Genomic DNA, 86811 nt, shown 5'->3' on the forward strand with positions numbered 1-86811 from the left:
CATCACTGGTCTGAAATCTCGCGATCAGCGTCTCAAGTCCGGCCATGGCAAACTGCACCAGTTCCTCGAATAGCTGATCCTTTGTTTTGTAATGGCGGTACAGCAGACCGGTGCTAATGCCAGCCTGATCGGCAATATGCTGCACATTGGTGGAGCCGTATCCTTGACGAACAAACAGCCGCATCGCCGCTGTCTGAATTTTGGTGCGGGTTGCAAGGCGCATAGCCTCGTATTGCTCAGGTGTACGGGGCACTTTGGAAGCTCCTTTATTGAATGAATTTTAATTCATCATAAAATCATTGAAGCAAATTGTCAACGTGTAATGTGGAGTAGGGAGCGGTAGACGAGCCGCTAGACCCGCGAGCAAGTCAAAGGACTTCGGCCGCCTAAGGAACTCATTAAATAAAATGGGAACCTTAGTTAAATAGCCCCAGTCTATCTCACTGCTAATTCATTTAGTTATTTGGAAACGTAGTGAAATGCGCACCAATAACTTATCTGATACATATGGATGAATGACCAATTTTCTAAAGAACACATGGGTAAAAGCTTATCATAATTTATGTATTAATGAGCGAAGAGAAGAATGCTATACTAACAAATGAATATGACAATGTGATGGATATTGCTAAATAGCGATGAACGGAGAGTGAGCAGTGTTGAAAATAAAGGTCATTATTGCGGATGACAATCCCTTTATCCGGGAAGGCATGAGAATTATTCTGACCACTTTCGATGAGTTCAAAGTATTGGCGACGGTTCAGAATGGTCAAGAAGCGGTTGATTTCTGCCGGAAGAATGAAGTAGACGTAGCACTGCTCGATGTGCAGATGCCCAATATGAATGGTGTGGAAGCGACCAAGCTGATCTCCGAGCAGACAGGAACCAAAGCGCTAATCCTAACCACTTTCGATGACGAGGCGTTTATTATCGATGCGATCCGCAACGGGGCGAAGGGATATCTGCTCAAGAATAACGATCCGAAGCGGATTAGGGACGCCATCATATCTGTATACAACGGACATAATGTACTGCAGGATGCTGTGCTGGATAAGTTGAAATCTAGTTTGCTACCGGACAAGGATAAAGATAAGAAAGAAGATAGAGGGAGTAAGATCGACAGAAGCTTATTCACTGATAGAGAGCACGACATTATGTTCCTCATTGCGAAGGGGCTTTCCAATCGTGAAATTTCGAAGAAACTGTTCATCTCAGAAGGCACCATAGCCAACCACATTACTTCTATTCTAGGCAAGAAGAGCTTTACACATCGTACACAAATCGCGATTTATTTTCTGACCGGGGAAGTGGATTAAATGACGGAGAGGGGAGCCCCTATAGAACTCTGGACAATGAGCATAAAAGCGATCCTCTTGAGCTATGTGGTTATTCAATCCTATGTATCTGTAGGTTCGATTTCACCATGGTATATGCTGTACATCCTCCTCTACCTGTGTTTGAATATTTCCATTCATATCACTAAAAAAGGTAGTGTCACGACGATCGTGCTTCTGCTGTCTATGCTGGTTACTGCAATGTCCTCGTCATACATCCAACCCTTATTGTTACTCCTGTTACCTCTGAACATATACGAACTATTTACTATATATCTGCGCAAACGCGGAATTATTCTATTTCTCATGATGGTTCCGCTCTTGTTACTGTCTCAAGAATTTCAAGCCATCTTGGTTACTTATGGTCTCGTTGCGATGCTAAGTTTCCTCTTTTACCTCTTGCTTAACACCTACATAAACAAAAATGCAGACCTCAAAGAGGACATTGAAAAAAGAAACGAACATATCCAGCAGTTGACTAAAAGCCTAAATGAGAATAAAGAATATATCAGACAGTCCGATTATACGATTAAACTGGAGGAGCGTAACCGACTGTCCCAGGAAATTCATGATAAGATCGGACATTCTATGACGGGTGCATTGATCCAGATGGAAGCCTCGAAGCGTTTGTTCACCTCCGATCCGAACAAGTCGGCGGAACTGCTGCAAAATGCAATCAATATCTCCAAGGACGGAATCGAGAGTATTCGCCTTGTGCTTAAGAATATGAAGCCTCCGAAAGAGCAGCTCGGAATGAATCGGATGAAATTATTCGTTGATGAATTTTCAGCGAAACATACGTTCAGGACCTCTCTCACTCATGAAGGTAATGTCGACATCATTACTCCGATCCAGTGGAAGGTCATTCAGGAGAACACCAAGGAAGCGTTGACCAATGCCATGAAATATTCAAACGCTACTTTCGTCTCCATCCATATCGAGGTACTGAGATCCTTGATCAAGGTCGATGTATCGGACAACGGCAAAGGAGAGCAGAAGGTGATAAAAGGCTTGGGATTAATCGGCATGGAAGAACGGGCAGCAAGCGTATCTGGTACGATTATCGTCGATGGCTCAAGAGGCTTCAGTGTCACTACATTAATTCCTCACGGATAAGATGAGATTTACGATGATTAGATAGGAATATTCTCAGGGGTAAAGGATGAACTTGTGCACTGTCACAGGAGCATCCTTTTTTATTACAATTACATTATCCTAAAGACGAAACGGGAGTGTTACGAATGAACGTCCTTGAAATTAAGCAGCTTACGAAGAAATTTGGGGATTTTATTGCCGTGGACAATATCACGATGTCTGTGAAGGAAGGCGAGATCTTCGGATTTCTGGGTGCGAATGGAGCAGGTAAGAGTACGGCCATTAACATGATTGCCTCTCTGCTCCGGGTAACCAAAGGGGAAATCGAAGTTCTTGGCAAGAGTATCGCTAAGCATGGTAAATTCGCGAAGATGAACATCGGGATCGTGCCGCAGGAAATGGCTATTTATGAGGATATGACTGCATACGAGAACGTTCATTTTTTCGCCGGATTATATGGACTCAGAGGAGCCGAGTTAAAGGAGCGGGTGGTTGAAGCACTAGCATTCGTGGGACTTGGTGACAAGCACAAAAGCTATCCCAAAAATTTCTCAGGCGGTATGAAGCGAAGATTGAACATAGCCTGTGCAATCGCCCATCGGCCAAAGCTGCTCATCATGGATGAGCCAACGGTGGGGATTGATCCGCAATCTCGCAACTATATTCTTGGTTCCGTGAAGAAACTGAACGAATTGGGCAGCACGATCATCTACACCAGCCATTACATGGAAGAGGTCGAGGAGATCTGTACAAGAATCGCCATTATCGACCACGGCAAGATTATCGCGGAAGGAACGAAAGGTCAATTAAAGGCTATCATTACGAATCAGAAAAATATAGGTATCGAGGTCCGTTCAACCGAAAATCTGGATAAAAACAAGTTGGAGGGAATTGCTGGCGTAAACCGGGTTGAAGTGGAGGATCGAATCGTTAAGATCACCTCTGATTCCGAGGTCAATAATTTGAACCGGATCATCCAGCAGTTGATGGCGGATGATATTGAAATACGTTCATTGGAAGAGAATGAGCCTAGTTTGGAGACGGTGTTTCTGACATTGACAGGCAGAAGTCTGCGGGACTAATTAAGAAAGAAGTGAAAGGAGGCGAAGGGGAAATGAACGTTTTTAGAATAATGCTTAAAGAGTTAAAGGTTATCCGCGATCCCAAGATGCTTTTGTTCTTAGTGGTTTCGCCGCTATTAACCATGCTTATTTTGGGAACAGCGCTTACGAATGCTTTTAACGGCAGTTTAACAGTTGAAGAGATCAACGTACTTTATAGGAATAATAGCACATCGAGTGAGTTCTCTAAGTATTGGGACGACTTCACGGGGCAGATGCGTCAAGCTGGCATTAAACTCGAGAAGGCAGACGAAAAGTCGGATGGAAAAATGGAAGTGAAAAACAACCACTATGCGGGTTACGTCGAGATTTCGGACAGTGGGCTGAAGTTTTACAGCAGTAGTCAGAGCTTGATTGAAAGCGATATTACTAAGAGTATGCTTGTGGCTTTTGTAGATCGTTACCGATTGGCGGCTGAAGTATCAGGTACAGACACGGAGCAAGCAGATGCGATCATGATTGGAAGCAGCGCTGAAAGTTATGTGGTGGAGGAGTCGTTGAATGCGACAAGAAAACCGGGTGCTATGGACTATTTCGCTATAGCGATAACGACAATGATTATTTTATATAGTGCCTTGACGGCCGCACAATTAATAGACGGTGAACGCAAAAGGAACACCGCTGTCCGATTGCTTGCTTCACCGATAACGAAAATCGAAATTTTCGCAGGTAAATTAGCAGGGCTGGTCGTGCTGAATTTAATACTCACAATTGTCGTAGTGCTCATCAGTAAATACATGTTTAATGCCTATTGGGGAGAAAATTTGAGTCTAGTGTTTCTAACGCTCTTTACTGAAATCATTTTCGCTGTGAGCATGGGACTCGGGTTCAGTTATATCATCAAGGGTAATGCATCAGGCACTGTTGTTATGATTATTATCCAATTGGCTGCATTTCTCGGCGGTTCATACTTCCCGGTCGAGAAGGCTACGGGGATCATGGCAACCCTCTCTTCTCTTTCTCCGCTGCAATGGTCCAATGCTGCACTTCTCGAAATGATCTATGCAGACAGTCTGTCAGCAGCGGTTAGCGCCATGCTGTTAAATATCGGCTTCGCGGTCGTCTTGCTTAGTATCGCATTAACGATGATGCGCAGAAAGGAGGGCTTGTAAAAATGAGAGACACGTTATGGCTAATCCGGAAAACATTTATTTCTACCTTTAAAAATTATTTGAATCTATTTGTATACTTTGTCTTTCCTGTTATGGGAATTCTGCTCGCGACCCTAGTCCAAGGGGGCACGGGAGAAACCGAATTGAGAATAGGCATTGTTAATCATGATGGAGGTCAGACGATTACGAAGGGTGTTATAGATTCGGTGGGCAGACAGGATTCCATGATTGTAAGTGAGATTGAGGAGAATGAGATAAAAGAGCTGATTGCTGCTGGCGATCTTGATGCAGCGATTATCCTTCCCGCAGGTTTCGCACAGAGTTTGATTGTCGGCAAGCCCACAAATATTAAGATCGTATCCATTAAGGGAGCGCAGGTTACCGGACATGTGAAAGCATCCTTGGATCAACAAATTAACAATATGGCTTCGATCGGCATGGTGGTTAAAGGCGATAAGGCTAAGTTTGAAACCCTTTATGAGGGATTTCAAACTACAGATTTCAGATTATCAGAAGAGAAAGTAGAGGATCACTCCGTAAATTACAACAAAACCAATCAATCAATAGGTTACTTGCTCGTCCTCATGCTGGTGTCCGCTTCGAATTTATCTGGAATTCTTATTAAGGAAAGAGAGAATAGAACCTATTATCGCCTTTTATCCTCACCAATCAATCCTAGAACCTATGTCTTATCTAATATCATCGTTAATTTGACTATGATGATGCTTCAGATTGCAATGACACTGTTGATCATGATAAATATTTTTCGTGTCGATCCGGGTATTTCTTATTGGAGCATGTTCCTAATTCTTGTGTTATTTGCTCTGGTGGCAATAGGTCTATCGCTTGTAGTCGTGGCATTCTCAAGCAGCTCTTCAGCAGCCAGTGGCATGCAGAATATGATCCTTATACCTAGCAGCTTGCTGTCTGGGTGTATGTTTCCGCTTGAATTAATGCCAGCAACTATGCAGCAGCTCGCGCATTTTCTTCCCCAGTATTGGCTTCTGGATACCTTTAGCAACCTACAGCAAGGGGTATCCATGGGGCAACTATCCTTGAATCTGATCATTTTGATTGCTTTTTCCGTTGCCTTATCTTTAATAGCCGTCTATAAGTTTGGAAGGAACAATGATACTCGAAGCTATATTTAAGAAAATAAGCTAATCCCATATTCTAATCATCCACTTCCAATCTACTATATTGTAGGAGAGTAACGCAGTTTATAAGGGGGAGCCAATTCAGAGTTATTAAGACAATGTTGATTCTCCATATTGCCTAGCGGGAACGTATTGAAAAATTCAAAATATCGATCCAATCCGGACTCTGAAATTTCAGTCTTTAGTAGGAGGTGAACGATGATGAAGTCCGTATAATTAGGAATTGAAAGGAGAGTCATATCTTACTCAAAATGGGCATCTTTATAGACTAATTGGAGGTTGAAAAGATTGAATAGGGACGAAAAAAGCACCAATGCGCCAAGCCTGTTTCGCAATCGGTTCCTGCAGACGATTTTATTATCAAGCGTGCTCCTGCAGGTTGGCATCTGGGTCCGTAATTTCGCTATTCTCCTGTACGTTGCGGATAGAACAAACAATGATCCATACGCCATTTCGCTAATTAGCGTAGCAGAATTCGCGCCAATTTTTGTTTTTTCGTTCATCGGAGGTACATTTGCCGACCGCTGGCGGCCGAAGCGAACGATGATCTGGTGCGATTTATTATCCGCGGTATCGGTATTCGTAGTACTTCTGACCATACATTACGGTTCTTGGCACTCCGTCTACCTTGTCGCATTCATCTCGGCTATTCTTTCGCAGTTCTCCCAACCTTCAAGCATGCGATTGTTTAAGTATCATGTGCCGGAAGAACAGCTGCAGCAAGGGATGGCTCTATTCCAATCGCTGATGGCCATCTTCATGGTGCTTGGTCCTATGCTCGGAACCTTGGTTTACAGCACTTTTGGCCTTGAAATATCGATCGCTGTCATGGGTGTGGTTTTTCTGCTCTCCGCACTCGTTCTTATTCGTCTGCCAGAGGATAATATGCAAGCTCAAACCGTCGCTGTAAAAGGGCAGTTCCGTAAAGAATTCATTGAAGGCTTCCGCTATGTTTGGCAAAGCCAAGTACTGCGGATGCTCGGACTTGCGTTTATTCTCGCGGGACTCGCTGTTGGCGTAGCCCAAGCACTCAACCTGTTTATCGTAACGGAGCGGCTGGGCAGGAGCGAGGAGTTCCTGCAATATCTGCTGATGGTAAATGGTGCAGCTATGCTGATTGGTGGCGGTATCGTAGCCGTCTTCGCCAAACGGGTTCCGCCGCAGATTCTTCTAGCGATAGGTATGATCGCAGGCGCAGTCTGCACAGCCATTGTAGGGTATTCGACAAGCGTACCGCTCACCCTGACCGTTCAATTTCTGAATGGACTTGTTTTCCCTTGCATTCATATTGGGATCAGCACAATGATTCTGAAATGGTCAGAGGCTTCGATTGTCGGCCGGGTGAATGGGGTTCTGAATCCGATGTTCGTTGGCATGATGGTCGTTTCCATGTCTTTCGCTGGCGCGTTAAAGGATGCCTTTTCACTGGGGACGATCTATGGCGGTGCAGGATTATTATTTCTTCTTGGCGCACTGGTCATGGTTCCGATCATGAACCAAAAAGCGCCGGATAACGCACATATTGCACAAGAGACATAATTTCGCGATACTTATAAAATTTTAATGAAGAAGAGCCGACCATGAAGAAGTGATCGGTTCTTCTTCATTCCCTGATGTGGTTAAGCTTACTTCTCGCTAATATCCACAATCCTGCTGGGTGCAAAACAATGATTTCGTTTTGCTCCCTTTTTCATGTATGAGTTATTAATAATTACATATCGGTATAATGTTTACCTTAAATAAAAGTAAGAGTCTTTCCCAGTGAAATCAAGTGATTTTGATCAGCCCATAAGATGAAATATGAATACGTATTTCCTTGAATCACAACAGGAGCAGCATAATTTTACAATAAGTGCAGCCTGATTTCTCATTTCCACAGGTTTAATCGTCTCCTTGTGACCAATTCCACTTTGAAGATTGCATCTTTTTTTTGCGTTCTTTCAGTAATAGTTTCCATAAAATCTTGGCTTCAAATAACTTGATGGTTGGGCTCGATAATTATATATTGATCCTGCCACCTAAGAATAAAAGATAATTGTATAAACGAAGGAACGAAAACAATGACAAATCAATATTTACCTACAATATCTAATCCAATAGGAGATACGGTAATTGAAGCTGATAATGGCATGGATATGGATGACCTTTTAGACAAAACGGGATACATTAACGAAAAGATGATACAGTAACTCGTTACTATCATAGAAATAAACAGAACGGATGGTTCAATTAAAGCTGTTCAGTGAAAATTTCTTCTGTACTTGGTTAGAGATTGCAGGGAAGAGGAGTAAAGAAATTAGCGTACCATCTTGGCATGAAATTGAGAAAATGAGGGATCAGTCTTTTCCCAATGTTGCTTTTAAATACAATTTTGATGAGAGCAGTTCTTCCAGCAGCATTGAGTATTATCATTTAAGTGATGAATCGATACTTAATAAATTCGAATGTCCTAATCAGCATGAAAGTGCTAAAGGAGATATTCAGTCGATGAAATCGTACACACCACTAAAAGCTGCAATGCTTTTCATGAACAATAAAAGTGATAAGCATAAGTTGCTAAGCTGTCGAGGGACACGAACATATTCCCATTGAAGTCGCTATTTTAGCAGCTTTTTTATTTTATCGGTACAAGTTCTTGTCCCAAGCTAAGGACAAGAACTTGTACCGATTGCCGGAATTGACAAGAACATAGACACCGATTGCCGATTAGGTGTATATCTAAATAATCAGCATATGCACTTATTTGGGAACAACTATAAGAATAATGTTACATTAATTAAATCCAAACCCCCGAGTTAGCTGTCTATATAACAGGAGGTGAACGACAATGATCGATGCACAGCAACAAATCAACGCCGCACAAAACGGAGATCACGATGCCTTCGTTTCTCTTATAAAGGATCGAACGGATAAGCTGCACCGAGTGGCTCGCCATTATGTACGGGAGTCCAAAGATGCGGAGGATATCGTTCAGGATGCCCTGGTTAAGGCTTATGAGTCACTGCAAACGCTGCAGCAAGCCGAAGCGTTTGAGAGCTGGCTTACCAGAATTGTGGTGAACCGGGCGCTCAATCATTTGGAGAAATCCAAGCGTGTTCACCTGAGCGAAGACCCGCAGGCGCAAGAGCCATTGGTCGTTAATGATATCGATCAAACCCTGGATCTGGAGCGTGCATTGGCCAGTCTGAATCCGAAGCTGCGTCAGCTCCTTTTCTTAAAATATAAGAAGGACCTGACCCAGCAGCAAATCGCCCATCTCCTGGATATGCCATTAGGTACTGTAAAAACACAATTACGGAAGGGGCTGGAACATTTGCGCAACGAAATGGCTCAAGATTTTCTCGAACGAGACCTGGATACATTACGCCTGCAGTTAAGACAACAGGCAGAGCACCAGTTTGCCGTTTCACCGGATTATGATCTGATCGTCAATGACTATCAAGAGAACACCATGAGGGGAACACGGAAGGGAGAAGCGGGATTCTTATGGGTTAAAACGGGGAGTGATGACGCCGTTTCTGCCACGCTCTCCAGGGACGGCAACTTGCTAGACTATGCCATTTCCTGGGCCTCATTGGACAACGAGACACGGATATCTGAGGAGGAGCTCAAACAGCAGGCAGTGCAATTCCTGGAAGATCATTATCCCGGCGCACTGCGTGATTTTCCGTATTGTGAGATGGAGTGGATGGAAGGGATGTTTGGGTACACACGACAGCAGAAGGCGATGGGGCTGCCGCTTCCTGAGACTGGATGCCTGATTATGGTTCACCCCAGCGGTCGCGTGGTCGGATTTAGGTACTACGGAACCGTTCCAGGGCCAGCACTCCCAACCATGATCACACCAGAAGAGGAACAGATGGCGTGTCTGAAGGCGAATTTTTTGCTACATGTGGAATATTGCGTATTGGACAAAGCCGTGTACACGGATGGTGACGATCAGGTCCATCTTGTTTACGCCCCCCGAAGTAGAGGGCTAATCTATACTGCATCATCACAGGAGGAAGTTCCGACAGCCTATAGGGCAGAAGCTGTCCCCTCTGACCCAAGAACTCTGGACGAGTGGCCAGGTGAGTTCCCGCCCGCACGAAGCCTAGAAGAGTGGATTGGCGTAGACAACGACCAATTTCAGTTAGTACAAGACGACAATATTGGCTCGAACACCAAGTTGATGGTGTGGAAGCAACAGAATGAAGAGCGTCCAGCCAAGAATGACCGGTCTTGGAAGGCCTATTGGGCTGATCAGATGGAGGGAGCAGTCAAGGCGCGAGTAGACAGCCAATCCGGACAACTGATTGACTTTGTTTCGCATGGTAAGCCAGATCAACTAGCTCCATTAACCTGGGATCGAGACGCATGTATAGAAGTAGCTATGGACTATGTCCGAGGACTAGCAGCCGAAATGTTGCCGTATCTCAAGCTTCTAACTGAAGAGACCGACGACGAAGATCGTTTGGAAATCATTCGCTTTGGTGTATATGTTCAAGACGTATCTGTCAGGGATGAATGCTATCAACTAGCTGTTGACCGCTCTAATGGGAGGGTCAAAAGTTTGATGTCCCCCTCCATAAGGCCAGAACAGTTAAAGAAGCTGGAGACCGTGCCTTCATTTGATTACCAGACAGCCATCCTCCGATGGACGGCACAGGCCAAGCTGCGTCTGCAATGGGAACGGATGCACAATGCTCGGCCGGAAGAGGCACCGTACGAACTAGTGTATCGAATGATTGGTAGCGAGCACGAGCGGACGCCCGAAGTGCTTGATGCGCATACGGGGAAGTTATACGAAAATACTTTTTACTGACAAACAAAAATATCTAGCCCGAAACTAAGGGCTGGAAGGCATTCATTTGCCATTATTTAGACAAAGGGCATAAATTCATGAATCTGGAGGATGCGAGAGTCGATCAAACCGGCATATTAATTGTGACCATTGAATTTTAAAAACGCCGAACTCGGAATATGAGTTCGGCGTTTTAGATAGATTATACGACGGAGGGGTGGGAGTTAAAGCTACAAACTCATGTCGAGGGACAAGAACTTGTACCGATTACCGTAATGGACAAGAACATCGTCCGATTGCCGATTAGATGTGTACTAAAATAAAAAGTACATAAGCCCTCATTAGTACCAAATAATTTTATATAAGAACATTCACATTAAAATATATTACTTATGTAACATTTCTCAAAGAAAGACTCTTAAATTATAGTCTTTCTTTTTTGTCTCAAACTCTCAATAAAAAAAGGTAGTTATCTCGATAAACTTAATTGAGCGAGTAAATGAAATAATAATTGCTTCTCGATCGTGTATGCGATATATTGCATATAAGAATAATTGTAATGAGGATGAAAACAATGCCAATACCTAAAGATTTTTCCTTACCAGTCCGTATGTCCGCAAAAGAAAGAGCGTTTTCTCAGATTCAGCGATGGATTATTGATGGAACACTGCAACCAGGTGAAAAGCTTATTGATGCGGAAATGGCTGAATCGCTTGGAGTCAGCCGGACACCGATTCGGGAGGCATTTCAGTTACTCGAAGTTCAAGGCCTCGTGTCCATGCATCCAGGAAAAGAAACAAAAGTAACGAATATTGAGAAAAACGATATTTTTAAGATGTATTCAACGATGGCTGCTCTTCAGGCCTTAGCTGCTGAAATCACCGCCCAAACTATTGTTCCAGAACAGATCGAGAAACTAAGATCCATAAATTTGGAATTCGCAAGTTCTATTAAAAATGGACAAGTTTATCAGGCTATGGAGGTGGATGAGCAATTTCATAATTATATTGTGGAGCTCTCAGATAATCCTTATGTAGCTACATTTAATACATCTCTTCAGATTCACATTAGGCGATTTAAATACGTATTTTTAAAACAACCTATTACGGCTACACTAGCTTCAGTTGAAGAACATGATCAGATTATTAAAGCTTTTGAAGGCAAAAATAGCAACGATGCCCATAATTTAATGAAACAAAATTTTATTCGACCGATGCAGGAACTGAACGAAATACTTTGAAATGAGGGAAGAAACATGGAAAATAAAAAAGATCTTCGCATTCGAAGCAAGGTAATCAGTGAAGGTGCTAACCGGGTACCGAACAGAGCGATGCTGCGTGCAGTTGGATTTCAAGATGAGGATTTTAAAAAGCCAATGATCGGAATAGCAAGTACGTGGAGTGAAGTAACACCGTGTAATATGCACATCAATGATTTAGCGGTGCAAGCTAAGCGGGGCGCACGTAATAACGGCGGTGCTCCACTAATTTTTAATACGATTACCGTTTCTGATGGGATCTCGATGGGGCATGGCGGGATGTTGTTCTCGCTACCAAGTCGGGAAGCTATAGCTGATTCGATTGAAATTGTGACCGGAGCCGAGCGTTTTGACGGCGTTGTTGCAATCGGTGGGTGTGACAAGAATACGCCTGCATGTTTGATGGCTATTGGACGGATGAATATTCCTTCTGTTTATGTATATGGAGGAACCATTCAACCTGGTAATCTCGACGGTAAAAAAGTGGATATCGTTTCAGCTTTTGAAGCCGTTGGGCAATATCAAGATGGAAAAATAACAGACGAACAATTGCATAAGGTCGAATGCAGTGTTTGTCCAGGTCCAGGGGCTTGTGGGGGGATGTATACCGCTAATACGATGGCCGCAGCTGCAGAAGCAATGGGTATGTGTTTACCTGGTTCTTCTTCGACATCAGCTATCTCAGCGGATAAAGCATTGGAATGCGAAGCAGCCGGTAAGCAGGTCATCTCACTTCTTGAACAGGAAATCTACCCAAGAGACATTATGACGAAGAAAGCATTTGAGAATGCGATCACCGTTGTTATGGCTCTAGGGGGATCAACCAACGCATTTCTCCATCTGCTAGCTATTGCGCACTCCGTAGAAGTGGATTTGACCTTGGATGATTTTGAACGAATTCGCTTGCGTGTTCCTCATTTGGCAGATCTGAAGCCAAGTGGTCAGTATGTCATGCAGGATTTGAATGATATTGGTGGTGTTTCCGGGGTAATGAAGCTATTGCTCGCTGAGGGATTACTTCATGGGGATTGCCTCACCGTAACTGGTAAAACGTTGGCGGAGAATTTAGTGGAAGCTGCTCCACTTCAGAATGATCAAGAGATTATACGTCCACTCAATAATCCGCTTAAACCAGATGGACCACTGGTTGTGCTTCGAGGAAACCTAGCTCCTGAAGGCGCTGTTGCCAAAATGTCAGGCATGAAGATACAACGGTTTTCCGGACCGACAAAGGTGTACGATAGCGAAGATGAAGCGACAGAAGCGATCATGAATGATGAAATTCAAGAAGGGGACATATTGGTCATACGCTATTGTGGACCGAAGGGTGGACCAGGTATGCCTGAGATGCTTTCCGTTACAGCACTCATTGTAGGGAAAGGTCTCGGTGGGAAAGTTGCTCTCATAACAGATGGTAGGTTCTCGGGTGGCTCGCATGGATTTGTAGTCGGCCATGTATCCCCTGAGGCACAAGTAGGTGGACCGATCTCTTTGCTCCAAAATGGAGATATTATCACCATTGATAGCGACATTCAGGAAATTAAGGTTGAAGTGCCAGAGGAAGAGTTGGCCGCTCGAGCGCAAGCTTGGGTACAACCGCCACTGAAAGTGAAATCCGGTGTACTTGCCAAATATGCTAAATTAGTTTCCTCTGCTTCAAGAGGTGCAGTAACAGATTTGATGGAATAGACAATTAAACATTGATGCTACATATAAAATGGGAGGGGAGAAGCTACTACAACGAATGCATGAAGCGCGCTAAACAACAAAACGCCAGCTTTAGATCAAGAATGTCGCAAGAAAAAGATGAAGAATTTAGTTTCATCATTTGAAAATGAAGTGCACCCCCCTAGAATAGACATTGGAAAAACCCCTGAGTTTAGCCGATGAAATTCTAGGGGGTGTATTTTTGCTTGTACCGTTTCTCGACTTTCATTAATTGGGGGTTCGCTACGAATAGCAGGCAGGTTCGCGGCGGCTTTTTGTTTTAAGGAAAGGCCTATATACATATGTACAAAATACGAGTTTTGTGAAACAGTAATAATGTTTTTAAAGGCTGCACATGATTTTTAACTCTGTGCAGCCTTTTTTTTTACTTCTACCTGACTTTAATCCGATTAATCCCAAACTACTTCTGTTCCTGCTACGAAGTCATGAATCGCACGTCGATCCTCACGCAAACCGACCATAAAAGCACTCACAATAACTCCGATACCCAAAGTTAATACGTACACAAGTCCAGCTACAACAACTCGCATCAGCATTGTACCAATTTTTGGCGGTTCGTGTGTGTCGTATTGGCGTATACGAATTCCACATATACGTTTCCCTATGGTTCGACCATACCAGTAAACTGGTAATAAAATTGAGTATAACGCACTAAGCAGTTTGGCAATCGGCTCATCCGCATCGAAGTTACCCGTAAGCACACCTGCAATAATTACTAATGGAATTGAAATAATAAGACTATCCAACACACTTGCTGCTAATCTAATCCAAAAACCTGCTTTATACAAAATGCTTTCCTCCAAACTACAATTTTAAACTAAACGGCTAATTTACTTCATGAACTCCCTTCATTAAAATATCTAACTTTATGTACACAACTCAAATAGTATAACAGAAAATTTTACCTTTTTACGATAAAACTCCTATTTCATTTTACTCGCATCCCTTGTGAATTTTATAACAAACTATCGAATTAACTTAACCGCTGTTCATGTTCACTACTTACTCTTACATAATCCTTTCTAACTGATTCCCCAATGAAAACACCATAATAATTATGTAAACCGAGAAAGCTACTCAACATTTGTTAAATAGCCTTCTGTTCGTTCTGCATCTGCCCTCTTCGCCAAATCTTATTCTCCACACTGGCGTAGACTAAACCGGCGATGGCAAATATCCATATCGATGTCATTTGGTTCAGATGGTATCCACTCACGAAATATGGATTGTACATGAGATCAAAAACCCATAGCCCGCCCCATCCAAACCCAATCATATATATGAAAGTTCTCACCATAGGAAAGCGTACATATTTCCGCAGCAGCCATGAGATCGGGCTAAAAATAACAACATAAAAAGCGACTAAATATTGACCGAATCCCAGGATGAGCGACAATATATATATCAAGCCCCCTAGATTACGTAAGCCGTAATACTCTGTCGTTGTAATATGGTATCCTTCAAGCCTCTCAAGCACGATGAGTGCTGTAAAGAAGATCCCGATAAATATCAGTCCTAATACCATGTACCGTTGAACCGCGTTCACCAACATCAGATCACCCCAATGTTTAAACGCAGCCAGAACCGCTCAAGTTACATGATTTCGAACAAATTACACAATTACACATAGGCGTTATTAAGTTTTGTTAAAAGTTAAAGTTAATCCATCATGAATTGCTCTAATCCAACAACTACTTCTGGCCTTCCAGAATCATCGTACCCAGGCGGTCCATAAGCTCCATTCTACCCATCGCTGTATACGAATAATTGTAATTATCGACATTGGAGATTTTGTAAATCTTGCCATTCTTCACGGCGTTCATGTTATTCCACACCTTACTGTCTACCATCTTATTCTCACTATTCTCCATCAACAGCAGACGATCCGGATTAACGGTAACTAGAGCCTCTAAAGCGATCTCTTTGCCTCCCCAGCCCTCTGGATCAGGGATACCCTCTGTACGCTTGAGGCCCCATTCGCCGTATAACATCTCAGCTGCCCCTTTATTGGAATAGATGACCAGGTTGTTTGGATATGTCTCGATTACGGCAAAGGATTCACCATTTACAGCCGCCTCCAGCTTTTGTTTCCACTCTGCAGATTTCGCATCATACTTGGCCAGATATCCATCTTTCTTGCTTTCGTCTCCAAACGTATCTGCCAAGAATGTCAGGCGTTCTCTCCAATCATAGTAAGAGTAAGGCAATGCAATTGTAGGTGCTATTTTAGATAAAGTTTCATATTGATCCGTGTTAAAATCCTTTCCCAGAATAATCAGGTCCGGATTGGCTCCTGCTATTGCTTCAATACTGAACGGTGAACCATACCAGCCCAGATTAACAGTATCTGCACTCAGCTGATCCTTAATGGTTGGTGTGATTTCCTCCGGATTACCATAATCAGCGCTCATCGTCGCTACAGGCGTTTTGCCAAGGATTAATAGCTCTTCTGTCGAGCCGGATAGATCGACAATGCGCTCCGGGCTCAAGGGAATTGTAATCTCTTCTCGATTTGGATTGGTAATCACTTTGGTCGTTGCTTGTGCAGTTCCCTCTGAGGAGCTGGCCACTTCACTGGTGGTCTGGGCCGTTCCACAGGCCGCCAAGGTAAGCATACAGCATAGTGCAATCCATACAGGAATTCGCTTAAACATCGTTGTCATTCTCCTTTTATGTCAGTTCAATAGCCACATTAGGCTTATTTGCTTCAGTTACTTTATCTATCTCATCGAACTCATTATCCGTTCACTTTTACCTGCCAGCCTTCTGCATCCTGTTGTAATTGCCACAACCGAGCGTAGATGCCTGAGTGATCTAACAAAAGCGCATGAGTTCCTTGCTCTACGAGCTGACCTTGGTCCAATACAAGGATCTGATCGGCATTCTGAATGGTCTTTAATCGGTGTGCAATCAAAATGACCGTCTTGTCGGCCACAAGCTCATTAATCGCTTGCTGCACCGCGGCTTCGTTCTCCGGATCAAGTGAAGCGGTGGCTTCGTCAAGCAAGACGATCGATGCATTTTTCAACAAGGCACGTGCAATGGAAATCCGCTGTTTCTCCCCACCAGATAACGTCGATCCACCCTCACCAACGAGCGTATCGTATCCCTGAGGCAGACTGGAGATAAATGCATGACAACAAGCTCTCCGTGCCGCCTCCTCAATCTCGAATTGCGTAGCGCCTTTCTTTCCTACACGAATGTTGTTGCCGATTGTATCCTGGAACAGATACACGTCCTGGAAGACCACAGAGATATCCTGCAACAGCTTCTCGGGGTCCATCTGATCAACGGGTCTGCCGCCAATGCGAATCGTTCCTTGCTGTACATCCCAGAAGCGGGCAATGAGACGTGTGACTGTACTCTTACCACTACCGGATGGGCCAACCAGCGCAGCAATGGTATGCGGCTCAATCGTAAACGACAAGTCTTTCAACACCGGCTGCTGATCATCATATCCAAAGGTCACCTTGTCAAATGAAATCGCCTGATTGGGCTGTACATCTCCCTTTCCTGCCATCGGAGCTTCCTGCTGCACATCCATAATGCGCCTTGCACTATATGCGGAGTACCGCATCTCCCCATAACTCATCAGTACAACCGTTAACGGTTCAAATACCTTCGTACCTACCAGCAAAAATAACAGAAATACCGGTAAGGACAACTCACCGCCTGCAAGCAAATAACTGCCCACCAGAATCATCCATGTCATTCCTGATCGTGCAAGCAACATCGCTCCCATGATCATCGGTCCCATGATGCCTTCCAACCGAATGGAAGCCGATTTCAATTCGTCAAAAGAACGACGTAGCCGCTCAAAACGTTTGCCCCCCATATTGTGGGCCTTAATCTCACGAATACCGCTCAGGTACTCCTGCAGCCGACTGGCGGCTTCGTTTTTGGCTCGAACATGGTTCTCACTCAGTCGTGCCTGAATCGAATCCGTAAGCCATAACAGCGCCACACCTAAGGGAACGGCAATAAACATAGCTACGGCCATTCTCCAATCCACCAACAGAAGTCCGCCAAAAGCAAGCACCGGAAGCACAATCGCGCTGATCAGCTGCGACAGATTGTGAGAGATCGTATGCTCGACCTGACCATAATCACTCAGGATTAGATTCGTCAGATCCCCAGGATCACGTTTTCCGAAAAAACCTAGCGACAGATGGCGAATATGTTCGGCCAACTTCAACCTTCCTGAGGCCGCAAGGCTGTATGCTGCCCGATAGGTCTTGTCATAGAGTGAGGCGTAAGCCGCATACTCCACCAGAATCCAGACAAACAAGATGCAGCATACAATCCACATTCGGTTGATATCCAGTCCTTTGTCCGGTTCAGCAAAAGACGTATAGATCGTATTAAATATGTCCACAAGCAGCGCCGCAGGAACAATCTTTGCAATCCCGTCCAGAATCGCTGCAATTACCGAAGGAAGCAGACTACGAGGGTTACCCCCAGATATATTGTATAAATAATTCTTCATTGCACTGCACCTCCAAGCTTCCAGGAAGCTGCACTGATATGGGTCTGCCACATGTGCTCATATACTCCGCCTAATGCACGCAATTGATCATGTGTCCCACGCTCGGCAATTGCCCCTTGTCGGATCACGAGAATTTGCTCTGCTGCACGAATCGTTGTTAGACGATGAGCAATAATCAATACCGTTTTGCCTTGAACCAATTGGGCCAGACCTTGCTGGATCTTGTGCTCATTCTCTGCATCCGCGTAGGCCGTCGCTTCATCCAGGACCAGAATGGGAGCATTTTTAAGCAGTGCTCGTGCAATTGCAATTCGCTGTGCTTCACCGCCAGATAGATACGTACCGCCTTCTCCGATTTTGGTGTCATATCCGGCATCCAGTTTCTCAATAAATTCATGACAGCAAGCAGTTTGAGCCGCAGCTATAACGTCCAGCCGTGAAGCTGATGTATTGCCCATCCGAATATTCTCTTCAATCGTATCGTAGAACAGATGTACATCCTGAAATACAAAGGACACGGTATCCATCAGTTTCTCCGTACCCATCTCCTGAATCGGAATCCCACCAATCGTAATCTCACCTTCCTGAACATCCCAGAAACGAAGTAATAGATTCGCAATGGTTGACTTCCCCCCACCAGAAGGTCCGACAAGTGCGGTCATTTCTCCTGCTTTGGCTACAAAATCAATCTGTTCAAGTACAGGTTTATATGCTTCGCTCTCCTTACGTTCATAAGCAAAAGATACCTGCCGAAAGGCAACCTCATATGTATCCGGAACTTTAGGCAACTCAGGTTCTTGTACAACCGGCTCGGCAAACACCGATTCTATCCGTTTCTGTCCTTCCACAATCTCTCGCATCCCACTACCCAGATACATTAACTTCAATAACGGAGCAGATAGACTCGGGGTAATGATCAGAAACAGAATAAACGTGATCGCAAACGACTGATTCCCCGCATTTCCACTCGACAGCAGAATACCCACCGGAACGATGAAGGTAAATAACGAGATCATGATTACAAAAAACAGCCCGTAGGATGTTTTACACAAATCTGTTATTCTCAACGAAATATCCCGGTACCGCGTCACCGCCTGTTTGAACGTCAGAAACGAATCGGCTGTAATGCCAAATACTTTCACCGCAGGCATACCTCTCACGTATTCAACACCCGTCGCATTCATATCTTCGATGGCAAGTTGAAAATCACGATAAGCCTGACGGCCTCGTTCACTGCGGAACAGACGACTTTGCAGCCAGAACCCGATTCCAATCGGAACCAAAAGCGTCAGCGCCATGCGATAATCGAGCCAGAACAGATATCCCAAGAGCATCAGTGGAATAACGATCGCACTCACCAGATCCGGCAACTGATGGGCGATAAACTTCTCAATTTTCTCCACACTGACTTCGATGATCTTCTTAAGCTCACCAGTTGCCGTCCGGGTGTGATAGCCCATCGGTACTTTGGCAACATGTTCAGCAAGTCTCACTCTGAGCTGGTACAAAATGTTGAACGCAGCGATGTGTGAGCACATCCCCCCGATATAGAGCGCAACAAGCCCTGCAATCAGGGCTACGAACGCGATGATCCCCCAATAGATCAACAGATCTTTGTCCATGGCAGAGGGTTGCCCCGCATGTGTAAGCAGTTCCTCAACGATCTTATACACTCCGACAAAAGGAACCATCTGCAACAGACTCGACAGGGTCGAGAAGATACTTGCTATAATCAGCAGACCTTTGCGTTCCTTCGTTACTTGTATTAGTTCGGACACTTCAGACGTGTTGTTCATCTCACCCCTCCTGATATTAATAATCATTCTCAATGTAACACAGTGTTATATACGCACATTAATATCTCATAGAGCCCTGAATGAACACTACCTCTTCGCGGAGCAATAATACCTCTTCACGGATTATTGTTGTCTCACAGCTTCTTATAAACCATATTGGACATATGACCTCGTCGCTTAACTTGAGAATGACTGGTGAAGCATTTACATTCTCGCCAAGAAAAAGAAGTGTTGTTGGAGAATGTTTTCGTTTTTTACTTGTATAGATAAATGTGACTTATTTGATCTGTAACTCCCGTAATATTTTCCATTTAGTATGGATAAATATGTGAAGGAGTTACTTACATCATTAAACTGTCACCTATTGAATCCAAAAGGAAGCCATATTGGATATATGGCTTCCTCGCTTAACCTGTGAATGGGCACTCAACTATGAAAAGCTTTCCAGAACGAACCTTCTGTATTAATGATGTCCTTGATCTGGAGAAAGGGAATTTTAAACGTTGGAAACCCTGCCGCATAGGGTGCGATATCATATGGGTTGAAGTAGAGATGCAGAGCATCCGCTGTAACAAAAAACGGCTGATCCGCACTAATCCCCGTATAGGTGTCCGGAAACACATACAAGTATTGAGGATCGTTTTTGATCTGATCCCCCACAATCTGGCTTAACACTTTTACGTAGTCACTATTCGGTTTAAATAAATCCTTAAGCTCATATAACCGACCATTCGTCAGATTAATGATCGCATAGCTCATTGTAGGCATACCATGCGCTGCACCCGCCGGATAGTTATAACCTGTGAGTTGCAGTTGCAGCAATTGCTGCTGATAAAACGTAATATCAAAATCACCTGTATACGTGTAATCCAGCTGCTGATCTGCAGGGATCGGTTTAACCTGGGAGAGCTGCTTCAACTTGGCATTCAGCGCAAGCTGCTCCGCTTGGTTCGTTAATCCCTCCACCTGCGGATAATATACGAGATAGTCCCTGTTTGGTTTGTACTTCTCTTCGCGTACACGGTACGGTGGATGAAGTGGAACGATTGTATTTTGCCGCCAGATGATCTGTCCGGCTCGATTCACATACGATAAGCGCTGATCTACATAGGCCTTAATCAGATCTGATGCCACGACTTCCAGCGTACCCGAACCTTCAACATGAGGATACCCAGCTGCAGGCCTACCACTCAGATCCAGCAGATAGGTCTGTCTTCCATCCGATGCGGAAGCAAGGCCGTTTTTGTAATTGCCTACTTCGCGATATAGGAACTCCGTAAGCCTTCTACCGTTAGTATCTGCAATCGCGTATATAGAGCCAATATAAGGCTGCTCCGGATGAATTGCTTGCCCCAGCGCATAACTATGCTCGCCTAGTTCGCGAATGTCATTAAACGCGGGTTGAATAATAAACGATCCTTCCGCATTAATGACACCATAGTTCGATTTGTAATCCTCCGCTGTATTAACAATCGCTTGGCCGCCGTTAAAAGGAAATGCCGATGAAAATTTGGGCTGAATACGAATATTCCCCCGTTCGTCGATGTAGCCATATTTGCCCGATACTTCTTTTTGAAAAGCCAACAGCCCATCCCCTAGTGGTCCCACATAGGCATATGGATATGTTGCTAGCCGATGTCCATTGCGATTAATGAGTGCATATTCATTGTCCTTAATCTGCACAACTGCTTTGCCATCTTGAAAATCATTCGCCGAAGCGAACTGTGCCGGAATCACCTCATTGCCCGACGCATCCAGATAACCGTACCGACTCATCGATCCATCTGCCTGACCAGGGTTTGAATCGTAAAACAACGCTCGGCCGTCGTTCATATTCGAGATATACGGGTACGCCCGTTTGGTCAGGACAGTACCTTGTTCATTAATCATCTTAAATCCTTGAGAATCAATTGTTATTGCGCGTTCTTCGGAAAAGGAATTGATGGAATCGTATACAGGTTGAACGACATATTGCCCCTGAAGATTAATAACGCCGGCACGACCATCCTTCACAACCACAGCCAATCCATTGGGCTGAAACTCTTGCGCGTCATCCAGTACAGGCTCAAGCCGAATGTGCCCTTGGGCATCCATATACCCCCAACGCGTCCCACTCGTGGTTCGAACGGAGACTGGATATAACCTTGTTGCTACCCTGGCATGGCTTATAGGGACCATCGCCTGCTCAATTTTCTTTTCCAGCTCTTGTAGTACTTCTCTGGAAGGATACGCTTCCGGGAAACTGAGTGCCTTCCGAACGGAAGCGAGTGCTGCAGGATACTGGCCCGCATGGTACTGAGCATCCGCAAGGTAATACCAGTAAAAGATATAATCAGGATATTGCTGGGTTAGTTGCTCGTAATATTGCACCACTTTTGGATAATAGGTTGCATATACGTCCGGTGCAGGAACCCATTTCCCATTCTGCCATCGGATAATCTCCACACGATAGGCTTCCCCTGTATCATGAATCCAGAGTGCAATCTCCACCTTGCCATCTCGACCATGTGTACCAGGCATATCTATAATCTCTGCATAGCTATAATATAGATCGTCAGGCGCCAGATCTTTGAGCCCTGATTCAGTCCACTCATATACAGCAAGCTTAGACCAAATAGAACCAATCCGCCAACCGATAATGAGATTGTTCCTTGCCGTTGAAGTTACAGGGGCAGCAGTCATTAAAGTCACCCCATACCCCAATCCCTTAATTAGTGCCATCTTGATCCAATGTCCTTGAACAAATTTCAGAATAAGCAAATACAGCTCACCATTCAACTGATAGACTGCAGCAATCTCCGGCATACCGTCACCGGTAAGATCGGCCGCATAGATCGCTGGATGTTGAACAGGTTTATCAATAGTGACGACCGTTGCACCAGCCGGAATATGTTGATTCACAATTTGCGTTAACAGCGGTTCGCTCATGGACATCTCAGTTTCCTCCCTTATGACCGCATTCGCCTAATGGTATGCGTCATAAATCGGGATATGACATGTAATTCATTTTATATAAGTTGAACTAAAGAATATTCTCACTTACCACTCCGATGACATAACACCTTCCGATCGCTGTTATCCCCATATTTTTGATTCACCTTTTAATTATTCTTCTTGCAAAGTTACTTTCTCTCCATTGATTAGCAGGTAGCTCACATCATTCACCGGAATGGTCTTAGGGGAAATCCACTTAATGAGATCCTGATCCAGCTGGAGGAAACCGGATTCGCCAGTCAACTTTGTACCATCCCTCAGGTGCACTTCAATACTCAGATCCTCCATCCGAATCATACTCAGTACCTCACCTGTAAGTGTGACACCAACCGGGGAAAGAGTAACATTTGCCTGTAAGCCTCCATTTGTATCAAGCTGAATGTTTCCTGTTTTACTCAAAGCATTTTGACTCAAGTTAAGAGTAGTTTTCCAATTTCCCTGCACAACTTCACTTATGCTCGTAAAGCTGCCTTGAATTCTCAGCTTATCTAAATTGTCAACAGCAGACAGATCATACACATACTCAATGTAATCCCCACCAATGTCTACTCCATTTTTCATGTATCTCCCGTAGCTAATGGAATATTGGGGAATATCGAGCTTTTGGCCTTGCTCATCCGTGAAGTAGAAGTATCCATGATTATACTCGCCAATCTCATTATCCGGATTAATCTGAATGTGTAACTTGCCATCCACAAAACCCATATTGGAAATATGCACCCAATTAATACCCTCAACAGGGATATTCGTTACATCCTGATGCAATACCGGAATTGGATCGGTTTCCATTTGAATATCAATTTCACCTCCCCAGCCACTTATACGATCTCGATCCAGGATATCATAGCTATTGATTTGCTTTTCATGTAGCAACTTCTCCCAGTCCACTTGTACGTTGTAACCATCTTGAAGAGATGTACCGGACATCAGCGTATTAATCTGAACGGTAATTCGATTTTTGCTCACTTTTCCTTGAATGAGAAATCGGACAATAGCCGTTTTATTAGCTTCATCATAATGAATAATCTGAGCGTTGTTTGCATTACCTCCGGTGACCCTGTAATCATATACATCCAGCGTCTCGTCAATAAGTTGACCCGTCAGATCTGACAAAGAAACATAGATTTCCGTTGTATCTCCGTCCCTGACAGCACCTATAACCTCCATTCGAATCCCTTGATCTTCACTCACCTGATGAACAGGCTGAAGAATGCCAATCCGATCTGCACCTAGAAAATGAAGAATAGAAGGCAGGTCAATGATGCCCACCGATGCAGCTGCACCCGTAACAAGACATAACGATAACGCAGCGGTTACAGGAATATAGATGGCTTTACGATACTTTCTTCCCCTATTCATGGACTTCTTGGTCTGTGCGGATGGATCGGATGGATATAATACAGGTGGATAAAAAGATGTATCTGAACTCGTAAGGGTCGGTGGTTCATTCATCGCCAATTTATCATAGAACAACTTTTTAATATTAAAGAGGTTCTGTTCAGTAAATTCTTTTTCGGATTTTCGCATTGGATCGCCTCCTTTATTTCCTGTTCATCCACCATGTCCTCAATCGTTGCCTGGAGCGATAAAGCTTGTTATGGACTTGCCTAACGTGTAGAGACAATGCTTCCGATATCTCATGGGGTCTCTGTCCTTCGTAAAACCGACGTTTCATAATCTCCCGTTCCGGTTCTGGAAAAGATTCAATCATGTGATTAAGTTCCGTATACGTCTCTTTAGTGATCACCTGAATCAACAAATCCTCCGTTTGCACCGAATGAATCTCCTCTTCATATGTAAGCTCAGATCTTCGATTAAGTTTCCGGTAGCGATCAATCGCTTTATGTTTCGTGATTGTTGCAAGGTAATTTTTCAGGCTACTTCGCCCAGACTGGAATGCATCCGGATTCTGCCAAAAAGCAAAAAATGTATCTGCTACGCATTCTTCAATCTCTTCTGTCGATGCATGATGTAGGATGGAATGAGCAATCTTCCATAACAAACCTGCGTAGTGGTTCATCACCCATTCCATGGCTTCAGGATCACGATTCGCTACTGCCTTCCGTATCTGTTCTTCTTCCACGATTAGATGTCCCCTCCCTTCCATGCTCATATCACGAATGTTTGTATTGATCCGTGCTACCTACCTATATTCGTTTAACAAATGACTTTTACTTACTCCACGATAAAAAAGATTTGCAGTGACCTTGTGGCCTGCTGCAAATCTTCTTATATTCTATAATACATCGTTATTTATTACATCATATCGCTTCATGTGCCTTCTCATGGAGTACTAACCATTATTACGCCTCTTCTTGCACACTGAGCTGTACATATTGGGTGAGACGACAATACTGAAATAACAGCAACTCTTCATTACTTTGTCCAAGAGCCACGCTACGCCCTTCCTTGATGAGGTGATTCAACAACTCATGCAGGAAACTCATCTGCAACCGCGAGGATTCCGCTGCGAGTTGCTCAAGTACCTCAATATCCCGGATCGTAAACTGGGATAACCCGCGCAGCAGCAACTCTTCTGACCAGCCGTTAATTCTCTGCATGAACTGATTATATTCTTCCAAGTCTGCCCATCCTCCCATTTCCGATATCCAGTTTCAGACTGAGCACCGTTTGGCCCTTCAGGAAACTAATTGGGCTAATCCGTTTTGGTTCCACACGCACAAAGGCATAGAAATGTTCAAGCGATTGGGAGCCATATCCTGACTCCAGTCTTTGGATCATCACCTGCCAGTCAGATGAATACGGGAGAGTGAGTGCCAATCGTTCTCCTTCGGTACTCTCAACCGTCAGGACAAGATCCTGCGTTTGTTTGACAAAGTTATGGTCCACAATTCGAGCAACTTTGATCACAACCAATCGTTCTTTGGGAGCAGCAAACAAGTCGAACGATCGCGATTCCTCTTGAAGTACAGACGTTACGTCTTGCATGGTTTTGCCCAGATTCAACGTTTCCACACCCGTTCGTGGCAAAATCGCAAGCTTGGCACCTTCCCCGGAAGAGATCCGGCGTTCTTCATTCACTTTAACTGAATGGAATTGAACTTCTTCACCGACGAACTGGCGAAAGGTCAGATTAGGCAGCCATGGTGTGAATGCACCATAATGCTCTGTATATGAGAACTGCTGATCATCATAATATACAGCACGTACATCGCTATAAGTGTAGATTTCCTCATCATCGAAACAATAGAAATAATAGGTGATTCCACGGAATGCGGATCGTGTCTCCCACGCATCAGCTCCCAGTCCATACAGGTGAAGTGAAGGAACCGTAAAGTATTTACTTCGAAAACTGCCAATGAGCTGACTCTGCTGAATGGCAGACACCTTTTCTTCTTCAAGAACCTGGAGTGCAAGATACAGCTTGCTTACCCGATCCAACATGGATTGCATGGAGAAACGTATATGTCTGTTGAAAAACAACTGTAGTTCCCCTTGAATCCCTCGTAAACTGCGTTCTATGTCAGGCAGGTTGCCACTATGAGCAGCGATTGCCAATGTCTCCAGTTGTGCCATATAGGACTGAGGAAGGCGGACCAGTCCCGTCTTCAACAATCCTGCCAGCATAACCCGACATTCCTGCACTGTCTGAAGAGAGAACTTGGCTTCGTACACCCGTCCACTTAATGCATCCGTATCATCCAGGCCTTTTAGGTTGCGGTACCGTAGCAAAGCTTCAAGCTTGGCCATTTTCCCAGCTGTCTGCTGCACCTTACATAGTGCTTTTGCAAGATTCGGTTCCTCAGTAAAAGACACCTCGATATTCTGGGTGGTCAGATGAACCGTAAGAAGTGAATCTTCAATGATCTTAATTTCCTCTGGGTATCTCAGTCGGAAGACAACTTCCTCAATCATGGAAGAACTATACGATTTAATTAACACGGTAAGGTCAGACTCAGTCATCCAGCGAAAACGAGACTCGATCTCACGAGAAACTGAATGCGGATCTTCGCTTGAATCATCCACATTTGATACTAAGTTTGATGCTGATTCTGTTACTGATACGTTTTTTGGTACGTCCAATGGATCATTATCCGATATCCCTGAGTCCTTATCCAGCGCATGCTTCTTGTCTGCATTCATTGAATCCTCTGCCGTATATTCCCGTTGATCATACAGAATTGCAATCAGCACATGCTTGCAGATATGATCGGCCGGGCAGGAGCATTCCCAATGATCCAGTGTATTCTCAAGCGTACATTGTGTCCCGTCACTGAGCTGACAACTCACCGATGATTCATTCCATGTGTACGTTACACTTACACCGTTGTCCAACTCTTTCAAAGACCTTTTGTACAACCCCTTGTTGGCATACCGAATCAAATAATCCTCCGTACACAGCTTCGAAAAAATCCGGAATTTTTCCTTGAATCCACTCACGTCATCAACGCCCCGTTGCTCTCAGAATATCGTAGATCGTTTCACTGAACACACGACCAGAAACATTGCCTAGAGCAATGGGTTTATTGTCACCATAGTAATAATATTGCTTGTTATTCGGTTTGAAGAAATGTAGGGATTCCAGGGTAATGTCATCCAATCCCTCGTAATACGTGATGCTCGTACCACTGAATTGCAATTCTGCAACAAGATCTCCGTACTCTTTATAAAATTCATGATACCAGCCGCCGTCCTGTGCCGGTCCTTTGATCCAACCGTATTTCTCCAGTGCTTTGGGGAAAGCCGTTGGTGAAAAATCAGACTCGGGCAGATGATCGTATTCATTCTTCGGTTTATCCTCATCTTCCGGCTGGTGAATCTCACGATTTAATTGCTCGAATGGCTGCTTAATCTCGTAATCCTCCAACTGCGTTGTCCAACCTTCAAGTGTCGCCTGATCCAGTTCCAGTGGGTGTATAAGTCCCACCTGCGCACCCGAAGGCAGATCAACCTCATCTTCATCCACAGAATTGAAAGTGCCATCCTCCATATAACGGAACGTGCTGATCAGAGCGCCATCCTCATACGTTCCCCAGATCAGACCAACAGCAAATTTTTGCATGATTACATTTTGTACGAACAGTGCTTTCCACTCATCGGCAGACCACAGACGTTGCTTGGACAATGACTCTTCCAGACGCTGCGCCTGAATGTTAACCATGGATTTGAGATCTTTTTTCAGCTGTGTGAAACGTGCCTTGGACTGCGCTGCCAATTCAGGATCATCTTTCTGTGCAGGAGCAGGAAGACTCTTCACGGATTTTCCTGTTTCTTCATTTAAGACAACGACCTGTAAGTCTCCATTGACCTTAACCAGGAAGGAGCGCTCTCCGTAACTCAGCTGCATGGTTCCTTTTTCATCAAAACCAAGTGTAGTGACCAGCCGATCTTCGAGTTGTTCCGAGGTAAGTCCCATATTATCCGCTGCAAGCTGCAACGCTTCCTCGGCTGCACCTTTCACCTGACGGTTCTTCACCCCACGTTTGATTTTGTCAATCGCCATAAGAGCGGATGGATCTTTCAGATAAGCGAGCACTTTTACAGCATCTGCTGCAATCGCGCCACGACTGTTTTCTGTCCATTCCTTAATTTGCGGAGCCAAAATATTCACAATCTGAATATCACCAAAGAGTGCTGAAACATACATCACCCACTTTTCTTTCGCAGGGGCACCTTCTTGAATCCAGACCTGAAGCAATTCACTTGCAAAACGAGCGAGCGATGCCTCACTTACATAATCTCGTAATTCATTCAACCGTTCATTAGGACCGGATGTATGATCCAATGATTGGACCAAAGCATACTGTTTAATCCGGTCATCTAAAGGTTGATTGTCTTCAATACGTATCAGTGAAGGGAGATCTTTCAAGGACAACCAGCTCAGTCTCGACAACTTTTTGGCATCCGCCTGATCAGCGAGTGCAGCATGGGCATACTCTGGACTTAGATCTGCGGTATCCAGCAGAATTTGGATCAAGCTCTTCCACTCATCGGACTTCTCTTTTTTCAAAAGCTCACCATACAGCTCCTTGCTGTTTTCCAAACTGCGGATTGCGGTCAGAGCCATTTCTTTGATCGCCACTTTTTTCTCCGAGAGGTAGACGAGCGTATACAAGTCCTGATCCGGAATTCGGTTGAATTCCGCTAACCCCACGCCGTTGGCCTTTTTGGAAGAATCCTGCAAGCCGGCACGAATCGCTTCGGCCAATATTTTCTTCGATAACTCATCACGCTGCTCAAAGGTTATCTCCAGAATTAAAATGCGCGTATCCGTTGGCAGTTTCTTGTACTGTGTCAGTGCATAGTCCAGATTCTGCTGAATGATTCGGCGGTATTCGTCATGCGGCATGGATTTATATCTGTTGTCGGTCATGCCATTGAGTGAGATCAGGCTGGTTAGCAATTTCTCACGTTGCACCTCAGGATCTTGCCCATAACGTTGAAGCAGCTGCTCTCCACTAAACGCGTATGAATTGTACATGTCCGAGATAATATCCAGCGTCCAATCCGGATGAGTGGTCAGGATTGCGAACCTGCGCATCGCCTCTGAGTCCAAGGGCAGAAAACTAATACTAATGAGGTTGTGAACACGCTTCTTATCCCGATTCAGTTGATTAAACAACCCTCGACTATTCGGGTCCTCCCAATATTCCTCAAGGGTGTTTTCCCCACTTAAGTATCTTGCAATCGCAAGTCCTTGACGTCCCCCGTCCAAAGGATGCCGAAGAGCGTGGAATACCGCTTGCTCCAGTGACCCCTCCGCATTAGGCAATGTCAATCCTTGATCCTCCATGAATTTCTGAATGCAAAGTTTAAGGAATGGCGGTTTCATAATCTCGTATGCTCGAATCGCTTGTTCAGGACGATTCGCGATCACGGATTGTAACATGTTCCAGGATACCGTGTACGAATTAAGTTCGTCCCGCAACATTTCAACCAACTGATAAGGCTCATACAGAGGCACAAGTCCAGCAAGCAGATCATTTGGGCTCTTGGCTCTAGGGTCCATACTTAGCAAGTAACGGCGAACTTCAAGTGGATAAATCTCATGTAATTGATGTATTGTGTGAAGCAAAACATGCCCAATCTCACTATTTGTATCAAGGAACCGTTGTTTACCTCCACTAATGTTAATCAGGTACAACAAGGCACCACTCACAAGCACCATAGTTTGATGGAATACAGTGTGTGAACATTGCTCTTTTGGAGAGAACGATGTATTGGGATACAGCTCAGCTATGAGCTGACTACGCTTCTCCTTGAGGAATTCATCCTTCAATTCTTGGGAAGATCCGTTATGTTTTCCTTGAATATTACTGACCACTACAGGTTCAATCAACGTATGTAGCTCGCTCCGCAACTTATCTGCATCATTAGCCATCACATGTTGAAACAACACTGGTAACGATTGAACAGAAGATTGAACCTCTGCAAGATGAGAAGCCGTGTCACTGAGTCTTGAATATAATTGCAGCAGCATTAATGCATTTATTACATCCCGGTAATCCCCTTGACTGTCCGCTTTTTTGGAATCAAAAAGCCACTGGGCACGCTTTAATTTACTCTTTAATTCAGTCAGAATTTCGTTCTCGCCTGCAAACTGTTTGATCTTCTCCAACCGGGACAACAATCCATCCATGCGATCAGCGCTTTTGCTCTTCCCGCTTAATCCGTAGGCTTCGGAGTCATTTCCCATACAGACAGTAAAAGCATCCGTTCTCCATGAATTTCTTTTGGAATAATTGGATTCCAGATATATCACAATAGCCCCGGCACGGTAAAAGATATCTCCGTCGTCTTTTTTGGCCAGCTTCATGAGCAGATCAATCGTTTGATATACATAATGACTCGAATTTCCCATCATATCCGGGAACTTGTCTGTCATTCCCAAGACGTAATCGATAATTTCGGAACTGCGATCTGTTTTTAATGAATACTCGTTTGAACAGGTTACTGCGAATTTCTCCACCAAAGTTTCAACTGCGCGGTCTGCGGTAAGCATTACACATTCCTCCTTGAATTTAAGTGATGATCTCGCCAATCCAATCCGCGAGTTCGTTAGGCGTAATTGCGGCTACATGTGCACCCATATTGGTTAATGTCTGTGCGGCATGTTTGTTATAGACTGAATCCCCGTTAAAATCGAGCGCGGTGAGAACCAGTAGCTTGCATCCTGCATCGATGATATCTTTACAGGCTTTGTACATTTGCGCGATCGGGTACCCTTCCTCCAGATCACTGACCAGAATAAAGATGGTTTTGCCTGGATTATCGATTAACGTCTCGCCATAACGCAACGCTTTCGTAATATGTGTGCCCCCGCCGAGCTGTACATTCATGAGCACGTCTACGGGGTCTTCCAGCCTGTCGCTCAGATCAACAACCTGCGTATCAAATATGAATAATTGGGTGCGCAACGCATTCAAACGGTAGAAGATGCTGGCCATCACCGAACTGTAGATGACTGAATCCAGCATACTGCCACTCTCGTCCACACCAATGATGATGTTCCACTTGTTATGGGGCTGTATACTACCGTCGAAATACAGACGATCAATCACAAACCTGCGCTTGTTTTTATCGTAATTCTTCAAATTCTTGGTGATAGTTCGCTTGAAATTCAGATTGCGCAAGGATCGTACTGAACTCGAGGTATAGCGACTGCGCTTGCCCATGATACTCGCTCGGGTCTGAGATTCCAGCTTGCTACGCAGCTCTTCAACCACGGTTCGCACGATATCCTTGGCGCTCTTTAACACCTCACCTTTCATCCGTCCTTTGAACTGCATAATATTCTTGAGCAGATTCATGTTGGGTTCAAGGGATTCAAGCAGCTTTTTGTCCGTTAACAATTCTGTCAGCCCATAACGATCAAGCGCCTGTTTTTCCAATATTTCTACTGTTGGTTTGGGGAATAGATCCCTTACTTTGTGCAGCCATTTAGGTACAGTCAGGTTAGACGCACCGCGTCCTCCCTCTTTTCGATAACCTTGTTCTTCACCGTATTCACGGTTATAGAGATACCCCAGAATCTCATCGATTTCCGTATATTGAAATTCAGCCGAAGTGTATTGATCTGTATTACACAACCCTTCTTCAGCGGATTCACCGAGAATCAGACGCCATCGATTTAAGGTTTCAGCAGAATGTTGATCCCCTCGGTTGCTTCCATCCGGATTGGAACTTTTATTGATTTCTCTAGTTTCGTCCGTTCTCCGACTCGTTTCATTCATATTAGCTTCCATGCGGCAAACTCCTTTCGAAGCGCTTCGTCCCATGCTTTGGACTGGATCAGCATCTGCTCATCTACCGCAGGCCTCAACATCTCCTCTGGTTCAACCTGATGCAGACTCGCCACCCGCTCGGCAATCAAGCCTGTCTCCATGGGTGTAAAGTAGGTGAATGCCAGCCTTAATTCCGGTACCATACTGATGAAGTCGTCGTATGACAGCTGTTCAATCAGATAATTCAACTCGGACAACAGCTGATCTTCATATAAAAAAGCATCACGTGCTACAGTGAATACTCCCTGTAAAAAAAGTGCCGTTTGACGGGTCTGATCCGGTGTACCATGGATATACCCGCGAGCACGATCAACAATCTCATCCCTGGGCCTGTCACCGAGCCCTGAGGAAATAGCCACACACACACCCTCCAGCTGAGCCGGAAGCTGGTGATCAGACAGAAGCTCATTCAGATGTATTCGGAATGTCTCATCCTGAAAATATCCCTCTGATGACTCCGCGAGCATGGCTAGCAGCTTCAATCCCTGAATAATGGCTTCATGTTCATCCGGATTGGCTCTGGAGAGCTGTAACAACTTGTCCACGGCGTTTCTATAAGCTTCGGATACCAGGTCAGGAAGATGATGCTCGTCAGATAATCCCAGCAACCTGCGGTGTTGATGAATTCGGTTCAAGACATGCAGGCTGTTACATAAGGATAGAAAATTCCCGTCCGTTCTCAGCGCTGAGCGGACCTGTTCATAGAGTTTCATCGCTGTGTCCTGAAGCCCCATAAGTAGCGCTTGAAGCATGAGTCGGGCAAGTTCACCGCTATGATGATCCGGTATTTCTTGCATTTGTTCTTTCATTTTGCGTGTAGCCGCTCCAGCAAGCGTTCCGCCATAGAGAGAGTTTTCTATCAATCTGGCTTCAATACGGGAGGAGTACATATAAACCCAGGTTTCGCGAACAAGATTCATATCACGCTCTGCGATCCAGTCCGGCCCCGATTGCCGTTTCGCGAATTCCGGAACCAGATAGGTGATGCATTGAATCAATTGACTTATCTGACGATGCTCCGGTTTCGCATACAGATCCAGCACTTTCTTGTGCTGTCCTGTTGTGCGGATCTGCAGTTTGTACTCTGTACAACGCGCCTTGAAGTCCTCCACGATGGGAATACTGAATGAATTGGGAGCCACACTTCCAATGACGTCTCCTGTCAATAACTGCTGCAGCTCTTGCAGCGGTTTATCGGTCGCCAAGGTAAGCTCCCCCTTCACAAAGGAAGAGAGTGCTGCATCCATCAACTCATAGACGCCGCCTTCCCTTTTACCCCGAAGCCCGGCAAGACCTTGAATCATACTGTATGCCTCAATTGCATCACTGGTTGATACATGCTCGTGTCCATCCCGTAATTGGCGCATCAGCCGGGATAACAAGTCCAGAGCCGTTAGATTATACGGTGTACTCTTTTTGCGAAGCAGCTGGTTCCAGATCTGATCGTAATAATTTACATAAGGCATGCCGCTAGCATATCCATTGAGCCGATCCGCTTCAGCAAAGGTATAGACCATCGGGTACATTTGTTGGTGAACCGTATCTGGATCAACCGCACTTTGTTGAGACGTACCTGGTTTGCCTTGTCCATCCAAACGTTGTTCTGCATGCTGTTTATCCATTTCTGGCTGTTCCAATTGGGATTCATGTTTCTCTGACATCAACAGTCCATACGTATGAAATCCACCGGTAATGACAAGCACACGGTCATGTTCCTGCACCGCTTGATTAATAAGTTGTTTCATATGTGATTCTCTTGCCAGATCACCTGAAGACTGTAATTGTTCCGTGGAATAACACATTCGGGATAAAGTACAATACGTGAATACATCCTGCACGAATTCCTCAGTAGATTTCTCCAGGCCACCGATCTCAAACACCTTTTCCCACAATTCATCAAAACTGCGACAGTTTGTTTTTTGACATAACCGGTTAATGAAGTCAGACCCCGCAAGCAAGGTTTCGTCCTGGATGGAGATCTCCTTTTGTTCTGTCTGGCCGGATTTGGATGCACGAGTGGAGAAGTGTTGATAGTCCAAGTCAATAAACTTCGCCGGAATATCCAGCCGTTTTGCTTCTTTCAAAGCTACATATTCAGGCGAATACCGAAGCATCGGATAATAGCAGGCTTCTCTCTCCAATTCACTCTCGTAGGTATAGTACAGACTGACAGGAGGTAAGGTTGCCTCATCACTCAGCACCGGAATTAACGGATTGCCACTCTCTGGTCCTTCGATCAGAATGATATCCGGCTTGTACTCTCCGATTAATCGTAACAAGTGATATGAACATGCAGGGCTATGGTGTCGTATTGGATAATAGACCGTATGATTACTCAGGTTATACACCTGGGATTCGAACAAGGATTGTAACTGCTCAACATCAGGGTCCAGAACTGCTGTTAACCGATCCATTTTCTCTCCTCATAATAGTCCTTCCACATTCCCTCTTCTCTGGAACGCTCTTTTACGACCTTGGAGAAGTAGGTTTTGAGAATGGACAGATCCTTGTCGTTTTCCTTTGCAATGGTGCCCAGCATGTTCTGCACCAACCGATCCAGTGCAATAGCTTTATCTTCGTAATAATAGGAAGTCATCGCACTCTGGACATAGACAGACACTGCTTCCGCCGTACTCATGGATGCTTGAGGGCTGTCAAGCTTGTAGCCTTCCCGTGTAATGCCGGTGCGCAATTCCATGAATGTTGTAGCCAGCAATTCAACTACATCCGAGTTAATGTCAATATCAATTCCACTATGTAATAACAGGCTTCGTGCCTGGCACTCAATGATTTTGGCTTCCATCTTCACGTTATGAATGGGCTTGATCGTTTCAAAATTGAATCGACGTTTCAATGCACCGCTCATTTCATTTACACCTTTATCCCGAATATTGGCTGTAGCAATGACGTTAAATCCTGGTTGGGCAAACAGTACACCACCGTCCAGTTCAGGAATGCTCATGACCTTGTCACTGAGAATACTGATCAGACTATCCTGCGCTTCCGCCGGACAACGTGTAATCTCTTCAAAACGGGTAAGAATGCCTTTCTTCATTCCGTTATATAACGGCGATGGTACAAGTGCGGCTTCCGAAGGGCCTTTATCAAGTAGCATGGCGTAATTCCAAGAATACTTAATCATATCTTCCGTCGTGCCTGCTGTACCTTGAATCGTGTTCAGACTGGTACCGGAGATTGCTGCGGTCAGCAGTTCGCTCAGCATAGTTTTGGCTGTCCCGGGTTCTCCCACGAGCATTAATCCTCGATTGCCTGCCAGAGTAACCACTGCACGTTCAATTAACACGTCATTGCCATAGAATTTGCGGGTAATCGGGATCTCTTCTCCATTCAATAATGCAGGTTTATCCCTGCCAATAATAAAATCGCGCACATATGCAGGAGATAACAGCCAGTTCGGGGGACGTTTCCCCTGATCTTCCTCTCGCAGCGCGCGTAATTCAACCTCGTATAATGTCTCGGCGGGTGGTTTGAGCATCTCCATCGTCAAGGTGTCTCCTCTCAATTAAACAGATCGTATGTTCTTATTCCTATCATTTTATCACAGCCCTCGAACAACTACCCGGTAAAACGATAAAAATGGTTGAAACGTCCTTCTTATCAGCACTCTTCCTAAGTCCATGGACATAGCCTCTAGCGCAAGTATGAAGGTGAACCATCCTTACAGCCGTGCCAACACATTGGTTTCGGATCCGATTCAGCATGCTTATTACCCATGTATACGCATTGTAGGCCATATGAGCTCAGGATTCATTACACTTTCGATCATGTGTTTCAACCAAATGAAGCCGAATATCACAAAGAAAACACAGGCCATTAGCTGCCTGTGTCTTCTTATATGTTCAAATTTCGCCCAACATCTATGAATTTTAATCGAAACTAACCAATCTCTCAGAAGTCTCTACTTACATTCTACGCCCACACGAAGCCGAATACAGCTCGTACCAATCATATCGGGTTAGCTCAACCTTTGTCGCGTCACGGCAGGCCAGAATCCGCTCTGGTCGAATTGAACCAATCACGGGCTGAATACCTGCTGGATGCTTCATTAACCAAGCCAATACGATGGATTCAGGTGTAACTCCACGCTCCTTAGCCATTCGATCAACCAATTGAGCCGTATGCTCAATCTCTGCGCGCTGTCCCTCAACCACCCTGCCAGTAAATCGCCCCTGAGCTAGTGGACCCCAAGCCTGCAGTTGAATATGCTCTGCCTGACAATATTCCATCGTGCCATAGGGAAACATATTGTCTCTGGCTTGCGGCCGATTTACCGTCACACCAGCTTCTACGAATCCGATTTTGTCCAGACTCATCTCCAGCTGGTTCACAATCAGAGGTACTTTACTATGAAGCTGAAGAAGGCGAATCTGTTCAGAACCCATGTTGGACACACCAAAATGTCGTACTTTACCGGAATGATGCAGCTCAGCCAGTGCTTCTCCAATCTCTTGCGGATGCGCAAGTGGATCAGGACGGTGTAACAGCAAAATATCCAGATAATCGATCCCGAGCCGTTCCAGGATACCGTCCACACTCGCCAGGATATGTGCACCTGAGGTGTCATAACGCTGCGGTCCTTCATCATCACCTACAAGACGTATACCACACTTCGACTGTATAATGATCTGTTCACGCAAGCCGGGAGTTTCGGATAAAACTCGCCCCAAGACATGTTCTGCCTTACCACGTGTGTAAATATCCGCCAGATCAAAGTGATTAATGCCTATTTCGATAGCTGCTTCTACCGCTCGATGACCTTCTACCACAAGATCTGAAGTAATGGGGAGCCCATCCCATTCACCCCCAAACCGCATACACCCAAGAACAATTCGACTTGCCGGAATCTGGTGGTGATGCAAAGGAAGTTGTGCGTAAGACATTTCAGCGTTCACCTCATTTTCATTTTTACCAAGCATAATAACCGATTCTCTCTACCATGTCTTCTTCCATCTTCCTCTATTTTCCTGCTCTATCATCCGTATGAAGAAAAAACAAGGTTTCAAAAGCTTGTGTATTGAATATATAGAGGGTGCAGGTATTATGCAGGAATATGAGAGGAGATTTTGCATTTGAACCCGAATGAAGCCAACGAGTTCTCAAAGCCAGCTTTTTTCACGAAAGAATTCACGCATAACCCTTACCCTGTCTATGAAAAGTTAAGAAAAGATGAGCCCGTTTTCAGAATCATGTTTCCTCATGGCGAATTCGGCTGGATTATTACCCGATACGAGGACGCAGTCCAGATTCTGAAAGATCCTCGCTTCAGCAAAGACATGGTCCGACGTTACGGCGCTCAGAATCAAAGCATCTTCTCCAATAATATGTTGTTCTCCGATCCGCCGGATCATAAACGTCTTCGGGGACTTGTGCAGAAAGCATTCACACCCAAGCTGGTCGCAGACATGCGGAGCCATATTCAGGACATTGCTGATGAACTGCTGGACAACCTCCCGTCACAGGAAAAAATGAATCTGATCGATGACTTTGCCTTCCCGCTGCCCATCATTGTCATTAGTGAAATTCTGGGAGTCCCTCTTGAGGATCGTGACAAATTCCGCATCTGGTCCAATACGATAATTGATGCTTCCATAGCCGAGAGCGCCGAGCTGTTTGAGCAGCATGCCAGGGAGTTTACGGATTACCTGACGGCCTGGTTTGCGAAAGTTCGCCGAGATCCCGGCACTGATCTGATCAGCCAGCTCGTCATTGCGGAAGAATCCGGGCAGCAGTTAACTGAACAAGAACTGCTTGGCGTTGTCTCCTTATTAATTATTGCCGGTCATGAAACAACCGTGAATCTGATTGGAAATGGGATTCTCGCCCTGCTGGAGCATCCGGAGCAACGCGAACTGCTCATCAACCAGCCCGAGCTTATTCACAACGCCATTGAAGAGATGCTTCGCTACAACGGACCGGTGGAGTTCAGCACATCCCGCTGGGCTCTGGAAGATATTGAATTCCGTGGACAACGTATCGCTAAAGGTGATCTTGTCATTGTTGCGCTTGATTCCGCGAACCGGGACGAACAGCAGTTTAAGGATGCTGATATTTTTGATATCACACGCGAGAAGAGTTCGCATCTGGCTTTTGGCAAAGGCATTCATCTCTGCCTGGGTGCACCGCTTGCTCGTCTGGAAGGTGAGATTGCAGTCAGCACACTTCTGAATCGTTTTCCAAATATACAGCTTCAGGCAGATGTGAATGAACTGGAATGGAGACCTGGTATGAATGTTCGTGGTGTCAAGGAAATTCCGGTTCAACTAAAATAATGGCTAAATATGAATAAATGAAAGTGAGGCACCTGACATCATGGAAATGAACACCTTGGTATGGATCGTTTTGCTGCTTCTGATCCTTGTGTTACTGGTCAGAGTCACCAGCCTGCAACGCCAATTGAATGAATTGAAAAGAGATGTGGAGCGTCTGGAGAACGGTTCAACCGCAGGCGCACGCTCAGACTTCAATTACACCTTGTCGCCGAAGGAAGCATCTCCTTCCCACACAAGCCAACCAGCCCAAACGGATCTGGATCAGGAACTGCTTACACTTATACAACAAGGGAAAAAAATTATGGCGATCAAACGACTGCGTGAAGCCAGAGGTCTTTCGTTGAAGGAAGCCAAAGACTATGTTGATTCTCTGGATCAGTAATATACAACTCACATAACTCTCGGGGGAAGTCACTCCAGACTTTCTGCTGTTAACACAGACGCAGTAGAAAGTCTGGAACCTTCGTCCGAGAGTTTACTTTTCAAACGACATATGCTACTGTATTTCTATATTACTAGAAATAAGAAATAAAGACGAAAGGACCGATCATTATGCAATCAAACTCAAATGAGATTGAACAAGTCGTCAAAATTCATAAAGCGCTGGGCGAACAAACACGCTACAAAATCATTCAGATTTTATCGGGCGAAAGCAACCTGTGTCCCGCCGATCTGGAGAGCCGCCTTGTTACGGTTGCCCTATCGACTCTGTCTCATCACCTGAAACAGCTGTCCGATTGTGGTCTGCTTACATCGCAGAAGAAAGGTACGTATATCTACTACAGCCTAAACACGGAGACTGCACAAAAGTTTGTTCCCTATCTGCTAAATAAATAAAAAAATTTGAGTTATATTTCTATATAATTAGAAACATTGAAACAAGGCACAATATTTATTAGTAAAACTAGGTCACCTACGTTTACGCTTATAACAATATTCATTATCTAGGTTGTAGCATTACCATTCGCGCAGATGGGTTGCATTCAGAGCATTCATGTCTTGTTCTATCGTCTTTATTTCTATATTTCTAAAAATATAATAATTATAATCAGAAAGAGGTTATGTTTCCATGTCTTCTACGCTCAAAATCTATGTTCTTGCCTTGGTCAGTTTCCTTGTGGGAACGTCCGAATATGTCATTGCCGGTATTTTGGATCGTATTGCACATACCATGAATATCTCTTTAATCGCTGCCGGACAGCTCATTACGATTTTTTCACTCGTATATGCGCTAGGTACACCTGTCATTATTGCACTGACTTCGCGCTGGGACCGTCGCAAGCTGTTGCTATACTTCCTCGGTCTATTCGTTGTGGCTAATGTTCTTGCCTATCTGTTGCCGGGTTATGGACTGTTCGTCGCAGCACGAGTATTGATGGCTTTGGGCGCGGGCGTTGTTGTTGTCACGGCATTAACGGTTGCTTCCCAAATAGCGGCAGAGGGCAAACAAGCTAGTGCAATCGCCACAGTAATCACTGGATTTACGGCTTCTTTGATCGTTGGCGTTCCGCTCGGAAGGCTTGTGGCTGCATCTTGGGATTGGAAGCTTGTTTTCGCCGGTATCGCCGTTCTTGGCATTCTCGCCATGCTGGTGATCGCGGCCGCCATTCCGCCTTCCAAAGCAGAAGCACCTGTTCCACTGAAGAAACAACTGTCTTTGCTCAAACAGCCACGAATTGTACTGGCACTGCTGGTGACATTTTTCTGGTTAGGTGGTTATTCCATTGCCTACACGTACATTTCACCTTACCTTGTATCCGTTTCAGGAATGAGCGAAGCACTACTCAGTTCAGCTTTACTCGCATTTGGCATAGCAAGCCTGATCGGTTCAAAAGTTGGAGGATTCAGTGCTGACCGATGGGGTGTCAAACGAACGCTAATCACAGGCATGACTTTGCATATCGTGAGTCTGGTCCTGTTGAATATAACGGCAAGCTCTCATCTCGCTGTCTTCCTTGTTCTGATTTTGTGGTCTTTTGCCGCCTGGTCTTCGGGTCCAACTCAGCAATATAACCTGATCACCATGGCTCCGGAATCCTCAGGCATTATGCTAAGCCTCAACAGTTCGGTGATGCAACTGGCGATGGCTGCCGGCGCAGGTATTGGCGGAATCGTGGTCAGCAACGTTTCATTATCATCCATTACCTGGATTGGCGCTGTCGGGGTTGCTGTTGCCATCATCATCGTTATAGGCTCGTATCGTTCAGCATCTGTAAAAAGTATACAAACCAATACAACGCACAACGTTGCATAATATGCATTCCTAGTACAAAAAACAAACCAAAAAGAGAGGCACTGTATGTATACAGCAGCCTCTCTTTAACCATTTTAACGGCTATTCTATTACCGATAAGCAGAACTCCTATTGAGCCGTAACTGCACCATCGATCGGATATACTGCACCATTGATATATGGCGCTTCATCTCCAAGCAGGAAGGAAACCAGATTAGCGATCTCTTCCGGTCTGCCCAGACGTCCAGATGGAATGCTATCAACGGTTGCCTTGAACACTTCAGGGTTGTCTTTACCGAACTGAACAACCATCGGTGTCTCAATAGTACCTGGTGCAATCGCATTTACACGAATGTTGTCCTTGCCATATTCAATTGCAGCTGTGCGGGTCAAGCCCACTACGCCATGTTTGGTTGCTGCGTATGGTGCAACTGCGGGTACACCAACAATACCGGCTGTGGAAGCCGTGTTCAGAATAGAACCCCCACCTGTTTTGAGCATTTCAGTAATTACATACTTCAACCCGTAGAATACACTTCTCAGGTTGATATCAATGATCTGGTCAAACTGCTCAATCGTATGTTCAATCAGCTTGATCCCAGGACCTGCAATACCTGCATTATTAAAGAACATGTCGATTCGTCCGAACTCTTCGACTGCTTTTTTTACGTAATTCTCCACTTCAGGTGCTTTACTCACGTCTGCTTGTACAAAAATAGCTTTACTTCCCAGCTTCTCAATCTGCTTAACCGTTTCAAGACCTGTCTCTTCGACAAGATCCACAACGACAATGGATGCACCCTTCTCAGCCAGCTTCAGTGCTGCTGCTTGGCCCAATCCACTTCCTGCTCCAGTAATAATGGCTACTTTTCCTGCGTGACTCATTTTGATCTCCTCCATGTGTGTGTGTCATCTTGTGATTGGATCGATGAATACGATATGAAACGTACTTACATGCAATGATGCAATATGTAGGTCAAAAATGGCATAAAACCTTCCTGACTTTACCTATTCTAATAGACTTTCGACATAAAAACAAATCATATAATATGTATTCATACTATATAACCTGTCATATTTTCAGCATTTTTATTGAAGGAGCACACAACTATAACGTCTTGTTGCATGCTCCTCTTTTACATATACAATATTTTTTAAGTTGGTATCTATTCAACTTCAAACGGTGCATATCCGCTTATCAAAACACTTTAACGCAGCAAATTGGTTTTTGCCAATTCAATAATTTCGTCACCGCGTCCGTTGAGCACGGCTTTCATCATCCATAAGGTGAATCCTTCCGCCTGTTTGATATCAATCTTCGGAGGTAAGGACAATTCCTGACGATTCACCACCACGTCAATCAACACAGGACCATCATGCTGAAGCGCACGCTGCACAGCTCCTTCCAGTTCATCCGGATCCTCAACCCGAATACCTTCCATGCCCATGGCTTGAGCAACCATCGCAAAGTTGGGATTGACAAGCTCTGTTCCAGATTCCAGGAATCCGGCAGCTTTCATCTCCAACTCAACAAAACCGAGCGCTCCATTATTAAACACCACAACTTTGATCGGCAGATTATGCTGTTTCAGTGTCAACAGATCACCCATCAGCATCGTAATACCGCCATCACCCGACAACGAGATGATTTGTCTGCCCGGATCAGCGACCTGAGCACCAATTGCCTGTGGCAAAGCATTTGCCATCGTACCATGACTGAATGAACCGAGCAGCCTGCGATTACGAGACATCTCGATATAACGGGCCGCCCATACTGTCGGAGTTCCGACATCACAGGTGAAGATGGCATTTTCAGCTGCGGCATCACTAATGACCTTGGTCAGGTACTGCGGATGGATGGGCTTTTTACCCGGTTTTCCAACGGCCAGCTCGTCCAGATCTTTGCGTACTTTCACATAACGATCCACACTTTTACGCAGATGTTTGTCACTGTGTTCCTCTGTCAGATAAGGAAGCAAAGTTTCAATGGTCGCTTTCACATCCCCACATACGCCGTAATCCAGCTTCGTGCGCCGACCCAGATGGGAAGATTGAATGTCGACCTGAAGGACTTTCGCATCTTCGGGATAGAATTGACGATATGGGAAATCCGTTCCCAGCATCAATAGTACATCACAGTCCATCATGGCATGATAACCGGATGAATACCCAATTAGACCCGTAAGACCCACGGAATAGGGGTTGTCATACTCCAAATATTCCTTGCCTCGTAGCGCAATAACCATCGGGGATTTCAAGCGATCACAGAGGAGCATAAGGGGTTCCCGAGCGCCTGCGCAGCCTGCACCGCACAATAACGTAATTTTCTTGCCTTGATTCAGATATTCCGCCAGTTTCACGAGTTCAGGCTCAGAAGGATGTACCACGGGATTGGTCGCATGATACACGTGCTCAGGCACAGGCAGATCGGCTGCTTCAAGTCCTGCTACATCCCCCGGCAATACAACCACAGACACACCTGAACGTGCAACTGCTGTCTGAATGGCCATCGTCAGAGAACGCGGCATCTGTTTTGCTGTTGTAATGACTTCACAATAATCACTACATTCCTGGAACAGATACTCCGGATGCGTCGCCTGAAAATATTCACTGCCAATCTCGTCACTTGGGATATGTGCAGCGATGGCGAGTACAGGAACACGATTGCGGTGACAGTCGTACAGACCATTAATCAGATGCATATTACCAGGACCACTGCTACCTGCGCAGACAGCGATACTTCCACTGACCTGAGCGTCCGCCCCAGCAGCAAATGCAGCTACTTCTTCATGACGTACATGAATCCATTCGATCTTGCCCGAACGACGAATGGAGTCGAGTACCGCATTCAAGGAGTCTCCAACAATGCCATATATGCGTTTGATGCCAGCGTTCAATAAGGATTCAACCAGAACGTCCGCGACTGTTTTTTTCATAAGTGATGGGTCTCCTTTAATTGCTCATTTTGATTATGTTTCCACTCGGATAATATACCTATTCTTATACCCCAATCTTTCGAAAACCGAACCAACTCATATGTATGTCTGGATATATGAAACAAAACCGCACCCTTGAACCGTTATTTCATTGTTAGCAAAATGCCAAAAAATCCGTTTGTCGAATGACAAACGGATTACGGTTATACTCAGTTTATTCATTTTTATGCGAATTCCCGAATTCAAATCAGATACTAGATAGCAGGCATCACATTTCCGCCACTTACCGGGATATAGGCACCTGTGATAAATGAGGACAGATCCGAAGCGAGAAAAGCTACTGCATTGGCGATTTCCTGATCTTCACCCCTGCGCTTCAGCGGCACAGTACGCGTATATGCCTCATCATGTCCAGGCTCACTGGAACGATCACGTTCACTAATTGTCCATCCAGGTGCAACCTGGTTTACGGTAATCTGATACTCACCAACCTCCTTGGCAAGCACACGATATACACCATCCATTCCACGCTTGCCAGCGGTGTAGGCCGATTGGTGAGCGAAATTTTGCATTGCACATTCCGTATTAATACCAATGAACCGACCAGCTCTGATATCTTGCATATGTGGAATGAAAGCTTTGGCAAGATAGACACTCTGCATGACACAGGATTCGAACTGGCTCAAGTAATCTTCAGGAGACTGTTCCAACACCGTTGTCCATTCATATTGAATGACCGCATTGGCAACAACAATATCCACTCCGCCGAGGACAGGCTGAATTTCATCACGCATCCGCAATGCCGTATCCTGCTTTGTAATATCCCCCTGTACAATTACAGCCTTACGACCGAGTGCTTCAATCTCACCTTGAAGCTCCCGAGCCTTCGTATCATTATTTATGTAATGTAGAGCCAGATTGGCGCCACAGGCTGCCAACGTGCGGGCGATGACTCTCCCCAATTGTCCGGTTGCTCCTGTAACCAGAGCCGTTTTTCCTGAGAGATCCAATTGCATAACAGCGAAACCTCCTTGAATTCATTTGTTCGAAATAGTCGAAAACGATTTCGGAAATATGTTATTTTTGTTCATTAATTACGCGTTATTCAGAGATATATACAGCATTGTTCAATGCTGTATATGGTAGTTCAACTTTTTTCCTATATGTGGAGACTATTAATTATGATGTTGAATAAGATCAATTTCCTGGAAGCGACTGACTTCCTTTTCCCAACGCTCTTCTACATACTGACGGTGAACCGGGTGATTGTTGTATGCATCATACGCAACCTGATCCGCAAAGACCATCGAGAAGCTGTAGTCAAACTCATTCTTCTCACTTACCTGTTTCAGAACCTGAAATTGCTCTACCCCAGGAATGACAGCCAGTGCATCCGAACTTTCCTTCAAAAAGGCTTCGGCCTCCGGTGTATCTTTACCCGCGTAAAGTGTAAACGTTACCATATGTGTGATGCTGCTCATCTCTATTTCCTCCTCCAATATGTTCGTACTCGTTTCCTAGTGTACATCCGAATGTGTTGTAAGCGCAATAATTGGTTGAATTAATTTTTAATGTACACAAAAAAACCTCAGGACAAATCCCGAGGTTTTTTTGTAATGTATGGACAAACTTATTTGGTGATGTTGTATTTACGGTTAAATTTATCAACACGGCCACCGATATCCACGTTTCTTTGTTTACCAGTGAAGAACGGGTGAGATGCGGAACTAGTGTCCACACGGATTACTGGGTAAGAGTTACCGTCTTCCCATTCCATAGTTTCGTTAGAGAACTTCGTGGAAGAACTCAGGAATTTGAAATCAGCACTTGCATCGTAAAAAATTACGAGTTGTGTCTTTGGATGGATGTCAACTTTTGGCATAATCTATTTACACTCCTTTAATATGGGTACTTCTTTAGAATCAAACTACATTTTATTATACTCTTTTTTTGGACAAAGTACCAGCAGGTTTTGAGGAATAGCTAAAAAAAATATGATATCTGTGATTTTTCACCTAATCAGGTGTCAAGCCGTCCCTTTCTCCAGTACATTCAACATGTACTCCAAAGCCTCCAGTTCATCCCTGCCCCTTGTCTGTAATCTGACAACACTACCATATCGAATGGGTAGTAACGCCATTCCAAGCAGGCTTTTGACATCTACACGATGCTCATGCTCAGACTCCATATACGACAAAATAATATCCGAGGAAAAACGTGACGCTTGAGAAGATACCGACATCAGATCATCCCGATGAAAATCAGCGTGTATCATAAATTCATGTACTCTCACAACCTTCAGTTCCTTTCGCTAAGTACTTATTCACCAATATGGTGTGTATCCATTTATATATTAAAATCTTCATGAATTATACCATGTTATGGGAGCTTGACCCATACTTTTTTGTGAAAAAAACAAAAAAAGAGTCCTGAACCGCAGGACTCTTTCCAGGTTGTTCTTACATACCGTTTGGATATACCATGACCTTCAGACTGCCGCTTTTATTGTGTAATGCGCGCTCCATCGCTTGCTGTGTCTCTTCCAGTGAATAACGATCTGTAATCAGTGACATCACGTCATGCTGGCCGGAGCTCAGAAATTCAATTCCTGCCGGATACGTATTGGCATAACGGAATATGCCATAGATATCAACTTCATTGTCCGCAATAAAGGGAACATTGAGTGCGATCTCGTCCTGTGCAGGCAGGCCCACAATCGCAAGTTTGCCTCCACGTCGAAGTGAATACAGAGCAGATTGTAGCGCCTTTGGATTCCCCGCTGTTTCCCATGCGGTATCAACACCCACACCACCTGTTAACTCGCGAATCACAGCCAGCGCATCTTCATTCCGCACATTAATGGTATGCGTGGCACCCATGCGGCGAGCTGCTACCAGCCTAACTTCCTCCAGATCCGTTACTATGATCTTCTCGACACCGAAAGATTTGGCAGCAGCCACGGCCATGAGTCCAACGGGACCCATACCCATAATCGCCAGGGTTGTACCCGGAGCCAGTTTGCTGCGGCGTGCAGCGTGAATACCAACAGAGAATGGCTCGTTCATAGCTGCTTCCTCATAAGACAGATGAGCCGGGATCGGGAATACCATATCTTCACGCATCACCATGTACTGTACAAATGCCCCATCCACCGGAGGGGTCGCTAGAAATTGTACATCCGGACACAGGTTATAACGACCTTCCTTACATGCCGAGCAACGTCCGCAAGTCACCCCAGGCTCAATAGCGACCCGATCCCCTGTTTTGAGACGTGATACGTTCGAGCCAACAGCAGCAATGATCCCCGCACACTCATGACCCAGAATGATCGGTTTCTCCACCACAAATCTGCCAATGCGTCCATGTTCAAAATAATGCACATCCGAGCCACACACCCCGACAGCCATCACCTGGATTAATACCTCATCCGCTGCCGGTTGCGGGACGGGTTGTTCCTCAATAATAATGTGTCCTGGCTCTGTCATGACAGCGGCCTTCATGGTCTCAGGCAGTTGATATTGTCCCATACGGTTCTCCTCCTCATGTATGTCCATGCTGTCTATTCTACATCAAAGAAAACAAGGTATCTTCTTTCTTCATATCACCAATCAATAGATAGTTCGACCCTGTTCATCCGCCATGCCGCTCTTGCGATAGAAGTACGTATTGATCATGTCACGCCATTCCTTCGCATGTTCGGCCTGATTGTCCTGTAATGAAGCAACTTTGCTGAAAATAACCGGGTCGATTTTGCCCTCTAACCCTCTCCATGTCTCGGCTAACGCCTCCGCCTGCGCAACACCTTCAAAGTGTGTATCATAAATATGCTGAATGACCGTTTTACCCGAATGCAGAACATGGGTGTACGGCACATGATGGAAAAATAAGATCAGCTCATCCGGACAGGTGTCTACGGACTCATAACGATCAGCATTCTCAGGGTGATACTGTGAAGTGTATCCTGTACCGCTCTTCACGGTTCGATCTACACCAATGCCATGACAATCGGCAAAATGATATGTTCCCCATTTGGAATACTCGTATCCATCTACATTCGGCCCGTAATGATGTTCCGGATTAACCATCCAACCCACACCGAGAGGCGCCGTATAATTCTCATAGATATCTAGTGAAGTCAAAAGCATGCCCGTAACCTGCCGCACAACTTCTTCTTCATGTCCAAATGTGAGTCTCACCCACTCATCAGCAATTTCTTCCGCGGACAGCTCCGGGTTCCACGCAAGTCTTCCATATCCATATAGATTCGCCTGCGCGAGTGGATGTCCTGTCCAACAGGCATCTGCACCAATATTGGATACTGCAGCGAAGCCACTGTATGGTCGTTTATACAGAGAACCGTCCGCAATTCGCTTGATCTCTGAACCTTCACCTTTGGCATATGTGTCAAAGTCCAATACTTCTTTCCACTGGGGAACCAGATAACAGAGATGACGTTGTTGCCCGGTATACTCCTGTGTAATCTGAAATTCAATCACCTGATTTGTATTTTCCATGGCGCCGAACAACGGGGATACCGCCTCTCTCACCTGAAAGTCCATCGGCCCGTTTTTGATCTGCAAAATGACATTTTCGGCAAAACGCCCGTCCAGCGGCGTAAAGTGGTCATAGGCTGCCCGCGCACGGTCTGTGGAACGATCCCGCCAGTCCTGCTTGCAGTTATAGACAAAGCAACGCCAGATGACCAATCCACCGAATGGCCGAAGGGCTTCAGCCAACATGTTCGCACCATCGGCATGATCACGGTTATACGTGAATGGTCCCGGACGATTCTCGGAGTCTGCCTTGATCAGGTAACCGCCAAAATCCGGAATCGCTGCGTACACCTTGGCCGTTTGAATGTTCCACCATTCCCGTACCTGCGCATCCAGCGGATCAGCCGTACGCAATCCACCAATCTCAATTGGACTCGCGTAGTTGGCGCTTAGGAACAATCGAATGCCATACGCTCTGAATTCAGCGGCAACCTTCGCCACATCACTAAGATAACGTTCCGTCAGAAACAGACTCTCACGGCGGTGTACATTGACGTTGTTGATCGATATGGCATTGATTCCCGTGGAAGCGAGCAAACGTGCGTAATCCCGGATCCGTCCCAAGTCCAGCGTGAATTCTCCGTTATCATAGAAAATGGATTCTCCTGCGTAACCACGCTCAATGCTGCCGTCCACGTTATCCCACTGATTAATCATCCGTAGCGCATTGGTCGGCTGCTCTCTAATGAAGCTCCACTTATTCACAGCGTCATCCGCCTCATGTGCTCTTCCTTGATCCATTGTCAGCTCTCGAAGCAGATGGAATGCACCATACAGCACACCTTGGGGAGTCTCTGATCCAATGACCAGTACACCCTCGGTCTCGTTCTCACGAATGATATACCCTTCCCCTTGAACAGTTGAACGCTCTGTCTCGCTGAACAACCCAGCCACGGAATCGCTCCCTGTCCAAGTGCCGATTCGTATTGCGGGAGCGGAAGCATGACTGTCCCGTTCACTTTCCTGAGTATCAGAAAGATGACTGACCGACGGTTTCACGCCATATAACCTCTCCAGTCCCCGTGAAAGTTCGGTCAGAGCTGTTGTAATTACTCCATGGTTCTCTTCCATCAATATCAGCTTGCTCCACGCAGGAGCCGTCTTTTGAGCAAGTCCATTCGCTTCTGGCAATTCGGAGTGATACCCCAGCCACGCATCGTACTGTGGACCTGACAAAGCAGATTGAACGACGGATTGGCTCATTGTACCGCCTCCTTGCTGGCATAGATTTGCCCAAGGTGATTCCCTTTTCCTTCGAGTAGCCATAGAATCGACGTTACACCACGCGGATAGTACTTGCTGCCAACCGCCACACCAGACAGGATCTGGTCACTCCAGCACCAGTAGGATTCCTCCGGATGCAGCAGCCAGTTGACATGAGCCGCGTCTGCTGCCTTGCCTGTCTCATTCCATTCCACACCCAGCAGCTCTCTAGCAATAAACTGGGACAAATAGATTTTGCTCAGCCACGAGTTATTGCTTGTTGAGGACAGTTTCCAGCCTCCATCTTCGAACAGACATGTTCCCGGTACAAGAACCGTCTTCAGATGAGTTTGGAGTGCTTTCAGATAAGGTCCAAAACGACCATTGACATCCAGTGCTGCTTCACAGCCAGTAAAGTACGGGAACACCAAACCTTCAATCGCCGAAATGATTCGAGAATCATTATTTTCTGCAATAACAGCTGGAATGTAGCCGCCATCAGTCAACTGTGCAGCAATACTGGCAGCGCAGCGATCCGCTTGAAGCCCTGCTTGATGGGACAGATCTGCCAACTTCTCAGTTGCGAACAGCTTCTCCAATGCGACATAGACCGCCCAACATTTACCCGCCAGATAGATATTATTGCGAGACTGTCCAAGTGACACATCCAGGCTGTCGTAGGTTGTAATCTCCGCTCCACCTTGGGTACGGCTGCTATCCAGACCCATTAGACCGTTACGCTGCTCAGCGTCGGGATGGTCACGATTAAGCATGCTTTCGAAGCAATCCTGGATAACAGGCAACATGTTTTTCACAAAAGCTTGATCCTGTGTCTGTTCAATGTATACTGTCGCGCAGCAGAGCCAGTTCACCAGTTCCTCGTGGCTCATCTGTGAGAAGCAGTCGTCAATGCCAACCAGCTCATATGCCGAGTGTCCAGGGCGTGAGAACACATTGGCAACACCAATATCATGGGTAAAGGTGATTCCGCCCGGATATAACTTCTCTTCCCCCGGGAAACGAACCTGATCGGTATAACTGTAACGTTTCACAAACCACTCCAGCTCATTACGCACCGTCCATGGATTCAAGGCAAGCTCGAAGTACAACTGATCAGCCGTCAGATCAAGTGTGTTCATCATCCGATACTCCCCTTCGTTCACCACCCAGAGTGGCTCACCATCGGCATCCAGCAATTGAGTACTGGCATAATAGCTGTGAATGGAATGAGCAAGCATGAATGATTGATCTTCGCTCAAAGCAGCCGACCCAAGGCGCTGTTCAACCTCTCCACAGGATGCGGTCAACTCACTGAAGCGTTGTAGTGCATACTCTCCTGCTGCCTGAATATCGGAGAAGTACCGCGTATACCAATACGTTGTGTCCATTCCAGTCGTCACAATACCCCCGCGATAGAAACATACTGCGAATTGAAACGTACGTTTCTCTCCATCCGGCACCTCCATCAGTAGTGCAGCGGTTGAGCCAAGTCCAAATGCCAGATTCTCCCGATGTTTCTCCTGCAACAGTTTCTCCAGCGTAAATCCGCGTGCGGGCCACAGTCCGTCATCTGCTGACATAATCGCTGTAAGTCGACCTTGTCCCACACCTGTGATGGAGCCACCTTCAGGTCCACCAATCAGACACATCGCAGAGTACGCATCATTGCCCTGATAGCCAAAGTAGGCTTTGCGGGGTTGTTGACCTGCCGTATTGTCAATCGTCATCTCAACCAATACGGCAGGTACGAGCGCATCCATTAATTCTTCACGATCCCCATTCGTTGGATCAGGCACCGGACGTACAGGCGAGTAGATACGGAACGTCAGATCTCCAGCAGTCCACGTATCCGTACCTGAGGTAAATTCACGGGTAATCTCTTCATCGCGAAAAGCCGTAATAAGAGGTTGTGGAACTTGGGTCGTGTTTGTCGACGCCGGGTCCCCATTCTCCAACTTCTCTACATCATAGCGGCTGCTCTCATCCTCGGAAGCTTCATAAAAAGGAAGTGCCTGATAATGGTCGCCATCGCGAGATTGTAATCCAATATATACATTCTGGTCTGCCGGCTTGCCGAGTTCAAGACCCAGCCCGCCTTTGGCTCCTTTGTAACCCAGTGTAAAACTCGCAAAAGCACCAATCGGCGCGTGATGTGCATTATAAAAGATGGATTTGGATGTATTCATGAATCATAACCCCTCTCAGAATGGTTTGCATGCGTTTTCATTAGCCCCATCCTAACACGTGGTTCCACCTCAGACCATGATCAAATCAATCGGATATTTACCCAAATCAAGCTGATAGACTATAATGGATTAAAGCGGTTACACAAAACCATTCCATTTGATATAAGTGTATGTTCAAAATCGCATTTTTTGAACAACCTCTATAAAGGGGGATCTTCCATGTCTTCAACGTATTTGCCTCCTACTTTGGGAGAAAGTGTCCATGAAGTTTTTTATCCAGATGTGCAAACAACGGTCAATCTGTTCGCCATTCATTTACGAAGTGTGGGTATGGACTGGGATTACCCGGCGCATGAGCACCCTCAATATGAATTGAATTATGTCACGGAAGGCGAGCAACGCATGATGGTGAATGGCACCCTATACATTCAAAAGGCGGGCGAACTGCTCCTGATTCCTCCGGGAAGCATTCATTCCAGCCAGAGCCATAACGGCAAGGGATTCACGTATTTTTGCATGCATTTTGACATTGATGATCAGTTGTTCCTATCGTTGCTGGCGCGCATCAAACAAGTGAGATTCAGTGCAGATAGCCCGGTTACGCAGCAGATTGAGCCCGTTTTGCGCAAATTGATGTCATCTGCGGATGATGAAACTGCAAATACGATGGTACAGCGTATGCAGCTGCAATCTGCGGTATTTGAACTATTTGGCCATCTGTGGGAGGCGGTCTCGCAAGAGGCAGCGCAATGGTTTACCGACGGACATGAGAAGATCGAACTCGCCCACCAGATTCGTAATCGATTGCAAGGCCTGATGAGTCAGCAATTCAAACAGGGACACGAGTCAAACGGTCACTATGGCATTGATGATGTCGCAGCAGAGCTGGGTATCAGTTCTTCTCACTGTAATCGTGTGTTCAAGCAGGTGTTCGGTCAGTCTCCACGTGCTGTATTGTCCCAGTTGGTTTTGCATGAAGCAAAGCTTCTACTGGGCAATCCGAAGCTGTCCGTTCAGAATATTGCCGTCATGCTTGGTTATAAGGATATCGCCCATTTCAGTCGTCAATTCAAGCGCTGGTCCGGCATGTCACCATCCCGTTACCGACAGGAAAAGCCTGCTCTGGAATAAGGTCCAGTAGCAGGCTGTTGGGCTTGATTCAACTCTTTGCATGATTCGATTCAAGATGTTCTCTATATTTATATGAAGTGTTATTTCAACAGACGCTTAATCAGCTTCAGCTTGTTATCATACGGTGGATACAGAATCGGCAGATTCAATTTGGTGCTTTTTTTCAGTACACTTTTGAGATGAGAGAAGGTTTCGAAGCTGTACTGCCCGTGATACGAGCCAACACCAGAATGACCAACACCGCCAAATGGCAGACGCGGATTCGCTACGTGCGTGATGGTATCGTTAATGCAGCCGCCCCCAAAAGAAACTTCGCGCAGCACTTTGTCCTGAACCCGGGTGTCGGAAGTAAACAGATACAAGGCGAGTGGTTTCGGCCGCTTTATGATTTCTACAATGGCTTCATCCAGGTTACGATAGCTAATGATCGGCAGAATCGGTCCAAAAATCTCATCTTCCATCGTCGCTGCATCCCAGGATTCCGCATCAATCAGCGTAGGTTCAATAAAGCGATCTTCCTCATCCGAAGCTCCTCCATATATCACTTTGGCCTGATCTCTTTCGATCAGAGTCGTCAGACGTTTAAAATGTCCCTTGTTCACGATTCGCCCATAGTCCTTGTTGTGCTGGATATCCGAGTCAAAGAAAGACAAGATCGCTGCTTTCATCTCTGTAATTAACGGTTCCTTCACACGCTCATGCACAAGTAAATAATCGGGTGCGATACAGGTCTGTCCCGTATTGAGCAGTTTGCCCCAAATAATGCGCTCAGCTGCTACTTTGATATCCGCCTGTTCATCAACGATAACAGGACTTTTGCCTCCCAGTTCTAACGTAACGGGAACGAGATTTTTGGCAGCTGCCTCCATCACAATTTTGCCTACCGGCACACTGCCTGTAAAAAAGATATAGTCGAATGGCGCGTTAATCAGTGCTGTCGTTGTATCTTTTGCACCATCGAGCACTTGTACGTATGCCGGTTCGAACACGCTCGCAATCATTTCACGTACAACAGCGGACACCGCAGGTGTATTCTCTGACGCTTTGAGCACCGCTGTGTTACCTGCTGCAATAGCACCTACCAATGGTTCGATTAAGAGTTGAAAAGGATAATTAAACGGTCCGATGATCAGAACCGCCCCGTAGGGTTCGGGTATGATATAACTTTTCGAACCCAGGAGCGCCATTTGCGTTTTCACTTTAACGGGTTTCACCCATTTATTCACTTTACGAATGGTGTGTGTGATGCTATCCATCATGAATCCGATCTCGGTTGTGTAGGATTCGAACTCACTTTTGCCCAAATCCTGATAGAGAGCTCCTGTCAGTCTGGATTCGTACTTTTGGATGGCCTGCTTGAGTTGGGTCAGACGTGCAATTCGAGCTTCTGCAGATCGTGTGGCCCCGGAACGAAAGAACTGTCGTTGCTGCTCCAAGATCTGTTCAACTTCCTGACTGGTTACTTCCTGTATAGTCGTTGTCATATATACACACCCCTCTATTTATTATTGATCAAGCGTTTAAACTTACGAACCTATAAGGCACATGCAAAAGCATGTTTTATTACTATTAATCTACAGACACTCTTCTTCCAGAGCAGCTACCAGTTCCTTCAACAGTTCCACCGATGCATTCAATGAAGCCGAATAATAGCGCTGTGTGCCTTTCTGTTCCACAGATATAAGTCCCTTCTCTAACAACAGCTTGAGATGATGAGATATGGCTGGCCGGGATAGGCTGGATTGTTCAGTAATTTCATTCACCGTCATTCTGCCCTTCTCGGTAAGTGTCAGCAAAATGGATTGACGATGGTTGTCACTTAACACCTGAAATAACGGAATACAGGTTTGAAAAACGCTAATTGCTTTTTGTCCCATGGTTGCACCTCTATACTATTTCTTCTTCATTATTTCTTCTACGTATATTTCTCAGTTTGATGTTTGTTGGTTTAAACATTCGAACCTAACGACTGAATTGTACTCTTTATTCACTTGAACTGCAAGTGAACCATCAGCTAAATTTAATATAATGCTGTTAAAGCGCTTCCATACTACCATACAAGTATGGTAGTATGGCATTGAAGGAGTTGAAGTTGTGGAATATACCCCAAAGTTATCATCCAAAGCCGGTTTGTTGCCTGTTGCGAGCAATATGTCTTCCATGAATAATAAGCAATCTTACTCAACGCGAGATGTCGTTTACTTCACGCTGAAACAACTCATTTTGAGTTTGAAAATGCCTCCGGGAACAGCTATTTCTGAGAAGGAAATTTCGCTGGAGTTCCAGGTAAGCCGGACACCTGTTCGAGAAAGTTTTGTAAGGCTTGCTCAGGAAGGTCTGCTGGAAGTGTACCCACAGCGTGGTACCTACGTCTCTCTGATCCAGGTTGATCTCGTTGAGGAAGCACGATTCATGCGTGAACAGCTTGAACGTGCTGTAGTCAGGCTCGCTTGCGAGACCTTTCCAGACGAACAGATGATTGCACTTGAACAGAATCTTGCGCGTCAACAGGAATGTAAGATCAAACCGGATGATGAACGAATGTTTCAATTGGATGAGGAATTCCATAGCACTCTTTTTGCAGGCTGCAACAAAAGCAACACCTGGACTGTTATCCAGCAGATGAATGTACATTTGAATCGAAGTCGCATGTTACGCCTGTCCTCGGACCACCAGTGGGATCACCTGATTGAACAGCACCGGTCTATGGTCAAGGCCATTCAGCAGCATGATGCCGACACAGCAGAGCGACTGATGCAGGAACACTTGCATTTAACTGTCACCGATTTGGCTGTCCTGCAGGATACATATCCGTCCTATTTTCAATGACTGAATTTTTCTTCCTACTATTCATGATGAGGTGAACGTGATGAGAATGGTTTTTCGCTGGTTCGGCGAAGGCAATGATACGGTAACGCTGGATCATATCCGGCAGATTCCGGGTGTTGAAGGTATTGTGTGGGCACTGCACGATGTCCCTGCTGGCGAGGAATGGCCGATGGACAAAATACTCGCTGTCAAAACAGCAGCGGACAAGGCCGGGTTACATCTGGATGTCGTTGAGAGTGTGAACATCCATGAGGATATCAAATTGGGCCTGCCATCAAGGGATAAATATATCGCAAATTATATTAAAACGATGGAGAAACTGGCTCAAGTTGGTGTGAAGGTCATCTGTTACAACTTTATGCCGATCTTCGACTGGCTTCGCACGGATATGCACAAGGAAATGGAGGATGGCTCAACGGCCCTCTTCTATGAGCACAGTAAACTCGCAGATATAGAACCTCTAGAACTCGTTCGACGCATTACGGAAAACTCCGCACTCACCATGCCAGGTTGGGAACCGGAACGATTGCAATATTTAACAGGTCTGTTCGAAGCCTACAAGGATGTAACCGAGGATCATATGTGGGAGCACGCACGTTATTTCCTGCAAGAGATTATGCCTACAGCCGAACGACTGGGGATTCGAATGGCCATCCATCCGGATGACCCACCATGGCCAATCTTTGGATTACCAAAGATTATTACAAGTCAGGAGAATGTTCGGAAATATTTGAATCTTTATGATAGCCCTTACAACAGCGTGACACTATGCAGTGGCTCTTTGGGAGCAAATGCTGATAATGACATTATCGGGATGATACACGAGTTCAAGGATCGGATTCCATTTGCCCACATTCGTAATGTCAAAATCTACGAAAACGGCGACTTTATCGAGACCTCACATCGCAGTCAGGATGGCAGCGTTGATATTGCAGGGGTAGTTGAGGCTTATCACGATATCGGTTATGAAGGGTATGCAAGACCCGACCACGGTCGTCATCTCTGGGGAGAACAGTGCCGACCTGGTTATGGACTCTATGACCGGGCTTTGGGGATCATGTATCTCTGGGGCGTCTGGGATTCCCTGCAAAGGAGGGCAAAAGCATGAGTGAACACCAATATGAACGCTCATCTCGTCTCAATGGCAGAACAGCTGTAATCACCGGAGGTGCTGGAGTACTGTGCCGCTCCATGGCGGAAGAACTCGCTCGGCACGGCGCAAGTGTAGCCATCCTGAATCGTACCGTGTCCAAGGCGCAGGAAGTTCTAGCTGCGATTGAAGCTGCAGGTGGCAGAGCGATTGCTATTGCCTGTGACGTAACCCAGGCTGATAGTGTGCAAGCAGCGGCAGATGCGGTGCTGGAACAGCTCGGACCATGTGATATTCTGATCAATGGCGCAGGTGGCAATAACGCCAGTGCCAACACCACAAATGAAATTTTCAGATTGGAAGATCTGGAAAAGAGCGATGTCACTACATTTTTCGATGTAAGTGTAGAGGGATTTCGTCAAGTGATGGATCTGAATTTTGTCGGTTCCCTCATTCCTACTCAGATCTTTGCAAGACATATGATTGAACGTGATGTTCCGGCGACTGTCATCAATATTTCTTCCATGAGCGCCCCATCGCCCATGACCAAAGTTCCAGCGTACAGCGCTGCGAAGGCAGCCATTAACAACTTCACGCAGTGGCTCGCGGTGCATCTGGCTGAATCCGGTATTCGTGTCAATGCCATTGCACCCGGGTTCTTCCTGACTGAGCAAAACCGTAACTTATTACTGCAACCAGACGGCTCACCTACGGAGCGTTCAAGTAAAATTATTGCTCATACACCCATGCGCCGCTTTGGCAAACCGGAAGACCTGCTTGGCACATTGATGTGGCTTGCGGATGAAAGACAATCCGGCTTTGTCACTGGCACAGTCATTCCGGTAGATGGCGGATTTATGGCCTATTCTGGTGTATAACGATTAACGTGTAAATGAATCAGTTCAACTAATATAGAGAATTTATATAGACCGAAGCCTGGGATACTTACCCAGGTTTCGGTTTTTTGCGTTCAAGCATAAGAACATCCAGCGTAGGAAAAGCTTGTTATAGTAACTATGCAAAGTGAAATAAAGGAAGGTGAACCATAAATGATGGAAGAAACATGGGTTGTCACCGTTCGGTCGATTATCGCCTTTATAACCTTGATCATCTATACAAGGGTACTGGGCAAACAACAGATGGGTAACTTGACGTATTTTGATTACATTAACGGGATCACCATCGGTTCCATCGCAGGAACATTTGCGACGGAGTTATCCTCTAAAGCATGGATTCATTTTGTCGCCTTGACCATTTTCACAGTCATTACAATCATCTTTCAGTTCATGACGATGAAAAATCGAACCCTCTCCAAACTGATGGATTCCGATCCTACTCTGGTCATTCAGAACGGCAAAATTTTGGAACAGAATCTGCATAAAATGCGTGTGAAATTCGACGAACTGACCGTAATGTTGCGGCAAAAGGATGTATTTGATATCACTACACTTGACTATGCAATCATGGAACCCGATGGCAGTCTCTCCGTAGTGTTAAAACCTGAGAATCAACCTCTTACGGCTAAAGATATGCATATGCATCCCCCGAAAAGCAAGCTGATGACCGAACTGATCATTGATGGTGTTCTGATCAAACAGAACCTGTCTGAGAGAAATAAAGATATCCAGTGGCTTACCGAACAACTAAAGAAGCAGAAAGTGACGATTCAGGATATTGCATTTGCTGCCATTCTACCCAATGACAAATTGTACATTGATCTATTCGATGATCATTTTAAAGAAAAAACAGATATGGGTGACTATGAAGGACCATTCTAAATGTTCACATAGCAGGAGGTGGTTGAATGAAAACACGTTTCTGGTTGCTATATGTACTTCCGATCTTTTTGATCTTGTTATTCGTAGCAATCATGGCCAGCGGATCGTTTCTCAAAAAGCCCTTTGGTACCGAAGATCGCTTGCTCGAATCGGTGCAAACGCTGGAAAAGCACGTGGAGAGCAAACAGTGGACGGCAGCCAAGTCACAGATCGAATATGCGATGCAGGCTTGGGAACGAGTCGTAGACCGGATTCAGTTCAGTGTGGAGCGTGAAACGATATATGATATTCTGGGCACCCTTGCTAGGATCAAGGGCGGCGTTGCGGCAGAGGATGATAAAGCGATTATGGAGGAAATCTATTACTTCTACGTGTTATGGGACAACTTGGGGGATTGATTGGCCGCATCAAAAAGCACCTCCTTTGTCGAAAAAGGAAGTGCCTTTTAGCGTTCTAGCCGTTACGCTCTTCTTACTCGGCGAGCTCTTGGTGCACGCGAAGTGCCTTCTTTGCGGAAAAAGAGAGTGAGTGCTCTGTTCGCACACCACAGTGCAAACAAAGCAAACAGCGTGCCCCAGAACAGCGCGGGAAGGAATGTCTGCTGAGCGAGATTCGCTGCATCCCCTGCCCGTGAAGGCTGGGTCCAGGACATCAATCCAACGTATACAGCACTAACAACAGATTCTTCTAACGTAAGAAACGCCAGTAACAGATAATAGAACTTCACGATCTTGGCGCCAAAAATCATAATGACAACGTTCAGAACGATGAACCCGGTCAGCCATAACATGCCGAACTCCCCTCTTACATATAACAGGAGTGACACCAGAGCTACAGCTGTCATGATCCCCAGTCCCCACATATGCAAGCCTTTGCGGTATAAGTAGAACAACAGCCAGGCAAACAGTGATGCACTGATATATCCCGCCAGAGAAACAAGAATTGATCTGCCTGGCGTCAGCATGGACGAATACGTTACACCGCTGTGATCAGCGTACAATTCAATTCGCAGCACTTTACCGGACAATAACAGCGTCATTAATGCATGACCGAATTCGTGAATCATCGTATCCAGATTACGGAACAAGGACGAGAATGGGATGAATCGTGTAAGAAAGACGGAGCCTAGTAGAAAAAGTATCGTTTTGACCCACTTATTCAATCGTGTCATACCTCCTTTTCCTTTAAGTAAACAAGTCTATCTTTTATACTACGCTTTTTTCACTCGATTCGTTTCGGCTTCCGAACTGTAAGGCGCAGTGCTCCATCCACCAGCAGAAGCTCCGATTGTGTCCAATGAAAAAAGAAGACAGATCATAGCGGCCCTTTTCGGCCTCTAGTGTAACGAGCAGTCGATTCCGCATCCGACTAAGCGCGTAGTGCACGAATTGATCCGCAACTTCACTTTGTATCAGAGTAACATAAGCATAAAGGGAATGATCGACAGGTTCATCGAGCGGACTCACCCCTGCACATGAAAATTCTGTCTTGACTCCCGCATTCTGAAGTATGGACAATGCGTTCACAAGCTCGGCATCCACTTCAACGCCATTCCATATCTCCGTTATCTTCGCAGATACTGTATGTTTGTCACGCTCCGTCCAGTTCATCAGCTCCAGCTTGCGCCGTCTCCACAGATGGGCTGGCTGTTCACTTAACAGCACTTCATGTTCTTCATTTGAATTCATCTACTGCTTCCTCCTGTTCTCCTCAATCGGGTCACCTTAAACGAAGCAGAGAGCACATCACTGTGCTCTCTGCTTCGCAAAAAGGCAAAGGAATGGCACTCCATTCCTCAGCATGTTGTATTATTGTACCTTTTTCGGTGACAGGCATCAAATTGGTCTTTTATTATTCGTTCAGCGCCAGTTTCAGTGCCTCCAGATTCTCTCTCATCACGCTAATGTAGTCCATTCCCGCCGCCATTTCTTCCTCGGTGAGTCCCTCAATCGGGTTTAATACAGCCGTCTTGGCCCCCACTTCACTTGCAATCGTCTCAGACACTTTGGATGAAACCAATGTTTCGAAGAAAATCGTCTTCACCTGATGCTCTTTCGCAAAATCAATAACGGATGCCATCTGTGCTGCCGAAGGTTCCTGCTCAGGGGATAGCCCGGCAATAGGTACCTGCTGCAGGTCATATTCTTTCGCCAGATAACCAAATGCAGCGTGTTGTGTGATGAAATCCTTGCGTTTGCTATCTGTCACAGCCACCTTGAAGTCCTGATCCAGTAACTCCAGTTGAGCAATGTAAGCATCTGCATTCTGTTTGAACTGTTCAGCATGTTCCGGGGCAGCCTGCGCCAAACCTGCTTCAATATTGCGTACTTCTTTTACAGCCAATGCAGGTGACAGCCATACGTGGGGATCCAGTCCCCCGTGATCGTGATCATGTCCTGCTTCTGCCTCGGCGTCATGATCGTGGACGTGTTCTTCTGTAGTCGCTTCATCTGCATGATCGTGGTCGTGATCATGTTCTTCTGTAGTCGCTTCATTTCCATGGTCATGATCGTGTTCATGTTCTGTTACCTCTGAATCTTCATGATGGTGAGCATGCTCTTCACCTTCCAGCAGGTTGATGCCCTTGCTTGCTTCCACCTGAATGAGTGAAGTGTTACTCAGACTTCCGGTGACCTGATCCATCCATGATTCCATGCCCGCACCGTTGTATACAAGCACATCTGCTTTTTCAATGCTGGCAATATCTTGTGGTGTGGGCTCCCAATCATGAGGCTCCATTCCTGCTGGAACGAGCGTATGTACATCCGCTAGGTCGCCTGCTACATTTTTAGTGAATTCATACATGGGGTAGAAACTAACCTGCACGTTTAATTTTGTGGTTTCCGTCTCGGCTGGAACGGGAGCGCCCGTCGGAGCTGCGCTGGTATCGGAAGCGGATTTCTGTCCGCAACCTGCGACGATAAGGGTCAGACTGAATAAAAGTCCGAGCGCTGTTTTTTTACTGAATTTCATGTGATGTATTCCTCCTTGAATGGATAACTATCGTTGCTCGTTGTTCTTGTTGATTTCTCTCTTTACGGTGACGCTTGCGGTTATATCGTGCAATCAGCTTTTGCGCTGATATTCCAGTCAATAGGATGACCAACAGGATGAGTGCAATTGTTCCTCCCGGTGGTGTATTTAGATGATAAGATGCGGTGAGTCCGCTAAAAATACCGATTAATCCTGTAATTACCGCGACAATAATCGCTGCTGTAAAACTGCGAGACACTCTCAGTGCCAAGGCAGCAGGTAATACAATGAGAGCAGACACCAGCAACACACCGACGATCGGCATGGCTGAAGCTACAGTCATTCCTGTCAGAATGGCAAATGCAAACGATAAACCTTTTACCTGAACGCCTCCAATGGAAGCTGTCTCTTCATCAAACGTGAAGCTATAGAGCGGTCTTCGGAGAATGATGAAAAAAAGCAAACCAATGACACATACCCCTGCCATCATCCACAACTGCATATCGCTAACCGCGACAATTGATCCAAATAAGTATGAGCTGAAGGTTTTGGACAGATTCGTCTTCAGACTCATCAATACCACTGCAAGGGCTAGCCCCGAAGTCATGATGATCGCCACAGGTACCTCGCTGTAGGTTCGGTAACTTCGCCGTAGTTGTTCAACCAGTAATGCACCGATAATTGCAATGGCGAATCCGCAGATCACCGGATTAAGATTCATGACCGAACCGAGCGCAACCCCTGCGAGTGAGACATGGGATAACGTGTCTGCCATTAGGACCTGCCGCCTGAGCATCAGATAGACCCCGAGAATTGGAGCGATGACTCCAATCAGTCCACCTGCCCAGAAGGCACGTTGCATGAATTCGTATTCAAACACTGCCATTCCTCACTTTCTTGCCGCTCCAGGGTAATGGTACGGTCCAATCGATCTCCCATTTCTTCCAGCCCGTGAGTAACCATAATAATCGTTAATCCATGAACATCCGCATAATGGCGCATCAGATCGTAGAAGCCCTCTCGGCTGCGTCGGTCCATTCCCGTTGTCGGCTCATCAAGTACCAGAACCTGCGGTTGCCCAGCCATGGCTCTGGCAATACAGATCCGCTGTTTCTGTCCACCGGACAGCTCACCAACACGTGTATTCCGATATTCCCACATGCCGACCTCACGCAAACTGCGTTCAACGATGGCATCCTGTTCCGATGTAAATCTGCGAAAAAGTCCCAGTCTGGTATAACATCCGGATCGGACCAGTTCGTTCACCGTGCTGGGAAATCCACTATTAAACGATGCCACCTGCTGGGGCACATAACCGATATTGGATGTGTTCCCACGTTTCAACTGCGGACTCATATGTATCGTGCCACTCCAGGGCTTCAACAGCCCCAGCAGCAGCTTTAACAGGGTTGTTTTGGCAGAACCATTAGGGCCAGTAATGCCTATGAACTCTCCCACGTGGATATCCAGCGATAGTTGATCAATGACCGGCTCTTTGCCATATCCGAATACAACATCACGCATGGAAGATAGTATCATGCGACTCCCTCTTTTCGTAAATATTACGATTTAAAATGAGCAAAAAAATTTAGCGTGTTTCCCGGTGAATCGTCATCTTCTTCAAACGTGGGGAGTACTTCTTCATCTCCAGTCTCTCTGGATGGTTACGTTTGTTCTTGGTTGTTGTATAGTTGCGGTCCCCACACTCGGTGCAGGCTAAAGTTACAATGACTCTCATGGTTGTTGCCTCCTCTTATTTAATCGTAATTATTACTATTAATGATATTAGTCTATGCTTTTTCGTTTGTCAACTCCATATCTGCTAAAGTAAAATTTTGTATGCACAATATAATTTCATATGATATACTGCTTTGGTATCATTATACTTTACCTACGGAGGAACTAGATGAAGATCAAAAAATCAACTTTTATTGGGTCATTGGTAGCATGCAGTTTGGCTTTCGGTGCCCTGGGTGTAGCAGCTTCAAACGGAATTCAAGATATTGAAGCAGCACTCGACAGCAATATTAGCTTTAAAGTAAACGGTCTGTCTTGGACACCCAAGAATGAAGCTGGAGACAAACTGAATGCACTGGTATATGACGGTGATGTATACTTGCCTGTAAATACCACAGCAGAAGCACTCGGAGCCAACGTATCTCTGAATGTTAGCAACAAAGTTGTAAGTATCACTAATTCAGGTAACAGTAAGTCTAGTAGTTCAAGTAATAACAGCAGTACAGGTACCAAAGGTTCTGAAGATTCAAGTAAACCAAGTAGTTCAAGTAACTCAAGCACTTCTGGCTCAATCAAGATGACTGGAACTGACGCTCAGATGATAGTCAAATTGCAGAAAGAATCTTTAACATTGATCAAAATGTATGGTAAAGCACTTAAAACAGGTAGCACTAGTGAATTTGATAAATACATAGATGCTAAAGTTATTGAAAATCCCGAGATCGACATTTTTGATCTGGGTAAGCAATCCCAGAAAGATAAATTTAAGACTACAGTCAAAGGTATCATTGCAGCAAATGATAAAAAAACGCTGACTAAATATGCAGATCAGTTAATTAATGTGAAATCAGCTGATTTTAAAGTGATTGCAATGGATGATAAAACCAAAACAAGACACAGTTACAAAGCCATTTATTATCCACAAGGATGGACGGGTTCCTATGGAGTGTACCTTACCTTTGTGTTTAGTCCGCAAAAAAGTGGCAACGGTGATTTTTATCTTGGCGATTTGTACTTTAGCTAAAGTCATTAATGCAATATAATCATTGATCTTCAGGGGCACTATTGCACTTGAAGATCTTTTCTTTTCACTTCAACTCCACGCTGGAAAAGGATCTTTCAGTTCACGCCAGTTCATCCGCATCTCCTCATCCGTAAGAAGGGTCTCATCCAATATACGTTCAATCTCTGCCCGGTCCATGTCAATGCCGATAAATACCAATTTCGTCACCCGATCGCCCCACTCATCATCCCAATCCGGTATGCTTGGCAATTTATCACCAAAGTGAAGTTGTCTTTCCTCCTCACTCATCGCACCTACCCATATTCCTGCTGGCGCAAGCTGCTTGGATGTACCTGCATGACTGAAAGAAATCGCCATATGGTTTCTTGTCGCCAGCCACATCAGACCTTTGGATCGCACGATGCTATCTGGATATTTCGCAATCCAACGCAGCAACCGTTCCGGGTGGAATGGACGTTTACGATGATAGACAAATGAATGAATTCCATATTCTTCAGTCTCCGGGGTATGTTCCTCTTTCATTAATTCGCGGATCCAACCCGCGGACTGGCTTGCTTTTTCAAAATTAAAACGTCCCGTATTCAATATCTCTCTCGGATCAATCTGCCCATGTGTTGTTCGAATAAGCTTGGCTTCCGGTTGCATGGCGTGCAGGGCCTTCTCAAGCTTTGTCAGTTCTTCCTCTGACACCAGATCACATTTATTCAGAATCAGTACATCACAGAATTCCACCTGATCCGTCAGCAGATGAACGATTCCGCGAACATCGTCTTCCCCCGCTTGCTGTCCACGGTCCTTCAATGTTTCTTTGGAATAAAAGTCACGCCAGAACTGAGCAGCATCGACTACCGTAACCATCGTGTCGAGTCGGGTGAATTTCGTCAAATCAATGCCAAGTTCCTCGTCGATATACGTAAACGTCTGCGCAACAGGTACCGGCTCACCAATACCCGTCGATTCAATCAATATGTAGTCAAAAGAACCATCCAGCGCCAGCCGCTCGACTTCTTTCAACAGATCCTCCCGTAACGTGCAGCAGATGCAACCATTAGACATCTCTACCAACTTCTCATCAATGCGCGATAATCCTCCACCATCTCGTATTAAGCCTGCATCAATATTAACCTCACTGAGATCATTGACGATGACAGCAACCCGCATCCCCTCGCGATTATGAAGCACATGATTGAGAAGTGTCGTCTTGCCTGCACCCAAATATCCACTAAGTACGGTTACTGGAACCCGTTGTTGAACCTGTTGATCTAACATTTCTGCTTCCTCCACTCTGCTTAAGTTGGATTGACTAATCTTCTTTATGAGCCTATGAGAGAGAAAAAATAGGCTTCCTTTCCTTAATCGTAATAATTACTATTAAGGACGATCAATCCGAACTATACCGCAGTTTTCTTTGGGTTGTCAACTCTAATATGATGAAGAATCTTGATTAATCGTAAAAATGATGATTAGAACATAGGAATGATGTATGTTGCTGCACGTACAAGCATATATTTTAGCAAAGTCCTAGTTGTGGAGGTCTGTTTCATGAAAATGGCAGCCAATTTGAAGCTCCTGTCCTTCCTGATCCCTTGTGCATTTCTTGTTCCCGTGTTGATCACAATGGCTCCAGACCTGAAGGAAGCATGGAACAGTGAAGCTTTGCAAAATATGAAAACCGTATTCATAGGTATTTTCCTTGAAGCCGCACCTTTTCTGCTCATGGGTGTGTTATTGTCCTCGCTCATGCAGTGGTTCGTATCCGAAGAAATGGTCCGCAGACTTACACCCAAGAATCCGATCGGCGGTGTACTTGTCGCAGGGCTGCTCGGTATTATTTTTCCCATCTGTGAATGTGGCATGATCCCGGTAGTAAGACGGTTAATGCACAAAGGCATGCCTGCCTATATCGCAGTGACATTCATCTTGAGTGGTCCCGTAGTCAATCCCATCGTATTTACCGCAACCTTGCTCGCCTTTCCCTCCCATCCTGAGATTACCATTGCCCGAATGGGACTGGCCTTTGCTGTAGCAGCTTCCATAGGGATGCTTGTGTATGTGTTTGTTCGTCGAAATCCTCTTCGGATGCCAAAAGTCGCAGTGACAGAAGTTAAGACACATCCTGGTTTTAAAATGGCGCAACCTCACGTGCACGCAAATGCACATGATCATAACCATGTAAAAAACTGGCGCAGCTTCTTCATTCATGCCGGAGATGAATTTGTCGATATGAGCAAATATCTGGTGATCGGTGCCCTGATTACAACCTGCATTCAGACATTCATTAGCCGCAGCGATCTGATCTCACTTGGCAATGGTCCTGTCGCCTCCTATGTGTTCATGATGGGATTTGCTTATGTATTGTCTCTCTGCTCCACTTCAGATGCTTTTGTGGCTTCTGCGTTCTCACATACGTTTGCACTGGGGCCGCTGGTATCCTTCCTTGTGCTTGGTCCAATGCTGGATTTCAAAAGCACGCTCATGCTGCTCTCCACCTTCCGTACCCGGTTTGTTATTGGTCTAAGTCTAGCCATTATTACGCTCGTCTTCGCTGGCTCATGGTTGATTAACCTGCTGGTCTAAAGGTTGAGCAACATACTTCATGACCTGAATGGTTAATCCCATGAACTTTCATCCTGACTATAAATAGAGATGAGGTGATGATATGAATCACACGGTCTATACGATGACCAAACCTCCCGTTCCAAGATCACACATCATTCAATGGCATAACCTGATTCGTGCGGGCTGGATCGGCGGGGTGGCAGTGTACATTATTCACTTGAATTCAAGTGATTCGCTTCATTATTATTTGGCGCCTACCATGCAAAAACTGCTGTTATGCTGCCCTGTTCCCTTATCGTTTATTGCCGTTATCATGGCATGGCATGGACTGTTCGGCAGAAACGAGGTTCATTGCGACTGTGAACATCCACCTCCTTCCGGTTTCCTACGCAGCTCGTTGGTATATGGTCTGATTGCTATCCCCTTGTTGCTGGGGTTTCTGTTACCTGATCGGGCGCTCGGCAGCTCCATGGCTAGCCAGAAAGGCATGTCTCTCACTTATGCCCCTCCCGAGATTCGTCGCAAAGAGCCTTTACCTGATCCGGCAACACAATTGAATGTACAAGATCTTACACAACAATCAACGACCGTTCATCCTGCATCGGCTACCAAAGTACAATTCATTCCCCCAGACGAGTATAGCCGCGAATTCGCTGAACTGGCAGAGAAGTTGTATGCAGAACAGGTCATCAGAGTCTATCCTGAGATCTTCTCTGAAACACTCGGCACGATCGATATGTTCCAGCGACAATTTGCAGGCAAAGATATCTCGTTAACCGGGTTCGTTTATCGGGACAAAAACATGGATCATGAATCACATTTTGCACTGGGACGGTTTCTCGTCATGTGTTGCCCCGCGGATGCGGCTCCCTTTGGCGTGATGATTCACATCCCAGAAGCGGATAGCTTCCCTACAGACAGCTGGGTGCAGATTGATGGCAGCATAGGCTCTGCACAGGTGAACGGTAAGGATACGATTGAGATTCGGGCCACAAAGGTGACACCTGTATCCGAGCCATCCACGCCTTATATTTATACCAATGCGGACTCGGTGATGGCGTATGAGAAAATAAAGAGCCCGTAGGTGCAAGTAGTAGTAGTAACTACTTGAACCTCAACGACAAAAAGCCCCAAAGCAATGGATTACATCGCTTTGGGGCTTTCATGTTCAGTCAGACATGAGATTACATCTCGTCTGCTCTGATTGTATTATTCCGTTACGATATCATGAACCAATACAGGAGCATCGGCATGATCCGCAATTGTAATGTTTTCTTTGATCTTCGCGATGACGTCTGCTACGTCTTCACGATTGGCATGAATCGTTACGAGGGACTCACCAGCTTTGACTGGGTCACCGACTTTTTTGTTCAACATCAGACCAACCGCGAGATCGATCTCGGACTCTTTTGTTGCACGGCCTGCGCCAAGCAGCATTGCTGCAGTTCCGATTTCGTCAGCGACGATTCCTGCAACATAGCCGTCTTTGTCTGCTGGGACTTCAACCAGATATTGTGCTTGTGGCAAACGATCTGGATGATCTACAACCGAAGCGTCTCCGCCTTGGTTTGCCAGGAAATCTTTGAATTTCTCCAGGGCTTTACCGTTCTGGATCACTTCTTTCAATTTCTCCTCAGCGTGCTCCAAGGAATCTGCCTTACCAGCAAGGAATACCATTTGACGTCCAAGAGCCAGACACAGTTCTTCCAGATCTTTTGGACCTTTACCTTGCAGGGTGAGGATGGCTTCTTTCACTTCAAGCGCGTTACCAATCGCCAGACCCAGTGGTTGGGACATATCGGAGATAACAGCCATCGTTTTACGGCCAACATTGTTACCGATGCTTACCATGGCATGTGCCAATTCTTTAGCATCTTCCGTTGTTTTCATGAATGCACCAGCACCCGTTTTAACATCCAATACGATTGCATCAGCACCTGCTGCAATTTTCTTACTCATGATGGAGCTGGCGATCAGTGGAATGGAGTTAACGGTAGCTGTTACGTCACGCAGGGCATAGAGCTTTTTGTCTGCAGGCGTCAAGTTACCACTTTGTCCGATAACTGCAACCTTATGTTCGTTTACGAGACGAATGAACTCTTCTTTTTCAAGCTCTACGTGGAAACCAGCAACGGATTCCAGCTTGTCTGTTGTACCACCCGTGTGACCAAGTCCACGTCCGGACATTTTGGCAACAGGTACATCAAGGGCAGCAACAAGCGGAGCGAGTACCAGTGTTGTTGTATCGCCCACTCCTCCTGTGGAGTGCTTGTCTACTTTGATGCCTTCGATAGCGGACAGGTCGATTGTTTCACCGGAATTCACCATCGACATCGTCAGATCAGCGCGTTCCTTGTCTGTCATATCTTTGAAGAATACCGCCATCGCCCATGCGCTGACTTGATAGTCCGGGATCTCTCCTTGTGTGTATCCTTGAACAACAAAATCAATCTCAGCTGTTGTCAGTTCTTTTCCGTCGCGTTTCTTAGCAATAATGTCTACCATTCTCATGATGATCTCTCCTCGGGTAAATGATTTGTATAGAACACTTTGTACTGGGACCGTTACGGCTCCGGATCGTTCTTTTGATCGCTGTTGTCTCCAAGTTTTTTTGATCCATTTTGCAATGGGAAAACTCGGAGACAAAGGCGAACGCTTTGCTTCTTCAGAATCGATTCCGGGTCCTTCACTCCGTGCTTAAAACAAAAGTTTCGATCCAAATCAAATGATTATGAATAACAATTACAGTGTGATTGCTGTGTCCAGGGCAACTACCATCATGTCATTGAACGTTTTTTGACGTTCTTCGGCAGATGTTTCTTCGCCTGTCAGCAAGTGGTCACTTACCGTCAGGATGGTCAGTGCGTTAACACCAAACTTGGCAGCGATGGTGTACAGTGCTGTTGTTTCCATCTCTACGCCGAGTACGCCGTGTTTCATCAACTTCTCGGTAACGGAACGGTCATCGCGGTAGAAAGAATCGGAGCTGAACACGTTACCGACATGAATCTTCATACCTTTAGCTGTTGCACGGTCATATGCTTCTTTCAGCAGGGAGAACGTAGCGATTGGTGAGAAGTCATATCCACCAAACACGTGTTTGTTCATGCTGGAATCTGTACATGCTGCTTGTGCAAGGATGACATCACGTACACGTACATGCTCCTGCATACCGCCACAAGTACCCACACGAATCAGGTTTTTTACGCCATATTCGCTGATCAATTCGTTAGCATAGATTGCGAAGGACGGAATACCCATTCCTGAACCTTGCACCGAAATCCGGTGTCCTTGATATGTACCTGTGTAACCGAGCATTCCACGAACTTCGTTGTAACATACAACATCTTCAAGGTACGTATCTGCGATATATTTAGCGCGCAAAGGGTCTCCTGGCAAAAGGATCGTTTCTGCGATATCTCCGGGTTTTGCTCCAATATGTGTACTCATGAATGAATCTCCTCCAGTTATATGTTTATCTCTATTACGATGAAAGGAACCGGAGCAGCCTCAACTACTCCGACATCCCTAATCCATTTTTGAAAGAAAACTTAAATCCCTAAAGTTTCGGTTACCTAAAATTAACTTATTTCAAATCCTTCAGGAAGCTGGTACCATATTCCGGCATTTTCACTCCAAAGTTCTCAGCTACGGTTGCGCCAAGGTCAGCAAATGTGCTGCGCAGATCAAGCTTTTTGCCCTCGCTGAAGCGCGGTGAGTAGGCAAGAAGTGGTACATATTCACGTGTATGGTCTGTACCTCGGTATGTTGGATCGTTACCATGGTCAGCTGTAATCAGCAGCAGATCATCATTGGTCATTTTGCCAAAAATCTCTGGCAGCCGTGCATCATAGTCTTCAAGTGCCTGAGCATAACCTTGTGGATCACGACGATGACCGTACAGGGCATCAAAATCAACCAGGTTCAGGAAGCTCAGTCCAGTGAACTCTTCATCCATCGTTTCGGACAATTTGTCCATGCCATCCATGTTAGAGACGGTACGAACAGCCTTGGTTACACCTTCGCCGTCATAGATATCTGCGATTTTACCCAAAGCAATCACATCAAATCCACCATCTTGCAGTTCATTCATAACCGTACGACCAAAAGGTTTGAGTGCATAGTCATGACGATTCGCAGTACGTTTCCAGTTACCCGCTTCACCTACAAATGGTCGTGCAATAATGCGGCCGAGCATGTACGGATCTTCAAGTGTAATTTCACGGCAGAACTCACAGATCTCATATAGTTCTTTCAGTGGAACAACGTCTTCATGTGCTGCAATTTGCAGAACCGAATCCGCGGATGTGTACACGATGAGCGCGCCAGTTTCAACATGCTCTGCACCCAGCTCATCCAGAATTTCCGTGCCGCTGGCCGGTTTGTTACCAATTACTTTGCGGCCCGTTTTCTCTTCAATGCGCTGAATCAACTCATCGGGAAAACCATTCTCGAACACACGGAAAGGGGTATCAATGTAAAGACCCATCAGCTCCCAGTGACCTGTCATTGTGTCTTTGCCTCTGGATGCTTCCTGCATCTTGGTGTAATACGCTTTAGGTGCTTCCGCTACAGGGACACCCTCGATTTCTTTGATGTTGGACAGTCCGAGACTAGCCATATGAGGCATTTTCAGACCTCCGCGTTCACGTGCAATGTGACCGAAGGTATCGACATCAAAATCATCAAATTCTGCTGCATCCGGCGCTTCGCCGATCCCTACAGAATCCATAACAATCAGATGTACTCTTTTGAATGTTGACATAACTTAAGCACTCCTTCCAAATAATCCAGCTTACAAGAACAGTCCAGTAATGATCGCTGACAGCACGCTGACAAGCGAAGCACCGTAAAGCAGTTTCAGACCGAAGCGGGCGACCACATTACCTTGCTTCTCATGGAGTCCCTTCACCGCACCAGCAATGATACCGATGGAGGAGAAGTTGGCGAACGACACGAGGAAGACAGATACGATACCCGTTGTTCTGGCAGACATTGCAGTTTCCTTCAAATTAAGCATAGCTACGAATTCGTTGGATACCATTTTGGTTGCCATAATACTTCCTGCCTGAATCGCTTCTTTCCATGGAACACCCATGATGAAGGCAAATGGTGCAAACACATAACCAAGTAGCTCTTGGAACGAAATGCCAAGCACAGCGCTGAAAATTCCGTTAACAAGTGCAATCAAGGCAACAAAACCGATTAACATCGCAGCTACGATGATAGCAACTTTGAATCCATCCAGGATGTATTCGCCAAGCATTTCGAAGAAGGACTGTTTTTCCTCTTCCTGTACTTCCAATATATCTTCTTCCTCTGTAACCTCATAAGGATTCACAATCGAAGCAATGATAAAACCGCCAAACAGGTTTAGTACAAGAGCTGTAACCACATATTTCGGCTCGATCATGGTCATATAAGCACCAACAATCGACATCGATACCGTGGACATCGCCGAAGCACACAAGGTGTACAGCCGATGTTTTGGCAACAACCCAATTTGTTTTTTCACAGAAATGAACACTTCAGATTGCCCCAATACAGCCGAAGCAACCGCGTTATATGATTCCAGTCTGCCCATTCCGTTGATTTTGCTTAATACCAGACCAATATATTTTATAACAAAAGGCAAGATTCGGATATACTGCAATATACCGATAAGGGCGGAGATGACAACAATCGGCATCAATACGCTGAGGAAGAACGGTGCCCCCCCGCTTTCGGCACCTACGGTAGTCAAACCCCCAAATACAAATGCGATACCTTCATTCGCATAGTCGAGTAAACTTTTAAATACGGTCGCGAAACCGCCAATTAAAAAAGTACCCACTCCTGTATTCAACAGAGCATAAGCTAGTATAACTTGCAAAACAATCATGATAGCCAGCGGCCGGTAACGAATCTGCTTTTTGCCGTTGCTTGCGATATAAGCCAGTCCAAAAACAACGAGTAAACCAAGAAGGGCAATTAGAAATTTCATTTGATTTCTCCTTTGAAGGTAGTTAAGCCGGATGTGAAAATTCAGCTCAAAGGGTTCTTAAGCATTTTTATCAGTAATCTTTCAGAAAACTTATGAAGCGCTTACAATAAGTTCCGTTAATTAAAATATAAGTGTAAGTTGTATTCCCTGTACCTGAGTCGAACGCCCAAGTACAGAGAATATAACATTACTTTTATTTATTAAGCTTTTTCTAAGATGCTTTTGCTTAATAAGAAGATGTAGACTGACCACCTTGCATAATCTTAACGCCAGAACTTGCACCGATCCGAGTCGCACCCGCTTCGATCATTTTCTGCATATCTTCCAGGCTACGTACGCCACCGGAAGCTTTAACGCCAACATCAGGACCTACAGTACGACGCATCAAAGCGATATCTTCTGGCGTTGCTCCACCTGTGGAGAAACCTGTAGAAGTTTTAACAAAATCAGCTCCAGCTCGCACAGCTGCCTGACAAGCACGTACTTTCTCTTCATCCGTCAACAGACAAGTTTCAATAATAACTTTCACCAAAGCTTTACCCGCAGCCGCTTCAACAACAGCACGAATATCTTGTTCAACGAAATCATCTTTGCCATCTTTCAAAGCACTGATGTTGATGACCATATCGACTTCAGTTGCACCTTTAGCAATCGCATCTTTCGTTTCGAAAGCTTTTGTCTCCGATGTAGATGCTCCCAGAGGGAAACCAATAACGGTGCAGATATCTACGCCAGAACCCTGCAACTGCTCAGCAGCATAAGCAACCCAGCCTGGGTTAACACATACGGAAGCAAACTGATATTGCTTTGCTTCTTCGGTTAACTTGGCCATTTCACTTTGCGTTGCGTCCGCACGAAGCAACGTATGGTCGATCATTTTAGCTAATTGTGGTGTAGTCAATTGAATCTCTCCCTTATCTGAACTAGTTATTTTCTATACCCTTACACTAACATGAACATATGTAAAAATCAACTTGAACTTTTGTTCACAGTTACACTTGTATTTCTTCTTCGTTATATTTTCTTCCTAAAAAAGCAAAACATCCGCCCTTTTTGCGTGGCAGATGTTGTCATCCATACATTTGAAATTAAAATCGAAGTAATGCCTGCGCTGTGTACTGGTCCGTGACCAGAATATTTGCGTAATGGCCTTTGAGCGCGGCGTGAATGGCTTCAATTTTGCGTTGTCCCCCGGCAACAAGAATTGATTTTTCCTTATTTCTCAACTCGGCTAGATCAATTCCAACGGTTCTGCTGTTAATCTCTTCACTGATCAACTGACCTTCCGCGTCGAAAAAACGTGAACAAATGTCACCTGCACCGGAGTTCATCAGCAATTGTTGCTCTTCTTCATTGAAGTAACCGAGCCTGAACAGTAATGCATCTTCCTTCACAGTACCCACGGTAAACAAAGCAATGTTGGCCTGCCTGCCAAGTTCCACGATTCTGCCGATATGCCGATCCGCTTCCACCATGTTTTTCACTTCAATGTTGTCGAAAATAACAGGCAGCGGCAAATACCTTGGTACCGTATGGAATGCCTCAGCGAACAAATGAACAATCTCAGCGGCATACGTATTGACATGGGAGTGGCTTACGCCCCCCTTCAATTGCACGACTTCGACACCTTTAACCTGTTTGGGACGAAGTTGGCGTGCTACAGCATGCATGGTTGTTCCCCAAGTCACCCCGATGATATCTGCATCCTGAACCGTCTCTTGAAGGTAGTCTGCTGCTCGTTTGCTGATATGCTTCTGTATTTCCTCATCACTCTTCAACGGGGCAAAACACACAAGTGCCGTATCCAGATCATATTTCGACTTAAGTTCTCCGGCAATGATGTCGATATCCTCCAGCGGGTCCATAATTTCAATCCGGACGTATCCACGATCTTTGGCGTACTGAAGTAACCTTGACACCGTTGGACGCGACACGCCCAACCTTGCGGCAATATCCTGCTGGCTATAATCGGACTGATAATACAATTTCGCTGCTTCAATGCTTAATCGTTGCTTCTCCAGGTCCATTCCCATGTGCGCTCATCTCACTCATCCTATTGTCTTTGGAAAATAAATACTCGTCCTATATATTATACATGGATTGAGTATCTGGTCACCATAAAGCATCCAGTTCAGTATCATGATCGATCCATTCATATCCCTTTCTGACGTATAAAACGGGGGAAACGATGCATACTACTGCGGTCGCTTCATCATTGCCAAGATTGCTTCACCCCATTAATCGCACAGAGAGGAAGAACTACATGTCTACCTTATTGTATATTACTGCCCATCCTCACGATCATGAAACCTCTTTCAGCATGGCTACAGGCAAAGCATTTATTGACGCGTATCGTGAAAATCACCCGTCTGATGAGGTTGTTCACCTCGATCTGTATCGTTCGGATATTCCGCATATCGATGCGGATGTCTTCAGTGGATGGGGAAAACTGCAATCGGGTAGTGACCTGACTGCCGAAGAGCAGACCAAAGTAAGTCGTTTGAATGAACTGTCGGATCAATTTGCCGCAGCAGATAAATATGTTTTTGTAACTCCGATGTGGAACTTCTCGTTCCCTCCTATTCTGAAGGCTTATGTGGACTCGATCTGCGTAGCTGGCAAAACATTTCGTTATACCGAACAAGGTCCTGTCGGACTGTTGTCTGACAAAAAAGCGTTGCATATTCAGGCTCGCGGTGGCATTTATTCCGAAGGTCCGGCTGCCCAGATGGAATCCGGTCATCGTTACTTAAGCATTATCATGTCATTCCTCGGTGTGCCGAAGCTTGATGGCATTTTTGTTGAGGGGCATAATCAATATAAAGATCGTGCAGATGAGATCAAGCAACAAGCTATCGAGCAGGCAACTACTTTGGCAAAACAGTTTTAGTGAGGTAGTAGTTCAAAAAGTAGAATAACAATCAAAGCAAAAACAAAACCCGCGTGCGACCTAGGGGATAAAATCCCAGGAAACACGCGGGTTTTCAATGTATAATCAACCTAGAGCTTATTGATGTCCAGCGCTGGCACGGCTCATGGTTTCAAGTTTACGTGTGATTGCATGACGGTCTACTTTCAATCCCCAGATCATTTCAATAATCTGCTCTTTCTCCTCAGGACTGTCCGCATGCTTCAATTGCATTAACAGATCATGCATTTGTTCATTAATGCCTTCAAATTGAATCCATAGATCCTGTCTTACCTCTTTGGAATCCAGATGATGATTCGCATCGACTTCTTCCTTCAATGCTTGCAGAATAGCATCTTTCCATTCGTCATCACCTAGCTGTTTCGCAATGTTCAGGAGATCCAGATAATCGTCAACAAGAAGTGAGTTCAATTCAGCATGTGTTTTCATCGTTTATTGCATCCCCTTTTCGTCTATTTACCAAGTATTATACTCGGTATTTCAGGTTATGCAATAGTTGTCGAGAAAAATAGTGGATTGTTCAGTTTCATGTCATGTTTTGACGAATGGATAATCTCCGTTTAAGACTTGAGTTGTTGCAATAATTGCACACGGTAGGCTTCACTTTCAAGCGATTGAATTTCCTTATATTCTTCAGCAGTTAACACTTTGGGTTCTCCCGCTGCCTTGGCGATCATATATACTTTCGCGCTTTCTTCCACCACCTGGGTGCGGTAATAGGCTTCGCGGAGGTTTTTACCGGTCGTAACCAATCCGTGATTGACAAGAATGAGTGCCGTATGTTCGTCTACCTTTGCTGAGACTGCATCGGCAAGTAGTTTCGTCGTTGGCAGAACGTATGGAACAAATCCGATATCGCCCACCAAGGCGGACTGATCAGGGAACAAGTGTGGCAATTCATCGAAAACAAGACTAAGTGCGATCGTATATGCCGGATGCGTATGCACAATGGCTTGGATATCAGGATTCACACGATAACTATACAGATGCATTAATACTTCGGAAGACGGACGTGTTGATCCCGCACGAGTCTCTCCTGTCTCGATATCAATGGCGATCCATTCGTCCGGTTCCAGATCTTCAAGTGCATATCCGCTCGGAGACAACAACATCGTTCCCCCAGAGCGTGCGCTCAGATTCCCACCGGGTCCGACCACGAGCCCTTGGGCAACTGCTCTACGTGCATACTTCGTCAACTCTTCCCTTATTTGCTGTTCAGACATATTCCTAACCACTCCTCTTACTTTTCTTTTTAGCATTTTGCGTCAATGCTCATTGCATTGAATCTATTTATTACCTTTTGATTTGATTCAGACTTTGGTAGTTTTCATAAGCTTCCTGCCACAGCTCTGTATCCTCAGGCTCATAGGTCTCGGGGGAAAAGGAAGCAGCCATGACCTCCCGTACCTCGGCCAAGCTACTCACTTCTCCATGCGCAAGGAATTGCAGCATGCAATTCCCGGCTGAAGTCGCCTCTGCCGGGCCTGCCACCACCGGGACACCGGCTGCATTGGCTGTAAACTGGCACAATAGGCGATTATGTACACCACCACCAACCATATGAATGACACGAGGTCTTGCACCTGTAACCAACTGCAGTTCATCCAGCGTCTGCCTGAATTCCAGTGCAAGACTTTCCAGAATGCAGCGCACAATCGCTCCAGTCGTTTCGGGGACAGTCTGTCCGGTGAGACTGCATTGTTGGCGTATGCGTTCAGCCATATTCCCTGGCGCCAAATACACGCCATCTCCCGGCGATACATAACTTTGATGCGGCGTTGCCAAGGTAGCTAGCTGAATCAGTTCTTCATGTGTAAAAAGTTGATTCTCCCGCTCCCATTGCCGTTTGCATTCTTGTAGCAGCCACAGGCCTGAACGATTTTTCAGGGTGCGTACTTTCTCACGTACCGTCCCTTCATTGGTGAATCCTAATGCACGACTTCGGTCATCCAATACAGGTGTATCACGCTCCACCCCCATAAGTGACCAGGTACCACAGCTGATAAAAGCAAAATCCGAATCCATCGCAGGAATCGCTGCCAAGGCAGATGCCGTATCGTGTGAGCCCACAGAGACTACCTGCATCGGTCCAGTCCGTAACTCGGCGCACAACTCATTTGTTAAATTGCCCAGCACGGTACACGGTTGAACGAGCTTTGGAAATAATGTTTCCGGTATACCGAGACGCCCGATCAGATGGTAATTCCAACGCGCCTCGCCTGCATGCAACAGCCCACTGGTACTTGCAATCGTATACTCACAAGCCTGCTGACCAGATAGATAATAGTGAAATAAATCCGGCATAAATAACATGCGCACATCCGGACGCAAACCTTCGGCCTGCTCTCGTACACTGCCTAGCAGTTGAAATACTGTATTGATCTGCTGCGGCAAAACGCCGGACATGGCATACAGTTCTTCTTCTTTCACCATGTGCAGAACTTCTTCCATCCACTCTGCGTTGCGTGCTTCCCGATAGTGACGTGGGTTCGAGCACAACCTTCCGGCACCATCCACCAGTCCATAGTCCACTCCCCACGTATCCACTGCTATAGAACGGACCGATGGAGAGATGCCTTGCGTCCCTTTCACAATGCCTTGTTTTAATTCATGAAAAAGTCGCAAGAAATCCCAATACAATCCGTCCCCCAGCTGCACGGGTTCATTGTTGAATCGATGCACTTCTTGTAACGAGAGTCTGCTTCCATCAAAAGAACCCCGGACTACGCGTCCACTACCGGCGCCGTAATCGGCAGCAAGCACATGTGTTGCTTGATTGCCCATTCTTTCAAGCCTCCTTAACTCTACGCGATAAGCCGTATTCGAGTTCTGAACACAGCTTTCAAGAGAACGCCAGGTTACCTCATCTCACAAGGAACATGGCGTTTGACAGGAATGGAACTTTATTTTAACGATACAACGGGCCAAACACACTGCAAGCACGGTAGTCTGCACTCTCCGGCTCACTTGTGCCGAACAATCCCCATGCACGCGGACGGAAAATTTCCGTTTCAGGTACATTATGCATATTTACCGGAATGCGAAGCATGGAAGCGAGTGTAATCAGATCTGCACCAATATGTCCGTATGAGATGGACCCATGGTTCGCTCCCCATTGATTCATGACCTCGTATACGGAAGTAAACGCTCCCGATCCGGTTAGAACAGGTGCAAACCAGGTGGATGGCCAGGTTGGGTCTGTCCGCCGATCCAGCGTATCATGTACATCTTCAGGCAGATCGACCGTGTAACCCTGAGCAATTTGCAGCACCGGACCCAGTCCTTTGACCAGATTCAGACGTGTCATCGTTACAGGCATACCGCCTTTGGTCAAGAAATCCGCTGAATAGCCGCCCCCGCGGAAATACTCTACGGATGCCGGTCTCCACGATGTTGCTTTCAGGCAGTCCTGAACTTCCTCATCTGTAATTTCCCAGAAAGGCTTGAGCACAGGCTTGCCATCTCTGGACTGTTGTCCGGTGCCATCCAGGGCCGCGGAACCCGAGTTAATCAGATGCAGAATACCGTCCTTCGCGTTTCCTTCCAACTGGTGCCCTGTTACACGCTGTACCGAATCCGGACTCCAATACGTGCGCACATCAGCGAAGATCTGTGCCGTATGCGTGAGTAACGAGCCAAATAACATGGACACACCGTTCAAACTATCATTCTCCGTTGCAACGAGATAAGGCGCACGTTTGCCATTCCAGTCAAAGGAAGAATTGAGTATCGACTCTAGAAAATCTCCGTTAGGTGAATGGTCCGTCCATTGCCGTTGTCCCTGAAAGCCGGATACAATCGCGTGGTGACCCATCGATTCCTCTGTAAAACCAAGCTCTGCCAATCTTGGATTGCCAGCCATCAAGTCACGCACGATTTGGGTCATTTTCACAACGGTTTCCCATTCGTACTCTTTGCGTTTGCGATCCGTTTGCAGATGGGCAGCATTGTTGTCCGGACCTTCACTACAATTTTCCTTCACCCAGGCCAGTGCGAGCTTATACTCCTCAGGATCGTAGATTTCTTCTTCGATACGACGAGTGAGTTCGCTCATATCCACATATTCGTTGCGCATGCCCAGATATTCCTGAAAAAATGAATCGTTCACAATTGAGCCTGCAATCCCCATGGATACCGATCCAATGGACAGATAGGCTTGCCCTTTCAAGGTCGCGGCTGCAAGACCCGCACGGCTGAACCGGAGCAATTTCTCACGCACGTCATCGGGAATTGTTGTATCCCCTCCGTCCTGAACATCCTCTCCATAGATCCCAAAGGCCGGAATCCCCTTCTGTGCATGGGCAGAGAGAACTGCAGCCAGATATACAGCACCCGGACGTTCAGTTCCGTTAAAACCCCAGATAGCAGTAGGAATGGATGGCGACATATCCATCGTTTCCGTACCATAACACCAGCATGGTGTCACGGTGATCGTTACGCCCACGTTGGAACGGCTGAATAGTTCTGATGCTGCGGCCGCTTCGGCCACTCCGCCAATACAGGTCTCGGCCACAACACATTCCACCGCGGACCCGTCAGGATAACGCAATTCGGCTGCAAGCAGTTCCGCAACAGATGTCGCCATCCGCATCGTTTGTTCTTCCAGTGACTCCCGAACGCCTTTGCGTCTTCCATCAATCGTGGGACGAATACCAATCTTGGGAAAAGCCTGTTTATAACGATAATCCTGATGTGTCATACTGGAATGTCCTCCTTCAATTCGTTTCATAGAATTTGGGTTGAATCGAGAAACCTTCTGTCTGATCCATGTGCGTTGATTGGAATGAGATAATGACGGAGATACAACCGATACCCGAGTTGCACACAAGAGTTGCATACACAGATTATCAAGAGCCTTGCTTGAGTTTGAATGCGTTTACATATTTGAAAAAATACCAATAAACCATTTCATTAATCAGCCTTGTATGTAGTTCCTCTTTTCAAGAAAATGGAACGTGCATGAGCGAATTCAACGAAATGGTTTATGTAGTAAAGACGTTCAAAACCCCTTAGGGTTATCGGTAACCCTAACATAGCATGAGCCTATCTTGCTGTCAATTGGCATTATCCTATAGAATGGTAAGACTATGTTGCGGAAAGGTTAGATTCTAATGATTACCATTTATGATATTGCCAAAAAAGCTAACGTCTCCGCCATGACGGTCTCCAAGGTCATTAATCATACAGGCCGCATAAGCTCCGCGACACGCGAACGTGTACAACAGGTGATCGACGAACTGGGTTACATCCCGAACTCCAATGCACGCAGCCTTGTGCTTCAACGAACCCAGATGCTCTCCCTGCTTATTACGGATATTACCAACCCTTTTTATACAACACTGGCACGTGGTGCTGAAGATGCAGCCCATCTTCGTGGGTACCGTCTCTTATTCGGCAATAGTGACGAGGATTACAATAAGGAAAAGGATTACGTGGATGCGATTCTATCTACTCGTGTAGATGGTGTACTCTATGCCCCTGCGGGAGATCGTTCTCTTCCTCATCTGAAACAGTTGCAGGAACGTCACATTCCATTTGTCTTTCTGGACCGCACCGTACCTGGCATTACGTCAGATATTATTGCCGGAGATAGCCGGGAAGGCGCGATTGAACTGATCCGATATCTGGTGCAACTGGGGCACCGGCGCATTGCACTGGTCAATGGTTCTTCGGAGGTTTCTACCGCCAGACTGCGGGAGGAAGGTTATATAGCGGGTTTACGAGAGGCCGGAGCTGATATCGATCCCGAGCTTGTGCTTCGAACCGGGTACCGGGATTTCAGCGATGAAGAAGGACTGGATCAACTACTCTCTCAACCGGATCAACCAACAGCCATTTTTGCCGCCAACAACATGCTGGCGATTGGGGTCATTCGGCTTTTGCGCAAACGAGGACTGCGTGTACCAGAAGACATCTCTGTTGTGTGCTTCGACGATCTGGATCTGGCTTCTGCCTTTGACCCTTTTCTTACCGTAGCTGCACAGCCCGCATATGATTTTGGATTTCGAGGAGTACAGATGCTGATTGACCGAATTGAGGGCAAGGCCCCTTCCGAGGCCCAAACCGTTATTCTACCATCAGAACTGCGCATACGGGCTTCGGCTGCTGCTCCACGTGAGCAAAAATAGAGTTAAGCACGTGAGTTAACTAAATATTATCGTGTAAATGATTAGTCCCACTTATCTAGATTAGGTCCCGTTCAAATTCGAAAAATGTACAACATAAAAAGGGTGCACCGGAGATTACGCTCTGGTTGCACCCTTTTTGATATTCATTCGTTAGAATGACCCGTTCGTCCGAACCGGTTGGTTCGTCAGGTTCATTCAGGTTCGGCGTTTCATTCAGTTCCATACATGCCGATACTTCTACCGCTCCGACTGTAATGCAAGAGCGACCTCACGAACGAGCCCCGGGAACCAGTCCATCAGAGCTTCGAACGTATATCCCGCTTGTTCAGCTTTGGTCGTCTCCATCGTCCATGATTGCTCGATCCCGAAGGGTGACATGTCTTCTTTCACAGTTTCCTTAAGGATCTGGGACTGCATGCCCGTGACCGTCTCGATCAGATGTATCATGGCTGACAGCGTAATCGCACCCTTGGAAGCTGCATTCACCGGACCGGTAATGGACGAATGTCCAAGCCAAGCGAGAAATCTTGCCGCTTCTGTGGAATTGATGAATCCAATCTCTGCATCCGGATTTGGCATGCCGATCGGTTTTCCTTTTTGCACATGTTCAATATGAAAATGAAGTCTTCTCGTATAATCATCAATCCCGAGTACAATGGGAATACGCATCGCCACAACCGGGAAATCTGCTTCCTGGAAAAATACAGCCTCCGCAAGCCGTTTGCCTTCTCCATACGAAAAATCCTCCGCACTCCCATACTGTAATGGATATGTATACGGGTCAAAATCCGTTTCCTTAAATCCAGGTCGGGGATCACCGTATACCGAGAGTGTGGATGTCAGAACGTATCTTTTGGTGCGTCCTGCAAAAGCTTCACATGCCGCTTTCGCCGCATCTGGGGAATAACAGATATTATCGTACACAACATCCCACATGTCTGTCTGTGCAACCTCTGCCAGAGATTCCGGGTCTTCACGATCCATCTTGATTCGGTTGACTTCGGGTCCGAAGTCAACATCCGTTTTACCACGAGTTGCGACTGTGATCTGAGACTTCCCTTCCCACAGCAAGTGGTCCACCAGACGTTTACCGAAAAAACGTGTACCTCCAAGTATAAGAACTTTATTCATCCAAAAAACCTCCTATCTTGTTCGATTATGTTTAACAATTTGAAGCATCGTGTAACCGTTCCTTTGAAACTCATAAGCTGTTGGTTCTTCGGATACGATGCACCCACGCTCTTCGAGTATTAATTTTAATTCATCCATGTGTTTGTAACGTTCACCAGTCAGATCCACTGTTGGAAAAATGCGAACCTCTTGTTTGGTCACACGCAGCAGCTCCATTACGGTTGCAACATGAAAATCAACATCCAATCGATCCGCATACGTAAACAGGAAATGGGCGGATAACGTCAGATCGAATTGTTCATCCGCAAAGGGTAGATCCGGGAGCACAGACGCCACATAACGGTCAGGAAACATTCTCATATCTGCGATGCAATCTGTGATGGCACGAGTTCGTTCTTCCTCTAACCCCTGAATTGATCCAAATTGATCCCACACATATATGCCTTGCACCGGTTCCATCTGTTTCATCGTATGCTCAATGTCCTGAAATCCCTTTACCTCAAGCTCGTCGATCTCATATTTGTAGGCCATATCCACGGCCATGGGATCTGCACCCAACTTGCGCGCCTTGCTACTGAACGAACATGCTCCACCTGGACAATCCAAAATGGACTTGCCTGTAAGATCCTCCACGGTCAGGTTGAACATCTTCATATATTCCTCAAAGGTTCTTCCTATGAAAACAATCTGTGTCAGTTCCAAACCTCCAGAATCATTAGACCGGTTGCTCTGCTCATCTCTGCTCATCTCGTCTCAACTTCCTTTCCTGCGCTTGAATCAATCGTTAGGGAACACAAGCCCAATCTGCTTCCGAATCTGATCCATAACCTGCATCGTCACATAAGAGCGTTCATACGTGTTCATGTCAGACTCCTTTTGGCCCTGCTCAACCAGATTCACGAACTCCTCCACTTCATAATACATCGCCGGATGGTTTTGTTCGACTGTGAGCTGCTCCACCGTACCGTCATTGTAACGTATCTCTGCATGTTCCGGTGAACCAATCTTGTCAATGATAATGCTGCCCAGTTCCCCCATAATTTCGCTTGGTAGATGAGAATTGGAGATTTTGGAGTATGTAACAACCGCATCCATCCCATCATAATCCAGCAGCACACTGCCTTGTCCATCCACGCCAGATTCCAGCATCATTGCTTGGGATTGAACCCGGTTAGGTGCACCGAACAATGTAATCAATGGGTAGAGACAATACACACCGAGATCCATTAACGCACCATTGGCGAGTTCAGGCTTGAACGCATTCAGGACGATCCCCTCTTTGTACTTGTCGTAACGCGAAGAATACTGAGAGTATCCTGCTACATATTTGCGGACAGGACCGATTTTATGCAGGTTCTTCTGCACCATTTTGAACTGGGGAACAAGGGTAGATTTCATCGCTTCCATGAGCAGAACTTGATGTTCTCGTGCTGTATCAATCATACTCCGAACTTCCGCGCTATTTGCGGCTAAAGGTTTCTCGCACAATACATGTTTACCGTTTCTCAGAAAAAGCTCAGCCTGCTCCGCATGAACCGTATTCGGTGTTGCAATGTAGACTGCGTCGATTACATCACTTGCCGCCATGTCTTCCAGATCGGTGAAACGATGTTCAACCTCATATTTATCTGCAAATGCGTTAGCCTTATCTTCAGTTCTTGAATACACGGCGGCCAATTTGAATCCTTCAACCTGTGCTGCGGCTTCCAGAAGCCTTTCTGTAATCCAGTTGGTACCCACTACACCAAAACGAACCATGCTTACCTACCTCTTTCATCTATAAATTTCATTTGAGTTCTATCCTGTATACCATCTTCTATATTGTAGCTCATATTTCGTTCAGATTGAAGGAAGGTACTTTATCCAAGATATTGATATCTTGCTTTTTAAGTTGAAACTTCGTCAATCCTTTTGAATCAGGGGTATAATTAAAGATGAGGTGATCACCGTGGAAAGTCGAGATCAAGATCGCATACTGCCCAAATCTATAGAGGAAAAATACTGGCATGCCATCATCCACAACGATAATTCTTATGATGGAACGTTCTTTTACGGTGTGCAGACAACGGGTATCTTTTGCCGACCTTCCTGTAAGTCCAGAGCACCCAAAGCTGAAAATGTGCTGATATTTCACCATGTTGAAGAAGCGTTAGCACAAAAGTTCAGACCCTGCAAACGTTGCAAGCCCACAGGCGAGCGGGTACCTGATCAGGAGTGGATTTACGGGATCATGGATTACATCGAACATCATTACGCCGAACCTCTAACCTTGGATGTCCTTGCCACTGTAAGTCATGGTAGTCCTTATCATCTGCATCGTGTGTTCAAGCGGATTACAGGCCGCACACCGGTTCAATATATTCAGGAAAAAAGAATCACTGAAGCTCGGAAGTTGCTTGAACATACCGGACTTACCGTCACCGATATTGGACGCCATGTCGGTATACCTAACTCAGCTTATTTCATTACTGTATTTCGCAAACACACAGGTCTAACACCTGCACACTACCGCGAAAGGCATGAGAACTTATGAAGACGAATCTTACGTACAAAGTACCCAAAACGTTACTCAACAAGGGAACAGGGTTCCTTAATGGATATACACATACGCTGAATCCTTACACAGGCTGCGCCTTCGGTTGTTCCTATTGTTATGTCAGACAGATGCCTGTCTCCTTATTTCGCAAAGAGGTTTGGGGGAGCTGGGTGGATGTGAAACAACAGGCCTCCCGAGTATTCGCCAAAGAATTGCAACGTGCCCTGACCAAAGGCAAAGTCACTCTGTTCATGTCATCCAGTACCGACCCGTATCAACCCGCCGAGTACAAGGAGTGTATCACACGTTCATTACTTGAAACGATGGTACAGCATCCACCCGATTTTGTATTAGTCCAAACCCGCAGTCCACTCGTTACCCGGGATATAGATCTGTTACAACAGTTAGGTGACCGGGTTCGGGTCAGCATGACGGTGGAAACGGATCTGGACGATATGCGCAAGCATTTCAGCCCTTCCGCTCCCCCAATTGCAGGCCGATTACGCGCATTGGAACAGTTGAGGGATGCCGGAATACCGACACAGGTTGCGATTGCTCCCGTATTACCCAGCAGTGAACAGTTTGCAGCCATATTGAGACCTCTTGTTCAGCGTGTATGCATTGACGATTATTTCATGGGTGATGGCAGTGAGGGCAAGCGCACCCGGCGGCTCGGCATGGAGTCGCTCTATCAAGAAGTGGGGATGGAGCACTGGTATCATCCAGATGCATATCAAACTGTTGTTCAGCAGATGAAAAACGTTTTTTCAGAGGATGAGATCTGGATCAGTCAGGCGGGATTTGAGCCCTAAATGGCTATATACGTTGAACTAAAGAATATTTACACTGGTCACTCCGATGACAGAACAACCTTCCGATCGCTTTTATCCTCAGATTTTTTTGATTTAATAAAAAAAGCCCCTTTCTGGTCTTACCCCTGTCAAGTAGACAGATGGAAAAAAGCTATGCTGCCAGTGCGCATCGATATTCAATCGGTGCGCGCTGTTTGAGTTTGGCTTGAAAACGTCGGTAGTTGTAATGGTACATATAATCTTCCACGGCTTGTCGAATCTCTGCTTCTGAATTACACTGGTTAAGGTACAGCTTCTCTGTCTTGAGATGCGAAAAGAAGGATTCGATGCATGCGTTATCCAGGCAGGTTGCTTTGCGAGAGTGGCTGCCCTTCACGCCGAATGCTTCTAATCGTGTGTTGTACGCCTGAGACGTGTATTGGAAGCCTTGATCCGAATGGAGCACGGCTTCCGAAACGTCTCTTTTTTGTGTCCATTGTTCCACCGTATCCAATACGAGCTGAACATCGTTCCGTTTAGATAATTGCCAAGCTACAATTTCGTTGTTGAACAAGTCTTGAATGACAGACAGATAAACGAATGTGTTTCCATCCGAAATATAAGTAATATCCGTCACCATTTTTTGCTGGGGGGCTGTGGCATGAAATTTGCGCTTCAGGCG

Annotated in this window: 76 protein-coding genes (1 of these 76 cut by a window edge); 27 read left to right on the forward strand and 49 right to left on the reverse strand. The window is 45.7% G+C overall.

Annotated features, from left to right (window positions below; translation table 11 throughout):
• On the reverse strand, nucleotides 1-253 hold the 5' end (the start) of the coding sequence (locus ACE04G_RS18215) for a TetR/AcrR family transcriptional regulator (RefSeq protein WP_336758296.1). Its footprint begins 359 nt before the window's first position; 253 of the gene's 612 nt are visible here — the first part of the coding sequence; its start codon is at nucleotides 251-253; its stop codon lies beyond the left edge, outside the window.
• Between the two features lie 406 nt (nucleotides 254-659).
• Between ACE04G_RS18215 and ACE04G_RS18220 the strand changes: the two genes are divergently transcribed.
• The 10 genes from ACE04G_RS18220 to ilvD all read left to right on the forward strand — a co-directional run bounded on the left by ACE04G_RS18220 (nucleotide 660) and on the right by ilvD (nucleotide 13549).
• Complete coding sequence (locus ACE04G_RS18220) at nucleotides 660-1316, forward strand: response regulator (protein ID WP_449004940.1); 657 nt, start codon at nucleotides 660-662, stop codon at nucleotides 1314-1316.
• Between the two features lie 21 nt (nucleotides 1317-1337).
• Nucleotides 1338-2450 (forward strand): sensor histidine kinase, encoded by a 1113-nt coding sequence (locus tag ACE04G_RS18225; protein ID WP_449004939.1) that lies wholly within the window; start codon nucleotides 1338-1340, stop codon nucleotides 2448-2450.
• 125 nt (nucleotides 2451-2575) lie between these two features.
• Nucleotides 2576-3511, forward strand: a complete 936-nt coding sequence (locus ACE04G_RS18230) for an ABC transporter ATP-binding protein (protein ID WP_449004929.1) — start codon at nucleotides 2576-2578, stop codon at nucleotides 3509-3511.
• 32 nt (nucleotides 3512-3543) lie between these two features.
• Nucleotides 3544-4662 (forward strand): ABC transporter permease, encoded by a 1119-nt coding sequence (locus ACE04G_RS18235; protein ID WP_449004928.1) that lies wholly within the window; start codon nucleotides 3544-3546, stop codon nucleotides 4660-4662.
• 2 nt (nucleotides 4663-4664) lie between these two features.
• The gene (locus ACE04G_RS18240; RefSeq protein WP_449004927.1) at nucleotides 4665-5813 is read left to right on the forward strand and encodes an ABC transporter permease; all 1149 of its coding nucleotides are present in this window, start codon (nucleotides 4665-4667) and stop codon (nucleotides 5811-5813) included.
• Nucleotides 5814-6107: 294 nt separating this feature from the next.
• Complete coding sequence (locus tag ACE04G_RS18245) at nucleotides 6108-7358, forward strand: MFS transporter (protein WP_310335781.1); 1251 nt, start codon at nucleotides 6108-6110, stop codon at nucleotides 7356-7358.
• 521 nt (nucleotides 7359-7879) lie between these two features.
• Complete coding sequence (locus tag ACE04G_RS18250) at nucleotides 7880-8008, forward strand: hypothetical protein (RefSeq protein WP_449004926.1); 129 nt, start codon at nucleotides 7880-7882, stop codon at nucleotides 8006-8008.
• Nucleotides 8009-8646: 638 nt separating this feature from the next.
• Nucleotides 8647-10623 carry a sigma-70 family RNA polymerase sigma factor gene (locus ACE04G_RS18255; protein WP_221821475.1) on the forward strand — a complete coding sequence of 659 codons (1977 nt, stop codon included), beginning with the start codon at nucleotides 8647-8649 and terminating at the stop codon, nucleotides 10621-10623.
• Between the two features lie 553 nt (nucleotides 10624-11176).
• Nucleotides 11177-11842, forward strand: coding sequence for a GntR family transcriptional regulator (locus ACE04G_RS18260; protein ID WP_100527506.1), 666 nt, complete (start codon nucleotides 11177-11179; stop codon nucleotides 11840-11842).
• A 15-nt stretch (nucleotides 11843-11857) separates the two neighbouring features.
• The gene (ilvD, locus tag ACE04G_RS18265) at nucleotides 11858-13549 is read left to right on the forward strand and encodes a dihydroxy-acid dehydratase (protein WP_449004925.1); all 1692 of its coding nucleotides are present in this window, start codon (nucleotides 11858-11860) and stop codon (nucleotides 13547-13549) included.
• Nucleotides 13550-13977: 428 nt separating this feature from the next.
• On the opposite strand, the gene ACE04G_RS18270 is transcribed toward ilvD, so the two are convergent.
• From ACE04G_RS18270 to ACE04G_RS18340, 15 genes are all read right to left on the reverse strand, one after another.
• Nucleotides 13978-14376, reverse strand: a complete 399-nt coding sequence (locus tag ACE04G_RS18270) for an RDD family protein (protein ID WP_449004924.1) — start codon at nucleotides 14374-14376, stop codon at nucleotides 13978-13980.
• A gap of 299 nt (nucleotides 14377-14675) precedes the next feature.
• Nucleotides 14676-15140, reverse strand: coding sequence for a hypothetical protein (locus tag ACE04G_RS18275; protein ID WP_486094567.1), 465 nt, complete (start codon nucleotides 15138-15140; stop codon nucleotides 14676-14678).
• Between the two features lie 139 nt (nucleotides 15141-15279).
• A complete protein-coding gene (locus ACE04G_RS18280; protein ID WP_449004923.1) occupies nucleotides 15280-16242 on the reverse strand; it encodes an ABC transporter substrate-binding protein in 963 nt (320 codons plus the stop codon).
• An 83-nt stretch (nucleotides 16243-16325) separates the two neighbouring features.
• Nucleotides 16326-18074: an ABC transporter ATP-binding protein gene (locus ACE04G_RS18285; protein WP_449004922.1), complete on the reverse strand. Its 1749-nt coding sequence runs from the start codon at nucleotides 18072-18074 to the stop codon at nucleotides 16326-16328.
• Entirely contained in the window at nucleotides 18071-19870 is a 1800-nt protein-coding gene (locus ACE04G_RS18290; RefSeq protein WP_449004921.1) for an ABC transporter ATP-binding protein, read from the reverse strand. The genes ACE04G_RS18285 and ACE04G_RS18290 overlap by 4 nt, the downstream gene beginning before the upstream one ends.
• 426 nt (nucleotides 19871-20296) lie before the next feature.
• Nucleotides 20297-22804, reverse strand: coding sequence for a WG repeat-containing protein (locus ACE04G_RS18295; RefSeq protein WP_449004920.1), 2508 nt, complete (start codon nucleotides 22802-22804; stop codon nucleotides 20297-20299).
• 171 nt (nucleotides 22805-22975) lie between these two features.
• Entirely contained in the window at nucleotides 22976-24391 is a 1416-nt protein-coding gene (locus ACE04G_RS18300; RefSeq protein ID WP_449004919.1) for a hypothetical protein, read from the reverse strand.
• A 13-nt stretch (nucleotides 24392-24404) separates the two neighbouring features.
• Nucleotides 24405-24947 carry a sigma-70 family RNA polymerase sigma factor gene (locus ACE04G_RS18305; RefSeq protein ID WP_339176939.1) on the reverse strand — a complete coding sequence of 181 codons (543 nt, stop codon included), beginning with the start codon at nucleotides 24945-24947 and terminating at the stop codon, nucleotides 24405-24407.
• Between the two features lie 220 nt (nucleotides 24948-25167).
• Nucleotides 25168-25446: a hypothetical protein gene (locus ACE04G_RS18310; RefSeq protein ID WP_221821486.1), complete on the reverse strand. Its 279-nt coding sequence runs from the start codon at nucleotides 25444-25446 to the stop codon at nucleotides 25168-25170.
• Nucleotides 25433-27265: a hypothetical protein gene (locus ACE04G_RS18315; protein ID WP_449004918.1), complete on the reverse strand. Its 1833-nt coding sequence runs from the start codon at nucleotides 27263-27265 to the stop codon at nucleotides 25433-25435. Before ACE04G_RS18315 ends, ACE04G_RS18310 begins: the two co-directional genes overlap by 14 nt.
• A 4-nt stretch (nucleotides 27266-27269) precedes the next feature.
• Nucleotides 27270-30827, reverse strand: a complete 3558-nt coding sequence (locus ACE04G_RS18320) for a DUF4132 domain-containing protein (protein ID WP_449004917.1) — start codon at nucleotides 30825-30827, stop codon at nucleotides 27270-27272.
• A 19-nt stretch (nucleotides 30828-30846) separates the two neighbouring features.
• Nucleotides 30847-32070: a VWA domain-containing protein gene (locus tag ACE04G_RS18325; RefSeq protein WP_449004916.1), complete on the reverse strand. Its 1224-nt coding sequence runs from the start codon at nucleotides 32068-32070 to the stop codon at nucleotides 30847-30849.
• A complete protein-coding gene (locus ACE04G_RS18330) occupies nucleotides 32055-34523 on the reverse strand; it encodes a DUF5682 family protein (protein ID WP_449004915.1) in 2469 nt (822 codons plus the stop codon). The genes ACE04G_RS18325 and ACE04G_RS18330 overlap by 16 nt, the downstream gene beginning before the upstream one ends.
• Nucleotides 34511-35611, reverse strand: coding sequence for an ATP-binding protein (locus ACE04G_RS18335; RefSeq protein WP_339304044.1), 1101 nt, complete (start codon nucleotides 35609-35611; stop codon nucleotides 34511-34513). Before ACE04G_RS18335 ends, ACE04G_RS18330 begins: the two co-directional genes overlap by 13 nt.
• Nucleotides 35612-36032: 421 nt before the next feature.
• A complete protein-coding gene (locus ACE04G_RS18340; protein WP_339304045.1) occupies nucleotides 36033-37010 on the reverse strand; it encodes an aldo/keto reductase in 978 nt (325 codons plus the stop codon).
• A gap of 189 nt (nucleotides 37011-37199) precedes the next feature.
• Here ACE04G_RS18340 and ACE04G_RS18345 point away from each other — a divergent pair, with 189 nt between their 5' ends.
• From ACE04G_RS18345 to ACE04G_RS18360, 4 genes are all read left to right on the forward strand, one after another.
• On the forward strand, nucleotides 37200-38399 hold the full coding sequence (locus ACE04G_RS18345; RefSeq protein ID WP_339304047.1) for a cytochrome P450 family protein: 1200 nt from the start codon (nucleotides 37200-37202) through the stop codon (nucleotides 38397-38399).
• A 40-nt stretch (nucleotides 38400-38439) separates the two neighbouring features.
• Nucleotides 38440-38781 (forward strand): ribosomal protein L7/L12, encoded by a 342-nt coding sequence (locus ACE04G_RS18350; RefSeq protein WP_237174968.1) that lies wholly within the window; start codon nucleotides 38440-38442, stop codon nucleotides 38779-38781.
• 170 nt (nucleotides 38782-38951) lie between these two features.
• On the forward strand, nucleotides 38952-39236 hold the full coding sequence (locus tag ACE04G_RS18355) for an ArsR/SmtB family transcription factor (protein ID WP_036613842.1): 285 nt from the start codon (nucleotides 38952-38954) through the stop codon (nucleotides 39234-39236).
• Nucleotides 39237-39468: 232 nt separating this feature from the next.
• Nucleotides 39469-40653: an MFS transporter gene (locus ACE04G_RS18360; RefSeq protein WP_449004913.1), complete on the forward strand. Its 1185-nt coding sequence runs from the start codon at nucleotides 39469-39471 to the stop codon at nucleotides 40651-40653.
• A 108-nt stretch (nucleotides 40654-40761) separates the two neighbouring features.
• Here ACE04G_RS18360 and ACE04G_RS18365 read toward each other — a convergent pair whose 3' ends face one another.
• From ACE04G_RS18365 to ACE04G_RS18405, 9 genes are all read right to left on the reverse strand, one after another.
• Entirely contained in the window at nucleotides 40762-41517 is a 756-nt protein-coding gene (locus ACE04G_RS18365) for an SDR family NAD(P)-dependent oxidoreductase (protein ID WP_062834752.1), read from the reverse strand.
• A gap of 323 nt (nucleotides 41518-41840) precedes the next feature.
• Nucleotides 41841-43568, reverse strand: a complete 1728-nt coding sequence (gene poxB, locus ACE04G_RS18370) for a ubiquinone-dependent pyruvate dehydrogenase (protein WP_449004912.1) — start codon at nucleotides 43566-43568, stop codon at nucleotides 41841-41843.
• Nucleotides 43569-43822: 254 nt separating this feature from the next.
• Nucleotides 43823-44584, reverse strand: a complete 762-nt coding sequence (locus ACE04G_RS18375) for an SDR family NAD(P)-dependent oxidoreductase (RefSeq protein ID WP_339176958.1) — start codon at nucleotides 44582-44584, stop codon at nucleotides 43823-43825.
• A gap of 159 nt (nucleotides 44585-44743) precedes the next feature.
• Entirely contained in the window at nucleotides 44744-45049 is a 306-nt protein-coding gene (locus ACE04G_RS18380; protein WP_036673713.1) for a Dabb family protein, read from the reverse strand.
• A 149-nt stretch (nucleotides 45050-45198) separates the two neighbouring features.
• Nucleotides 45199-45450, reverse strand: coding sequence for a type B 50S ribosomal protein L31 (locus ACE04G_RS18385; RefSeq protein WP_036613829.1), 252 nt, complete (start codon nucleotides 45448-45450; stop codon nucleotides 45199-45201).
• 144 nt (nucleotides 45451-45594) lie between these two features.
• The gene (locus ACE04G_RS18390; RefSeq protein ID WP_026081056.1) at nucleotides 45595-45861 is read right to left on the reverse strand and encodes an HPr family phosphocarrier protein; all 267 of its coding nucleotides are present in this window, start codon (nucleotides 45859-45861) and stop codon (nucleotides 45595-45597) included.
• A gap of 166 nt (nucleotides 45862-46027) precedes the next feature.
• Nucleotides 46028-47095 carry an NAD(P)-dependent alcohol dehydrogenase gene (locus ACE04G_RS18395; protein ID WP_449004911.1) on the reverse strand — a complete coding sequence of 356 codons (1068 nt, stop codon included), beginning with the start codon at nucleotides 47093-47095 and terminating at the stop codon, nucleotides 46028-46030.
• A gap of 81 nt (nucleotides 47096-47176) precedes the next feature.
• Nucleotides 47177-49324 (reverse strand): alpha-glucuronidase family glycosyl hydrolase, encoded by a 2148-nt coding sequence (locus tag ACE04G_RS18400; RefSeq protein ID WP_449004910.1) that lies wholly within the window; start codon nucleotides 49322-49324, stop codon nucleotides 47177-47179.
• Complete coding sequence (locus ACE04G_RS18405; protein WP_449004909.1) at nucleotides 49321-51510, reverse strand: glycoside hydrolase family 52 protein; 2190 nt, start codon at nucleotides 51508-51510, stop codon at nucleotides 49321-49323. Before ACE04G_RS18405 ends, ACE04G_RS18400 begins: the two co-directional genes overlap by 4 nt.
• A gap of 219 nt (nucleotides 51511-51729) precedes the next feature.
• Here ACE04G_RS18405 and ACE04G_RS18410 point away from each other — a divergent pair, with 219 nt between their 5' ends.
• Entirely contained in the window at nucleotides 51730-52641 is a 912-nt protein-coding gene (locus tag ACE04G_RS18410; protein WP_339304066.1) for a helix-turn-helix domain-containing protein, read from the forward strand.
• Nucleotides 52642-52721: 80 nt separating this feature from the next.
• Here the strand turns inward: ACE04G_RS18410 and ACE04G_RS18415 are convergent, their stop codons facing one another.
• Both ACE04G_RS18415 and ACE04G_RS18420 read right to left on the reverse strand, forming a co-directional pair.
• Nucleotides 52722-54125, reverse strand: a complete 1404-nt coding sequence (locus ACE04G_RS18415) for an aldehyde dehydrogenase (protein WP_339304068.1) — start codon at nucleotides 54123-54125, stop codon at nucleotides 52722-52724.
• Between the two features lie 90 nt (nucleotides 54126-54215).
• Nucleotides 54216-54518 carry an ArsR/SmtB family transcription factor gene (locus ACE04G_RS18420; RefSeq protein ID WP_017688208.1) on the reverse strand — a complete coding sequence of 101 codons (303 nt, stop codon included), beginning with the start codon at nucleotides 54516-54518 and terminating at the stop codon, nucleotides 54216-54218.
• 274 nt (nucleotides 54519-54792) lie between these two features.
• Here ACE04G_RS18420 and ACE04G_RS18425 point away from each other — a divergent pair, with 274 nt between their 5' ends.
• The 5 genes from ACE04G_RS18425 to ACE04G_RS18445 all read left to right on the forward strand — a co-directional run bounded on the left by ACE04G_RS18425 (nucleotide 54793) and on the right by ACE04G_RS18445 (nucleotide 58736).
• A complete protein-coding gene (locus tag ACE04G_RS18425; RefSeq protein ID WP_449004938.1) occupies nucleotides 54793-55470 on the forward strand; it encodes a GntR family transcriptional regulator in 678 nt (225 codons plus the stop codon).
• Nucleotides 55471-55510: 40 nt separating this feature from the next.
• Nucleotides 55511-56578, forward strand: a complete 1068-nt coding sequence (uxuA, locus tag ACE04G_RS18430) for a mannonate dehydratase (protein WP_017688206.1) — start codon at nucleotides 55511-55513, stop codon at nucleotides 56576-56578.
• Nucleotides 56575-57438, forward strand: a complete 864-nt coding sequence (locus ACE04G_RS18435) for an SDR family oxidoreductase (protein WP_221821504.1) — start codon at nucleotides 56575-56577, stop codon at nucleotides 57436-57438. The genes uxuA and ACE04G_RS18435 overlap by 4 nt, the downstream gene beginning before the upstream one ends.
• Before the next feature lie 171 nt (nucleotides 57439-57609).
• Nucleotides 57610-58338 (forward strand): DUF421 domain-containing protein, encoded by a 729-nt coding sequence (locus ACE04G_RS18440; RefSeq protein WP_221821505.1) that lies wholly within the window; start codon nucleotides 57610-57612, stop codon nucleotides 58336-58338.
• Between the two features lie 26 nt (nucleotides 58339-58364).
• Nucleotides 58365-58736 carry a DUF4363 family protein gene (locus tag ACE04G_RS18445; RefSeq protein WP_339297017.1) on the forward strand — a complete coding sequence of 124 codons (372 nt, stop codon included), beginning with the start codon at nucleotides 58365-58367 and terminating at the stop codon, nucleotides 58734-58736.
• 62 nt (nucleotides 58737-58798) lie between these two features.
• On the opposite strand, the gene ACE04G_RS18450 is transcribed toward ACE04G_RS18445, so the two are convergent.
• The 6 genes from ACE04G_RS18450 to rpmG form a co-directional block, all read right to left on the reverse strand.
• Complete coding sequence (locus tag ACE04G_RS18450; protein WP_221821507.1) at nucleotides 58799-59500, reverse strand: M50 family metallopeptidase; 702 nt, start codon at nucleotides 59498-59500, stop codon at nucleotides 58799-58801.
• A gap of 43 nt (nucleotides 59501-59543) precedes the next feature.
• Entirely contained in the window at nucleotides 59544-60026 is a 483-nt protein-coding gene (locus tag ACE04G_RS18455; protein ID WP_221821508.1) for a hypothetical protein, read from the reverse strand.
• A 163-nt stretch (nucleotides 60027-60189) separates the two neighbouring features.
• Nucleotides 60190-61311, reverse strand: coding sequence for a metal ABC transporter substrate-binding protein (locus ACE04G_RS18460; RefSeq protein WP_449004908.1), 1122 nt, complete (start codon nucleotides 61309-61311; stop codon nucleotides 60190-60192).
• On the reverse strand, nucleotides 61298-62197 hold the full coding sequence (locus ACE04G_RS18465) for a metal ABC transporter permease (protein ID WP_221821510.1): 900 nt from the start codon (nucleotides 62195-62197) through the stop codon (nucleotides 61298-61300). The genes ACE04G_RS18460 and ACE04G_RS18465 overlap by 14 nt, the downstream gene beginning before the upstream one ends.
• A complete protein-coding gene (locus tag ACE04G_RS18470; RefSeq protein WP_221821511.1) occupies nucleotides 62143-62850 on the reverse strand; it encodes a metal ABC transporter ATP-binding protein in 708 nt (235 codons plus the stop codon). Before ACE04G_RS18470 ends, ACE04G_RS18465 begins: the two co-directional genes overlap by 55 nt.
• 49 nt (nucleotides 62851-62899) lie before the next feature.
• Nucleotides 62900-63049, reverse strand: coding sequence for a 50S ribosomal protein L33 (gene rpmG / locus ACE04G_RS18475; RefSeq protein ID WP_036613813.1), 150 nt, complete (start codon nucleotides 63047-63049; stop codon nucleotides 62900-62902).
• Between the two features lie 168 nt (nucleotides 63050-63217).
• Here rpmG and ACE04G_RS18480 point away from each other — a divergent pair, with 168 nt between their 5' ends.
• Nucleotides 63218-64072: a stalk domain-containing protein gene (locus ACE04G_RS18480; RefSeq protein WP_076250410.1), complete on the forward strand. Its 855-nt coding sequence runs from the start codon at nucleotides 63218-63220 to the stop codon at nucleotides 64070-64072.
• A gap of 69 nt (nucleotides 64073-64141) precedes the next feature.
• On the opposite strand, the gene ACE04G_RS18485 is transcribed toward ACE04G_RS18480, so the two are convergent.
• A complete protein-coding gene (locus ACE04G_RS18485) occupies nucleotides 64142-65341 on the reverse strand; it encodes a GTP-binding protein (protein ID WP_449004907.1) in 1200 nt (399 codons plus the stop codon).
• Nucleotides 65342-65614: 273 nt separating this feature from the next.
• Between ACE04G_RS18485 and ACE04G_RS18490 the strand changes: the two genes are divergently transcribed.
• Both ACE04G_RS18490 and ACE04G_RS18495 read left to right on the forward strand, forming a co-directional pair.
• Nucleotides 65615-66649, forward strand: a complete 1035-nt coding sequence (locus ACE04G_RS18490; RefSeq protein ID WP_449004906.1) for a permease — start codon at nucleotides 65615-65617, stop codon at nucleotides 66647-66649.
• An 82-nt stretch (nucleotides 66650-66731) separates the two neighbouring features.
• Complete coding sequence (locus ACE04G_RS18495; RefSeq protein WP_449004905.1) at nucleotides 66732-67715, forward strand: TIGR03943 family putative permease subunit; 984 nt, start codon at nucleotides 66732-66734, stop codon at nucleotides 67713-67715.
• Nucleotides 67716-67840: 125 nt separating this feature from the next.
• Here the strand turns inward: ACE04G_RS18495 and ACE04G_RS18500 are convergent, their stop codons facing one another.
• The 6 genes from ACE04G_RS18500 to deoR all read right to left on the reverse strand — a co-directional run bounded on the left by ACE04G_RS18500 (nucleotide 67841) and on the right by deoR (nucleotide 74641).
• The gene (locus ACE04G_RS18500; protein WP_036613808.1) at nucleotides 67841-69142 is read right to left on the reverse strand and encodes a pyrimidine-nucleoside phosphorylase; all 1302 of its coding nucleotides are present in this window, start codon (nucleotides 69140-69142) and stop codon (nucleotides 67841-67843) included.
• Nucleotides 69143-69373: 231 nt separating this feature from the next.
• Nucleotides 69374-70081 (reverse strand): purine-nucleoside phosphorylase, encoded by a 708-nt coding sequence (deoD, locus tag ACE04G_RS18505; RefSeq protein ID WP_017688193.1) that lies wholly within the window; start codon nucleotides 70079-70081, stop codon nucleotides 69374-69376.
• Between the two features lie 136 nt (nucleotides 70082-70217).
• Nucleotides 70218-71396, reverse strand: coding sequence for a phosphopentomutase (gene deoB, locus ACE04G_RS18510; protein ID WP_405117672.1), 1179 nt, complete (start codon nucleotides 71394-71396; stop codon nucleotides 70218-70220).
• A gap of 30 nt (nucleotides 71397-71426) precedes the next feature.
• Nucleotides 71427-72614 (reverse strand): NupC/NupG family nucleoside CNT transporter, encoded by a 1188-nt coding sequence (locus ACE04G_RS18515; RefSeq protein ID WP_237174948.1) that lies wholly within the window; start codon nucleotides 72612-72614, stop codon nucleotides 71427-71429.
• 226 nt (nucleotides 72615-72840) lie between these two features.
• Entirely contained in the window at nucleotides 72841-73491 is a 651-nt protein-coding gene (deoC, locus tag ACE04G_RS18520; protein WP_076215422.1) for a deoxyribose-phosphate aldolase, read from the reverse strand.
• 211 nt (nucleotides 73492-73702) lie between these two features.
• Nucleotides 73703-74641, reverse strand: a complete 939-nt coding sequence (gene deoR, locus ACE04G_RS18525) for a DNA-binding transcriptional repressor DeoR (RefSeq protein ID WP_062836066.1) — start codon at nucleotides 74639-74641, stop codon at nucleotides 73703-73705.
• 236 nt (nucleotides 74642-74877) lie between these two features.
• Between deoR and ACE04G_RS18530 the strand changes: the two genes are divergently transcribed.
• A complete protein-coding gene (locus ACE04G_RS18530) occupies nucleotides 74878-75504 on the forward strand; it encodes an FMN-dependent NADH-azoreductase (protein WP_449004903.1) in 627 nt (208 codons plus the stop codon).
• Between the two features lie 117 nt (nucleotides 75505-75621).
• Here ACE04G_RS18530 and ACE04G_RS18535 read toward each other — a convergent pair whose 3' ends face one another.
• From ACE04G_RS18535 to ACE04G_RS18550, 4 genes are all read right to left on the reverse strand, one after another.
• Entirely contained in the window at nucleotides 75622-75972 is a 351-nt protein-coding gene (locus ACE04G_RS18535; protein WP_036613800.1) for a hypothetical protein, read from the reverse strand.
• 131 nt (nucleotides 75973-76103) lie between these two features.
• Nucleotides 76104-76766 (reverse strand): class II aldolase/adducin family protein, encoded by a 663-nt coding sequence (locus tag ACE04G_RS18540; RefSeq protein WP_339176984.1) that lies wholly within the window; start codon nucleotides 76764-76766, stop codon nucleotides 76104-76106.
• A 70-nt stretch (nucleotides 76767-76836) separates the two neighbouring features.
• Nucleotides 76837-78327 (reverse strand): rhamnulokinase, encoded by a 1491-nt coding sequence (locus ACE04G_RS18545; protein ID WP_449004902.1) that lies wholly within the window; start codon nucleotides 78325-78327, stop codon nucleotides 76837-76839.
• Between the two features lie 124 nt (nucleotides 78328-78451).
• On the reverse strand, nucleotides 78452-80242 hold the full coding sequence (locus tag ACE04G_RS18550) for an L-fucose isomerase (RefSeq protein ID WP_449004937.1): 1791 nt from the start codon (nucleotides 80240-80242) through the stop codon (nucleotides 78452-78454).
• Between the two features lie 412 nt (nucleotides 80243-80654).
• Between ACE04G_RS18550 and ACE04G_RS18555 the strand changes: the two genes are divergently transcribed.
• The gene (locus tag ACE04G_RS18555; protein WP_449004901.1) at nucleotides 80655-81671 is read left to right on the forward strand and encodes a LacI family DNA-binding transcriptional regulator; all 1017 of its coding nucleotides are present in this window, start codon (nucleotides 80655-80657) and stop codon (nucleotides 81669-81671) included.
• Nucleotides 81672-81726: 55 nt separating this feature from the next.
• On the opposite strand, the gene ACE04G_RS18560 is transcribed toward ACE04G_RS18555, so the two are convergent.
• The 4 genes from ACE04G_RS18560 to ACE04G_RS18575 are packed head-to-tail and all read right to left on the reverse strand — an operon-like array spanning nucleotide 81727 to nucleotide 84560.
• A complete protein-coding gene (locus ACE04G_RS18560; protein WP_449004900.1) occupies nucleotides 81727-81894 on the reverse strand; it encodes a hypothetical protein in 168 nt (55 codons plus the stop codon).
• Nucleotides 81895-81908: 14 nt separating this feature from the next.
• Entirely contained in the window at nucleotides 81909-82802 is an 894-nt protein-coding gene (locus ACE04G_RS18565) for an NAD-dependent epimerase/dehydratase family protein (protein ID WP_449004899.1), read from the reverse strand.
• A 12-nt stretch (nucleotides 82803-82814) separates the two neighbouring features.
• Entirely contained in the window at nucleotides 82815-83549 is a 735-nt protein-coding gene (locus ACE04G_RS18570; RefSeq protein ID WP_449004898.1) for an SAM-dependent methyltransferase, read from the reverse strand.
• Nucleotides 83550-83579: 30 nt separating this feature from the next.
• On the reverse strand, nucleotides 83580-84560 hold the full coding sequence (locus tag ACE04G_RS18575) for a Gfo/Idh/MocA family protein (protein ID WP_449004897.1): 981 nt from the start codon (nucleotides 84558-84560) through the stop codon (nucleotides 83580-83582).
• 190 nt (nucleotides 84561-84750) lie between these two features.
• Here ACE04G_RS18575 and ACE04G_RS18580 point away from each other — a divergent pair, with 190 nt between their 5' ends.
• Together ACE04G_RS18580 and ACE04G_RS18585 are read left to right on the forward strand one after the other, a co-directional pair.
• The gene (locus tag ACE04G_RS18580) at nucleotides 84751-85335 is read left to right on the forward strand and encodes a bifunctional transcriptional activator/DNA repair enzyme AdaA (RefSeq protein ID WP_449004896.1); all 585 of its coding nucleotides are present in this window, start codon (nucleotides 84751-84753) and stop codon (nucleotides 85333-85335) included.
• Entirely contained in the window at nucleotides 85332-86150 is an 819-nt protein-coding gene (locus ACE04G_RS18585) for an SPL family radical SAM protein (RefSeq protein ID WP_449004895.1), read from the forward strand. The genes ACE04G_RS18580 and ACE04G_RS18585 overlap by 4 nt, the downstream gene beginning before the upstream one ends.
• A 151-nt stretch (nucleotides 86151-86301) precedes the next feature.
• On the opposite strand, the gene ACE04G_RS18590 is transcribed toward ACE04G_RS18585, so the two are convergent.
• The coding region (locus ACE04G_RS18590) for an IS3 family transposase (protein WP_486094568.1) at nucleotides 86302-86811 on the reverse strand (510 nt) is incomplete at its 5' end.

This window comes from Paenibacillus sp. AGC31, assembly GCF_057334655.1.

Bases quoted from the DNA above. Each gene is read 5' to 3' on its own strand.
- ACE04G_RS18230 (WP_449004929.1), top strand. From the start codon at position 2,576: ATGAACGTCCTTGAAATTAAGCAGCTTACGAAGAAATTTGGGGATTTT.
- ACE04G_RS18235 (WP_449004928.1), top strand. From the start codon at position 3,544: ATGAACGTTTTTAGAATAATGCTTAAAGAGTTAAAGGTTATCCGCGAT.
- ACE04G_RS18240 (WP_449004927.1), top strand. From the start codon at position 4,665: ATGAGAGACACGTTATGGCTAATCCGGAAAACATTTATTTCTACCTTT.
- ACE04G_RS18250 (WP_449004926.1), top strand. From the start codon at position 7,880: ATGACAAATCAATATTTACCTACAATATCTAATCCAATAGGAGATACG.
- ACE04G_RS18255 (WP_221821475.1), top strand. From the start codon at position 8,647: ATGATCGATGCACAGCAACAAATCAACGCCGCACAAAACGGAGATCAC.
- ACE04G_RS18260 (WP_100527506.1), top strand. From the start codon at position 11,177: ATGCCAATACCTAAAGATTTTTCCTTACCAGTCCGTATGTCCGCAAAA.
- ilvD (WP_449004925.1), top strand. From the start codon at position 11,858: ATGGAAAATAAAAAAGATCTTCGCATTCGAAGCAAGGTAATCAGTGAA.
- ACE04G_RS18275 (WP_486094567.1), bottom strand. From the start codon at position 15,140: ATGTTGGTGAACGCGGTTCAACGGTACATGGTATTAGGACTGATATTT.
- ACE04G_RS18280 (WP_449004923.1), bottom strand. From the start codon at position 16,242: ATGTTTAAGCGAATTCCTGTATGGATTGCACTATGCTGTATGCTTACC.
- ACE04G_RS18285 (WP_449004922.1), bottom strand. From the start codon at position 18,074: ATGAAGAATTATTTATACAATATATCTGGGGGTAACCCTCGTAGTCTG.
- ACE04G_RS18290 (WP_449004921.1), bottom strand. From the start codon at position 19,870: ATGAACAACACGTCTGAAGTGTCCGAACTAATACAAGTAACGAAGGAA.
- ACE04G_RS18295 (WP_449004920.1), bottom strand. From the start codon at position 22,804: ATGTCCATGAGCGAACCGCTGTTAACGCAAATTGTGAATCAACATATT.
- ACE04G_RS18300 (WP_449004919.1), bottom strand. From the start codon at position 24,391: ATGCGAAAATCCGAAAAAGAATTTACTGAACAGAACCTCTTTAATATT.
- ACE04G_RS18320 (WP_449004917.1), bottom strand. From the start codon at position 30,827: ATGCTTACCGCAGACCGCGCAGTTGAAACTTTGGTGGAGAAATTCGCA.
- ACE04G_RS18325 (WP_449004916.1), bottom strand. From the start codon at position 32,070: ATGGAAGCTAATATGAATGAAACGAGTCGGAGAACGGACGAAACTAGA.
- ACE04G_RS18330 (WP_449004915.1), bottom strand. From the start codon at position 34,523: ATGGATCGGTTAACAGCAGTTCTGGACCCTGATGTTGAGCAGTTACAA.
- ACE04G_RS18335 (WP_339304044.1), bottom strand. From the start codon at position 35,611: ATGGAGATGCTCAAACCACCCGCCGAGACATTATACGAGGTTGAATTA.
- ACE04G_RS18340 (WP_339304045.1), bottom strand. From the start codon at position 37,010: ATGTCTTACGCACAACTTCCTTTGCATCACCACCAGATTCCGGCAAGT.
- ACE04G_RS18350 (WP_237174968.1), top strand. From the start codon at position 38,440: ATGGAAATGAACACCTTGGTATGGATCGTTTTGCTGCTTCTGATCCTT.
- ACE04G_RS18355 (WP_036613842.1), top strand. From the start codon at position 38,952: ATGCAATCAAACTCAAATGAGATTGAACAAGTCGTCAAAATTCATAAA.
- ACE04G_RS18360 (WP_449004913.1), top strand. From the start codon at position 39,469: ATGTCTTCTACGCTCAAAATCTATGTTCTTGCCTTGGTCAGTTTCCTT.
- ACE04G_RS18365 (WP_062834752.1), bottom strand. From the start codon at position 41,517: ATGAGTCACGCAGGAAAAGTAGCCATTATTACTGGAGCAGGAAGTGGA.
- poxB (WP_449004912.1), bottom strand. From the start codon at position 43,568: ATGAAAAAAACAGTCGCGGACGTTCTGGTTGAATCCTTATTGAACGCT.
- ACE04G_RS18375 (WP_339176958.1), bottom strand. From the start codon at position 44,584: ATGCAATTGGATCTCTCAGGAAAAACGGCTCTGGTTACAGGAGCAACC.
- ACE04G_RS18380 (WP_036673713.1), bottom strand. From the start codon at position 45,049: ATGAGCAGCATCACACATATGGTAACGTTTACACTTTACGCGGGTAAA.
- ACE04G_RS18385 (WP_036613829.1), bottom strand. From the start codon at position 45,450: ATGCCAAAAGTTGACATCCATCCAAAGACACAACTCGTAATTTTTTAC.
- ACE04G_RS18395 (WP_449004911.1), bottom strand. From the start codon at position 47,095: ATGGGACAATATCAACTGCCTGAGACCATGAAGGCCGCTGTCATGACA.
- ACE04G_RS18400 (WP_449004910.1), bottom strand. From the start codon at position 49,324: ATGAGCCAATCCGTCGTTCAATCTGCTTTGTCAGGTCCACAGTACGAT.
- ACE04G_RS18405 (WP_449004909.1), bottom strand. From the start codon at position 51,510: ATGAATACATCCAAATCCATCTTTTATAATGCACATCACGCGCCGATT.
- ACE04G_RS18410 (WP_339304066.1), top strand. From the start codon at position 51,730: ATGTCTTCAACGTATTTGCCTCCTACTTTGGGAGAAAGTGTCCATGAA.
- ACE04G_RS18415 (WP_339304068.1), bottom strand. From the start codon at position 54,125: ATGACAACGACTATACAGGAAGTAACCAGTCAGGAAGTTGAACAGATC.
- ACE04G_RS18420 (WP_017688208.1), bottom strand. From the start codon at position 54,518: ATGGGACAAAAAGCAATTAGCGTTTTTCAAACCTGTATTCCGTTATTT.
- ACE04G_RS18425 (WP_449004938.1), top strand. From the start codon at position 54,793: ATGTCTTCCATGAATAATAAGCAATCTTACTCAACGCGAGATGTCGTT.
- uxuA (WP_017688206.1), top strand. From the start codon at position 55,511: ATGAGAATGGTTTTTCGCTGGTTCGGCGAAGGCAATGATACGGTAACG.
- ACE04G_RS18435 (WP_221821504.1), top strand. From the start codon at position 56,575: ATGAGTGAACACCAATATGAACGCTCATCTCGTCTCAATGGCAGAACA.
- ACE04G_RS18440 (WP_221821505.1), top strand. From the start codon at position 57,610: ATGATGGAAGAAACATGGGTTGTCACCGTTCGGTCGATTATCGCCTTT.
- ACE04G_RS18445 (WP_339297017.1), top strand. From the start codon at position 58,365: ATGAAAACACGTTTCTGGTTGCTATATGTACTTCCGATCTTTTTGATC.
- ACE04G_RS18455 (WP_221821508.1), bottom strand. From the start codon at position 60,026: ATGAATTCAAATGAAGAACATGAAGTGCTGTTAAGTGAACAGCCAGCC.
- ACE04G_RS18460 (WP_449004908.1), bottom strand. From the start codon at position 61,311: ATGAAATTCAGTAAAAAAACAGCGCTCGGACTTTTATTCAGTCTGACC.
- ACE04G_RS18465 (WP_221821510.1), bottom strand. From the start codon at position 62,197: ATGGCAGTGTTTGAATACGAATTCATGCAACGTGCCTTCTGGGCAGGT.
- ACE04G_RS18470 (WP_221821511.1), bottom strand. From the start codon at position 62,850: ATGATACTATCTTCCATGCGTGATGTTGTATTCGGATATGGCAAAGAG.
- rpmG (WP_036613813.1), bottom strand. From the start codon at position 63,049: ATGAGAGTCATTGTAACTTTAGCCTGCACCGAGTGTGGGGACCGCAAC.
- ACE04G_RS18480 (WP_076250410.1), top strand. From the start codon at position 63,218: ATGAAGATCAAAAAATCAACTTTTATTGGGTCATTGGTAGCATGCAGT.
- ACE04G_RS18485 (WP_449004907.1), bottom strand. From the start codon at position 65,341: ATGTTAGATCAACAGGTTCAACAACGGGTTCCAGTAACCGTACTTAGT.
- ACE04G_RS18490 (WP_449004906.1), top strand. From the start codon at position 65,615: ATGAAAATGGCAGCCAATTTGAAGCTCCTGTCCTTCCTGATCCCTTGT.
- ACE04G_RS18495 (WP_449004905.1), top strand. From the start codon at position 66,732: ATGAATCACACGGTCTATACGATGACCAAACCTCCCGTTCCAAGATCA.
- ACE04G_RS18500 (WP_036613808.1), bottom strand. From the start codon at position 69,142: ATGAGAATGGTAGACATTATTGCTAAGAAACGCGACGGAAAAGAACTG.
- deoD (WP_017688193.1), bottom strand. From the start codon at position 70,081: ATGAGTACACATATTGGAGCAAAACCCGGAGATATCGCAGAAACGATC.
- deoB (WP_405117672.1), bottom strand. From the start codon at position 71,396: ATGTCAACATTCAAAAGAGTACATCTGATTGTTATGGATTCTGTAGGG.
- ACE04G_RS18515 (WP_237174948.1), bottom strand. From the start codon at position 72,614: ATGAAATTTCTAATTGCCCTTCTTGGTTTACTCGTTGTTTTTGGACTG.
- deoC (WP_076215422.1), bottom strand. From the start codon at position 73,491: ATGATCGACCATACGTTGCTTCGTGCGGACGCAACGCAAAGTGAAATG.
- deoR (WP_062836066.1), bottom strand. From the start codon at position 74,641: ATGGACCTGGAGAAGCAACGATTAAGCATTGAAGCAGCGAAATTGTAT.
- ACE04G_RS18530 (WP_449004903.1), top strand. From the start codon at position 74,878: ATGTCTACCTTATTGTATATTACTGCCCATCCTCACGATCATGAAACC.
- ACE04G_RS18535 (WP_036613800.1), bottom strand. From the start codon at position 75,972: ATGAAAACACATGCTGAATTGAACTCACTTCTTGTTGACGATTATCTG.
- ACE04G_RS18540 (WP_339176984.1), bottom strand. From the start codon at position 76,766: ATGTCTGAACAGCAAATAAGGGAAGAGTTGACGAAGTATGCACGTAGA.
- ACE04G_RS18545 (WP_449004902.1), bottom strand. From the start codon at position 78,327: ATGGGCAATCAAGCAACACATGTGCTTGCTGCCGATTACGGCGCCGGT.
- ACE04G_RS18550 (WP_449004937.1), bottom strand. From the start codon at position 80,242: ATGACACATCAGGATTATCGTTATAAACAGGCTTTTCCCAAGATTGGT.
- ACE04G_RS18555 (WP_449004901.1), top strand. From the start codon at position 80,655: ATGATTACCATTTATGATATTGCCAAAAAAGCTAACGTCTCCGCCATG.
- ACE04G_RS18560 (WP_449004900.1), bottom strand. From the start codon at position 81,894: ATGGAACTGAATGAAACGCCGAACCTGAATGAACCTGACGAACCAACC.
- ACE04G_RS18565 (WP_449004899.1), bottom strand. From the start codon at position 82,802: ATGAATAAAGTTCTTATACTTGGAGGTACACGTTTTTTCGGTAAACGT.
- ACE04G_RS18570 (WP_449004898.1), bottom strand. From the start codon at position 83,549: ATGAGCAGAGATGAGCAGAGCAACCGGTCTAATGATTCTGGAGGTTTG.
- ACE04G_RS18575 (WP_449004897.1), bottom strand. From the start codon at position 84,560: ATGGTTCGTTTTGGTGTAGTGGGTACCAACTGGATTACAGAAAGGCTT.
- ACE04G_RS18585 (WP_449004895.1), top strand. From the start codon at position 85,332: ATGAAGACGAATCTTACGTACAAAGTACCCAAAACGTTACTCAACAAG.